General features: G+C 60.0%; 82 protein-coding genes and 1 pseudogene. 44 read left to right on the forward strand and 39 right to left on the reverse strand.

The window, feature by feature from the left end; translation table 11 throughout:
- Nucleotides 1-77: 77 nt before the first annotated feature.
- From ACTJLA_RS19100 to ACTJLA_RS19140, 9 genes are all read right to left on the reverse strand, one after another.
- Nucleotides 78-3,185, reverse strand: a complete 3,108-nt coding sequence (locus ACTJLA_RS19100; RefSeq protein ID WP_440841881.1) for an autotransporter domain-containing protein — start codon at nucleotides 3,183-3,185, stop codon at nucleotides 78-80.
- Nucleotides 3,186-3,381: 196 nt separating this feature from the next.
- Nucleotides 3,382-6,339 (reverse strand): autotransporter serine peptidase EprS, encoded by a 2,958-nt coding sequence (eprS, locus tag ACTJLA_RS19105; protein WP_440841883.1) that lies wholly within the window; start codon nucleotides 6,337-6,339, stop codon nucleotides 3,382-3,384.
- 141 nt (nucleotides 6,340-6,480) lie between these two features.
- A complete protein-coding gene (locus ACTJLA_RS19110) occupies nucleotides 6,481-7,821 on the reverse strand; it encodes a TolC family outer membrane protein (protein ID WP_198791618.1) in 1,341 nt (446 codons plus the stop codon).
- 2 nt (nucleotides 7,822-7,823) lie between these two features.
- A complete protein-coding gene (locus ACTJLA_RS19115) occupies nucleotides 7,824-9,137 on the reverse strand; it encodes an HlyD family type I secretion periplasmic adaptor subunit (protein WP_440841885.1) in 1,314 nt (437 codons plus the stop codon).
- The gene (locus ACTJLA_RS19120) at nucleotides 9,134-10,885 is read right to left on the reverse strand and encodes a type I secretion system permease/ATPase (protein ID WP_034127694.1); all 1,752 of its coding nucleotides are present in this window, start codon (nucleotides 10,883-10,885) and stop codon (nucleotides 9,134-9,136) included. Before ACTJLA_RS19120 ends, ACTJLA_RS19115 begins: the two co-directional genes overlap by 4 nt.
- Before the next feature lie 100 nt (nucleotides 10,886-10,985).
- The gene (locus ACTJLA_RS19125; RefSeq protein ID WP_054922201.1) at nucleotides 10,986-11,354 is read right to left on the reverse strand and encodes an AprI/Inh family metalloprotease inhibitor; all 369 of its coding nucleotides are present in this window, start codon (nucleotides 11,352-11,354) and stop codon (nucleotides 10,986-10,988) included.
- 41 nt (nucleotides 11,355-11,395) lie between these two features.
- The gene (locus ACTJLA_RS19130; protein ID WP_054922198.1) at nucleotides 11,396-12,829 is read right to left on the reverse strand and encodes a serralysin family metalloprotease; all 1,434 of its coding nucleotides are present in this window, start codon (nucleotides 12,827-12,829) and stop codon (nucleotides 11,396-11,398) included.
- A 369-nt stretch (nucleotides 12,830-13,198) separates the two neighbouring features.
- Nucleotides 13,199-14,302 carry a P1 family peptidase gene (locus ACTJLA_RS19135; protein ID WP_314543723.1) on the reverse strand — a complete coding sequence of 368 codons (1,104 nt, stop codon included), beginning with the start codon at nucleotides 14,300-14,302 and terminating at the stop codon, nucleotides 13,199-13,201.
- Between the two features lie 9 nt (nucleotides 14,303-14,311).
- Nucleotides 14,312-15,676, reverse strand: coding sequence for an APC family permease (locus ACTJLA_RS19140; RefSeq protein WP_089041650.1), 1,365 nt, complete (start codon nucleotides 15,674-15,676; stop codon nucleotides 14,312-14,314).
- A gap of 199 nt (nucleotides 15,677-15,875) precedes the next feature.
- Between ACTJLA_RS19140 and ACTJLA_RS19145 the strand changes: the two genes are divergently transcribed.
- Complete coding sequence (locus ACTJLA_RS19145; RefSeq protein ID WP_054898104.1) at nucleotides 15,876-16,661, forward strand: helix-turn-helix transcriptional regulator; 786 nt, start codon at nucleotides 15,876-15,878, stop codon at nucleotides 16,659-16,661.
- Nucleotides 16,662-16,695: 34 nt separating this feature from the next.
- On the opposite strand, the gene ACTJLA_RS19150 is transcribed toward ACTJLA_RS19145, so the two are convergent.
- Genes ACTJLA_RS19150 through ACTJLA_RS19165 form a run of 4 tightly spaced genes read right to left on the reverse strand, consistent with a single transcriptional unit; the run spans nucleotide 16,696 to nucleotide 20,469 of the window.
- Nucleotides 16,696-17,775 carry a polyamine ABC transporter substrate-binding protein gene (locus ACTJLA_RS19150; protein WP_054922193.1) on the reverse strand — a complete coding sequence of 360 codons (1,080 nt, stop codon included), beginning with the start codon at nucleotides 17,773-17,775 and terminating at the stop codon, nucleotides 16,696-16,698.
- Nucleotides 17,776-17,835: 60 nt separating this feature from the next.
- Nucleotides 17,836-18,177 (reverse strand): cupin domain-containing protein, encoded by a 342-nt coding sequence (locus tag ACTJLA_RS19155; RefSeq protein WP_072448569.1) that lies wholly within the window; start codon nucleotides 18,175-18,177, stop codon nucleotides 17,836-17,838.
- A 26-nt stretch (nucleotides 18,178-18,203) separates the two neighbouring features.
- Nucleotides 18,204-19,610: an NAD(P)/FAD-dependent oxidoreductase gene (locus tag ACTJLA_RS19160; RefSeq protein WP_034127702.1), complete on the reverse strand. Its 1,407-nt coding sequence runs from the start codon at nucleotides 19,608-19,610 to the stop codon at nucleotides 18,204-18,206.
- Nucleotides 19,611-19,659: 49 nt separating this feature from the next.
- The gene (locus ACTJLA_RS19165; protein WP_054922191.1) at nucleotides 19,660-20,469 is read right to left on the reverse strand and encodes a helix-turn-helix transcriptional regulator; all 810 of its coding nucleotides are present in this window, start codon (nucleotides 20,467-20,469) and stop codon (nucleotides 19,660-19,662) included.
- 257 nt (nucleotides 20,470-20,726) lie between these two features.
- Here ACTJLA_RS19165 and ACTJLA_RS19170 point away from each other — a divergent pair, with 257 nt between their 5' ends.
- Nucleotides 20,727-20,999 (forward strand): DUF1652 domain-containing protein, encoded by a 273-nt coding sequence (locus ACTJLA_RS19170; RefSeq protein WP_014718395.1) that lies wholly within the window; start codon nucleotides 20,727-20,729, stop codon nucleotides 20,997-20,999.
- Between the two features lie 445 nt (nucleotides 21,000-21,444).
- Here the strand turns inward: ACTJLA_RS19170 and ACTJLA_RS19175 are convergent, their stop codons facing one another.
- Complete coding sequence (locus ACTJLA_RS19175) at nucleotides 21,445-23,907, reverse strand: UvrD-helicase domain-containing protein (RefSeq protein ID WP_089041648.1); 2,463 nt, start codon at nucleotides 23,905-23,907, stop codon at nucleotides 21,445-21,447.
- Between the two features lie 217 nt (nucleotides 23,908-24,124).
- Between ACTJLA_RS19175 and ACTJLA_RS19180 the strand changes: the two genes are divergently transcribed.
- Nucleotides 24,125-24,820: a pirin family protein gene (locus ACTJLA_RS19180; protein ID WP_440841890.1), complete on the forward strand. Its 696-nt coding sequence runs from the start codon at nucleotides 24,125-24,127 to the stop codon at nucleotides 24,818-24,820.
- A 114-nt stretch (nucleotides 24,821-24,934) separates the two neighbouring features.
- On the opposite strand, the gene pgm is transcribed toward ACTJLA_RS19180, so the two are convergent.
- The 4 genes from pgm to ACTJLA_RS19200 form a co-directional block, all read right to left on the reverse strand.
- A complete protein-coding gene (gene pgm / locus ACTJLA_RS19185) occupies nucleotides 24,935-26,578 on the reverse strand; it encodes a phosphoglucomutase (alpha-D-glucose-1,6-bisphosphate-dependent) (RefSeq protein WP_054922183.1) in 1,644 nt (547 codons plus the stop codon).
- A 188-nt stretch (nucleotides 26,579-26,766) separates the two neighbouring features.
- The gene (locus ACTJLA_RS19190; protein ID WP_440841892.1) at nucleotides 26,767-28,170 is read right to left on the reverse strand and encodes a PLP-dependent aminotransferase family protein; all 1,404 of its coding nucleotides are present in this window, start codon (nucleotides 28,168-28,170) and stop codon (nucleotides 26,767-26,769) included.
- 36 nt (nucleotides 28,171-28,206) lie between these two features.
- A complete protein-coding gene (locus ACTJLA_RS19195) occupies nucleotides 28,207-29,631 on the reverse strand; it encodes a hypothetical protein (RefSeq protein WP_440841893.1) in 1,425 nt (474 codons plus the stop codon).
- Between the two features lie 706 nt (nucleotides 29,632-30,337).
- Nucleotides 30,338-31,360: a zinc-dependent alcohol dehydrogenase family protein gene (locus ACTJLA_RS19200; protein ID WP_032891964.1), complete on the reverse strand. Its 1,023-nt coding sequence runs from the start codon at nucleotides 31,358-31,360 to the stop codon at nucleotides 30,338-30,340.
- Between the two features lie 269 nt (nucleotides 31,361-31,629).
- Between ACTJLA_RS19200 and ACTJLA_RS19205 the strand changes: the two genes are divergently transcribed.
- The 3 genes and pseudogenes from ACTJLA_RS19205 to ACTJLA_RS19215 all read left to right on the forward strand — a co-directional run.
- Nucleotides 31,630-32,544 carry a LysR family transcriptional regulator gene (locus ACTJLA_RS19205; RefSeq protein WP_034127379.1) on the forward strand — a complete coding sequence of 305 codons (915 nt, stop codon included), beginning with the start codon at nucleotides 31,630-31,632 and terminating at the stop codon, nucleotides 32,542-32,544.
- 286 nt (nucleotides 32,545-32,830) lie between these two features.
- Nucleotides 32,831-33,622 carry a hypothetical protein gene (locus tag ACTJLA_RS19210; protein ID WP_198834041.1) on the forward strand — a complete coding sequence of 264 codons (792 nt, stop codon included), beginning with the start codon at nucleotides 32,831-32,833 and terminating at the stop codon, nucleotides 33,620-33,622.
- A gap of 63 nt (nucleotides 33,623-33,685) precedes the next feature.
- A pseudogene (locus tag ACTJLA_RS19215) lies at nucleotides 33,686-33,808 on the forward strand (IS5/IS1182 family transposase); the annotation flags it as partial.
- A 356-nt stretch (nucleotides 33,809-34,164) separates the two neighbouring features.
- On the opposite strand, the gene ACTJLA_RS19220 reads toward ACTJLA_RS19215, so the two are convergent.
- From ACTJLA_RS19220 to ACTJLA_RS19235, 4 genes are all read right to left on the reverse strand, one after another.
- Nucleotides 34,165-39,747 (reverse strand): DUF3320 domain-containing protein, encoded by a 5,583-nt coding sequence (locus ACTJLA_RS19220; RefSeq protein ID WP_440841895.1) that lies wholly within the window; start codon nucleotides 39,745-39,747, stop codon nucleotides 34,165-34,167.
- 502 nt (nucleotides 39,748-40,249) lie between these two features.
- Complete coding sequence (locus tag ACTJLA_RS19225; protein ID WP_127882160.1) at nucleotides 40,250-40,453, reverse strand: hypothetical protein; 204 nt, start codon at nucleotides 40,451-40,453, stop codon at nucleotides 40,250-40,252.
- Nucleotides 40,454-40,787: 334 nt separating this feature from the next.
- Nucleotides 40,788-41,693 carry a tetratricopeptide repeat protein gene (locus tag ACTJLA_RS19230; RefSeq protein ID WP_057977319.1) on the reverse strand — a complete coding sequence of 302 codons (906 nt, stop codon included), beginning with the start codon at nucleotides 41,691-41,693 and terminating at the stop codon, nucleotides 40,788-40,790.
- A gap of 529 nt (nucleotides 41,694-42,222) precedes the next feature.
- Nucleotides 42,223-43,158, reverse strand: a complete 936-nt coding sequence (locus tag ACTJLA_RS19235) for a helix-turn-helix domain-containing protein (RefSeq protein WP_003191111.1) — start codon at nucleotides 43,156-43,158, stop codon at nucleotides 42,223-42,225.
- A 586-nt stretch (nucleotides 43,159-43,744) separates the two neighbouring features.
- Here ACTJLA_RS19235 and oxdA point away from each other — a divergent pair.
- The 8 genes from oxdA to ACTJLA_RS19275 all read left to right on the forward strand — a co-directional run bounded on the left by oxdA (nucleotide 43,745) and on the right by ACTJLA_RS19275 (nucleotide 52,334).
- Nucleotides 43,745-44,803 (forward strand): aliphatic aldoxime dehydratase, encoded by a 1,059-nt coding sequence (oxdA, locus tag ACTJLA_RS19240; RefSeq protein WP_057977317.1) that lies wholly within the window; start codon nucleotides 43,745-43,747, stop codon nucleotides 44,801-44,803.
- A gap of 82 nt (nucleotides 44,804-44,885) precedes the next feature.
- The gene (locus tag ACTJLA_RS19245) at nucleotides 44,886-45,752 is read left to right on the forward strand and encodes a transporter (protein WP_440841898.1); all 867 of its coding nucleotides are present in this window, start codon (nucleotides 44,886-44,888) and stop codon (nucleotides 45,750-45,752) included.
- 170 nt (nucleotides 45,753-45,922) lie between these two features.
- Nucleotides 45,923-47,437 (forward strand): amidase, encoded by a 1,515-nt coding sequence (locus tag ACTJLA_RS19250; RefSeq protein ID WP_034127374.1) that lies wholly within the window; start codon nucleotides 45,923-45,925, stop codon nucleotides 47,435-47,437.
- 75 nt (nucleotides 47,438-47,512) lie between these two features.
- Nucleotides 47,513-48,106: a nitrile hydratase subunit alpha gene (gene nthA, locus ACTJLA_RS19255; protein ID WP_236452745.1), complete on the forward strand. Its 594-nt coding sequence runs from the start codon at nucleotides 47,513-47,515 to the stop codon at nucleotides 48,104-48,106.
- 41 nt (nucleotides 48,107-48,147) lie between these two features.
- Entirely contained in the window at nucleotides 48,148-48,804 is a 657-nt protein-coding gene (gene nthB / locus ACTJLA_RS19260) for a nitrile hydratase subunit beta (protein WP_181125258.1), read from the forward strand.
- A complete protein-coding gene (locus tag ACTJLA_RS19265) occupies nucleotides 48,801-50,045 on the forward strand; it encodes a GTP-binding protein (protein ID WP_440841901.1) in 1,245 nt (414 codons plus the stop codon). Before nthB ends, ACTJLA_RS19265 begins: the two co-directional genes overlap by 4 nt.
- A gap of 70 nt (nucleotides 50,046-50,115) precedes the next feature.
- Nucleotides 50,116-51,756: an AMP-binding protein gene (locus ACTJLA_RS19270; RefSeq protein WP_181125260.1), complete on the forward strand. Its 1,641-nt coding sequence runs from the start codon at nucleotides 50,116-50,118 to the stop codon at nucleotides 51,754-51,756.
- Nucleotides 51,753-52,334, forward strand: coding sequence for a TetR/AcrR family transcriptional regulator (locus ACTJLA_RS19275; RefSeq protein WP_034127369.1), 582 nt, complete (start codon nucleotides 51,753-51,755; stop codon nucleotides 52,332-52,334). Before ACTJLA_RS19270 ends, ACTJLA_RS19275 begins: the two co-directional genes overlap by 4 nt.
- A gap of 99 nt (nucleotides 52,335-52,433) precedes the next feature.
- On the opposite strand, the gene ACTJLA_RS19280 is transcribed toward ACTJLA_RS19275, so the two are convergent.
- A complete protein-coding gene (locus ACTJLA_RS19280) occupies nucleotides 52,434-53,711 on the reverse strand; it encodes a DUF2254 domain-containing protein (RefSeq protein ID WP_054921905.1) in 1,278 nt (425 codons plus the stop codon).
- 103 nt (nucleotides 53,712-53,814) lie between these two features.
- On the opposite strand from ACTJLA_RS19280, the gene ACTJLA_RS19285 reads away from it, so the two are divergent.
- From ACTJLA_RS19285 to ACTJLA_RS19305, 5 genes are all read left to right on the forward strand, one after another.
- Nucleotides 53,815-54,711, forward strand: coding sequence for a LysR substrate-binding domain-containing protein (locus ACTJLA_RS19285; protein ID WP_054921908.1), 897 nt, complete (start codon nucleotides 53,815-53,817; stop codon nucleotides 54,709-54,711).
- 217 nt (nucleotides 54,712-54,928) lie between these two features.
- Nucleotides 54,929-56,170, forward strand: coding sequence for a multidrug efflux RND transporter periplasmic adaptor subunit MexE (mexE, locus tag ACTJLA_RS19290; RefSeq protein ID WP_034127407.1), 1,242 nt, complete (start codon nucleotides 54,929-54,931; stop codon nucleotides 56,168-56,170).
- 15 nt (nucleotides 56,171-56,185) lie between these two features.
- Nucleotides 56,186-59,365, forward strand: a complete 3,180-nt coding sequence (locus ACTJLA_RS19295; RefSeq protein WP_034127367.1) for an efflux RND transporter permease subunit — start codon at nucleotides 56,186-56,188, stop codon at nucleotides 59,363-59,365.
- Entirely contained in the window at nucleotides 59,362-60,777 is a 1,416-nt protein-coding gene (locus ACTJLA_RS19300) for an efflux transporter outer membrane subunit (RefSeq protein WP_054921910.1), read from the forward strand. The genes ACTJLA_RS19295 and ACTJLA_RS19300 overlap by 4 nt, the downstream gene beginning before the upstream one ends.
- 218 nt (nucleotides 60,778-60,995) lie before the next feature.
- Nucleotides 60,996-61,520, forward strand: a complete 525-nt coding sequence (locus ACTJLA_RS19305; RefSeq protein WP_259284213.1) for a hypothetical protein — start codon at nucleotides 60,996-60,998, stop codon at nucleotides 61,518-61,520.
- Between the two features lie 770 nt (nucleotides 61,521-62,290).
- Here the strand turns inward: ACTJLA_RS19305 and ACTJLA_RS19310 are convergent.
- Nucleotides 62,291-65,692, reverse strand: coding sequence for a hypothetical protein (locus ACTJLA_RS19310; protein WP_440841905.1), 3,402 nt, complete (start codon nucleotides 65,690-65,692; stop codon nucleotides 62,291-62,293).
- Between the two features lie 303 nt (nucleotides 65,693-65,995).
- Nucleotides 65,996-67,009 (reverse strand): AraC family transcriptional regulator, encoded by a 1,014-nt coding sequence (locus ACTJLA_RS19315; protein ID WP_054895923.1) that lies wholly within the window; start codon nucleotides 67,007-67,009, stop codon nucleotides 65,996-65,998.
- Nucleotides 67,010-67,177: 168 nt separating this feature from the next.
- Here ACTJLA_RS19315 and efeU point away from each other — a divergent pair, with 168 nt between their 5' ends.
- The 4 genes from efeU to efeO (ACTJLA_RS19335) are packed head-to-tail and all read left to right on the forward strand — an operon-like array spanning nucleotide 67,178 to nucleotide 71,396.
- Nucleotides 67,178-68,023 (forward strand): iron uptake transporter permease EfeU, encoded by an 846-nt coding sequence (gene efeU / locus ACTJLA_RS19320; RefSeq protein WP_236281528.1) that lies wholly within the window; start codon nucleotides 67,178-67,180, stop codon nucleotides 68,021-68,023.
- A gap of 10 nt (nucleotides 68,024-68,033) precedes the next feature.
- Nucleotides 68,034-69,236 (forward strand): iron uptake system protein EfeO, encoded by a 1,203-nt coding sequence (gene efeO, locus ACTJLA_RS19325; protein WP_236452713.1) that lies wholly within the window; start codon nucleotides 68,034-68,036, stop codon nucleotides 69,234-69,236.
- A 14-nt stretch (nucleotides 69,237-69,250) separates the two neighbouring features.
- Nucleotides 69,251-70,555: an iron uptake transporter deferrochelatase/peroxidase subunit gene (gene efeB / locus ACTJLA_RS19330; RefSeq protein WP_440841908.1), complete on the forward strand. Its 1,305-nt coding sequence runs from the start codon at nucleotides 69,251-69,253 to the stop codon at nucleotides 70,553-70,555.
- A gap of 25 nt (nucleotides 70,556-70,580) precedes the next feature.
- On the forward strand, nucleotides 70,581-71,396 hold the full coding sequence (gene efeO / locus ACTJLA_RS19335; RefSeq protein ID WP_259284208.1) for an iron uptake system protein EfeO: 816 nt from the start codon (nucleotides 70,581-70,583) through the stop codon (nucleotides 71,394-71,396).
- Nucleotides 71,397-71,452: 56 nt separating this feature from the next.
- Here efeO (ACTJLA_RS19335) and ACTJLA_RS19340 read toward each other — a convergent pair whose 3' ends face one another.
- On the reverse strand, nucleotides 71,453-74,884 hold the full coding sequence (locus ACTJLA_RS19340; protein ID WP_440841911.1) for a hypothetical protein: 3,432 nt from the start codon (nucleotides 74,882-74,884) through the stop codon (nucleotides 71,453-71,455).
- Nucleotides 74,885-75,004: 120 nt separating this feature from the next.
- Entirely contained in the window at nucleotides 75,005-76,348 is a 1,344-nt protein-coding gene (pssA, locus tag ACTJLA_RS19345; protein WP_057977292.1) for a CDP-diacylglycerol--serine O-phosphatidyltransferase, read from the reverse strand.
- A 124-nt stretch (nucleotides 76,349-76,472) separates the two neighbouring features.
- Between pssA and ACTJLA_RS19350 the strand changes: the two genes are divergently transcribed.
- On the forward strand, nucleotides 76,473-77,036 hold the full coding sequence (locus tag ACTJLA_RS19350; protein WP_054921956.1) for a TetR/AcrR family transcriptional regulator: 564 nt from the start codon (nucleotides 76,473-76,475) through the stop codon (nucleotides 77,034-77,036).
- A gap of 54 nt (nucleotides 77,037-77,090) precedes the next feature.
- Nucleotides 77,091-77,570 carry a nuclear transport factor 2 family protein gene (locus ACTJLA_RS19355; RefSeq protein WP_034127356.1) on the forward strand — a complete coding sequence of 160 codons (480 nt, stop codon included), beginning with the start codon at nucleotides 77,091-77,093 and terminating at the stop codon, nucleotides 77,568-77,570.
- Between the two features lie 173 nt (nucleotides 77,571-77,743).
- On the opposite strand, the gene ACTJLA_RS19360 is transcribed toward ACTJLA_RS19355, so the two are convergent.
- Nucleotides 77,744-78,901 carry a PQQ-dependent sugar dehydrogenase gene (locus tag ACTJLA_RS19360; RefSeq protein ID WP_034127355.1) on the reverse strand — a complete coding sequence of 386 codons (1,158 nt, stop codon included), beginning with the start codon at nucleotides 78,899-78,901 and terminating at the stop codon, nucleotides 77,744-77,746.
- 12 nt (nucleotides 78,902-78,913) lie between these two features.
- The gene (locus tag ACTJLA_RS19365; RefSeq protein ID WP_440841914.1) at nucleotides 78,914-79,222 is read right to left on the reverse strand and encodes a hypothetical protein; all 309 of its coding nucleotides are present in this window, start codon (nucleotides 79,220-79,222) and stop codon (nucleotides 78,914-78,916) included.
- 185 nt (nucleotides 79,223-79,407) lie between these two features.
- Here ACTJLA_RS19365 and ku point away from each other — a divergent pair, with 185 nt between their 5' ends.
- Complete coding sequence (gene ku / locus ACTJLA_RS19370) at nucleotides 79,408-80,247, forward strand: non-homologous end joining protein Ku (protein WP_440841916.1); 840 nt, start codon at nucleotides 79,408-79,410, stop codon at nucleotides 80,245-80,247.
- Nucleotides 80,248-80,271: 24 nt separating this feature from the next.
- Nucleotides 80,272-82,791, forward strand: a complete 2,520-nt coding sequence (ligD, locus tag ACTJLA_RS19375; protein WP_440841917.1) for a DNA ligase D — start codon at nucleotides 80,272-80,274, stop codon at nucleotides 82,789-82,791.
- An 18-nt stretch (nucleotides 82,792-82,809) separates the two neighbouring features.
- Here ligD and lpxO read toward each other — a convergent pair whose 3' ends face one another.
- A complete protein-coding gene (gene lpxO / locus ACTJLA_RS19380) occupies nucleotides 82,810-83,709 on the reverse strand; it encodes a lipid A hydroxylase LpxO (RefSeq protein ID WP_014718362.1) in 900 nt (299 codons plus the stop codon).
- Nucleotides 83,710-83,972: 263 nt separating this feature from the next.
- Nucleotides 83,973-85,298 (reverse strand): Wzz/FepE/Etk N-terminal domain-containing protein, encoded by a 1,326-nt coding sequence (locus ACTJLA_RS19385; protein WP_440841920.1) that lies wholly within the window; start codon nucleotides 85,296-85,298, stop codon nucleotides 83,973-83,975.
- Between the two features lie 340 nt (nucleotides 85,299-85,638).
- Here ACTJLA_RS19385 and ACTJLA_RS19390 point away from each other — a divergent pair, with 340 nt between their 5' ends.
- Nucleotides 85,639-86,025: a TIGR03067 domain-containing protein gene (locus ACTJLA_RS19390; RefSeq protein WP_034127350.1), complete on the forward strand. Its 387-nt coding sequence runs from the start codon at nucleotides 85,639-85,641 to the stop codon at nucleotides 86,023-86,025.
- Between the two features lie 309 nt (nucleotides 86,026-86,334).
- On the opposite strand, the gene ACTJLA_RS19395 is transcribed toward ACTJLA_RS19390, so the two are convergent.
- Nucleotides 86,335-87,147, reverse strand: a complete 813-nt coding sequence (locus ACTJLA_RS19395) for a class I SAM-dependent methyltransferase (RefSeq protein WP_440841922.1) — start codon at nucleotides 87,145-87,147, stop codon at nucleotides 86,335-86,337.
- Nucleotides 87,148-87,301: 154 nt separating this feature from the next.
- Here ACTJLA_RS19395 and ACTJLA_RS19400 point away from each other — a divergent pair, with 154 nt between their 5' ends.
- The 3 genes from ACTJLA_RS19400 (at nucleotide 87,302) to ACTJLA_RS19410 (ending at nucleotide 91,722) form a co-directional block, all read left to right on the forward strand.
- Nucleotides 87,302-88,540, forward strand: coding sequence for an MFS transporter (locus ACTJLA_RS19400; RefSeq protein ID WP_034127348.1), 1,239 nt, complete (start codon nucleotides 87,302-87,304; stop codon nucleotides 88,538-88,540).
- A gap of 142 nt (nucleotides 88,541-88,682) precedes the next feature.
- Entirely contained in the window at nucleotides 88,683-90,269 is a 1,587-nt protein-coding gene (locus ACTJLA_RS19405; RefSeq protein ID WP_003191057.1) for an ABC-F family ATPase, read from the forward strand.
- Nucleotides 90,270-90,549: 280 nt separating this feature from the next.
- Nucleotides 90,550-91,722: an MFS transporter gene (locus tag ACTJLA_RS19410; RefSeq protein WP_440841924.1), complete on the forward strand. Its 1,173-nt coding sequence runs from the start codon at nucleotides 90,550-90,552 to the stop codon at nucleotides 91,720-91,722.
- Here ACTJLA_RS19410 and ACTJLA_RS19415 read toward each other — a convergent pair.
- Together ACTJLA_RS19415 and ACTJLA_RS19420 are read right to left on the reverse strand one after the other, a co-directional pair.
- Nucleotides 91,716-92,753, reverse strand: coding sequence for an alpha/beta hydrolase family protein (locus ACTJLA_RS19415; RefSeq protein WP_034127346.1), 1,038 nt, complete (start codon nucleotides 92,751-92,753; stop codon nucleotides 91,716-91,718). The two genes, ACTJLA_RS19410 and ACTJLA_RS19415, sit on opposite strands and share 7 nt — an antisense overlap.
- 191 nt (nucleotides 92,754-92,944) lie before the next feature.
- A complete protein-coding gene (locus tag ACTJLA_RS19420) occupies nucleotides 92,945-93,556 on the reverse strand; it encodes an FMN-dependent NADH-azoreductase (protein WP_034127345.1) in 612 nt (203 codons plus the stop codon).
- 125 nt (nucleotides 93,557-93,681) lie between these two features.
- Here ACTJLA_RS19420 and ACTJLA_RS19425 point away from each other — a divergent pair, with 125 nt between their 5' ends.
- Both ACTJLA_RS19425 and ACTJLA_RS19430 read left to right on the forward strand, forming a co-directional pair.
- Entirely contained in the window at nucleotides 93,682-94,590 is a 909-nt protein-coding gene (locus ACTJLA_RS19425) for a LysR substrate-binding domain-containing protein (protein WP_014718355.1), read from the forward strand.
- Entirely contained in the window at nucleotides 94,587-94,943 is a 357-nt protein-coding gene (locus tag ACTJLA_RS19430; RefSeq protein ID WP_034127343.1) for an MmcQ/YjbR family DNA-binding protein, read from the forward strand. Before ACTJLA_RS19425 ends, ACTJLA_RS19430 begins: the two co-directional genes overlap by 4 nt.
- On the opposite strand, the gene ACTJLA_RS19435 is transcribed toward ACTJLA_RS19430, so the two are convergent.
- A complete protein-coding gene (locus ACTJLA_RS19435; protein WP_034127342.1) occupies nucleotides 94,932-95,315 on the reverse strand; it encodes a DUF1294 domain-containing protein in 384 nt (127 codons plus the stop codon). The genes ACTJLA_RS19430 and ACTJLA_RS19435 overlap by 12 nt on opposite strands.
- Nucleotides 95,312-96,142: an undecaprenyl-diphosphate phosphatase gene (locus ACTJLA_RS19440; RefSeq protein ID WP_044273643.1), complete on the reverse strand. Its 831-nt coding sequence runs from the start codon at nucleotides 96,140-96,142 to the stop codon at nucleotides 95,312-95,314. The genes ACTJLA_RS19435 and ACTJLA_RS19440 overlap by 4 nt, the downstream gene beginning before the upstream one ends.
- A gap of 226 nt (nucleotides 96,143-96,368) precedes the next feature.
- On the opposite strand from ACTJLA_RS19440, the gene ACTJLA_RS19445 reads away from it, so the two are divergent.
- The 3 genes from ACTJLA_RS19445 to ACTJLA_RS19455 all read left to right on the forward strand — a co-directional run bounded on the left by ACTJLA_RS19445 (nucleotide 96,369) and on the right by ACTJLA_RS19455 (nucleotide 99,294).
- Nucleotides 96,369-98,003 carry a methyl-accepting chemotaxis protein gene (locus ACTJLA_RS19445; RefSeq protein WP_034127340.1) on the forward strand — a complete coding sequence of 545 codons (1,635 nt, stop codon included), beginning with the start codon at nucleotides 96,369-96,371 and terminating at the stop codon, nucleotides 98,001-98,003.
- 200 nt (nucleotides 98,004-98,203) lie between these two features.
- The gene (gene pnuC / locus ACTJLA_RS19450) at nucleotides 98,204-98,767 is read left to right on the forward strand and encodes a nicotinamide riboside transporter PnuC (RefSeq protein ID WP_181125271.1); all 564 of its coding nucleotides are present in this window, start codon (nucleotides 98,204-98,206) and stop codon (nucleotides 98,765-98,767) included.
- On the forward strand, nucleotides 98,764-99,294 hold the full coding sequence (locus ACTJLA_RS19455; RefSeq protein WP_440841925.1) for an AAA family ATPase: 531 nt from the start codon (nucleotides 98,764-98,766) through the stop codon (nucleotides 99,292-99,294). The genes pnuC and ACTJLA_RS19455 overlap by 4 nt, the downstream gene beginning before the upstream one ends.
- Nucleotides 99,295-99,405: 111 nt before the next feature.
- Here ACTJLA_RS19455 and ggt read toward each other — a convergent pair whose 3' ends face one another.
- Nucleotides 99,406-101,130 (reverse strand): gamma-glutamyltransferase, encoded by a 1,725-nt coding sequence (gene ggt / locus ACTJLA_RS19460; RefSeq protein WP_440841927.1) that lies wholly within the window; start codon nucleotides 101,128-101,130, stop codon nucleotides 99,406-99,408.
- Nucleotides 101,131-101,331: 201 nt separating this feature from the next.
- On the opposite strand from ggt, the gene ACTJLA_RS19465 reads away from it, so the two are divergent.
- Entirely contained in the window at nucleotides 101,332-102,477 is a 1,146-nt protein-coding gene (locus ACTJLA_RS19465; protein ID WP_181125273.1) for a MalY/PatB family protein, read from the forward strand.
- A 56-nt stretch (nucleotides 102,478-102,533) separates the two neighbouring features.
- On the opposite strand, the gene ACTJLA_RS19470 is transcribed toward ACTJLA_RS19465, so the two are convergent.
- Nucleotides 102,534-102,749, reverse strand: a complete 216-nt coding sequence (locus tag ACTJLA_RS19470) for a TOBE domain-containing protein (protein ID WP_003173733.1) — start codon at nucleotides 102,747-102,749, stop codon at nucleotides 102,534-102,536.
- A gap of 377 nt (nucleotides 102,750-103,126) precedes the next feature.
- Between ACTJLA_RS19470 and ACTJLA_RS19475 the strand changes: the two genes are divergently transcribed.
- The 3 genes from ACTJLA_RS19475 (at nucleotide 103,127) to ACTJLA_RS19485 (ending at nucleotide 105,320) form a co-directional block, all read left to right on the forward strand.
- Nucleotides 103,127-104,377: a ribonucleotide-diphosphate reductase subunit beta gene (locus tag ACTJLA_RS19475; RefSeq protein WP_032892020.1), complete on the forward strand. Its 1,251-nt coding sequence runs from the start codon at nucleotides 103,127-103,129 to the stop codon at nucleotides 104,375-104,377.
- A 66-nt stretch (nucleotides 104,378-104,443) separates the two neighbouring features.
- Complete coding sequence (locus ACTJLA_RS19480) at nucleotides 104,444-104,620, forward strand: HNH endonuclease (protein ID WP_371264134.1); 177 nt, start codon at nucleotides 104,444-104,446, stop codon at nucleotides 104,618-104,620.
- Nucleotides 104,621-104,672: 52 nt separating this feature from the next.
- Nucleotides 104,673-105,320, forward strand: coding sequence for an HAD-IB family hydrolase (locus ACTJLA_RS19485; RefSeq protein WP_054896738.1), 648 nt, complete (start codon nucleotides 104,673-104,675; stop codon nucleotides 105,318-105,320).
- A 92-nt stretch (nucleotides 105,321-105,412) separates the two neighbouring features.
- Here the strand turns inward: ACTJLA_RS19485 and ACTJLA_RS19490 are convergent, their stop codons facing one another.
- Nucleotides 105,413-106,372, reverse strand: coding sequence for a LysR family transcriptional regulator (locus ACTJLA_RS19490; RefSeq protein WP_054896737.1), 960 nt, complete (start codon nucleotides 106,370-106,372; stop codon nucleotides 105,413-105,415).
- A gap of 193 nt (nucleotides 106,373-106,565) precedes the next feature.
- Here ACTJLA_RS19490 and argH point away from each other — a divergent pair, with 193 nt between their 5' ends.
- From argH to ACTJLA_RS19510, 4 genes are all read left to right on the forward strand, one after another.
- Nucleotides 106,566-107,993, forward strand: a complete 1,428-nt coding sequence (gene argH, locus ACTJLA_RS19495; protein WP_314544876.1) for an argininosuccinate lyase — start codon at nucleotides 106,566-106,568, stop codon at nucleotides 107,991-107,993.
- A gap of 161 nt (nucleotides 107,994-108,154) precedes the next feature.
- The gene (locus ACTJLA_RS19500) at nucleotides 108,155-109,033 is read left to right on the forward strand and encodes an amino acid ABC transporter permease (RefSeq protein WP_019819278.1); all 879 of its coding nucleotides are present in this window, start codon (nucleotides 108,155-108,157) and stop codon (nucleotides 109,031-109,033) included.
- A 24-nt stretch (nucleotides 109,034-109,057) separates the two neighbouring features.
- A complete protein-coding gene (locus tag ACTJLA_RS19505; protein WP_003193648.1) occupies nucleotides 109,058-109,822 on the forward strand; it encodes an amino acid ABC transporter ATP-binding protein in 765 nt (254 codons plus the stop codon).
- Between the two features lie 25 nt (nucleotides 109,823-109,847).
- Nucleotides 109,848-110,669: an ABC transporter substrate-binding protein gene (locus ACTJLA_RS19510; RefSeq protein ID WP_054896735.1), complete on the forward strand. Its 822-nt coding sequence runs from the start codon at nucleotides 109,848-109,850 to the stop codon at nucleotides 110,667-110,669.
- The last annotated feature ends 36 nt before the right edge of the window (nucleotides 110,670-110,705 follow it).

The following is a 110,705-nucleotide window of genomic DNA, read 5'->3' on the forward strand; positions in this document are numbered from 1 at the left end:
GCGGCCCCAAAAACTTGCGGGCGCTGCGCACCCGAGCGGGAGCAAGCTCCCTCGCCACAACCAACTGCACCTGGCCTTTAGAACGCCCAATCCAGGCTCAAGCCGACGCCGTGCACCTTCTCCTTGCTGGCCAGCAGGCCGTTGTAATCGAAGTTCACCCGCGCATCCTTGCTCAATGCCAGGCTGACCCGTGCCCCGACCAACGCCGCATCGCGCACCATCGGCGCACTTTCCACCGTGAACGAAGGACCGCCCGAGGCAAACGCCAGGTGCTGTTCCGAATCGGTGCTGCTCAGGTTGTGCTGCCAGCCCAGGGTGCCGGAGACTTCCAGTTGCTGATGGTCGTTGATATTGAAGGTCTTCAAGGCACGCATACCCAGGGTACTCAGCACCAGGTCACGGCTGTCGTCGCCACTTCTCAGCGCGGCGGCGTCGCCCTTCTCTTTGAAGCTGTCAGTTGCCAGGTGCACGTAGGCCAGGTTGGCGAACGGCTCCAGGGCCAGTGGTTGCAGGTTGATGCGGTACGCCGCTTCCGTGAACACCTGGGTACTGTGGGCATCGACCTTGGCTTTTTGCTTGCCGCTGACATCGCCGTATTGCAGGTCGCGTTTGACATCGGCGCGGTGCCAGCTGTAGGTCGCGCCGCCACTCAGGCGCCAGGCGCCGATTTCATGCCCGGCATAGGCGCCGAAATGGTAGCTGTCGACCGAGGCGCGGCTGTGGGTGCCGCTGCCCATGTTCAACGACGTGTCGCTGTAACCGGCCACCAGGCCAATGCGTGTGGCCTCATCGACGGCGCCGTCCACACCGGCGAGCATGCCGCCGATAGAGGTGGTGTAGCCCGCCGTGTCGTTGCGGCTGTCGGTCTTGCCCCATGCGCCCAATGCCTTGACCCACACGTTGCCACGGCTGTCGATGGCTTGGCTGGTAGCGCCCATCTCGCCATTGCGCAGACGCTCGCCCACCGCTTCGCGTACGTAGCGGCTGTCATTGACCAGTGCGGTTTCCAGCGCCGGGTAGACTTCCCCACTCAGTTGCTGAAACGCGCCCTGGGCCGAAGCGGCCGTGGGTGCCAGCAGCAGGCTTTCATACACACCGTTGCCCGCGCCCAATTGCTCGACGGCTGCGGCCACGGCGCGCTGGTTCGGCGTGGCGGCCACACTGGCGAAGCTGTTGGTGCGTGCCACATCCAGCTGCACGCCGTTGGCGGCATAGTTCAAGGTACCGCCGACAAACAGGTAGTTGGGAACCACTGCCGCGAAGCTGCCGGTGACGCCACCTGCCGCTTGCAGGATGTTGTATTGGCGGCCGATCAGACTTTGGGCCTGGGGCGCGCTCAACAAGGTCGGGCTGTTTTCCAGGGCCAGGGTCACGGTGCCGCCGTTGAGGGTGGCCGTGCCGCCCGCGACGATACGATCGCTGCTGGTGGGCGACAGTTCTACCGCATAGGTCGAGCCCGGTTCAAAGTTGACGTTGCCCGCCACGTTCAAGGTGCCAATGGAATTTCCCGGTGCCACAGTACCGCCGCTTTTCGCGCTCAGCGAACCGATACGCCCCGAACCACCGACCACGCCGCTCTGGCTCACAGTGACGTCGGAGGTGACCGAACCGTTGATCGCCAGCAAGCCCTGGTTGACCAGCGTCGGCCCGCTGTAGGTGTTGGCGCCGGTGAGCACCAAGGTACCGATGCCCTGCTTGGTCAGGCCGCCATGGCCCGAGATGTCGTTGCTCCACACATCCCGCCCGCAGTGCAAGTCATCGCACACACGCTGGGTGGGTTTGCCGGCATCCACCACCGCGCCGACGCCCGGCAGGTCCGCCACGAACTGGCCGCTGCCGTAGGCGCCGTCGATACGGAACTCGGCCGGGATATCCTCGGCGGTGATAAACATCCCTGGGCCGTTGACCGCCTTGCCCAGGTTGATCATGCCCCAGCCATAGAGGGAGTCGATGCCCGGCGCGCCGAGGTCAGTGGCGGTGGTCTTGAGCACGGTGGAGATCTGGTCGCCGCTCATGTATTGGAAGCGTTCCATCAGCACCGCTGCGCTGCCGGCTACGTGAGGCGCGGCCATGGATGTGCCGTTGAAGTTGGCGTAGTCGTTGGTGAGGTTGTCCAGGTTGGTGCCGTTGATGATCGAGCTGTAGATCTTGGTGCCGGGCGCCGATACGCAAAAGCTCGCCGCATAGCCACAGCGCGACGAGAAGGTGCTGATCACATAGGGGTTGGCACTTGCGGTGTCCGGGTTTTGCTGCAACGCGGCCACCGACAGCCAGTTCGGGGCAATCTCCGGCACAAAGTACGCCAGACCGGAAATGGCATCCGGGTTGTTACGGTTGTAGTCATTACCCGCGGCGAAGATGGTCAGCACACCGCTGCGGGCCGCATCGATGGCGCCTTGATAAGCCCCCCCTGCGATTGTGCCGAGGATCGGTCGAATGGTATTGAATTGCGCCTGGGCTTCGTTGACGGTGAAATTGGGAAACGCCGGATCGCGCCCGCCCTTGGCGTACTGATCACCGATGCCGATACCCCAGCTGTTGTTGATGATGCGAACGCCGCTGGCAACCAGCGCATCCCAACCGGCTTTGTACACCGCGCCATCGTTGCCCAGGATAATTCCGTCTTCCGGGCCCGGGTCACCGTTTTCGGCACTGATGATTTGCGCATTGAACGCCACGCCATGCATCGGCCCGCCATCGCGGTTACCCGCAGCAATCCCGCCGACATGCGTGCCGTGGTTGCCCAGCTTGCCATTGGAGCCCAGGGACGGAGTGCCGTCGTAACGGAATGCATCTCCGGCCTTCACCGGGATATACGGGTCGGTGTATTGGCGGATGCCCTCGGTGACAATGGTCACCACTTTGTTGGGGCTGGCGAATTCCGGATGTGGCGCATACACCGGCTGGTCGAAGATCCCCAGCTTGACGCCCTTGCCGGTATAGCCGGCCGCATAGGCGGTGTCGGCGTGCACGGCGCCCAGGCCCCAGTCGGCCTTGAACTCATTGCTGCGCCAGCTGGCGGCGTCGCCCAGTTTGCCGGTTTCCACATAGGGTGCAGCCTGGGCGGTCCCCAGGCTTGCCAGGCAACACAGCAACGCGCCGTATGGCACGCAGCTCAGCGCCTTGAGCGGATAGCCCGGGCCTGTGTGGATGGCGGTAGTTAACCCTGACTTGCGTTTTTTCACGGTGACCTTCCTTAGTTTTCTTATTGCACGTGTGTAAATCACTTTCTCCAGAACACCGCCGCTGATCGTTCCCACGCTCCGCGTGGGAATGCGGCCCCGGACGCTCTGCGTCCCAAAGCGTNGTTACAAGAGGCGTTACCACGCGGAGCGTGGGAACGATCAGCGGAGCGTGGGAACGATCAGGTTCGCGGTGTCTTCAGAACTGCCAGTTCAGGCTCAAGCCCACGCCTTGGGTTTTCGCGCGCCCACCCAATTGGCCGTTGTAATCCAGGTTGACCCGTGTCGATGCATTCAGCGCCAGGCTGGCCTGCACGCCCACCAGGGCGGCATCGCGCAGCAACGGTGCACTGCGCACCGCAAATGAAGGCCCGCCGGCGACAAACGCCAGGTGCTCTTCGGACTCCACCGCCGTCAGGCTGTGTTGCCAGCCTAACGAACCGGACAGGTTCAGTTGCTGGTGGTCATTGAGGGCCAGGGTTTTCAGGGCACGCACGCCAAGGGTGCTGAGCACTGCATCACGCCGGTCGCTGCCGCGTTCCAGGGCAGCGGCGTCGCCTTTTTCGTGGAAGGACTCGCTGTTCAGATGCACATAGGCCAGGTTGGCGAACGGCTCCAGGGCCACGGCTTGCAGGCGGATGCGGTACGCGGCTTCGGTGAAGACTTGCGCCGTGGTCGCGTCCAGCTTGGTTTTTTGCTTGCCGCTGACATCACCCCATTGCAGGTCGCGCTTCACGTCGCCGCGATGCCAGCTGTAGGCACCGCCGACGCTCAGGCGCCAGTCACCCAGCTCGTGCCCGGCGTACGCGCCAAAGTGGTAGCTGTCGATGGACGCCGATGAATGGGTACCGCTGCCCATATTCAGCGAGCTGTCGCTGTAGCCGGCGACCACACCCACGCGGGTCTGCTCATCCAGCGCGCCATCCACGCCCGCCAACAGGCCACCGATGGAGGTGGTGGAACCCGCCGTTTCAGTGCGGCTGTCGGTCTTGCCCCAGGCGCCCAGCGCCTTGAACCACAGGTTGCTTTCACCGGTCACTGGCACATGGCGCAGGCGCTTGCCCACGGCATTACGCAGTTGCAGGCTGTCGTTGATCAGCATCGCACCCACGGCGGGGTAGATTTCCCCGGACAGTTGCTGCAAACCCTGCTGGGCGGTGGCGGCTGACTGCGACTGCAGCAGGCTTTCATACACCGGGTTGCCAGCGCCCAATTGCTCGGCGGCCGCCGCAACGTTGCGCTGGTTGCGGGTGGCGCCGACGCTGGCGAAGCTGGCGCCATTGCGCCCAACATTCAGTTGCACGGCATTGGCGGCGTAGTCGAGGGTGCCACCGAGGAACAGGTAGTTGGGCAGCACTTGCCCGAACTGGCCCTGGATACCGCCCGCCGCCTCGAGAATCGAGTACTGCCGGCCAATCAGGCTTTGGGCCTGGCTCTGGCTGAGCAAGGTCGGGCTGTTTTCCAGCGCCAGCGTGACCGTGCCGCCGCCCAGAACCGCCTGGCCGCCGGCAACAATGCGGTCACTGCTGGTGGGCGTCAGCTCCACTGCATAGGTAGAGCCGGCGCCGAGGTTTACGTCCCCTGCCACTTGCAAGGTGCCCACGGAATTGCCCGGGGCCACACGGCCGCCGTTGTTTACAGACAACGCGGCAATACGCCCGGAACCGCCGAGGGTGCCGCTGTCATTCACCGTCACTGCCGAAGCCAGCGAGCCATTGACGGCCAACAGACCGCCGTTGACGAGGGTCGCACCGCGATAGGTGCTGTCGCCGCTGAGCACCAGGCTGCCGGCACCGGCCTTGATCAGGCTGCCCTCGTACACGCGGTTGGCAGCGGCCTGGTCGCGGGCGCTGCCAATGGCGTAATCGGTCTGGTCCTGCTGGCTGGCAGTGGCGCCCACGCCGTTTTGCCAGCCCTTGTCGATCAGGGTTTGCTGCCAGGCCGTGTGCTCGGCGCGGTCCTCGGCCTGGCGCTGGATGAGCGCCTGGTCGGAGATGCCGTTGCTCCACACATCGCCCTGCCCGGCGGCCAGGTTGACCTCCATGGGCCCGAGCAATTGCCCCGGGCCATGCATCGCCCGGCCCAGGTCAGGCACACCCCAGCCGACAATCGCATTGGGCGCCTGGGTGATCGAGCCGTCGAGCTGCGTGGCGGTGGTCAGCAGCACCTGCAAGGCTTGCTCGTTGGTCATGTAGGGATAACGTTCCATCACCAGCGCCAACGCGCCGGTGGCATGGGGCGCTGCCATCGAGGTGCCGGACTTGACGCCGTAACCCCCGTCAGGAATGGTGCTGTTGATCAGCGCGCCGGGGGTAGAAATACACCAGTACTTGGCAATGCCGCACTTGTTGTATTTCTGGTTATTGGCCTTGTCCAGCCCAGACACGGCAAGCCAGTGGCCTTCCAGTTCCGGCTGGAAATACGGCAAGGCCGAGCGCACGCTCGCGTTGGCATAGCCGCTGTTGCCGGCGCTGAACACATTGATCACGCCAGCCTTGGCCACCTCCGCTGCCGCGTCCAGCCAGGTGCCACGGTTGTAATGCTGGGCATACGCCGCGTGCATGTTGTCCAGGGTCTGGTAGCTGACGTCCTTTGGCTGGCTGCCCCAGCTGTTGTTGATGGCGCGCACGCCGGAGTCCACCAAAGCGGTGTACACGGTCTTGAAGTATTTGGGGTCTGGCGTCGGGCCGAACAGGAAGCTGTCGTTGGCGTTGGTGTTGCCCACAAAAACTTGCGCGTTGTAGGCCACGCCATGCATGCCCACGCCGTCGCGGGCGGCGCCCATGGTGCCGGTGACGTGGGTGCCGTGGGAATCATTGTTCGGGTTGAGCGCGCCCGTGGTGCTGAAGGCGCTGCCATCGACATAGGTGCCAGTGGCGGTGACCGGGTGGAAACGGTCTTTGGAGGCTTCGGGGTGATTGGCATCGAACCCTGAGTCCAGCGCGCCGATTTTCACGCCTTGGCCGCTGATCCCGGCGGCGTAGGCTTCATCGGCTTTCATGCGGCCCAGGCCCCAGTCGCTCTGGTACTCGGCCGAGCGCCAACTGGCGGGGTTACCCGGCTGGCCGGTCTCGGTGTATTGCGCCTGTGCCGCAACGGACAGCAAGAGCAAGGAACCTGCGGTGAAGGGTTTGAAACGCGGTGAATCGGTGATCATGTGCACACTCCCTATTATTGTTATTCCCTGCCCTGTGGCGAGGGAGCTTGCTCCCGCTGGAGTGCGAAGCGCTCCCTAANAAGCCGGCTCCAGCTTCGCTGTCGAGCGGGAGCAAGCTCCCTCGCCACAAAACACGCGCTCCTACAGTTTTCCATCCGGGCCGAAGGCTTCGTCCACTTTGGCCAAGTCGGTATCGCGCAAGTTGCCCGCGTAGTAGTGCAATTTGGTCCAGGCCATCAAGTAGTCATAACGTGCCTGGGCCAGGTCGCGGCGGGTGCTGTACAACTGCTGTTCGGCGTTCAGTGCGTCGAGGTTGACGCGCTCGCCGCCGAGAATGCTTTGCTTGGTCGACACCACCAGCGCCTCCGCGGATGCCAGCGCTTTCTGATAGGCGCGCAACTTGCTCACGCCTGACAAGCACGCGCTGAACTGGCGACGCAGTTCGATCAGGGTTTCGCGGGTCTTGCCCTCCAGCTCGTACTCGGCCTGCTCCATCGCACGGCTGGCCTGGCGGGTGGAAGCCGAGATACCGCCACCGGCATACAGCGGCATGCTTACTTCGACGCCGATGGTGTTGGTGTCGTAGCGCTGGTTATAGGTGTTGCCGCTGTCGGACTCCTGTTTGCGCGAGGTGGCATACGCGGTGATTCGCGGCAAATGCCCGGCGCGGTTGCGTTCCACTTCATAGCGCGCCACTTCCAGGGACTGGCGCTGCGACGCTAGCACCGGGTTGTTGGTGAGTGCCAACTCATGCCAGGTGTCGTAGTTGGCCGGGGTCAGGGTGAACGCGGCAAAGCTCTGGTTCAGCGGTGCCAGGTCGTTGATGTTGACGCTTTGCACGCCGATCAACGCGCCCAGCTCCCGGAGCGAGGCGTCCTGCTCATCCAGGGCCTGGATCTCTTCGGCGGTGGCCAACTCGTAGCGCGACTCGGCTTCCAGGATATCGGTGCGAGTGCCCTCGCCTTGCTGGAACAGATGCCGGTTCTGCTGGAACTGTTGTTCGAACGCCTTCTTCTTGGCCCTGGCGATGTCGATCTGGTCCTGGGCAAACAGCGCCTGGGTGTAATAGCTCAACACCCGCACCAGCAACGCCTGGCTCTTGTCCCGAAAGCTTTCATCGGCGAACAGTGCCTGGGCTACGCCCTTGCGGTAGTTGGCATAGGCTTCGTAGTCGAACAGCGGCTGTTGCAGGCTGAAGGTGGAGCCATAGCTGTTGTAGTTGCGGTCGTCGCGATAGCTGCCACCGCGCCCGTCAGGCAGGTGCGCCTCGGAGTTGTTGCGGCCCTTGTTGTAGTTGTAAGACAGCCTCGGCAGCAGCCCGGCGCGGCCAATGGTGCGGTTTTCCAGGCCGGCGTCGCGCTCCTTGATGGCGCCCAGGAACACCGGGTCGTTGCGCAGCGCCTGCTCGTAAACATCGAAGGGCCCCATCGCGGCCTCGGCACTGCCACACACCAGCAACAGCGAAATGAACACTGGCTTCATGCTCATTCCTCAGTCAACGCGGAGCCGGCGCGGTCCAGCAGCGGCTTGAACAGGTAATTGAGCAAGGAACGCTCGCCAGTACGCACGAACATCTCGGCGGGCATGCCGGGCTTGATCACCAGGCCGTTGAGTTTTTCCATGGCCGCCTCGCTGACGCTGGTGCGCAGCACGTAATACGGCGCACCGGTTTTTTCGTCGAGCACCTGGTCGGCGGAGATCAGGCTGACTTCACCCGGCACCCGTGGCGTGCGGCTTTGGTTGAAGGCGGTGAAGAGGATGTCGACCGGCAAGTGTGTGCCGACCTTGTCTACCAGATGTACAGGCAAATGCCCTTCCACTTCCAGGCGTGTACCCTGGGGCACAATCTCCAACAGGGTTTCACCGGCGCGCACCACGGCGCCTTCGGTATGCACGCTGAGGTTGACCGCAATGCCATCGGCCGGCGCGTTGATTTCGCTGTGTTGCAGATTGAAGCCGGCGGAGGTCAGTTGTTGCTCAAGGGTCAGGGCGCGCAGTTGCGCGTCGGCCAGTTGGCTGCGCACTTCCTTCTGATACTCCTCGCCGTGCTGCTGCAATTTGAGCCGCGACTCGACAATGCCCTGCTCTATCCGCCCGCTTTCCCCGGCGTTTTGCGCCAGGTCCTGCTGCACCTGGGACAACTGGCGCTGATAGTCCATCAGCCGGTTGCGCGGGATATAGCCGTTGTCGGCCAAAGGTTGCAGATTGCTCAGTTGCGCGCGCAGGGATTGGGCCTGGGCGGTCAAGTCACTGCGGGCACGGCGCATGCCGCTCAACTGCGACGTGGCGCCTTCGATGCTGGCGCGGATCCCGGCTTGTTCACGGGCAAACGCGTCGCGACGGCTGCTGAATAACTGGCGCTGACCTTCCAGCACCAGCATCAGGGCCGAATCGGGATTGGCGCTCAGCTCAGCAGGAAAGGTAATACCGGGCAGGTTGTCACGCTCGCTCTGCCAGCGCGCCACGCTGGCCCAGGCCATGCGGTACTGGGCTTGCAGCGATTGCACATCGGCCTGGTTCTGGGTCTGGTCAAGACGGAACAGCGGCTGGCCTTGCTTGACCAGTTCGCCCTCTTTTACCAGGATGCGGCTGACCACACCGGGGCTGAAGGTTTGTACCGCCTTGCGCTTGCCCGACACCACTACGGTGCCTTGTACCGGGATGCCCTGGTCCAACGGTGCAAGGCTGGCCCAGAGGAAAAACCCACCGGCACCGACAATGGTCATCACCCAGCCCATTTTTACGAAAAAGCCGGCATCGCGTTCTTTGATTTGAGGTTCAACGGTAAGGCTGCTCATGCGCCTGGATTCCTTCCGGCCTGGTACTGACGACTGAAACTGACACCGGTTTTTTCTTTCGGCGCTTCCTGCTGCCCGGACAACGCCCGCAGCACCTCTTGGCTGGGCCCGAACGCTTGCAGTTGGCCTTCGCCGAGCACTAGCAACTTATCGGCCTGGGCCAATGCCGAGGAACGATGGGTGACCAGCACCACGCTGCTGCCCTGGGCTTTCATCTGCATGATGGCGCTGGCCAATGCGGCTTCGCCGACGGTGTCGAGGTTGGAGTTGGGTTCGTCCAGCACGATTAGCCGCGGCCCGCCGTACAGGGCGCGAGCCAGGGCGACCCGCTGTTTCTGGCCGCCGGACAAGCCACCGCCGTTGTCGCCCAGCACGGTGTCGTAGCCCTGGGGCAGGCGCAGGATCAGCTCATGCACACCGGCCTGTTGCGCGGCCTTGACCACCAGCTCCGGGTCGGCCTCGCGAAAGCGCGCGATGTTGTCGGCGATGCTACCGCTGAACAGCTCGATGTCCTGGGGCAAATAGCCGATATGCGGGCCGAGGTCGTCGCGGTTCCAGCGGTGAATATCCGCGCCGTCCAGGCGCACGGTACCGGCCAGGGTCGGCCATACACCCACCAGCACGCGAGCCAGGGTGGACTTGCCGGAGCCCGACGCACCCAGCACGCCCAGCACTTCACCGGCAGCCAGGTTGAAGCTGACCTGATGCAGGGTCGCCATGCGTCGCCCCGGCGGGCCGGCGCTGACCTGCTCGAAACTGACCTGGCCGTGGGGCGCAGGCAAAGCCATGTGCTCGACCTCTGGCGGGAATTCGCGCAGCAGTTCGTCGAGGCGCTGGTAGGCCAGCTTGGCCGAGCTCCATTGCTTCCACACTGCAATCAATTGGTCGATGGGGCTGAGTACGCGGCCCATCAAGATGGAGCCTGCGATCATCATGCCGGCGGTCATGTCGCCCTTGATCACCAGGTAGGCGCCCAGGCCCAGCACCAAGGATTGCAGGCACAGGCGCAGGGATTTGCTCAACGAGGTGATGATCGAACCGGTGTCGCTAGCCTTGTTCTGCAAACCCAGGAACTGCGAATGCACGCCAAACCAGCGTTGGCGCAGCGCACCAAGCATGCCCATGGCCTGGATGGTTTCGGCGTTGTGCAAATGGCTGGTGGCCAGTTGGGTCGACTGCTGCGAAAAACCGCTGGCCTCGCCCAATGGCTTTTTGGTCAGGTATTCGTTAAGGCACGCCAGGCCAATCAACAGTACCGCGCCGGCCGTGGCCAGCACGCCGAGCCACACGTTGAACAGGAAAATCACGAACAGGTAGATCGGGAACCATGGCGCATCAAAAAATGCGAACAGCGCAGGCCCCGTGATGAATTGGCGCAAAGCAGTCAGGTCGCCCAAGGATTGCCCGGCATGCCCCTGGCCACGCTGCAAGTTGCGCTCGAAGGCGGCCTTGTACACGCGCAAGTTGAAACGTCGCTCCAACTGGCTGCCAATGCGGATCACGATGAAGCTGCGCACCACTTCCAGCAGGCCGATAAACGCAAAGAAGCCCACGACCATCAGCGTCAACATCACCAGGGTGGTTTCATTCTGGGAGGACAGCACACGGTCATACACTTGCAGCATGTAAATCGAGGGCACCAGCATTAATAGGTTAATCAATGCCGTGAAACAGCCAACGCTGATCAAAATACTTTTGTATTCACCCAGCGCCCTGAATAAGGGCGCCACCCCATGGGACTTCGCCATATTAATTGTTTTTCCTTGCAGCGAATTACGCAAAAGGGTCACCCCTACCGAGTAGGGTACGGCCGCCTAACAAATCGAGTTATATGCTTATAACTTTTAATTAAAGTTTTCGTTGCAGCGTTACAACTTCGCCTGCTTTAGTGCGGGCTTGATAGTCGCCCTCTTTCTGGCGATTCAAATGCGTGATCCCCGAGCCTTCAGCGTTAAACAGCCAAATACCATCCGGCGTGGGTGACCATGTCTGCGGCTTGTCGCCCAGCCATTGCTCGGCACAGGCGATATCGCCTTCCAAGACGTTGGCTTGCTCCACTAACTTGAGCGCGCACACCTGATCCTGCTGCTTCAGTTCCCACTGCCCGGCAAGCTGCGCGGAAGTGGGTAATACAAGACTGCTAGCCATTGCGTGGGCTCCTGCCGACACGAACAACACCTGCACAACACAGGCGATCAAATGGGAAAAACGTGGCATATCCAACTCCAGCCTGGAGCGNAAGCGCCGCGCGCTTTACATCAGGCTACGATGTCACTGGCAGCCGCCTGGCCAACGGTGGTGACGAGGAAATCCGCCACGCCGTGCCCGGAGAAGTCCACCGCCAAGGTGCCCAGGTTGGTACCTGAGGCATAGGTCAGTACAGCATCGCCGGCATGCCCGGTAAATGCGTTGACGAAGGTCACGCCCGCACCCTTGGTGATACCAGACAGGTCGATCTTGTCCGAACCGGAGGTGAAGTCGAAGATCTTGTCCGCAGCCCCTGGCTTGGAGTCGGAACTGGCACCGTACACGAAAGTGTCGCTGCCAGCGCCGCCCCACAGCTGGTCCGCACCGCCGCCGCCGTAGATGAGGTCGTTGCCGGCCCCGCCCTTGATGGTGTTGGCGACCTGGTTACCAATGATCAGGTCGTTACCCGAACCGCCGAACGCGTTCTCGATGGTGACGCCCTTGGCGATGGACACGTTGCCCACCAGGCCGCCCACATCAGAGAACGAGGTGGCAGTGAGGTTGATCTTCTGGTTCTGGGTGAAACCGGAGAAGTCCAGGGTGTCGTTGCCACCACCGTCCCATACCGAAAACACCAGCTTGTCGGCATTGGACGTGGCGCTGAGGAAATCACGCCCGGTGTTGGAGTTGAACCCGTAGGTGGTGTCCGTGGCGCGGGTGCTGAGGTTGGCACCGTAGAGCTTCTGGATCGCCGCAATGTCGTCGATCAGCGGGCCAGAAGCGTAAGCCTCGACGCCGCCCTTGCTGAAGTTCTGGTTGGTGTTGCTCTCGCTCCAGTAACTCATGAGGCTATAGCCACGCGTGTCCTGTCCATAGGTTGCGTCGTTATAGGTCGGGTTGCCGTTCCCGGCGTTGTAGTCGCCAGGGTGAGCCAGGCCCAGGGTGTGGCCGATTTCGTGGGTCAGGGTCTGCCGGCCATAGTTGTTCAGGTCCGGAGTCTTGTTCGGCGTGTAGCTGTTGTTGGTCAGGTACCACGAAGTGCCGTCGTAGCCTGCACCGGTACCGGGCAGGTAAGCGAAGGCCGCGGCGCCGTCCTGGCCGCTGCTGTAGTTGCCGAAGGTCATGTGGCCGTCACCGCCGGAAGCCTTTTCGGTAAAGGTCACGTTGGCAACATCCGCCCAGGATTGCATGGCCAGCGCGGCCTGTGCTTTCTGCTGGGTGTTGAATTGGCTGAACCCCGAGATGCCATGTTTGTTCATGGTGCTCTGGGTAGCCGAGGTGAGGAAGGTGTAGGTCAGATCGATCTTGCCGTTGCCATCAAAGTCCCGGTACGCAGCACCATCCCGCAGCAGCTGGGTCGCTGCCTGGTCCACGGTGTAGGACGGTTTGCCATTGACCGTGAGATTACCGCCACGGTCATACAAATGGCTGAAGCTATCGATTTGCGAGTAAGCAGTGCTGGCTTGCGCGGCAGATACAATAGCCTTGTCTTTTACTTTTGACATAAACGTACTTCCTTGTTTGCAAGTGCATCAGTCTTTGTTCGATAGGAACCTCGCGGGCGAGGATAGTCCTATCACTCACCTCTTTTGAAGGCGTAAGAAAACTGACACAACTTGAAATCTTTCGTCTACATCTATTTCCATCGCACAATTGTGACGCAGGTTCAAGTTGCGGAAGTCCCACGCAGTGTTTATTGGGGGCCGTTGCGTTTATGTGGCCGAATCGGCGCACACCACTATTTAAATATTAAATACAAGTAAAGCCGCTCTAAGCGAACGGCTCACTTGATTAATGGATCCAATATATTGTCACGGTGTCATTAGCAACATTAAAGAGCCACTATTCGCACTATTAAAGTGCGCTGTCCCCCATTACCGGGACATACTCCAGCCACACTGTTGCAGGGCTGCCAAGAGGGTTTCGCCAGCCAGGCCCGGCACCTCGACGCCGTCTTGGGTGGTCATGTCTTCACCTGCCAGAATGGCGTTGATGATCGCCTCCTCCACCGCCTCTGCCGCCGCGCTGAACAGCGGCGAAATATGGTCGTTGTTGACCATCTGCAACCCGGTGCTGAGGGGCAGGTCCTTGCGCCCATAGTCGGCCGGTGGCAAATCACGGTTACCGGTGGCAAACGCCAGGAACAGGTCGCCGCTGGAATCCTCGGTACCGCCACCGGTGCGCGCAATGCCGATGGACGCGCGCTGCGCCAGGCGCTGGCATTGGTGGGGCAGCAAGGGGGCGTCCGTGGCGATGATCACCACGATGGAGCCCATGCCAGGGGTGCCTCGCTCGGCAAAGGGCGAAGCAATGCCCATCAAGTGACGGCCCACCGGGTAGCCATCGACCCGCAGCTCCTGGCGCTTGCCATGGTTGGCCTGCACCAGTACGCCGACAGTCCAGCCGCCCTGCTCTGCTGGCAACCGCCGTGACGCCGTGCCGATGCCGCCCTTGAACTCGTGGCAAATCATGCCGGTACCACCGCCCACCGCGCCTTCCTGCACCGGGCCGCTTTCGGCCTGGTCCAGAGCCTGGCGCACATGCTCTGGGCGCACGTGCTGGCCCCAGATATCGTTGAGCAGGCCATCGTAGGTTTCCATGACCACCGGCATGCACCAGTACACCGCAGGGTCCGCCAGGCGCTCGCGCTCCAGGGCGATCAGGCTGTCGCGCACCACCCCGATACTGTGGGTGTTGGTGATGGCCATCGGCGTGGTCAACAGCCCCGCCTCGCTGATCCACTCAAGGCCCGTGGCGTCGCCGTTACCGTTGAGCACGTGGTAGCCGGCAAAACACGGTTGCTGCCGCGCTTCCCCGGCTCGCGGCTGGACCAGCGTGACGCCGGTGCGCACCTGCTTACCGTCAACACAGGCCTTGATCGTCGAGTGACCGACGCGAACCCCGGGAACATCGGTGATGGCATTCAATTCGCCGGGCATGCCCAACCCCAACGTAATGCCCAATTGACGTGCACGCATACCCACTCCTTACAGTTTCTGGAACGCCGGACTCAACCGGCCACTGATGCAATACAAGATCACCGACAGGGCCAGCAAGCCGATGATAATCATGATGTCGCGTACCGAGGCCTCCAGGATCAAGGTGACCAGCAGGTAACCGGCACCCAGTACCGCCAGCAATGCCGGCAGCGGCCATAACGGCATGCGATAGGGATGTTCGCGATCACGCAGCAGCACCCGGCTCATCAGCGCGCTCAGCGCCACTACCAGGTACACCAGCATGATCAGCAGCACGCTGAACGAGGTCAGGTCGGCCAGGTTAGAACTGAAGCTCAACAGCGCCGAGGGTATCGCCAGGAACAGCGTCGCCAGCCACGGCGAGTCCCAGCGCGGGTGAATACGCGTGAACAGCTTGTTGATACTCGGCGTCCACAGCGCATCGCGACCGCTACTGAATACCACGCGGCCAATCTGGATCACGATGGCAACGATGGCGTTGAACACCGACAGGAAAATCCCGGCACTCACCAGCCGCGACAAGGTTTCATTGCCATGACTGGTCAACAGATAGCCGATCGGGTCGGGGCTGCTGATCATCTCGCTCAAGGACGGCGCGCCGATCAACAGCGCGGTGATCGGCACCAACTCGATGACCACCACCAACCCCAACGACCATAGCACCGCCTTGTGCACGCCCTTGCCGCCGCACTTCATGTCTTCGGCCAGCAACACCGCCGGGCCGTAGCCGTTGAACGAGAACAGGCCGATGCCGACGGCGCCGATCACCAAGGCCCAGGGTGCCAGGTGCAACACGCCGTTTTCGACGATCTGCGGCTGCAACAACACACTGGCCGGTTGCACCGGGTTACCGAAGCCGATCACGACAATCACCAGCAACGCCGCCACTTCCAATAGCAGGCAGGTGCCGGTGATCCAGGCGTTGAGCTTGATGTTGAGGATGCCCAGGGCGTAGCTGCACACCACGATCACCAGGGCGACGGTTTGCGAATCGAATGTCGTGCCGAGGGCGTTATTCAGGTAAGTCGCCGCACCGGTCGCCAATACCGGCGGGATAAACAGCAACATCACCAACACCGTCAGGAAGGTGGCGTAACCGGCCATGCCACCAAACACGCGCTTGGCATACACATACTCGCCGCCGGCGCTGTTATGGGCGCGGCCGAGTTCGGCGTAACAGAAGGCGAACATCAACGCGAGCAACGCCGCCATCACAAACGCCAGGAACACGCCACTGCCCGCCTGCTGGATGGCAAACGGGGCGATCACGAAGACGGAACTGGCCGGCGTTACCGCTGAAACGGTAATCGCCACGACATCAAAGACGCTCAGGGTGGGCTTGAGCACGCCATCGGGCGCGGGGGTGGCACTCATATCGTTATCCTCTGTCGTTGTTTTTGGTGTGAGGCAGAAACGAAAAATGATTGTTCCTCGGGATATGCTTCCCGTTGGACAGTGTCGACGTTATCGGCTGGTGGGGCTGCCGGCCAATTCCCCTATTGGCGTACTCCCCTTGACGGTGCCCAGCAGAAGCCTAACCCTTGGCCGATCATTTGAGGGTGGGGATGTTGAGATGAGCCTGTTCCGGGAAATCGGTATGCACGCGGGGTTGGGCCGCACCCTGTCACAGATCGGCACCGAGCGGTTCTGGAAGCAACTGGTACTGTTATTGCATCAGTGCCTGCCCTTCGATAATGCCCTGGCGATTTTCTACCCGCTGGATGGCCCGCCCCAGGCCCTGGAGGAGTACGACGCCCAACCCAGCAGCAAGCCGGCGTCGATGCTGGTGTACCTCAACGGCCTGTACCTGCTCGACCCGTTTTACCAGGCTTGCCGCGAAAACTATGCCAGCGGCGTATACCGCCTGGAGGAAGTGGCGCCGGACCATTTTCGCCAGAGTGAGTACTTCCTCAATTACTTCCACGACAATGTGCTGGAAGACGAAGTGCAAGTGATCCTGCAACTGCCCGGCGTGGGCACGCTGTCGCTGTCGCTGGGCATGCAGCGGCGCTTCAGCTTCGAAGAAACCGGGCTGTTGACCACGCTGTCGGCGTGGGTGTTGCCGCTCATGCACCAGCATTGGCAGCAAAGCACCCAGCGGGCACCGGCCATGGACAGCCAGATTCGCGATGCCCTGAGTCATTTCGGCAGCGGTGTGCTGTCGGACCGCGAGCTGGAAATCGCCCGGCTGGTGTTGCGTGGGTTCTCCTCCAAGGCCATGGCCGAACGCTTGAAGATCTCGCCGGACACCGTAAAAGTGCACCGCAGGCATCTGTACGCCAAGCTGGACATTTCGTCGCAGCCCGAGTTGTTTTCACTATTCATCCAGTCATTGGGGCATGACCTGGAGAACCCATAAACCTCATTCGAGCTGAAAGCGTGGTTGGCGCCTGTCAACGCCCCGTCCGTATGGTATTCCATACCCGAGTACGCACCCGGTCGATATTCAACGGCATGGCTTGCAGTGCAAACAGCTTGCCCATCATCTCCGGGCTCGGATACACCTTGGTGTCGGCCTTGATCGCCGGGTCTACCAGGCTGTCGGCCGCCGCGTTGCCGTTAGCGTAGTGCACGTAGTTGGTGACACTCGCCATCACGTCGGGGCGCAGCAGATAGTTCATGAAGGCATAGCCGGCTTTCTCATCCGGCGCGTCGGCGGGCATGGCGACCATGTCAAACCAGATCGCCGCGCCTTCCTTGGGAATGTTGTAGCCGATATTCACGCCGTTCCTGGCTTCCTTGGCGCGGCTTTCGGCCTGCAGGATGTCGCCGGAGAAACCGACGGCTACACAGATATCGCCATTGGCCAGGTCGGCGGTGTATTTCGAGGAATGAAAATACGCCACGTAAGGCCGCACTTGCATCAGCAGGGCTTCGGCCTTCTTGTAGTCCTCGGCTTTTTTGCTGTGGTGCGGCAAGCCCAGGTAATTGAGCGCGGCTGGCAGCAGTTCGGGGCCGTTGTCGAGGATGGCGACCCCGCACTTTTGCAGCTTGGCCATGTTTTCCGGCTGGAAGATCAAGTCCCAGGAGTCCACCGGGGCGTCGTCGCCGAGTACCGCCTTGACCTTGTCGATGTTGTAGCCAATGCCGGTGCTGCCCCACAGGTACGGAAAGCCGTGAGCATTGCCAGGGTCATTGTTTTCCACGGCCTTGAGCAGCACCGGGTTGAGATTTTTCCAGTTGGGCAGCTGGCTCTTGTCGAGCTTTTTAAGGGCGCCGCCCTGGATCTGCCGAGCCATGAAATGGTTGGAGGGAAACACCACGTCGTAACCCGATTTACCGGTCATCAGCTTGCCATCGAGGGTTTCGTTGCTGTCGTACAGGTCATAGGTGAAACCGATGCCGGTGTCTTTCTGGAAATTCCTGGTGGTGTCCGGTGCGATGTAGTCCGACCAGTTATAGATCTTCACGGTCTCGGCAGCCTGGCTGATAGTAGCCAGCAACATCAAGGGCAACAGGGCAATGGCTTTCATGGTTCGATTTCCTGGCGGTTTTAGGGCTGTTTTTATGGCAGGCGATCAAGGATCAAAGCGTTACAGAATCAGGACGTAGGTCTTGCGCACGGTTTCCTGGATATCCCAGATACCGGTGCTATTGACTGGCAACATCAGTGCGTCACCGGCTTGTATGTGCAGGGTTTCCCCGTTGTCGGGCGTGAAGGTGCAGCGCCCTTGGATGAAATGGCAAAACTCCTGGGACTTGATCTGCCGACGCCAGCGCCCCGGGGTGCAGGCCCAGATGCCGGTCTCGACCCCGTCATTGCGCTCCACGCTCAGGGTCGAGGCCACGGCGATGGGCGCGCCCAGGGGCACCGTCACCGGTGATGAATCTGGCAGAGCGGTGTTCAGCGTGTCTTTGAATTGCGTAATGCTCATGGGTTTTCCCCTGTGGGTGGAACGAGTCAGTGCATGAAGCCTTCCATGAAACCGGCAACGCCGGTTGCCAGCTTGCGGCGCCAGGGCGGAGTGTTGGGGTTGGCCAACACCTGGTCTTCATGGACAAAACTGCGAATGATCGCGTTGTAACCCAGCCAGCGGCACGGCTCGGGCTCCCAGGCCTTGAGCGCCTGGAGTCCGCCTTCGCGAATCACCCAGGGTTGTCGGGTCAACGGGGTGTCGCGGCCCAGGATCAAGTCGGCCAGGGTACGGCCGCCGAGGTTGGTGGCGCCCACGCCCTCCCCGCCATAACCGCCGGACAGTGCGATGCCAGTGGCGTGGTCACAGAGCATGTGCGGACGAAAACGGCGCGACATGCCCAGGTTGCCGCCCCAGGAGTGGGTAATCCTGGCCTTTTTCAGCTGTGGGAAGAGTTCACCAAACAGGTAGCGACGCAACTCTACTTCGCTGTCCGTCAGGTCGAAGTTGTGCCGTAACTTGCCGGCAAATTGATAGCCACCACGGGCGCCGAACACCAGGCGATTGTCGGCCGTGCGCTGGCCGTAGGTGACTTGTCGGCTGCTCTCGCCAAAGGCCTGGCCCTGGCTGAGCCCGATGCCCTCCCAGGTGCTGGCCGGCAGCGGTTCGGTGGCGACGATCAAGCTCTGCACCGGTAACTGGTAGCGGCCCAACGGCGGCAAGGTATTGGCGTAACCCTCGACAGCAGGCACCACCCAGGCGGCGCGCACGCAGGCCTTGGCAGTGCGCAGGCTGCCGGACTGCCAATGGGTCACGGGGCTGTTTTCGTAAATGGTCACGCCCAGGCTTTCAACCGCCCGCGCCAGGCCACGCACCAGCTTCGCCGGGTTGATCGTCGCGACGTGGGGGGCATAGATGCCGCCATAAGGCTTGGCAATGCGGACCTGCTCGGCCAATTGCTGCGGGCTGAGCCAGCGGTAGTCGTCTTCGGTGAGGCCCTGGGCGTACAGCTTGTCCAGATAGCGGCGCAGGCTGCCTTCCTGCTCGGGGTAGCGTGCGGCGCAATACAAGGCGCCGCCTTTGCGGTAGTCGCAGTCAATGCCTTCGCGGACCAGCACCTGTGCCACTTCATCAGGAATGCCATGCAAGAGGTCAAACGAAGCGCGACGCTGCTGGGGGGCAAGCTCAGCCAGCAGACGGTCTTCTCCCAAGAGGTTGCCCATCAACCAGCCACCATTGCGCCCGGATGCGCCGAAACCGGCCGTTTGCGCCTCGATGATTGCAATTTTCAGCTCAGGGGCCTGGCGCTTCAGGTAATAGGCGGTCCACAGGCCGGTATAGCCGGCGCCGATAATCGCCACATTGACGTCCAGGTCGTGCTCCAGCGACGGGCGCGCTACCAGCGGGTCGTCCAACTGGTCCATCCATAAACTGATACTGCGCCATGCCGGCATGCCAGGTTCCCCTACCTCGGTTCGATAGGGCCGATCCTAGAGTGCAGCGTCAGGGGCTGTCTTGCGCGCGTGCACGCACAGAAATTTGTTTGAGGTACGCCTTGGGCGATTGCCCGGTGTGCTGGCGAAAAGCGCTGTAGAACGCCGAGAGTGAATTGAAACCGGCGGCAAAGGCCAACTCATCGACTTTGACCGGCGCGGTGGCGTGGTCCAGCGCGGCCAGTACATGCTGGAGTCGCGCCTGGTTGACGTAGCGATAGAAGCTCTGCCCCAGCACCTGGTTCAGCAGGTAGGACATCTGGTTGCGACTGTAGCCACAGGCCTTGGCGACCCGCTGCAGGTCCAAGTCCGGGTCCAGGTACGGCTGCTGACGCTCGAAATATTGTTGCAGGTCATTGGCCATATAACCCAACTGCTGGGGCGACAAACCCAGGCGGCTGACCGTGGTACGCAGCGCCTGGGTCGGTTGCTCGTGCACCAGGGACGCATATTCATGCACCCGCCAGATCAACCCGTCGCGCACCGTAATGGCCTCACTGGTACGAAACGACACCAGGCCCTGGCCGCCACGCAAGGTAATGCGGTACTGGATAAACGCGGTATCGCCATCGGCGCGGATGCGATCAGTGTGTTCAATCGCCTCATCCGCCTCACGGGGCATGCTGGCCTGCAGGTACTCGCGCAACTCGGCATAGCCCACCACACGGTTCTGGAAAAAATCGTGGTACAGGATCTCGGGGTGGTAGTAAGCCATCACCCCGTCCAGATCGCGATGTCGCCAGCACAGGTGATGGCGCAGCACCAACTCGCCGGTAGCGTGGGAATTGTGACACTCATCGTCTGGAGCGATGTCGGACATATCGGGCTCTACGGCGGGGAAAATTTTTGAGAATGCCGAAGTTTACCCTTGCCTTCAATGGTCAGATTGAGCGTCTGACTAATGGCCTTTTGCCTATTCCTTTGTAGGACATGATCTATATCAAAACCAGGCGAAAGAACCGCCGAACGGGCCGAAAAAAGTCACCTTGCAGTTGCGAACGAATGCTATTTTTAAGCCCTTAGCTGTCATGACCAGTGAAGGTCCTGGCCCCTGCCGCGAGCTAAAGGAAGCGCTCAATGAACAAGGTGGGCAACATGAACAAAGTGACATTTCCCAACGCCTGCCAGCTGATGCGCTGGCATTTTCACCCGATGGGCTTCGAGGGCAGCATGGACGCCCCCGGCAGCATGATCGCCCGCCTGTTCGACCGGGCCAGCGGCGAGACATTGATCGCCATCGCGGGGATCCCGTGCGCTACGGTGATGAACGCGGCTGATGTGGAGCGCATCATCGAGGCAGTGGAGGATGAATTGGAGAGTTTCGTGCCGCCGGTTTCGTTGCGGGCGTGAGGCGGCAATAGCGTAATAACGCCCACTTTGACGGTAACCACGATGCGAAGCGAGCCGCTCTTGATCTTGATCTCAGGCGCCCCGTTAAACCACGCTGGCCGAACGCAGGCTTGAATTCGTGGGTAACCCGGCAGGACGCCGGGTTAGCCGTCCTGGGCCAAGGATGGCCCATGACGGCGGCCCACGGATTCAAGCCGGAGTGAGGGCACACCGAGCCTAGGCGAGGTGCCGAGTGGTGGGGCGAAGGCCTTTTGGTTACTTTTGGGCCTTTCCAAAAGTGACCCGCTGTTGAGCGGAACCCTAAGTGGCCGTTACCGCAGGAATGGATATGTACACAATCCAATTGTGCTGACTGTCAGGCCGCAATCGCAGGCAAGCCAGCTCCCACATGTTCGACCCCGTGTTGTCAGGTAGAGACGCGTCGGCGTCGGGCCTTAATCGAAGGTCAGCCAGCCCCCTTCACTGCACGCTGATCATCAAAAAACACCTTCCTGCCATCCACCCGCTCAGACGCCCTGGGCACATTCACACCCTGGCCTTCCGGCTTTTCCACATACCAATAACAATGGCTGACCGCTCGAGTAATCCCCACATAGGCCAGTCGCAACACTTCGTCTCTCTGGGCATTGTCATAAGGCTCGCTGTCGCCATCCTTACCCAAGCCCGCCATGCGATACACCTGGTTCTTGTACGGCGAGCTGGTGACATGCTGACAATCGCCCAGCAAAAATACCGCGTCCGCCTGCAGCCCCTTGGCACTGTGATACGTCAGCTGTTTCAACCTGCGCGCCTGAGGCACCAAGCTAGAATCCACATTAACTACAGACTGAATATGCTCGCCAATCAATAACTTATCGCTACTTCTTCGATAAAGCATCAGGATCGAATCGCCCCGCTGATAATGCTCCAGCAACCGCTGCGCCAGTGCCGCGTCGTCACGTTCCAACACCGTGACGGGCACCAGCGCCTTGGGCTCGCCACTGGCCCTGGCCTTTTTGCCGGGGATGGCCGGCGCGCTACGGACGATATGTTCGGCAGCGTCGATGATGTGCTGGTGGCTGCGGTAGTTCTCCCCCAGCATCACGCGGGTGGTGCTGGGCGAAACGAACTCCTTGTTGAACTCCATGAAGTACTTGGGCGAACTGCCACGCCAGCCGTAGATGGATTGCCAATCGTCCCCCACGCACAGCAACGATGAGCGTTGCGCACCTCGCCCGACGTGCATGGCCGGCCCGCGGCTGCGGATTTCCCGCAGGCTGGCGCGGATCCAGGACGCGATCTGCGGCGATACGTCCTGGAATTCATCGATCATCAGGTGCGACATCGGCCGCAGCAAGGGATCACTCAGCAGCTTGAGGTTCTCAGGGGTGTTTTCACCAAACAGGGAAAACATCCGGTTGTAGGTCATGATCGGCGGCGACTGCTCCAACAAGTGATCTTCCAGGGCCTTCCAGAAAATGCTCAGGGCCTCGAAGAACAGCCGGTCCGGGTCGTCCTTGGCGAAGCTCATCTGGCCAACCGCCGTAGGCACATCCAGGCCGAGGTTCTCGATAAACCCGGCCGCCATGACAAAACTGTCCAACAGAGGGGCTGAAGCGAGTTCACCTTTGACCTTGTAATCAAAGCCTGGCCCGGCCGTGGCATCGCCGCCCAGGCTGCTCAAAAGGCGCTTTGAAGATTCGTAATTATCCAGCCATATCAGCGGCTTATTACAGAAAGCTTGAAACAGGGTGCGTTTCACTGCCCATTCAGCGCGCACCGAGAGTTTCGAGTTCGGCCGACTGATCTGAGGGTTTTCGTGCCCATCGAACCCGAGCACCACCCAGGCATCCAGCTCCCGGATGTAGCCGTGGCAATGAAATTGCGCGCCGTTGATTTCAAAGGTCTGACGGCTGGGTTCGATGCCCTTGATCGGCCAGGCACCGGCGCGAAACCATAAATCCTCGATCACATCACAGAGTTCTTCATCGCGCTTGGCCGCCAATTCAGTCACGGCCATGCGCTTTTGCACGTCCGGATGATCGCGTTCTAGCTCTTTGAGCTGGAGACCATGCCGGGCCAAGGGTGCAATCAACTCGCGAAAACGCTGATGGCGACCATACAAGCGGTGATAACAAGCGTTCATCTGCTGCCGCTGGGCGTCACTGATACGCAGGTCGAAGGCGTTGCTGTCGGCGTCTTCAAAACCATCGCTGAGGTTCTCAAAAGCCTGCAGCCGTTCAAAGCCCGGCAGGCTGCGCACCATGGGCAGGATGCGCGAGTGAAAGGTGCGCACCACCGCCTGGGCTTCCTTGCTGCCAAGGGGTTGGCCCCACAGGCTGAGAATTTCCATGAGTTTGTTGATGAAGTCCTTGCGCGACTCGCGGGTGAACGTCACCACCGTCATCGAACTCAGTTCAAAGCCCAGGTAATGGCTGAGCAGCAGGATGCGCAGCACCAGGGACGTCGACTTGCCGGCGCCGGCACCCGCAATCACTGAGGTCGAGGGGGTGTCGCTGAAAATCATCTTCCATTGCGCCGCGCTTGGCTGCGCATGGGCTGGCAGCAGGCGCGCGACATCGGCCTTCATGCGCTTCTTCACCTCCGCGGTGAGCGGCAATCGCCAGTCGTCGAACAGGCTGTCATCTATGCCTGGTGCGCTGTGCTCATCAGGGCGAAAGTCACGAATCAGCAGGACTTGCCGGCCTTCCTCGATGCCATCAGCCTTACCCTCGCGGTAACCGTATTCAACGCCCGCCTCATGCCCACTGCGAAAACCGTCGGCCTGGCCATGTAACCAGGAAAACCTGTGCTGCGCGCGCAAACGGGTGAGGCCATGACCGAACAGGCGCGCGGCCAGCCGTTTCAACAGCGGCATTTCAGCCAAGGGGCGCAGTTCGGGGGGCAGATCAGGCTGTTGTTGCGACACGCGGACTCCTGCGGTGAGCTTGTTTTGACCAAGGCGCCATGGTCGCCGGAAACGCCGCTCAGTTCCAGCCAATTGCTTTGCTGTCATGCAGTTAGGCGATGAAGTGAAAGTGAACATCGGGAATAATCATCGAAAAAACGGATCATAAACCGGCATTTTTTACGCTTTTTATCGATCATGCGCTGCGGGATGATGGGCTCATCAACAGGAGACGATCATGCTTGAACTTCGACCTTTCACCAGCCTGGGCGGCGCCCACCATGGCTGGCTTGACGCTCATCACCACTTTTCCTTTGCCGAATACCACGACCCCCAGCGCATGCACTGGGGCAACCTGCGGGTGTGGAACGACGACATCATCGCCCCCGGCAGCGGCTTTCCCCAGCACTCACACCGCGACATGGAAATCATCACTTATGTGCGCGAAGGCGCCATCAGCCATGCCGACAACCTGGGCAACAAAGGCCGCACCGAAGCCGGAGATGTGCAGGTAATGAGCGCGGGCACCGGCATTGCCCACAGCGAATACAACCTGGAGGCCACGCCAACCAAAATCTTCCAGATCTGGATCATCCCCAATGAAGCTGGCTTGCCACCGTCCTGGGGCGCCAAACCGTTTCCGCAAGGCAACCGCGAGGGCTTTGTGACGCTAGCCAGCGGCAAGGCTGGCGACACTGAAAGCTTGCGGATTCGTGCCGATGCACGCTTGGTGGCCGCGAACCTGAAGGCCGGGGAAAGCGCGGAGTACCGGCTGGACAGCGGCCGCCGGGCATACCTGGTGCCCGCCACGGGCGTGATTGACGTCAATGGTGTGCGGGCACGGGCGCGGGACGGCGTGGCGGTTGAGGATGAACAAGTGTTGCGGGTGACCGCAATCGAGGACAGCGAAATCGTGCTGGTGGACCTGGCCTGATCATGTAGGAGCGAGCTTGCTCGCGAAGAACTCACCGGCACCGCGTTCACTCAGGAAGCACGCGTTATCGTTGACGTTTTTCGCGAGCAAGCTCGCTCCTACATACAGTGTCAGTTATTGGCTGATTGCGCCGTCTACCAACACCTGCGCTTCTTCCACCAGTTGCTTGAGGTGTTCTTCGCCGATAAAGCTCTCGGCGTAGATCTTGTAGATGTCCTCAGTGCCCGAAGGCCGTGCGGCAAACCAGCCGTTTTCGGTCATGACTTTCAAACCGCCAATCGCCTGGTTGTTGCCCGGCGCATGGCTGAGGATCTGTTGAATGCTCTCCCCGGCCAATTGCGTGGACGTGACCTGCTCCGGTGACAGTTTGCCAAGCAGGGCTTTTTGCGCGGGAGTGGCCTTGGCATCCACGCGAATGGCGAAGGGCTCACCCAGGGCATCGGTCAAGCCACGGTAGATCTGGCTCGGGTCCTGGCCTTTGCGCGAGGTCATTTCCGCGGCCAGCAAGGCCGGGATCAGGCCGTCCTTGTCGGTGCTCCACACGCTGCCGTCCTTGCGCAGGAACGAGGCACCGGCGCTTTCTTCGCCGCCAAACCCCAACGAACCTTCAAACAAGCCATCGGCAAACCATTTGAAGCCCACCGGCACTTCGTACAGGCGACGGCCGATGCGCGCCGCGACGCGGTCGATAAGGCCGCTGCTGACCACGGTCTTGCCCACGGCCGCATCGGCACGCCAGTCCGGGCGGTTCTGGAACAGATAGTCGATGGACACCGCCAGGTAGTTGTTGGGCGCCAGCAAACCACCGGAAGGCGTGACGATGCCGTGGCGGTCGTGGTCCGGGTCGCAGGCGAAGGCAACGTCGAAACGCTCCTTGAGACCGATCAGGCTTTGCATGGCATAGCTGGAGGACGGGTCCATGCGAATCTGGCCGTCCCAGTCGACGCTCATGAAGCGAAAGGTGGCGTCGACCTCGGTATTCACCACCTCCAGGTTCAAACGGTAGTGCTCGGCAATCGCCGACCAGTAGCGCACCCCTGCTCCGCCCAGCGGATCCACGCCCAAGCGCAGGTCGGCGCTGCGGATCGCGTCCATGTCGATCACATTGATCAGGTCGGCCACATAGCTGTTGAGGTAGTCATGGCGATGGGTGGTGTCGGCCTTGAGCGCCTGGCCGTGAGTGATGCGCTTGACCCCGGCCAGCTTGTTGGCGAGCAGTTCGTTGGCCTTGGCTTCGATCCACTTGGTGACGTGAGTATCGGCTGGGCCACCGTTAGGCGGGTTGTACTTGTAGCCGCCACTTTGCGGCGGGTTGTGAGACGGTGTAATCACAATGCCGTCCGCCAGGCCGCTGGTACGGCCCCGGTTATAGCAGATGATGGCGTGGGAAATCGCCGGCGTCGGCGTGTACTCGTCGCCCTCGGCCAGCATGACGTGCACGCCGTTGGCCGCCAGTACTTCCAAGGCGCTGGCACCGGCTGGCGTCGACAATGCATGGGTATCCAAGCCGACAAACAAAGGGCCGGTAATGCCCTGAGCTTCGCGGTACAGGCAAATGGCCTGGCTGATAGCCAGCACATGCCACTCGTTGAAACTCAGTTCGAACGAACTGCCACGGTGCCCGGAGGTACCAAAAGCCACGCGCTGAGTGGAGATCGCTGCATCAGGCTGGCCGGTGTAATAGGCCGTGACCAGTCGCGGGATATCCACCAGCAACTGGGCTGGTGCCGGCTTGCCCGCAAAAGGACTGATAGTCATGCATAAACCTCGCAAAGAAGGATTCGGAAAAAATGACAGTTTACTGGGACTTGGACTACTGCGCGACGGTATCGATCCGACGGTCTGAAGAGAAATTTCATACGCTACATCCTGATCGGCTGTCAGGCCGCTATCGCAGGCAAGCCGGCTCACACATTGGATAGTTGTAGGAGCGAGCTTGCTCGCTCCTACTCGGTCTGCGCCTGCAGGAGCGTCTGCGCCAGCGTATCCAGGGCGATGTCCAGGTTCGGATGGCCGCTGAAGGTATGGCTCAAGCGCATATGCTGGTGATGCAAACCACTGAGGCTGAACAATTCGCCTGGGGCAATCACCACCTGCTGGGCGAGCATGCGCTGAAACACCAGGCGCATATCCACCGGCGCCGTCGACTGCAACCAGAAACTCGCCCCGGCCACGGGCATGCGGTAATGCACACACCCTTGCATACGCGCATCCAAGCGGTGACTCATGGCGTGCGCCTGCTCATGCAGGCGCTGGCGCAGCGTGTGAAGGTGCTGGTCGAACCGACCGCTTTCGTACAGCCGCGCAATGGCGCGTTGACGAATGGCGGACAATCGAAACGAACGCAGCAAAAACTGGCGCTGCAATTCACTGCTCATCTGCCGCGCCAGCAGGTAACCAAAGGGTGCTTCCGGGCCCAAAACCTTTTCGAACGAAGAAAACACGATCAGCCGCTCTGGGTTGACCAGGCTGCGCAAGGCCGATCCGGGCGGCGCAAAGCTCAGGTCACCAAAGGTATCGTTTTCCAGCAACCAGCAGCCGTGCTGGTCGAGCAGACGCGCTACGTGCAGCCGCTCGGGGTCGGTCATGGCGTTACCCGAAGGCATGCTGACCACGGATGAGAACAGCACGAGGTGCACCGGTTCATGACGCAGCAGGTGCTCCAATGTGGCCAAGTCCGGGCGGCCGTCGGCCCGCCAGGGCCATTCAATGACGCGCACGCCAGCGGCCTGTAGCAGGCGCAGGACCAGGTAATCGCACGGCGATTCAACTACCACCACCGTGCCTTTAAGGTCCAGGGCATCAACGAGGATTTCCAGAACGCCCTGAAGGTCGGCACCGATATACACCTCATCAGCTTGCCAACAACGGGTGGGCGACGCGGTATAACGGGCTGCCAATGCAGCACGCAACTCCCACACGCCACAAGGTTGCGACGGTTGCAGATGATGGGGATACCGGCGCACCAGTTGGCGCTCCAGCGCCAGCAACGCGCCATCGAGGGACCCCAACAGCGCCGGTTCATCATTGCTGAGCACAACCATCGCCGGGCGCCGGGCGGCTGTATACAAGCGCTCGAGCAAGTCCGTACCCGCCATGATGGGCATGGTTGCGGCCACGGGCCAGGCGAAGTAGCCGGACTTGGCCACCGAGTACACTCGCCCTTCTTTTTCCAACAGCGAGTAAGCGTACTGAATCGTCGAGATTGACACGTTCAACCGCGTCGCCAACTGGCGCAGGGACGGTAGCTTGACCGGTGCTTCCCGGCTGACTTCATTGATCAGGTTGATCATGTAGCGATACACCGCCTGATAGGCAAAGTCTGCCTGTCGCTCTCCCCTCAGGTTCATCGCTGATCACCAGTTTCCATAGGTGAATACACGCGACTAGCGTCCCGACATTTGAGTGATACGAGCCTTGGACCGCTTGAAACGAGGTTCACATACACGCGCACTGCGTTTGCCCGGCAGCGGGCATTTGCGGTACAGGTGCTGCAACAACGGCAGCGACAACCCGCTGATATCCATCAGCCACTGGTGCAGCATGTCCGCGACGGGCTTGCCCTGCAGGGCCTTGTGGAGCTCGGGGAGCGCTACCAGCATGCCGGGATGGCATTGACGCAAGTAACCCTCCAGGCGTTCGCCATGCTGGACGAACGGCGCGAACACCAGGCAGGTCAATTGGCTTTCGTCCAGGCCAGAGAACGCCTGAGCACAAGCTGTAGACAACAGTTGGCCCTGCAGAGCACACGCTTCGGTGATCAACGCAACAGGTACCTGTCTTCGATGCAGGTAGTCCGCCGCCTGACGCAAGAACCCCTCGACGCCATGTTCGTAGGAGAGTTCGCGCAGGCACTGGGCCTGCAACCCATGCATATGCGCCATGAGTAAAGGGTTGGGGTAAGCAGGATGGCTGAAGTGGAACTCGAATGGGTCCCGCTTGTGGGCGAGGAATTGAGTGAGCAGTGGCGCTTGGGCAACGTCCACGTCGTCAAGCAGGTCGGCAATGCCGATATATGCCACATGACGGTGCCCGCCCCGGCCAGGACTCTCAGCGCCTGCGTAGTGCTCGCCATACAGGTGGCGGTAGCAACCGACACTCCATTCCTCCATGCGTGCAAACCATGCACTGAGCGACGACGGGTTACCAGGTGCGAATGTCAGGCCGGTTGCCAAGGCGCTTTTTTTCAGCCACGCGATATATTGGCTTTGCTTGCGCACCGAGTCGCCGCTGACCAGAGCATGCACACCGCCGCTCCAGGTGGCGACCCGCTGGTAGAAATCGCCGAGGGCCAAAAAAGTGTCGTTGCACAGGGTGGCACGAATGTCGCCGGACGTCAGGTGCCCGATCATCAGCTTGTTGCGCCGGCTCACTTCACGCCCGGCACTGGCCGCAGGCCGTTGATGATTGAAGGGCAGCACTTCGTGGTTTTCCACCATCAACAGTTCCACCCGTGGGTCATCGTGGAAAAATAGCGCGCCGTAGCCGTGGTGCAGCGAATCGAGCGTGGCCTGAGTCATACCCGCGTGCCGCAACGTGGCCACACGCAAATGAAAAGTCTTGGGCGCGCGCCCAGCGATGGTCAGTTGCGCAGCGCGCAGCATCGCCAAGGTGTAGCTGCTGACTGCGCCGCCGCCGTGCCCGATCAGTACTTTGTAATTCCCCACTTGCTCCATGCCACCGGCGGCCACCACGATTCGCTGGATCAGCAATTGAAGCACCGTACGTTCAGCACGGGTAAAGTGCCCCACTAAACGTTGCAAAACTTGCTGGTAAACATAGCTCATGGCTTGTTCGTGAATAGTGCTCATCGTTCTACTACCTGAGTTGAAATATTAGTTTCGAGCAACTACCACACAGGAGCGCTCGACCTATTACACTTGTAGGCTTGTCATCCGTTGCGCAGCACGACATGGATTCAACATTAGCACTCTGCAACAAAAGTGCAGGTACAACCAAAAGAACAGTCGATGACTATCCCAGGACGTGAACCACGTAGCTGCGCGCCTTACAGCGCCAAAGACCGCCAGCCTTAGGAAGGCTCTGACAACGTCCTACACTGCTTTAACTAAGAAATTAGAGAAGCATCCGACAAATATTAATCATCCACTCATCCTGGCTTCTTGCAAAACGACGGGGTGCACACTTTGTACTTTTCGAAAAAAAAATCAGACCATCGTTAGTTCCGCAAGCGCGAGATGTTAATGCCCGGCATTCAATCATGGCTCAATCCTTGAGATGACAAAGAAGGCTCAATTATCGGCACTCAAACAATGATTAACAGATACAGAAGAGCGTCGAAAAGCAGTTCAGATGGCCTGCCAACCCAACTTAAATGACGCCCACACAACAGCGCCGCACTGGATTTCAGGGCGGCGTAGGGCAATAACGGTATTGTTTACGGGGCGCAGCGCCCGTGCGGCGGCTCAACCCCGGTGCGGGTTAAGCCCTGTCAAATGGCGCATTTGCCTCATCAGCTCAGGCGCCGGAGTATTCATTTGCGAATACTCCTACAGCTCAAACAGCTTCAACCTGCAACGCCACCCGTTCGCGGCAAGGGCATTCATCCATGTATCGGTGCGCTTCGACGAACTGACTGAACGGAAATACCGTGGTTTTCAGTGGGACAAGCACACGGTCGGCTGTCAGCTGGTTGATATCGCGCAACGCACGCTGCAACGCCACCTGGTCCTGGATAATGCCCAGCTCCGGCTTGCCGGTGAAGTTGCCGATACAGTGCACAAAGAACTGAATGTTCTTCTGGAACGCCGCACAGGCCGGGAACGGCGTCTGGTTGCCACCTTGCAGGCCATACAGCACCAGGCTGCCACGCGGCGCCAGGACGTCACCGAGCAGCGACATCTGCGGGCCACCCAGGCCATCGAACACCACGTCGACGCCACGGTTGTCCGTGAACTTGTTGATCTGCATCAGCAGATCTTGTTCTTCGGTAACGATGACCTTTTCCGCCCCGAGGGACAGCAGGTATTCACGTTCAGCACTGTCTTTGGTGGCAGCAATCACCCGCACACCCAGGGCCTTGCCCAGCTGCACAAACGAAGGGCCGGCACAGTGGCTGGCGTCGGTCACCAGGGCAAACTGGCCGGGTTTGACCCGCGCCAGGTCCATATACGCAAAGTACGCGATGAGCAACGGCGTGTAATGCACGCTGGCTTCAATCGGGCTCAAGACATCCGGGTACCGGGTCAGGGCCGAACGGGGCAAGACGATCTGCTCGCCATACACCGGGTAATCATTGGGGCTCTCGGCCGGAAAACTGGCGACTTTATCGCCGACCGCCAAGTCATCCACGCCATCGCCCAGGGCAACCACAACCCCGGCCATCTCATGGCCCAGGCCAGAAGGCAGGCGTGCATGAGAAGACGCCAGGTTCTGGCGCCACAGAATGTCGTACCAACTGATGCCGATCGCGTCGACACGCACCTGCACTTCGCCCGGTGCGGGCTGCGCGGCCGCATGCTCTTCGCATTTGAGCACCTCGGCCGGACCAAACTTGTGAAAACGGATCGTGCGGGACATCGCAAACCTCGTCAAAGTAACCTCTAATGCCATGAACTTTATCTGGGCTTTGGGGGTAAGACCACCGGTCACCATTAATAGTCGACATGCCTGTCATTGATTCCGCGAGCGAGGAACACACCTCAACTATCGTAGGAAAAATCAATTAGCCGGTGCAGAGTACCAGCCTTTCCCCGTAAGATTCATGCCGGTCATCCTTCTGAATCGAACCTCAGGGGGTTGCTACGTGACCGCTCACATCAAGTTTGCTGACTCTTCCAGGACACAAGATGAACCGTAACGACCTGCGTCGTGTCGACCTTAACCTCTTGATCGTATTCGAAACCTTGATGCATGAGCGCAGTGTGACCCGCGCCGCCGAGAAATTGTTCCTCGGCCAGCCGGCCATCAGCGCGGCGTTGTCACGCCTGCGCGGGTTGTTCGATGACCCTCTGTTCGTGCGCACCGGGCGCAGCATGGAACCCTCGGCCCGCGCCGTGGAAATCTTCGCCCTGCTCTCCCCGGCGCTGGACTCAATCTCCACCGCCGTCAGCCGCGCCGCCGAATTCGACCCGGCTACCAGCACCGCCGTGTTTCGCATTGGCCTTTCCGACGACGTCGAGTTCGCCTTGCTCCCACAGTTGCTCAAACGCCTGCGTTCCGAAGCCCCCGGCATTGTGCTGGTGGTACGCCGCGTCAATTACATCCTGATGCCCGGCCTGCTGGCCTCCGGTGAAATCTCCATTGGCGTCAGCTACACCGCCGACCTGCCCGCCAACGCCAAGCGCAAGGTACTGCGCCGCAGCCTGCCCAAACTGCTGCGCGCCGACAGCGTTCCGGGCTCGCTGAGCCTGGATGACTTCTGCTCACGGCCCCACGCGCTCGTGTCCTTTGCCGGCGACTTGAGCGGGTTTATCGATGAAGAGCTGGAAAAACTCGGCCGCAAGCGCCACGTAGTGCTCGCGGTGCCACAGTTCAATGGTTTGGGTACGTTGCTGGCGGGTACGGACATTCTGGCCACCGTGCCGGATTATGCGGCGGAAGCGCTGACGTCAGCGGGTGGTTTGCGTGCCGAGGACCCGCCGTTGCCGGTGCGCTCGTTTGAGCTGCACATGGCGTGGCGGGGGTCGCAGGATAATGATCCGGGGGAGCGGTGGTTGAGGTCGCGGATTCAGATGTTTTTTGGTGATCCTGAGAGTCTTTAGGTTTCGTCTGGCAGGCTCTTTAGCTGATTATTTCTGGCTTTTCATAGGCCATGGAGATCCATTCACTTCCAGACGATTGCTACGTTGGGGCATATCTGAGGGCATGCTTTGGATGGTTTCAAAAGGATGCCCCCAGCTTAAGGCCGAGCAGACTATTGATGAGGATAGCTCCGACCGGACTCTCTGTGAGTCGATAGACTGGCCTGAGGCTTTCAGCTGAACGGTGAACATGCAGCCGATTGACTCTCCGACATCACCACCATACGAGCATTATTGAGGATTCAAGATGGCTGAAAACGAGAAGTCATGTGCCCTTTGCGACGATGAGCATGACTTACAAGACAGCCATCTCTTGCCAAAGCACTTTTATAAATACATAGATCGAATGAAGAAAAAGGGGACAAAAACTCAGTTCAAGACGGACGGCAATCGCCTGAACAATCTCGGACGTCAGGTGACGCAGTATCTGCTTGGTAAAAACTGCGAAGGCCGTTTCTCCACATACGGAGAGGACTACTGCGCAAAGCTGATCGCGCCCAGACCAAATGAAATGCCGATCATATATGATCATCTCAAGGGACTTAAAGACTCAAGCCTCTATGCTAAAGATGTTCCAGGCCTAGAATCGAAGAAAATTTACTACCTTGCGCTCAGCATCATCTGGAGAGCATCGCAAGAGGGCTGGCCAAACTACAATTCTATATCCTTGCCAGAAGAAGACTCTCTTGCCATCAAGGACTATTTACTGTCGGACGGCGCACCTAACTTCCCAGCAGGCTACTATTTGGAGGTTAGCGTTTCACCACCAACTGATATTTGGACAACAACTTTCCCCACGTGCCTGAAAGACGGCACAATTTTCTTCAACTATAACCATCTCGAATTTCATATCAAAAAAGATCAGTTCTTGTTCGACCTGTATTCGCATCCCAACCAAGGTGCCGTACCAATAATTTATAAGCTGAACAGCGAGCGATCCAAAAATTTGATGGCAGGTCAGATGAGGGCGTATAAAAACGCCACAGCATCCAAAAAGGTAGTCAGACTGGGTCAAAATTCGGGGAATACCGAAGATTAAGAATCCCAAAGCAGTGAGCTAGCACGTTGTGCTCACTCAATCAACTGCTGAGCCCATACTGCCGAGGTGAGATTTCGCGGGCTGGCCAAGAACCATGCACATAGGACCACTTTGTTTGCCTTGTCGAACCTATGGATGTCGCGGCGACGTTTATTGGACATGGCAGGACAGGTGCGTCCGCCCTGAGACAAATGGGCCCGATGGCCCTTCTGCAAGGCAAAAAACGGGTTTGAAAAGCGTCTTTTCGGGCCGTTTTTCTGATTTGCTGTCCCCACTCAAGTAAATTTCAGCTTGACTTGGGTATTCACGCCTGAATAGTCGCGTGCTTCAGACCATCCCTAGAAAACGCAATATTCCACTACTGTCATTCTCCCTACCTTAAGTTGTGCCTGTCAGAGGTTACGCATACGAAAGGCTGATGCTCAGATTTCCACGCTAAATAACGGTCTGCCCAGCAGTCCTCATCGTGTCGCCGGACGCCTCACCGACCGCAAATGTCTTATGACACTCTAGGACCGGTCAGGACGCCCCCAAGAAAATAGCTACTCCCGAACCTTCAGGAGGCCTTCTTCATCAACCAAACGACCACAGGCGACGACGTGCTCGACCATCGCCGCCACACGTTCTCGTACCGAAGCCGAGATAGCTCGGATGCCGATGGCGCGCGCAACGCGTTCGATGACCTGATCGCGGTTCGCGCCAAAGTTACGCGCTACGACGATGACGATGGCCTCTGCAAGTTCTGCCTCCGGTAGGTACTCCGCCCGGCGGAGCGCCAGTGAAGATACCTGCGAACGATCGCGTGGAACGACAGGCGCGCTGGCCATGGCGAGCCAAACGCCGTCACGCACCACAGAGTTCTGGCGGACAGCCACATCGATGGCCCTTTCGACGGCGTCCTGAATCCGGCTACCAGCTCGCTTGGCGCCCCAGGCGTCACGGATACGGGACACGACCTCATCGGCATGCACGGGTCCCTCTATACGCACAACATCAACCGCAATCTCGGTAAGAACGCCGGTCGGGGTATCGTGGATTTCTTCCGAACGATGTGTTGGCCGCTGTGGGTTCGCTTCGACATACGGTTCGAAGGTGAAATCACCGTCTTCCGTCCTCAGCTCCCGTTCGATGGCAGCTGCATCGACAGCCTGCTCTTTTGAAAGGACCTCTTCGACTACGCGCTCGTCGAACGCAGCACGAGCCGCATCAATCTGCCGGCAGACAAGGTCGAGTTGCTCTTGTGGACGCTGGAACCAATCGGTGCTCCAGATACGGTGGAGGTTCCAGCCATGATCGAGCAAAACCTGCTGGCGAAGACGGTCACGGTCCCGGGCGGACTGGGCGCTATGATACGACGCGCCATCGCACTCGATGCCCAGGAGGAAGCGACCTGGGCGCTCCGGATCAGTCACCGCAAGGTCGATGTAGAACCCGGCCAGGCCCACCTGACGCTGGACACTGTATCCGCGAGATTCGAGAGCCGAGGCAACCTGCTCTTCAAATATGGAATCAAAGTCCCGTCCCGTGACGGCCGCCGTGTCGAGCTTCCCCGTGCGGGCATAGCGGAGAAAGATGCGGAACGCCTCGATTCCTTTGCGGCTGGCGGAAAATGCGGGATCGATGTCCTCATCGGTGATCGAGGAGAACACCTCGCATCGCTGCTTGGCACGGCTGATCAGCACGTTGAGCCGGCGCTCGCCGCCCTCGTTGTTGAGAGGCCCGAAACGCATGGGTACCTTGCCGCCCGGTACGGTCGGTCCATAGCCAACCGAGATGAAGATGACATCCCGCTCGTCACCCTGAACGTTTTCAAGGTTCTTGATGAAGAACGGCTCACTGTTGCGGCGGTTGAAGAAGGCCTCCACCTCCGCTGGCAAACCACGGCGCAGCACTTCAAGCTCGTCGAAGATGGCGCGGCTTTGCGATGCGGAGAACGCTGCTACACCCAAGGACAGCTTCGGGTGCAGTCGGGCGTGCTGGACGATGGCCTCAGCGACTACCTTGGCCTCCGGCCCGTTGACGCTCTTGACCGGTGAACCGAAGACGCCATCCCGAACAGGGTGGAAGCGCAGGCCCCGCCCACCCTCCTGAGTCCAGGGGCTGGGGACGATGAACAGCTTGTTTTCATAGAACTGGCGGTTGCTGACCGCAATGAGCGACTGGTGACGGCTACGGTAGTGCCAGCGGAGCATGCGCATGGGCAGGCCGCGTGCGGTAAACAGGCCAAGGATGCTTTCAACATCGCCGACCTTCGTTGGCTCATCCTCGTCGATGTCTTCATCGCCACTGGTGAGCTTGGCAAAGAAACTGGTTGGCGGTAGCTGACGAGGGTCACCGACCACAACTACCTGCTTGGCGCGAGCCACCGCACCCAGGGCGTCGACCGGCTGGATCTGGCTCGCTTCGTCCATCACGAGCAGGTCGAACTCCAGTGCGCCCGGCGGCAGGAACTGCGCGACCGACAACGGGCTCATCATGAAGACCGGCTTCAGGGCGGTGAGCGCAGGGGCCGCGCGTTCGACCAGCTTTCGCAAGGCCATGTGACCCTTCTTCTTCTGAATTTCCCCCCGAAGCACCCCGAGTGGGCCAATCGAACCACTGTCCCTTCGAGGAACATTCTGGTGGTGAGCCTGAACGACTTCGCCTGCCGCCGCTGCGATGCGCTGGCGGTCAAGGTCGGCGAACTCGCGGACGATATGGCCGTGGGCGACGCCATCGAAGCGGCCCAGAGCCGGTTCAGCCTTCAGCACCCGACGGTATTGCCCTTCAAAATAAGCGAACTCGAACGCAGCGACCGCGCTCGTCGTCGATAGCCGTCCATCGGCAAGTCTGGCGACGACATCCGCGCAACCGTCGCGAATGGCTCGTGCAGCACGATCGCGATAGGCCAGCCACCGGTGTAGTTCTTCCTGTTCGGTAACCCAGCGTGATAGCCGTGCTGCCAGGGAATCCAAATGCACCTCATAGATCCGCGGCGCACCGACACTGGCTGACAGATCGAGTGCCAGCTCATCTGCAATGGAGTGGAAGGCCGTGGCGAGATGCGCGGCCTGCTCGTCAAGAGCCTTGGCGCGAGGAATGAGCGCCTCACGCTCGTTGACTCGACCGGCCAGCGCGCGGATGTCTCCATTGACTTTCAGCCAACCAGCAGCTGTCGATAGGGCGTCCCAATCACTGTCAAGCCCTCGCCACGCGGAGCCGAACAGCGCGTGGCCGAGGCTATACCCATCTCGTACGCCTTGGCGCCCCTCGCGTCCCGCGTCCAGCCTTTCAAAAATGGCACAGGCTGATGCTGCGCTGGTGGGGGGCTGAATCAGGAAGCGGCTGGCCGTCGACCAGGCGTTCGTATGGCGGACGGCGAGCTGCAACAACGACTCGAGGTCGAGTTGTTCAGGCGCGGTGGCGTCACCGAACACCTGCGTTGCCTGTGCAAGAAAATCGGTATGGACGCCGGACAGGTCGGGAGCGACCTGGGAGAGCAAAAGGCTTACGTGCTTCGAACGCTGGGCGACATCATCCTTCTCAGGACCGCGGGAAGCGATAAGGCGGGGTTCTGCCCCGAGCCCGCGCAGGGACCGCATCCATTCAACCAGAGCCACCAGCGGCGCGGAGGCCGAGCGATCGCCTTGCCAGTCTTCAGCGAAGGCAGCCTTGCCGAAGCCGTCTTCATCGCGCAGCACACGCCGCGCTTCCTGACCGCGGATCAGGGTATCGAGAGAAGCCAGGGTCACCGGGAGAGGTTGGGCGGGCTGAACCAGGACCGAGCGCATGAGCTTGTTGGCTGCACGCCAGTCGCCACTAAGGAAGCGGAACAGGCTCGTGCCCTTGGCCGCGAGCGCGGCGCGGGCGGGACCTACGTCGATATCCCAGGCGAGCTCGTGGAGCTGACCTGCCAGTGACGTACGAACCCCTTCGAGGTCGGCAGCGGTTTGGGCGATCTGCCCGGCCCGCTCTACGCCGCCGTCCCATAGCTCGGAAGCGAACGTTTCGGGGCTTGCCGGTGGCGCATTTGCAACCCGCTCGCCGATCTTGGCGAGGCGGGCAAATTCCCCAGCGGTCGGCGTGCATTCGCGGCCCAGTGCGTGAGCGAGACCGCGGCCCGCCTGCAATAACGCCGGGATGGCGTCGCGGACGGCGCAGAGGCGGCGAACAGCGTCCGCATCGAAGTCACCAGGGCATTCGGTGAGCGCCTGCTGCACTTCGTGAGTGTCCTCGTCCCACGCCTCGACATTGACTTCGCTCGACAGCGACTGGCGCAAGGCGGCATAGCGATGACCCAACGCCAGCAATGTATCGACCGCCGATACGTTCGACCAACCGTCATCTGCCATAGCGTCGATATCAAGCACAGGCGCCACACTGATGCGCAGGGCGAGTGCGCTGACAGCGGCCAGTTCGTCGAGCCTGGACGGAGGCTGGGCTTCCAGCAAACTGGCAGTAGCATTCATATACTGCCGGGCGTCCTCGAGCTGGCCGCGCAGCGTTTCGATACGGGCGACGAGACGCTCACGATCGGTGGGCAGCATCGCTTCGATGCCCACCCCGGTAAAGGCGTGGTCGTCGGGTCTGCCGATGATCTCGATCCGTGTGACCAAGTCATTCAGAAGCGCATGACGCCGTTCGAAACCATCCGCCCCCCAAGCTTCGATCCCCTCCAGAACGACATCATTGGGCATCACCCCCGCTTGCCGCAGGCGTGCGAGATGGCCCATGACCTGGAAAGAGGACAGACTGGATGCTGGGTCGACGGCATGCAGCCGGGCCACATGGCCGTTCAACTCGTCCCGCGCTTCGGTCAGGCGAGCAATAAGGCTTCCCGTGGGAGCTGGCTTCGGCGCTCCGAGATCCCAGGTGCGTCGCAGCTCATCGAGTACCGCACGCTTATTGGCCTTGTTGCTATGGAGTTCCAGGCACGCATCGCCCACGCCCTTTTCGTCAAGGCGCCGTTTTACCACCTCCAGAGCAGCCATCTTCTCGGCCACGAACAGGACCGTTTTGCCGTCCTTGATAGCCGAAGCAATGATATTGGCGATCGTCTGGCTCTTGCCGGTGCCAGGAGGGCCCTGGATGACCATGTCGCGACCGCGACGCACCTCATGGATGGCAATGGCTTGCGAACTGTCGCAATCGAGGATGTGGAGCATGTCCGCCGGCGAGATAACCGGATCGATGTTGGCGCTCTCGTCGAGCATTCCCTCTCCACCTGGGAAGCCGTCTGAGAGCAGGCCCTTAATGAGTGCGCGATCGACGAGTGTGTTGCCCTTGGGCCACACGGCAGGGTCGAGGTCTCTGTACATCAGGAATTTGGCAAACGAAAAGAACCCGACGGTCATCTCATCCGGCAGCACTTCCCACTGGGGCTTGTCCGCCACCGCAGCCGCGACCTCTGCAAAATAGGCATCGATGTCGAAGCTGTCGCTGGCTTCGAAGGCGGGCATACGAAGCTTGTGGATGCGGTCCAGGTACGCTTCCAACGACAGGTTGGATGCGACATCTTCAGCGCGGGCCTTGAGTCGAAATTTCTCGCCCGCCGTTCCGCGGTTCAACTCGACCGGAATTAAGATCAGTGGCGCATGGCGAACGTTGGCCGCATTGTTCGGATCGATCCACTTGAGGGCGCCAAGGGAAGCAAAGAGGACGTTGACGCCCTGCTCTTCCTCGAGTGTCTTTGAGTTCAGGTAGAGCTCGAGCAGATGCTTTTGCAGACCCCTGCCCGTGAGGCGAGTCTGGAGTTTTGTGTCGCTGTGACGGGTGAGCACGCCCCTCTCGTCGACGCTGTCGTCGGGTTGGGCAAGCTGGTCGATTTCATCGGAGTCTTTGGCCGGCTTTGCATCGTCGGCTGCCGAATCATTATCGGACTCATCAGTTGCCGCCTTGCCGGCCAGGAAGGTAAACGCTTTTCCCTCCCGAACGAGGAGGCGATAGACCTCGGATGTCTTCTCATCAACGATCGCTATCGCCGAGGTACGGCTCGATCGCGGCATATTAAGGAGTCGATTTCGCGCTGAGAGGTCAAGCAACTGCGTACGCGCCTGCTCAAGCTTCTCGGCGTTGGGGAGCGCGCTCTGGAAAATCGATGCATCCATGGTCGAGTCGGGCGTTGCTGCTTCTGTCTTACTGTCCATCGTCATGTCCCTGGCGGACAATTTCCGCCGAACGAGCCCTTCATTGGGCGATCAGTCTATTTTCGCATCTCGGGCGGACATACATTGGCTGCCGATAAGGCCAGGAGCCAAGTTGCGACCAGAAATCTCCTTCCAACATCGAAACTGCGTGCGCCTGTTCCAGATAGCATCCATATTAATCCACTGGGAGGCACTTCCAGTGCGGTGATTTGATGTCGAGCAATCAATTTATGTAGAGGGCTGGATACGTGTGTCCATGCCGCTTCCTCTGTCACACCATTCGATAGGCTTTAGTGCGCCGTCCTCGGTGTGCCCTTGCCGACGTTTTCGCACAACCCGTTAAAACCAGGGACGACCACGCATGACTATGGTTTTCCTCATGCTCACTGTATCGCGACCTCGGCGACATCCCCCCGGACAGAGCTTGACGACTGGATTGACTTGGCCTTCTTCGTCCTCAAGATATTTGGCATGGTTATAGGCCGAACCCACCTTATTCGGATCAGCATGGGAACAACTGCGTATCTACCCAGATCTTGGGGTAGCCGATCTCTTTCAGTTCTATCGAAATGGTTCCGCGGATGCCGTAGCCAGTTAGAAGACTCTCGTAATCCATTCGCTTCAAAGCTGCGTTGGGGGTGTTCTCGCTGATGCGTTTTTTGAGTTCGCTGTGGTGCGCAAGCAGGTGTTTCTTGGCTGGGCGCATTGATTGCCTCAGAGATCGTAAATCTCGATCGCCCGCATATCCCGCGCTACGTGGGGCACAACTGGGGGCATAGTTTAGTTTTTCCGACCTGAAAATACTGCGCTAGGGCCAAGTCAAAATGTTTTTTGGCGATCCCGAAAGTTTATAGGGACCATGTGGCAGGCTGTTTAGCTGATCATTTCTGCCCCTTCTCATCCCTGGGAAACTCATCCACTCCATTCGACGACGCGGTGCACCGAGACCTCTTGGAAGCAGTTGACCGCACCCTGGCCTTCTCCATGTTGGACTCTCAGCGTGCAGATATTCATGAGCGCTACAAATCGCGAGAAACCCGTCAACCGCAGGGCTTTCTCCCGCAGAACCCCATCATGCGCTGGGTGTCTTGAGGCACGAAGACCAGCGGCGCCACGATCTCCCGCACGCCCGAACTGTCGGTCAGCGGCGCGGCGTTGCCCATTGTGATTTGCGACGCGGCCTTCATGACCCATGCGTCGACATTCGCGTCGCCCGAACCTGTGAGCATCGTTACTTTCGGCGTACCGCTGTCTGACGTGAAGCGATAGGACAGCCGCACGCTCTTCTTCTCGCCCGTGGCATTGACCGCTTCAAACACTTCCCGGACAGCCAGCCGCCGAGTCTGCAGCTTGAGAAAACTCGTCAGCCAGATTTGCTGATAACGTTTCATTTGGTCTTCAGTCAGCGGTTGTCCTGCCAGACGCAGACGATTCATGGCTTGCCACTCTTCGTCGCCACAGTAACGGATTGCGCCCAGATAGAGTGCCAAGGCGCCAGGCAAATCCTGCGGGCCACCCTTGCCTTCCTCCATTAAACGCCCCAGCGCCAGCACGGCATTGTTGCCAGACAGGCGATAGAACTGGCGCGCCTTGGCATAGTCCACGGGTTCACCCTCGCCGCGTTCGGCCATCTGACCCAGCAGCACATTGGTGGCCGGTTTAATCTTGGCGGACTCTACGAACAAGGCACGGGCCTTGCGAAAATCCTGATCGACGCCGTGCCCGCCTTCCTGATACAGCTTGCCCAGCATGGCCATGCAGGTGGCGTTGCCGTAACCGGCGAAGCGTTCGATATAACGCAAGTTGTCTCGGTTGAAGGGCTCTATACCAGCAAGGCCCATGCAGCGAAAGCCAACGTGGAGGGAATCGTAATCAGCAGGTCGAAGCAGGCTTTGACAGCCGGCGAGGGTGAAGAAAAACAAAAGAAGGTAGGCTGGTTTTAACATGGCGTCCGTGCGTCCTTGCGGTAAAAGCAAGGCATTATGCCAGCCTTTGAGCAGAGAATATCGCCCAAATAGTGGCTTTTGCTGGAGGAAAGACACCCGTGCAACCACCCACTGGCACTCAGGCGCACGCGGTTACAGCTGCCGTAGAAGGGGCGCTCACGGTGGCGATCACGCCGAAGCAACCTCGTCCCGCTATATCGAATCGCAATGCCGTAGCGCTGGCTGCACTCGGTGCTGCACTGAACGAATGATGCTGACCGATAAGCTCAAGACTCTCGGCCAAACCACAAAAACGATCCCTGCGAGAGAAAAACACTGAGTACCAGCCCCTGCCAGACTGGAGTCCTTCGGAAATCGCCATTGGCGATCAATCGCACACTCGATGCGAATGAGGGCAAACAAAAGCGTTATCGACCTGAAAACATTGTCCTGGAGCCCAATCAAAATGCTTTGTGGGGATCCGGATAGCCTCTTTCATTCCTGACTTTTCAGAGGCTCGCTACCCGGCACAAGCGCTCCTTCTTGCAATTCAATCGCGGCGTAAAAGCGTATTCGGTGCCACGCCAAACGCCTTGCGAAACGCATGGCTGAAATGCGAGAAATCAGAAAACCCAAAGTCCAGCGCCGCTTCGGACACACTGCGTACCTGGCCACGCTCGATTGCTTCTCGGCTGGCATTCAAGCGCTCTTTCCAGATCTCTGCAACGGGGGTTTTCTGGTAGCGTGCGAAGGCCCGAGTAACGGTGCGGGTGGACACATTGTGGGCTTTGGCGATGGCTTCAATCGACAGGTCCGGCTCGGTCAGGTGGCGTTGGATGTACTGCATGATGCGGCCGTAGAGATCCATTTCCTGATGGCTGGTTTTCAGGTCCTGGAGTTCCAGGCTGATTACAAGCAGATCAAGCACAGCACTTGAGTAACGATTCGAGATGCGCTCATCCTGCAGCGACGCAGGCGTGCTCGCGGCCTGGTGCAGCATTTCACGCAAGGGCACGACGCCTGGGCGCCGGTCGTCGAGGACCATCGCGGTGTACTCGGCAATACGCGGCAGGCGTTCGGTGAGCAACGCTCTGGGAATACGGATCAAGTGGTTTTCGGTACCACCCAGGCTGAAGCGAAACGCCTGGGTTGCGTCATAAAGAAACAAGTTGCCCGTCGCCAGGTTGGCTTTTCTTGAGCCTTGTTCGATTTGCCCATGGCCCTTTCGAGCGAAACCCAACCATAAATCTTCGGCCGGACCGCTGCGCAGGTGCTGCTCGGAACGCTCCCAGTAATGCAGCGGCGAAGACAGCGTACAGATGTCCAGCGCGCCGACTGTATTAAGGGTGAGCGAGCCATCAAAGCGGCTCTGGGACAAGGGTTTGCTATCGGCCGCCAGGCAATGACGACAGACCACTTCTTTCCAATAATCAAACCGACGTGTTGCAGGGACGGCAAGGGTCGAATACTGAGTGTTCGGGTTCATGACGCTGACCTCGACAACGATGCAATAGGCGCTCGAGAAGTTGTAACGTGCGGCCGATTGTCAGCCATCGAAGCAATTAACACGCCAAATGCATTGGCAAGCCAGCTTCCACATTTGCACCGACGGCTGTCAGATAGAGGGAGGCGGCTGTCAGGCCGTCACGGGAGCAAGCTCCCTCGCCACAGGTCTCGCGCCTATGCCCGTTTAAGCGCACATCACATCACGCCATCAGCACGTGTGCACCAGCGCAGACCACAGGTGAACCTCCGTAGCAGGACTGTCTTTGCCAACCAAGCGGTTGTCTCGCCTAACAAAGCGCGGCCTTCTCTGCCGGCATAATTTCCACCTCGCAGCAGCTCATACCCCGCTGATGAGGCACGCCATGCATCGACACTCTGCACCACGACTGGCTGATTCCTCCTGGCTTCTGCAACGGCGCGACCTCGCGCCTGAGGAGTCGGCTTATTGGTTGATTGAATGGGGGGCCATGCAGCTACTGCACCGACGGCAGGTCGCCAAGCGCCCCCTGCCGCCGACGCGATGACGCCCACCCGTAGGCCTGAACGAAAATAACGAGGAGCTCAAGATGGAATCTGCAATCGACACACATCTGAAATGCCCACGCACCCTGTCCCGCCGTGTACCCGAAGAGTACCAACCGCCGTTCCCGATGTGGGTGGCGCGCGCCGATGAGCAACTGCAACAAGTGGTGATGGCTTATCTGGGCGTGCAATATCAAGGAGATGCCCAGCGCGAGGCGGCCTTGCAGGCTATGCGCCACATCGTCGGCAGTTTCAGCCTGGCAGAGGGCCCGCAGAACTACGATTTGACCCAGCACACCGACAGCAGCGGCTTTGATAATCTGATTGTGGTCGGGTACTGGAAAGACCCTGCCGCCCATTGCCGCTGGTTGCGCTCACCCCAGGTGAATGACTGGTGGAGTTCACCGGATCGCCTGGGTGAAGGCCTGGGTTACTTCCGCGAAATCACCGCGCCACGCGCCGAGCAGTTCGAGACGCTATACGCCTTCCAGGAAAACCTGCCCGGTGTCGGCGCAGTCATGGATGCCACCAGTGGCGAGATCGAAGAGCACGGCTATTGGGGCTCGATGCGCGACCGTTTCCCGATCTCCCAGACCGACTGGATGAAGCCCACGAGCGAGCTGCAAGTGGTCGCGGGCGACCCCGCCAAGGGCGGACGCGTCGTGGTGCTGGGGCACGACAACCTCACACTGATTCGTTCAGGCCAGGACTGGGCGGATGCCCAGGCAGAGGAGCGCTCCCTCTACCTCGACGAAATTTTACCGACGTTGCAGGACGGCATGGACTTCCTGCGTGACAACGGTCAGCCGCTGGGCTGCTACAGCAACAGGTTCGTGCGCAATATCGACCTGGACGGCAACGTTCTCGACCTGAGCTACAACATCGGTCACTGGCGCTCGGTGGAGAAACTCGAACGCTGGGCTGAATCCCACCCTACCCACCTGCGTATTTTCGTGACGTTCTTTCGCGTGGCCGCGGGTTTGAAGAAGTTGAGGCTGTACCACGAGGTGTCCGTGTCCGACGCCAAGAGCCAGGTCTTCGAGTACATCAACTGTCACTCGCAAACCGGCATGTTGCGCGACGCCTTGCCGCCCACAGCCTGAGCGCCCGCGGCGTTTAACAACCCGGCTTCTACCGCCTGCCACCCTTCACGGGTGGCCCGGTCCCCTTTGCGAGGAATAAACAATGAACAAGATCCACCTGCTGACTCTCTCAACCCTGTTGCCCGCCCTCCACGCCAACGCGGGTGAAGTCGCGCCTGGCGATTACGAGCAATATCCGGTCGGCGCCACTATCGGTGCGATTTATTATCAGCACGCCACTACGGACTCGGCTTACGCCAACGGCCACAAGGCCAGCTCTGACCTCAGGGTGACCTCCGACGTTGGCATCCTGCGTCTGCTCCATGTGTATGCGCTCAGCGACACAGTCACTATCGACCCGCAATTCCTCTTGCCTTTCGGGCACGTCTCCGGCGCAGGTGACGCCTCAGCACTGGGCAGTACTCGAGGCGTGGGCGACTTGATCCTCACCGCGCCGGTGAAATGGCGGTTCAACGAAGCCCGCGACACCCTCAGTATCGCCCCCTATGTGTATGTGCCTTCGGGGACGTATGACAAGGACGACGCGCTTAACCTAGGGGAGAACCGCTGGAAATTCGAACTGCAGAGCGCCTACGTCAAGCACTTCACAGAGAAATGGGCGATGGACCTGGTCGGCGGCGCGACCTGGTATGGCGACAATACGGATTACGGTGCAAATGCCGACCGCATGAAGCAGGACGTGTCCTACGCAGCGCAGATCATGGGGCGTTACATGCCGGACGCCACCACCACCTTTGGTATTGGCTTGGGGCGTACCTGGGGTGGCGAGACAAACGTCGAGCATGTCAATCAGGACAACGAACTAGGCACCACCAACTTGCGTCTCACCGCCACCAAGTTCGTCAGCCCCACCGACCAGGTGCAACTGCAATTGGGCAAAGACCTCTCGGTGGACAACGGCACCCGCGAAGACTTCCGCATGAACCTGCGCTACGCGCACATTTTTTAACGCCAGAAACTGCGACCGCGCGCCCTTGGCGCCTGGGTGTCCGGCTCAACCAAGTCGATGTCTTTCTCAACCAAGCCGCCGGCTGGATGCGCGGACTATCTTGAGCCCCAGGCTCGCTGATATTGAGCACGCAGTGCTTTTCGGCCACTTACGATAAGGACAGCCCAACCATGGCAATCGCTCGCCCCACCCTTGAACAGCTATTGGATATTTCGAGCAGCCTGCACATGCAACTCAGTGCAAAGCAAGCCGATGAATACCTGGCGCTTATGCAGGCAAGCTTCGACGCATATGACCTTGTTGACGAGCTGCCGGACTTCATCCCGCCGGTCCGTTATGAACGCAGCTCGGGCTATCGTCCCTCGGCCGCACACAACCCGCTCAACGCCTGGTACTTCCGCACCGAAGTCAACGGTGCGCGCGAAGGCAAGCTGGCGGGTAAAACGGTCGCCCTCAAGGACAATATTTCACTGGCTGGCGTCCCCATGATGAATGGTGCCAAGCCGCTTGAAGGCTTCGTTCCCGCCTTCGATGCCACGGTTGTCACGCGCTTGCTGGATGCCGGCGCGACCATCCTCGGCAAGGCAACGTGCGAACACTACTGCCTGTCCGGCGGCAGCCACACCTCCGATCCTGCACCGGTGCACAACCCCTTTCGCCAGGGCTTTGCCTCGGGAGGCTCGTCTTCCGGCAGCGCAGCACTGGTTGCCGCCGGCGAGGTCGACCTGGCAGTTGGCGGTGACCAGGGCGGGTCAATCCGCATCCCTTCCGCCTTCTGCGGCACTTACGGCATGAAGCCGACCCACGGACTGGTGCCCTACACCGGCATCATGGCCATCGAAGCGACTATCGATCACGCCGGCCCCATTACCGCAAACGTGCGCGACAACGCCTTGATGCTGGAAGTCATGGCCGGCGCCGATGGGCTCGATCCGCGACAAGCCGCGCCGCAGGTCGACGCTTACAGCGATTACCTGGAACGCGGTGTCAGCGGGCTGAGGATCGGCATCCTGCGCGAAGGTTTTGAACTGGCCAACCAGGACCCACGTGTGGCCTCTTGCGTACGTCAAGCCATTGCAGCGTTTTCGCGGCTGGGCGCGCAGGTCGAGGAGGTGTCGGTGCCTGAGCACAGCATTGCCGGTTCGCTATGGCACCCCATCGGCTGTGAAGGCTTGATGATGCAGATGATGCACGGCAATGGGGCCGGTTTTAACTGGCAAGGGCTGTATGACCTCGGGTTGCTGGACCAGCAAGCCGGATGGCGCGATCAGGCCAATGACCTGTCCGCTTCTCTCAAGCTGTGCATGTTCGTCGGGCAATACGGTCTGGAACGCTACAACGGACGTTTCTACGCCAAGGCACAAAACCTCAGGCGCGTGGCACGTGCCGGGTATGACGCCGCGTTGGCGCGGTATGACCTGCTGGTGATGCCCACCGTCCCGATCATCGCCCAACCCCACCCGCAGCCGGGTTGCTCGATTACCGAGTACGTGGCCCGTGCACTGGAAATGATCGGCAATGCCTCTGCCCAGGACATCACCGGGCATCCGGCCATGTCGATTCCCTGTGGTCTGGTAGACGGTTTACCTGTCGGGATGATGCTGGTCAGCAAGCACTATGCCGAAGGCACGATTTACCAGGCTGGCGCAGCGTTCGAGGCGTCGGTTGACTGGAAAAACTGTTAGCCGGTAATCCCGCGCAGCGCAAAAAGAACAAGCCGCCAGGCGCTGCCCAGAAGCTCAACGATGAGGAGTCAACTTATGAGCGCACATGAAGCAACCACATCAACACCGGGAGAACGCGCGCAAGCGCTACTGCAAGTGCTCAAGCAGAAGGATCTGATCCCCGACGGTTACATCGACCACATGACACAGCTGATGGCACACCAGTGGAGCCCGGAGAACGGGGCTCAAGTGGTCGCCAGAGCCTGGGTGGACCCGCAGTTTCACGAACTGCTGCTCAAAGACGGCACCGCGGCGTGCGCCCAATTTGGCTATACCGGCCCGCAGGGTGAATACATTGTTGCGCTGCCAGACACGCCCAGCGTGAAAAACGTGATTGTGTGCAGCCTGTGCTCCTGCACCAACTGGCCTGTCCTGGGTTTGCCGCCGGAGTGGTACAAGGGCTTCGAGTTCCGCGCCCGACTGGTGCGCGAAGGGCGCACCGTCCTGCGGGAGCTGGGCACCGAGCTGCCGGCCGACGTCATCGTCAAGGTGTGGGACACCAGCGCCGAAACCCGCTATCTGGTGCTGCCTGTACGGCCCAAGGGCAGCGAATCCATGGATGAAGAGGCCCTGCGAAAACTGATCACCAAGGATGTTCTTATCGGCGTGGCGCTGCCTTACGTGGCGTAAACGGTGCCCTTTGTTTTTTGCATTTTTCAGAGGTATTCACAATGGATGGCTTTCACGATCTCGGTGGGTTTCAAGGCTTTGGCAAAATCCCTCACACCATCAACAGCCTGAGCTACCAACCCGTGTTCAAGCAGGACTGGGAACACCTGGCCTACAGCCTGATGTTTGTCGGTGCCGATCACTTGAAAAAGTTCAGCGTGGACGAAGTTCGCCATGCCGTGGAGCGCCTCGACGTGCGCCAACATGTCGGCACCCAATACTACGAACGCTATGTCATCGCGACCGCCACCCTGTTGGTCGAAACCGGTGTGATCACCCAGGCGGAACTCGACCAGGCCCTGGGTTCGCACTTCAAGCTGGCGAACCCCGCGCATGCCAGCGGGCGCCCGGCGATCAGCGACCGCCCGCCCTTTGAAGTGGGCGACCGGGTGGTGGTGCGCAACGAGTATGTGGCCGGGCATACCCGCATGCCGGCCTACGTGCGCGGCAAAGAAGGCGTGGTTGTGCACCGCACCGCGCAAAAGTGGCCCTTCCCTGACGCTATCGGCCACGGCGATCTGAGCGCGGCGCATCAGCCGACCTACCACGTCGAGTTTCGCGTGAAAGATCTCTGGGGCGATGCAGCAGATGAGGGGTTCGTGGTGGTCGACCTGTTCGAAAGCTACCTGGACCACGCCGATGGCACGGTGAACGCATGATGGACGGTGCCTTGGCAGGCCGACTGCCGGTGACGGTGCTTTCCGGCTTCCTCGGCGCCGGCAAAACCACCCTCCTCAACCATATCCTGCGCAATCGCGACGGCCTGCGCGTTGCGGTCATCGTCAATGATATGAGCGAGGTCAACATCGATGCCGAGCAGGTGCGGCACGACGTAGCGCTGCACCGGGGCCGCGATGAGTTGATCGAGATGAGCAATGGCTGCATCTGCTGCACGCTGCGCGCCGATTTGCTCGAGCAGATCAGCGCCCTGGCACGCCAGCAACGTTTCGACTACTTGTTGATCGAGTCCACGGGGATTTCCGAGCCGATGCCGGTTGCCGAGACGTTCGCCTTCCTCGACGCGCAGGGCTTCAGCCTAAGCGAACTGGCGCGGCTCGATACTTTGGTGACGGTGGTCGATGGCAGTCGCTTTGAGGCATTGCTCGAATCGCCGGACATCGTGGACCGCGACGACGCACCCACGCGCCACCTGACCGACCTGCTGATCGAGCAAGTGGAATACGCCAACGTCATTCTCGTCAACAAACTGGACCTGATCGACGAGCCCGGCTACCAGGCCGTGCATGCGATCCTCGCCGGCCTTAACCCGAGCGCGCGGATCATACCGATGACTCAGGGTAACGTGGAGTTATCCGCCGTCCTCGGTACTCACCTGTTTGATTTGCCCAGCCTTGTGGCCTCGCCCGGCTGGATGAAAAAAATGCAGGCCGACGACGCACCGGCCTCTGAATCGGACACCTATGGCGTGACCTCCTGGGTGTACCGCGAGCGTGCCCCTTTTCACCCACAGCGATTACTCGATTTTCTCCAGCAGCCCTGGCGAAACGGGCGACTGTTGCGCAGCAAAGGTTACTTCTGGCTCGCCAGCAGGCACTTGGAAACCGGCCTGCTGGTGCAAAGCGGCAGGCAATTCCAGTGGGACTACGTCGCGCACTGGTGGAACTTCATCGAGCAGGCGCAATGGCCGCTGGATGAATATCGGTTGCAGAACATCATGGCCAAGTGGGACAGCATTGTCGGCGATTGCCGGCAAGAGCTTGTCTTTATCGGCCAGGGCCTGGACACCCAGGCACTGCAGCGCGCACTCGACAATTGCCTGCTGAGCGCTCAGGAAATCGCCGCTGGCCCCTCGGCCTGGCAAGCCCTGCCGGGGGCGACAACCTTTGACTCCCTGGCCTTATCGGCGCCGACGCCGTCCTTGCAGGCTGACCCCATTTGACCGAGGTAGAGGTGGCCGCGCAGCCTGCGTGGGCAAAGCACATATTCCAACAATAATAACCAGGTACGTTATGCGCGATTACGACTCAGCAGTCTCATCCTTCGATTATCTACAGCTGGCTGCCCGGGACTTGCACGGCGAACCCGGCGCCTTGAATGCCTGCATTGAATGCTGCGACCGGCATGCCCATGGCAATGGCGTGGCGTTGTATTGTGAAACGCGCGATGGCCACGCCACGCAGCACACCTTCAGCGAACTGCAGGCGCACGCGGCGCGCTTCGGCAACTTCCTGCGAGCCCATGGCGTGCAGCCGGGGGATCGGGTTGCCGGCCTGATGCCACGCACGGTTGAACTGGTGATTGCCATCTTGGGAACCTGGCGCATCGGGGCGGTCTACCAACCACTCTTTACCGCGTTCGGCCCCAAGGCCATTGAACAGCGACTGGACTGTTCCAAGGCGCGCTGGATCGTGACCGACGCCCACAATCGTCCCAAGCTGGACGAGCTCTTCGACTGCCCCCACGTCATCGTGACCGACGCCACCTCACGGCGTCCCAGCGACTACGCGTTTTGGGATGTGCTGGAACATCAACAACCCGACTGCACACCTGAGCTGCTGGACGCCCGTGCGTCGTTCCTGCTGATGTGCACCTCGGGCACCACAGGGCCGGCCAAGCCGCTGGAGGTGCCTTTGAGCGCCATCCTTGCCTTCAAAAGTTATATGCGCGATTCAATCGACCTGCGCGAAGACGACCGTTTCTGGAACCTCGCCGACCCCGGCTGGGCCTATGGCTTGTATTACGCAGTGACCGGGCCACTGGCGTGCGGCCGGGCCACGCTGTTCCATGACGGCCCTTTCACCACGCAAAGCACCAGCCGGATTATCGCCAAGTACGGGATCAGCAACCTGGCCGGCTCGCCTACGGCCTTTCGCCTGCTGATTGACGCCGGGGCCGAGTTCGCCGACGCCGTACGTGGCCAACTGCGTGTCGTCAGCAGCGCTGGCGAACCGCTCAACCCACAAGTCATCCGTTGGTTCGCCGAACAGCTCGGCGTGGTCATTCACGATCATTACGGCCAAACCGAAATCGGCATGGTGCTGTGCAATCACCATGGGTTACGCCATCGGGTCCGCGAGGGTTCTGCCGGTTATGCGGTGCCGGGGTACCGGATTGTCGTGCTGGACGATGCGCACAGGGAGTTGCCGACAGGCCAGCCGGGCGTACTGGCGGTGGATCGCGAGCGCTCGCCCCTGTGCTGGTTCAATGGCTACCTTCACATGCCCACCAAGGCGTTTGTGGGCCGTTACTACTTGAGCGGCGATATCGTGGAGCTCAATGAAGACGCCAGTATCAGCTTTGTCGGCCGTAACGACGATGTGATCACCACGTCCGGCTACCGCGTGGGGCCTTTCGATGTGGAGAGCGCGCTCGTCGAACATCCGGCAGTCGTCGAAACCGCGGTGATCGGCAAGCCCGACCCGCAACGCACCGAACTGATCAAGGCGTTTGTCGTGCTCAATCGTGAGTACCTGCCCAGTGTCGAGTTGGCAGAAGTCTTGCGCCTGCATGTCCGACAGCGCCTGGCTGCGCATGCGTACCCACGGGAAATCGAGTTCGTCGAGCAACTGCCCAAGACCCCCAGTGGTAAGTTGCAGCGGTTCATACTGCGCAACCAGGAAATTGCCAAGCAGCAGGCACTCGACACATGAGGACGGCTCTCGCGCTCAGCCGCTCGGAGTTTCAGCGCAGAGCCCTGGAGCTGTTCAAGGAGCGTAGTTTCAGCCAGGTCAGCATGCGCGAATTGGCAGCGCATGTTGGCATCAGCCCGGGAGCAATTTATCACCATGTAGAGAGCAAGGAAGCCATGTTGTATGAGTGGCTGATAGAGCTGTATCAGGCGCTCTTGTCGCACGTCGACCGGATCAACACCCGTAGATTGACGCCGGCACAACGTCTGACAACACTGATCGAAGGCCATCTTCAATTGCATGAACAGATGACCGGGCACTTCAAGTTAGCGGTCATGGACGCCAATTGCCTGGGCGCTCCGATGCAGGCGAGCGTTGAGCGATTGAGGCGAGCCTATGAGTCGCAACTCATGAAGGTGATCGGCCAGCAGGGCCATCAGCCCGGCGGGCCGTTGCGTGAGGGAGCGCTCACGGCGATTTTGCCCGTACTGAACAGCCTGCCCACATGGCTGAGCCCGACGATTGATAACTGTCAGCGTCGGCTTATTACAAAGACCATCGCCGATGCGGTCATAAAGGCCATTAATTCCCTGCCTTGAGTGCCGCTGCCCAGCTCTGAAATGGCAACAGCAATGCAAAGCCAGGTATTTTGGGGATCCATATAGCCTCTAAACGGCCCTTGCAGGCCCAATAGCCTCCTACACGCCTATCGCCTTGGCCAAGGCGCTTAGTCGCTCCTTCTCATGCTGCAGTGTCAGTGTTGCATGCGCGCGTGTGATGAGTTGGTCCGCCTGCCTAAGGCACGCCGTTTTGAACAGAACAGGGTTTATTTCGGCAAGGCTGATAAGGGCTTTCAACAGGCGAGCATCCACTTCGAACACACCTGCACCGTCTCTGCTGATCGGGGCGAAGAAATCCTCAAACAGATCATCGACGTTCAGCCCTCGAACAAATACCTGCTCACACTGCTGATCTGTCTGCCGGCCAGACCCGCCGGGCTTACCCCAGCATGTCAACGTTCTCACTCCCCGGCCAATCACATCAATAGCGGTACCTGGATCGTTGACGGCAGGTGACAACGCGCGCGAAGCGATTTCAGAGAGGACGCAGAGCCCGAAACGGGGATCGTGTTCGAATGTGCGACGGTTACCGATGGTCAGCGTAGACAGGATCTTTTCCCTGGTGGCCTGTGTGCCATCGTCTTGCCTGGTGCCCAGGCTGACCACGTGCAACAGTGGCATGCCTTCGTGTACGAAGGTTCCCGGCACCACCTCCAGGTAAATATGCGTGCAGTCATGCTGCGCGATAGCGCCCAAGGCCAACACGTCGATATGCTGCACATAGCCCGTCTGCTCACTTTCGATGGTCATTGCGCCGGGGGCCAGAGCGTGATCGGCCGGGTAGGCTGCAGCGCCGAGGCAGGGCCATTGGGCGCGTTGGCTGATGGCCGCCATGGCCGCTTTTTCGACGCGGTCGATGGTTTCTCCTACCCTGCCGAGCTTGGACAAATGGTCGATCCACCGCAGCAGGGTGTAGACCACCAGTACAACCACGGCGATGGTCACCGCGAACAGCAGCACGCGACCCTGTGCGCCGTAGGCGCCGGTGCTCAGGGCAATGATGCCTACCAGGCTGAAAAGAAATGAGCCAATAAACGTAGCGAGGGCGTTTTGCGTCGTAGTGTCCTCCATCACCAAAGTGGTGGCTCGCGGGGTCACACCACTACTTGCGGCACCGTACGCGGTGACCATCGTGCTCAACGAAAAGGTCGTGACGGCCAGCATGCTGGACGCAATGATGCCCAGAATCTTGTCCACCGCATCTGCACCGATGCGCGTGGGCAGGGACTCGGGAACGAAGTCTTTGAACACAACGGCAAGCAGTGCCGTAGCGACCCCTAGAAGCGAGAACAAGGAGGCTCTGAACCACAATCGCTTGGTGAGACGATGGGTTGCCCAGCGCAAACGGTCGATCATGTGGTGCCCTCGGTGACTGCGTCGATTTGAACGGAGTGTACATGGCTGTCGATACTGGCTAAGTTGAATTAATCCTGGCCATCTCAAAAATGGAACACTGCCCATGTTCGACCTCAACGAGCTCTTTCTTTACGCCAAGGTGGTCGAGCACGGCGGCTTTGCGGCGGCGGGCCGTGCGCTGAACCTGCCCAAATCGACCTTGAGCCGCAGAGTCAGCCAGCTTGAAGCCAGGCTGGGGGCGCGGCTGATACAGCGTTCGACGCGCCAGTTCCAGGTCACCGATATCGGCCAGGCCTATTACCGCCATTGCGTGGCGATGATTGCCGAAGCCGAGTCGGCCGAAGATGTGATTGCCTTCAACAAATCAGAGCCGCGGGGCGTGATCCGCTTGAGTTGCACCACTGCGCTGCTCAACTACTGGGTGGCGCCGATGCTCGCCCAATTCATGGCGCAATGCGCCAGCGTCGAACTGAACGTGAAAAGCTTCAACCGCAAGGTCGACATCATCAGCGAAGGCTATGACATGGCCTTGAACCTGTGTTTCCCGCCGCTGGAAAGCAGTGAGCTGGTCATGAAGGTACTGGCTAAAAGTCCTCAGGTACTGGTGGCGAGCGCGACTTTTCTGCAGGACGCTCCCCTGCCCTCGCTACCGGCTGACCTTGCCGGGCTGGCGACGATCCATTGGGGCAACCCGTTGCTTGCGTACCTGTGGGACCTGACCGCGCCGGACGGCGCGACGGCCCAGGTCGCGCACACGCCACGCCTGGTCAGTGATGATATGTCGACCCTGAAAAACGCAGCACTGGCGGGCGTGGGCATCGCCAACCTGCCTCAGGTGGTCGTGAAAGACGAACTGGCCGATGGCCGTTTGATTGCCGTATTGCCTGAATGGCAACCCGCTGAAGGCGTGATCACCGCCGTGTTCCCCTCCAGGCGTGGGCTGATGCCGTCGGTGCGGTCCTTGATCGACTTTCTGGGTGATGCGTTTGAGGCGCCGTGATGCTCCCACGGATTGCTGGGAAAGTTCCTTGCACCCTCAGCAACAGTCTTTTGTCATCAATCACATTGATAGCTCCCTAACAAAACCCCCATGCTAGAGGGCTGACTCCGCGCTTATATCATTCCGAATGATAGTTACCTTTGCTTCATTCGATTCGTGACATAGCACCTCCCCGCGCATGATCCGCCCATCTCAAATACATTGGCGGATGCACCTCATGGAACAGTCACTCAAACATTTGCGCTTCCCTCTGGCGATATTGGCCGTGGTGGTGATGAGCGCGTGCGGCAAGACCCAGGAACAGGCGGCCGCCATGCCTCCTGCCAAGGTCAGCGTGGCCAAGGTGCTGGAACAACCGGTCAACGAGTGGGACGAGTTCACCGGGCGCCTTGAAGCGCCGGAAACCGTGCAGATTCGTCCGCGGGTGTCCGGGCAGATTGACCAAGTGGCGTTCACCGAAGGCGCGCTGGTGAAGAAAGGCGACCTGCTGTTCCAGATCGACCCTCGCCCATTCCAGGCCGAAGTGCGCCGCCTCGAGGCCCAGCTTGCGCAAACCAAAGCCGCCGCCACCCGCAGCGAAAACGAAGCACAACGCGGCGAACGCCTGCGCCAGAGCAATGCGATCTCCGCCGAACTGGCCGACTCGCGCACCACCGCCGCCCAGGAAGCCCGTGCCGCGATGGCCGGGATCCAGGCGCAGTTGGACCTGGCCAAGCTGAACCTGAGCTTCACCCGCGTGACCTCGCCTATCAGTGGCCGCGTGAGCCGTGCCGAAATCACCGCCGGCAACCTGGTGACCGCCGATACCACTGCGCTCACCAGCGTGGTCTCCACCGACAAGGTCTACGCCTACTTCGATGCTGATGAGCGCGTGTTCCTCAAGTACACCGAACTGGCCCGCGAAGGCCGGCGTGGTGCAACCACCCCTGTGTACCTGGGCCTGTCCAACGAAACCGGCAACCCACACCTGGGCCAGATGAACTTCGTCGACAACCAGGTCAACCCGGCCACTGGCACCATCCGTGGCCGTGCGGTGTTCGACAACAGCAAGGGCGAATACACCCCCGGCCTGTATGCGCGCTTGAAGCTGGTCGGCAGCGGCACCTATTCGGCAGTGTTGATCAATGACGAAGCCGTCGGCACCGACCTGGGCAAGAAATTCGTACTGGTGATGGACGGCGACAAGCCGGCTTATCGCGCGGTGGAACTGGGGCCGAAAATCGAAGGTTTGCGCATCGTGCGCAGCGGCCTGACCAAGGACGACACCGTGATCGTCAAGGGCCTGCAGCGTGTACGCCCAGGCTCGCCGGTCGCACCGGAAACCATCCCGATGGCCAGCAAGGAAACCCTCGCCGCCTTGGCCCAACAACGACAAGCGCTTGAAGCCAGCAACCTGGAGCAAGTGGCGCCGGAAAAACCCGCGCCCAAGCTCGCAAGCGTCGCGACTCCACGCGGTTAAGGGATACGACTCAAGATGAATTTTTCCAAGTTCTTCATTTCACGGCCGATCTTCGCAGCGGTGCTGTCGCTGTTGATCCTGATCGCCGGCGCAATCTCGCTGTTCCAACTGCCGATCAGCGAATACCCGGAAGTGGTGCCGCCGACCGTGGTAGTGCGCGCCAACTTCCCGGGTGCCAACCCCAAAGTCATCGGTGAAACCGTGGCCGCGCCGTTGGAGCAAGCCATCACTGGTGTCGAGAACATGCTGTACATGTCCTCGCAGTCCACCGCTGACGGCAAGCTGACCCTGACCATCACCTTCGCCCTAGGCACCGACCTGGACAATGCGCAGGTGCAGGTGCAAAACCGTGTGACGCGCACGCAGCCCAAGCTGCCGGAGGAAGTGACGCGCATCGGCATTACCGTGGACAAGGCCTCCCCCGACCTGACCATGGTGGTGCACTTGACCTCCCCGGATCAGCGTTATGACATGTTGTACCTGTCCAACTACGCGATCCTCAATATCAAGGATGAACTGGCCCGCCTGGGCGGCGTCGGTGACGTGCAGTTGTTCGGCATGGGCGACTACTCCCTGCGCGTGTGGCTGGACCCGAACAAAACCGCTTCGCGCAACCTGACCGCCACCGATGTGGTCACGGCGATCCGCGAGCAGAACCGCCAGGTGGCAGCCGGTGCCCTGGGCGCCCAACCCGCGCCGAGTGACACCAGCTTCCAGTTGTCGGTCAATACCCAGGGCCGTCTGGTCACTGAAGAAGAGTTCGAGAACATCGTGATTCGCGCCGGCGCCAACGGTGAAATCACGCGCCTCAAGGACATCGCCAGGGTCGAACTGGGCTCCAGCCAATACGCGCTGCGCTCGTTGATCGATAACCAGCCGGCCGTTGCGATTCCGATTTTCCAGCGTCCCGGCTCCAATGCCATCGACATCTCCAACGATGTGCGCAGCAAGATGGCCGAGCTGAAAAAGAGCTTCCCGGCGGGCATGGATTATCGCATTGCCTATGACCCGACCATCTTTGTACGCGGCTCCATCGAAGCGGTGGTGCATACCCTGTTTGAAGCACTGATCCTCGTGGTGCTGGTGGTGATTCTGTTCCTGCAGACCTGGCGCGCCTCGATCATTCCATTGGTGGCGGTGCCGGTATCCTTGATCGGTACCTTTGCGGTGATGCACCTGTTCGGGTTCTCACTCAACGCCCTGTCATTGTTCGGCCTGGTGCTGGCCATCGGTATCGTGGTGGACGACGCCATCGTGGTGGTGGAGAACGTCGAGCGTAATATCGAACTGGGCCTGGAGCCGTTCCCGGCGACCGAAAAAGCCATGAGCGAGGTTACCGGCCCGATCATCGCCACGGCGCTGGTGCTGTGTGCGGTGTTTATCCCGGCCGCCTTCATCAGTGGCTTGACGGGGCAGTTCTACAAACAGTTCGCTTTGACCATTGCGATCTCGACGGTGATCTCGGCGTTCAACTCGTTGACGCTGTCCCCTGCCCTGGCCGCCGTGTTGCTGCGCGGTCACGACGCACCCAAAGATCGTTTCTCCAAGTTCCTCGACAAGGTCTTCGGTGGCTGGCTGTTCCGTCCCTTCAACCGCTTTTTCGAAAAGGCCAGCCATGGCTATGTAGGCACCGTGCGCCGTGTGATTCGCGGCAGCGGCATTGCCTTGTTCGTCTACGCGGGTTTGATGGTGCTGACGTTCTTCGGCTTTGCCCACACACCGACGGGTTTCGTACCGGCGCAGGACAAGCAATACCTGGTGGCCTTCGCCCAACTGCCCGACGCGGCGAGCCTGGACCGCACCGAAAACGTGATGAAGCGCATGTCGGAGATCGCCCTTAAACAACCCGGCGTGGAAGCCGCAATTGCCTTCCCGGGCCTGTCGATCAACGGGTTCACCAACAGTCCGAACAGCGGCATCGTGTTCGTGACCTTGAAGCCCTTTGATGAGCGCAAAGACCCAAGCATGTCTGCCGGTGCGATTGCCGGTGCACTGAACGGCCAATACGCCAATATCGAAGAAGCCTACATGGCGATCTTCCCGCCGCCGCCGGTACAAGGCCTGGGCACCATCGGCGGGTTCCGCCTGCAGATCGAAGACCGTGGCAACCTCGGCTACGACGAGCTGTATAAAGAAGTGCAGAACGTGATCGCCAAGAGCCACGGCGTGCCTGAACTGTTCGGCCTGTTCACCAGCTACACAGTGAACGTGCCGCAAGTCGACGCCGCCATCGACCGCGAAAAGGCCAAGACCCACGGCGTGGCGATCAGCGACATCTTCGACACGTTGCAGGTCTACCTGGGTTCGCTGTATGCCAACGACTTCAACCGCTTTGGGCGTACCTACCAGGTCAACGTGCAGGCCGAGCAACAGTTCCGTCAGGACTCCGACCAGATCGGCCAACTGAAAGTGCGTAACAACAAAGGCGAGATGATCCCGCTGGCGACCTTTATCAAGGTCAGCGACACCTCGGGCCCGGACCGCGTGATGCACTACAACGGCTTCATCACCGCAGAAATCAACGGCAACGCCGCGCCGGGCTACAGCTCCGGCCAGGCCCAGGCCGCGATTGAAAAACTGCTCAAAGATGAACTGCCCAACGGCATGACCTACGAGTGGACCGACCTGACCTATCAGCAAATCCTCTCGGGCAATACCGCGCTGTTCGTGTTCCCGCTCTGTGTGCTGCTGGCGTTCCTGGTACTGGCCGCCCAATACGAAAGCTGGAGCCTGCCGCTGGCGGTGATCCTGATCGTACCTATGACGCTGCTGTCGGCCATTACCGGGGTAATCATCTCGGGCGGCGACAACAACATCTTCACCCAGATCGGCCTGATCGTACTGGTGGGCCTGGCGTGCAAGAACGCGATTCTGATCGTCGAATTTGCCAAGGATAAACAGCAGGAAGGCCTCGATCCGCTCGCCGCGGTACTGGAAGCCTGCCGCCTGCGTCTGCGGCCGATCCTGATGACCTCGTTCGCGTTCATCATGGGTGTGGTGCCGTTGGTGCTCTCCAGCGGTGCCGGCGCCGAGATGCGCCATGCCATGGGCGTGGCGGTGTTCTCCGGGATGATCGGTGTGACCTTCTTCGGTCTGTTGCTGACACCAGTGTTCTACGTACTGATCCGCCGCTATGTCGAACGCAGTGAAGCGCGCAAAGCGGCCAAGGCCTTGAAGCTGGAGACACAGCAATGAGTGTGAAAGTATTCCTGCCGAGCCTGTTGGTGCTGGCGCTCGCCGCCTGTGCCGTAGGCCCGGACTACAAGACCCAGCCACTGGAGGCGGCCAATATCACGGCCGCCGCCGACACCAAGAGCTACGACCACGCCAAATACGAAGGCATCTGGTGGCAGCAGTTCGACGACCCGACCCTCAACCAACTGGTGACCCAGTCCCTGAGCGGCAACCGCGACCTGCGCGTGGCCTTCGCCCGTCTGCGGGCGGCACGGGCCATCCGTGATGATGCGGCCAACGACATCATGCCGGTGGTCACCTCCCGCGCCAGCAGCGATGTGGGCAAGGGCCAGATTCCCGGCCAGACCACCAAACGCGTCAACAGCGAGCGCTACGACCTGGGCCTGGACATGGCCTGGGAAGTGGATTTGTTCGGACGTATCCGCCGCAACCTGGAAGCCAGTGACGCCGACCAGCAGGTGGCCGAAGCCGACCTGTACCAGCTGCAAGTCACCATGATTGCCGAGCTGGTGGATGCCTACGGCCAACTGCGCGGTGCGCAACTGCGCGAACGTATTGCCCTGGACAACCTGAAGAACCAGCAGGAGTCGCGTGCCATCACCGTCAGCCTGCGGGATGCCGGCGTCGGTGATCAGCTCGACGTGGAACGTGCCGATGCGCGCCTGGCGGCGGTGGAAGCCAGCGTGCCGCAGCTGCAGGCCGAACAAGTGCGCGAACGCAACCGCATCGCCACCCTCCTCGGCCAGCGCCCCGACAAGCTGAGCGTGGACCTGAGCCCGAAAGACTTGCCAGCGATTGCCAAGGCGTTGCCGATTGGCGACCCAGGGCAACTGCTGCAACGGCGCCCGGACATCCTCAGCGCCGAACGCAAACTGGCCGCCGCCACCGCACGTATCGGCGTGGCCAAGGCCGACCTGTTCCCACGGGTGAGCCTCAGCGGTTTCCTCGGCTTCACCGCCGGGCGCGGTTCGCAGATCGGCTCGGCCGCCGCGAATGCCTGGTCTCTAGGGCCGAGCATCACTTGGGCCGCGTTTGACCTGGGCAGCGTACGCGCGCGTTTGCGTGGCGCGAATGCCGAAGCCGATGGCGCACTGGCGACCTATGAACAGCAAGTGTTGCTGGCATTGGAAGAGTCTGAAAACGCCTTCAGCGACTACGGCAAGCGCCAGCAACGTTTGGTCTCGCTGATCCGCCAAAGCGAATCCAGCCGCGCCGCCGCCGACCTTGCGGCGATCCGCTACCGCGAAGGCACCGTGGACTTCCTGGTCCTGCTCGACGCCCAGCGCGAACGCCTGGCCGCCGAAGACGCCCAGGCCCAGGCCGAAGTCGACCTGTATCGCGGCATCGTCGCAATCTACAAGGCCCTTGGGGGTGGTTGGCAGCCGGATACAGTGGTGGCTAGCAGCAAGTGATGTAAAGAGCTCCTTTGGTTGGTCGCATCCAGCCAATTTTTAGCCCTGCGATCCATTCGGTCGCGGGGCTTTTTTTTAGCCTGGCATTAGCGGATCAATCAATTTGGCCTACGTGTAATACTTATCTGAAAGAAGTTTCCCAAATATTCAAACAGGTTAAATATCTTTCGCAAGGGGTCGATAGCAGGGTGAACCTTTCATCCTATAAGGAGACGAGCATGGATATGAGAGTGGTAACGCCCAATGCGCCTTCTAAGCAGGCAGATGCTTTTGTCATCAAAAACCCAGAGAAAACGACGAACACGTTTACTTTTACTGAAGAGTCCAAAGCCGTTGATGAGCTGCGAGTGTGGCAGCAAACGCATCTTGCTGACCTGAAGCAGTTTTTAAAGGGCTATGACCTGACATCTATCAGCACTGACGAGCTAAAAGTAGTCGGAAGGCGGTTGTACGAGAGCAATATCATTGATGCAAATGCTTTCGGCATATTCACATTTGGAGATGGTGCATTTGATGCCAACGGAAAACAAACAAACACACAGGTAAAATTCAACGCAATCGCCCTATTCAACGAAAAGCTGGATGATTACCTTGACTTTGTTAAAAGCAACCCAAGCGTGGGGCGCTCGCAAGGCATTCCTGAATACATAAAAGGGATGGTGGATGCTAATCGCGCTATTAATGCGTTGGCGTACTTCTCGAACTCTTCGAAAAATGATCTGTCAGTCGAAGAGCATGCTTGATCCCGACGCAGAAACCCAAATCGAAGTGTGCCAGAACCTCTGGCACACCCTATTTATCTATGGGTCAGCGGCCGTATCTAACGGTACCCGAATAGGACTTTGATTCCCCATCCGGGTTGTGAAGCCTCACTCGATAGGTACCTAAGGTTCCTACCCAGGAAGTATTGGCTGAAAGCGCGTTACCGGCGACGGCTTTCCAGGAACTGCCGACCTCTTGATCAATATAAATCTGAGGACTTCTCCCTGCACCGCCAGCGGAAACCATGGCATTTATATTTGCGCCGGAGCAACCGTTCGCACCAGTTATCGTGAAGGGACCATGGGCGACACTATCACCTCCAGGCCCGATTATCCCGGTGAAGCTCTCTGAAATATTCAAGCAAAGCGCAGACACCTGAACAGACACCACCATCAACGCACTAAAGGGTAACGCAATTAAACGCTTCATAAGTTCACCATCACATTATGGATTGAAAACTTAACGCATGAAGGTCATCACACCACGTGCTCATTCAGCTATAGCAACGCCCTCACAGTTAAGTACTGTGACCCCTCTACCCAAAAGCCTCTGTAGCGGCCGCGTAGGATCACCATTAAAACTGTGCACGATTTTTTGCTTCGGATATGCCAGCCACTTCCTAAAAACAATAAGGCAGGGTCTGTCATACTCAAGCGAAGGGCGCTGTCAGTTATTTCCTGATCCCGCCTGTAACGCCACTTTCAAGCAAGTCAGGTGCCGTCCTGGCGGCCCATTCTAAAAAGAACCTTTTTTAAAATACCAAGTGCTCTTGCACATAGGCCTTGAACGCCTGGTCACGTGCCGGCTGATGCGTGAGCGGGCGCTCGGGAAGCACTGTACCGGGAGGCTGCTGCATTAATCGGTAAACTCCGATCAGCTTCCTGGAGCCCTGGTCCATCGCGTAGATCAACCCTGGCGCGGGGGCGCGCGCAGAGCGTTTGCTGACGATTCTTATGGGTACCTGATCGGTGATCGGTAATTCCCCAAAAGCCGCCTGCGCGGCTTCAATTATCGCGCGGTTCTGCTTGAACAAGTTGGGGTCTGTCTTGAGCTGAGACAGCAGGGCAACACTGGTCATCGTGGACTCCGCGTTGAGATTGCCGGCGCGGGAGCCATACATGTTGACGCCCGTCTTGCCCACAAGGACTGGTGCATCTTCACCTGGCAGGACCAACACTGCAGGGTCGGTATGCCCGTTGGCCAGGTTGAGCAAACCTGCCGCATTTTCTTCATCTGTTCTCAACCGCGTGAGGTAGGCGAGATCAAGCGTACCTCGGCTCACAGGGCCTGGCAGGTGGTCCAATTCATGAATCAACGCGTTGCTCATAGCGCCTTCGTGGGAGCCGAAATGCTGGTAATAGCGCTTGGCACCATCGATGTTGACCTCCATGAATTTCCCCGTCTTATCGACCTTGAAATCTTCCGGGATGACCTGCGCCACCCATCGTTGGTCCCGGGAGCGCATGAACTTTATGTTTCTGGTGGTCAGCGCTTGAGCGTTGGTCTTGAGCCGTGTAAGGCGAGAGGTCATCAGTTTTCGTGCGTGATCAGGTCTAATGCCCTGGAAGCTCTTGAGCACAAAGTCCACGTCTTCAGTCAGCGCAGGGTCTGCTAGCGCTTTAAGTGCATCGTCCACCTTGGACACCATCAGCGGCTGCGAACGCTCGATGAGTTCCTTGACCTCCGCGCGTGTGGCTCTCGGCCCTGGCTTGACCTTGCCTTCGTTCGGTTGCGTCTCCACCGGGCGCTCTTCCTGCGGCTTTTCTGTGCTTTTTAGCGAGTCGCGGCGCATTTGCCGAACGCGCCCGACCCGTTGTTCTTCGAGTTGCGCTTTCCAAGCGGCGCGCACCACGCTCTGGGACTTCTCTCCAAGCCGATACAGGCGGCTTCCTACCCACTTGGCGGCTTTGAGCAGAGGTTCAGAGAGGCCGGCGAATGGATTGAGCAAACCGTTGGTGACTGTCCCCACCGCCCGGGTAGCCGCCGCCAGCCTGGAAAAGCCGGTTTGCGCCTTATCGAACGCTGCAGCCCCCTCCGCTGCACCTCCTGCGACGACAGTAATGGCTACCGCAACGTCGGTGGCGCACCCTGTCAACGCTCTCAGATCTTTTTTGACGTGCCCGGAGACAATGTCGTCGTAGCAAGCCTTGAAGGGAATCAATGTATTTACAAGTGTTTTACTGACCCGTTTGACCCGATCCTGGAAACGCTCCGAGGCCGTTTGCCCCATTGCGGTAGTGAGGAGTTGTTCGGGATCCAGCACCAGATTGCGTTGGGCTACGTAGTCAGCAATCGCATTGGCCCGCTCCGAAAAAAAACCAAGCGGTGCCAGCGTTTGTGAAGATGTCGCCGCCGGCAGTGTTTCGCGCAATGCCCTGATCTGCACCTCGGATGCCCCCGCCCGTGGACCGTCCACGTGGGACTTCATACGGGTCACCCACAACCGCGGGACGATTGCCTCGCCTTTGTCCAGCATCGCCTTGAAGTCGTGCCGTTCGACATAGGTCCCGCTCATGGGAAAAAACTCATAACACTTGGCATCTTTGCCCTGCCCGACGCCGATCAGGAAGCCATAGCGCCCCCTCACCGCCTGGAGTTGCTCATCGGCATCTGTTATGGAAGTACCTGCGCCATTAATGGACTCGGCCTCGACTCGATAGAAGGTCAGTTCCTGAGTGGCCAGTGCCTGCCGGTCCGCGTAGGGCATTTTGCTGAGAATGTCTTTCAGGCCCGTGGAGACGGCCTTTTGAAAACGCTCGGTATCACCCTTGACAGCCTCGGCAAGGGACTGCCCGGAATGTTTCAACCTCGTGAAGTGCACCCGCAGGGAAGCCAGCCTGGGGTCATATTCATCTTTGAACAACGTGGCGCCAGTCATATCCACAAGCCTGGTCGAGGCAAATTCACCGTACTTGAGATTGCCGCTCATGTGCAGGTCAACCAGGCTTTCCTTAAAGCCGAGACTGCGCTGCAACCAGGGTAACCCGGGCACCATATTAGACAGCAACTGGGGAAACCGGTACGCCACGGTATGCATCGGTTCGTTCAGATCGTGCCCGGGAAGCACGCGTTCGAGGTCAGCCTGCGCTCGCGCTCGCCGGTCTTTTATCGGGGTGCTCAGTGTTACAAGGGCCTGATGAGAGCTCTCGATATAGTCGTTGTATTTTGTCGCCGCGACTTGCAGGTCTTGGGTGGTGTACTGATCGTCCGCTCGCCGAGCGATGACCCCGTGCATGGTTGCCCAATCAAGCAGCGGTTCTGTTTCGATGGCATGAAACAACACCACTTGCTCCGGCGTCTGGGCCTGGAGGATGGCGCGCTCCAGCACCTGGTCATAGGTGAGGGTGCGGCTGGAGCCCTCTGCTGACTCCTCCAGCAACGCGACAGTTTTCCTGAGTACCACCCAGGCAGGAGAGCCGATGCGCAACGTATCCGGCGTGTCTGGCAGCACAAACTCTGGAGCGACACTGGCCAGCATGATATGCACAGTGGCATCCACCGCCTCGGGCCGCACGCGCCCATTGCGCACCAGATGCGCCTTCAAGTCGCCCTTGACTTCTGCCAGGGTACGCCCGGCGTTAGCCGGTGAGTACAGGTCATAACCTGCGATATGGTTTCTACGCTGCCCCAGCTCGGGGTCAATGCTCAACATCAGGGCAGTCAGCAGCAATTGGTTGCGCTGGTCGTTTGAAAACCCGGCAGGATCACGCCCAATCGCAGCCAGCAATGTGTTCTGCCGATAGCGATTGAGCGGTGCATGGCTACTCAGATGCCGAGTGATCTGATCATCCATGTTTTGCGTGGTCACGTTCATGCTGGTGAGGATGCCGTCGCCGACATAGGTTCTTAACGCCTCGACCAAGCGTTGGCGTTCGTCAAGGCTCAGGCTTGGGTGGCCTGGCTCGGGTGCCTGCGCAGATGCCCAGGTGTAGTTGCCCAAGGCAGGGCTCGATGGTAGCCCAAGACGCTGCCAATTGATCAGGTTACGCACCTGCGCGGCCGTTCGCGGCAGGTTTTCACCACTCAGCCCTGGAAAACATTGTTGCAGAAACGCCAGCGCGGTGGTGTCTTTGTCGACGGCGCCAGGACGGGGTGCCAGGTTAAACCGCAGGTTCGCCAGGTCGACGAAGGCATAGTCAGCCTTATCGAGCACACTGCGCTCCAACACGGTCAACCAGGCTTGCCGGTCAATCGCGTCCGCCTCGCCTTGAGTGAATCTGTGTTGCGCGGGATCCGACCCGGCAACCCACGATGACGAGACCTCAGGGGGGGTAACAAAAGGTGGGGGACCGAAACGCGCTGAAGAGAGAAGAGGTATTGCTGCAGGAACTTTTGATAACACGTCCATGACCCAGCGTTCAATAAGGGTTTCCAGACTGAGAGAAGGTCTGCGCTGGCTCCATAGGAAAAAGACGAGGCGCAAGCCAGACCTTTCGCTACGCTAATTGCCGCCGATTCAACTCGCGTCGCGCAGAATCAGGCTGCGCAAGTGCCCCGGATTGGACCCGGACCACTTGCGGAACGCCTTGTAGAACGAACTGGTATCGGCAAACCCCAACCGCGACGCAATCTCGGCAAAACTGATCTGCGGTTCAGCCAGCCACACAATCGCCAGCTCCTTGCGTACACCGTCTTTGAGGCCCTGATAAGTCTGCCCCTCCTCTGCCAGGCGGCGGCGCAGTGTGGAAGCGGAAATGCACAAGCTGGCCGCAAGGCCCTCGGTTTCAGGCCAGGTATGGGGCGGCATCTGGCGCAGGTCGTGCTTGATGCGGGTGGCGAGACTTTCGGGATCGCGGTATTTGACCAGGATGTTGGCCGGCGCACGGGCAAGGAAGCGCTTGAGTTCTTCCGGACTGCGCTTGATCGGCAGGTCGAGACAATCGGCTGAAAAAATCATGCGTGTGCGTGGTCGGTCAAAGCGCAGGTTGTCAGAAAACATCACCCGGTAATCGTCACAGAAGTCCGGCTGCGCGCAACGCAGTTCAATGGCGAGGATCGGGATGCGCCGCCCCGCCAGCCAGCAGGCGACGCCGTGGACGATCATCCAATAGGTGAAATAGGTAAAAGCGCGTTTTGGCTCATCAGGTTCGAGCAGGACAATCTCCGCCAGACTCTGCTGGCGAACCAGTTGGGCCGGAAGATGCTCAAGCATCAACGAGAGAAACCCCAAGCCGGTTTCCAGGCCGGCCGCCAGGCTGGGTTGCGCCATGGAGGCGCGACACAGGAACGCCAGGCTACCGGACTTGAGTGTGCGTGGGTCCATGCCAAAAAACTCATCGTCCCTGCGCCGCGCCAGCAAGCGCCACAGACGCGCATAGGCCGTGGCCGCCACGCGAGCGTCGGGCTGCTCAAGCAACGCCGGGTCAATCCCGACTTTGCTCAATGCCTCAACGGTGGCCGCTCCCGGCGCGCAACTGTGCAACAGCGCTTCGCGCACAAGGTGGATGGAGATAGTGTCTTTTTCCGACATGGGGCGTTGAACTGTCCGGCTGCAGTCTGGGTGGTCTGCATCATAAAGGCGGTTGCGCTTCGCCACCACCGTTCAGCCCACGTTCAGCAAAGGTCAATATTTCTTGTTTAGCAATGAGTATCATTATGTTACAACTTAGCTCCCTAACTAGTTGTGCCCGGGTGCCCGATGCTCGTTCCTTTTTTAATCATGCTGCGCGAAGGCATTGAAGCGGCATTAATCGTTGGCATTATCGCCAGTTACCTGCAACAGACCGGGCGTGGCCAGTGGATGCCTGCAGTGTGGATCGGCGTGTTCCTGGCGGCAGCGCTGGCGCTGCTGGTGGGCGGCGGCCTGGAGTTGGTCAGTGCGGAATTCCCGCAAAAGCAGCAGGAATTGTTTGAAGGTGTCGTCGGTCTGGTGGCCGTGGGCATCCTCAGTTCCATGGTGTTCTGGATGCGCAAAGTGGCGCGCTCGATTAAACACTCGCTGCATGAATCCCTTGATCATGCGCTGGCCGGCTCCAGGCATCAGGTGTTCGCCTTGATCGCCATGGTGTTCTTCGCCGTGGCCCGCGAAGGGCTGGAGACGGTGTTCTTCCTGTTGGCCGTGTTCCAGCAAAGCGAAGGTCCGGGCGCTCCGGTGGGCGCCCTGCTTGGCCTGGCGCTGGCCATTGTTGTGGGTTTGCTGATTTATTCCGGCAGCATGCGCCTGAACCTCAGTGCGTTTTTCCGCTGGACCGGCCTGTTCATCCTGGTGGTCGCGGCCGGCATTCTCGCCAATTCGGTGCAAGCCCTGCATGAAGCCGGCGTGTGGAATCACTGGCAGACCGTGCTATTCGACTTCAGCGCTGCGTTGCCCATGGACAGCCCGCTCGGTTCGGTACTGGCCGGTATGTTCGGTTACCAGGAGGTGCCGACCGTGAGCACCCTGGGCGCCTATCTGATTTACCTGGTGGTGGCCCTGGTGATGTTCTTCCTGCCCGCGGCCCCTACCCAGCCCGTTGCCAATACCTCTTCCGTTTCCAGCCAGTAAGGACCGTCTCTTGTCCAACCCAACCCCTCAATCGGCCCCGCCGTCCCGCGCCCTGCGCTGGGGCGTGGCCGGCTCGGTGGTGGTGATGATCGCCGCCGGAGGCCTGTTCTACTACGCCTCGCAATTGGCCGCCGGCAAGCGCCAGACCAACCACAATGAAATCGCGGTGACCATCCACGGCCACGCCTGCGAACCCAACGCCCTGACGGTACCAGCAGGACATGCCAGCTTTCGCATCATCAACCGCTCCGACCGCGCGGTGGAGTGGGAAATCCTCGACGGCGTGCTGGTGGTCGAAGAGCGGGAAAACATCGCCCCAGGCCTGAGCCAAGTGATCAACGCCAACCTGCTGCCCGGCGACTACGCCATTACCTGTGGCCTGCTGAGCAACCCTCGCGGCACCTTGCATGTCACGCCCACGGCAGAGTCTGACGCCCAGGCCAAGGCCAAGCCGTCGATGGTGGCCTTTATCGGCCCGTTGTCGGAGTTTCGCGTGTACCTGAGCAGCCAAGGCGGTGCGCTGGTCAAGGCCGTAACGGTCCTGCAACAGGCCATCGCCGCCGGCGACCTGGCCCAGGCCCAGGCGCTGTATGTACCGGCGCGCGAGGCGTATCAGCGCCTGGCGCCGGCGTCTCAGCGTCTGGCCGAATTGGATAACGCGATCAATGCCCGCGCCGATTATTTTGAACAGCGCGAGCAGGACCCCGCCTTCAGCGGCTTCCACCGCCTCGAATACAGCCTGTTCCAGCAACACAGCCTTGATGGCCTCGCGCCGGTCGCCCAACGCCTGGTTACCGACGTCACCACGCTCAAGCAGCAATTACTGGCCCAGTCCCTGCCCCCGGAGCAACTGGTGAGCATCGTGGTCCGCAACCTCAACAGCCTGGCGGACGTGCGGGCGGCGAGCGGTGAAGAGGAACGCTACAGCCACATCGACTTGAACGGCTTTGCCGCCAATCAGCAGGTCGCGCACAAGGTGGTCGACCTGATGCGCCCGTTGCTGGTCAAGTCCGCCGCCGACCTGTTGCCCGCTATCGACAGCGCGCTCAACGCCTTCGACAGCGAACTCGACGGGCTCAAGGTGAATGACCGCTACCCCAGCTACGACAAGGTTACAGCCGATCAGCGCAAGCAGATCGGCGACAAGGCCAAGGCACTGGCCGTTGCACTCGATGGAATCGACCCCGCCCTTGGCCTTTCCGGCCTGCAGTGAAGACGACCGCATACATGAGTGATACAGAACAGTTTGACCTCCAACGTCGCCGCGTCCTGTTGGGCATGGCGGCCACCGGCGCTGCGATTGCCGGCAGCAGCCTGACCTGCCCGGCGATGGCGGCAGCGGCTGAGCAAGTCACCACCGCACCGCGCAGTGACAAGACACAGGACCACCAGGCGTTTTTCGGCAAGCACCAAAGCGGCATCGTCACCCCGCGCCCGGCCTGCGGCATGGTCGTGGCGTTCGATGTACTGGCCAGCGACCGCCAAGACCTGGAACGTCTGTTCCGCACCCTCAACGAGCGCATCGCATTCCTGATGACCGGCGGCACCGTGCCCCAGGTCGACCCGAAATTGCCGCCCACCGATTCCGGCATCCTTGGCCCTGTGGTCACACCGGATAACCTGACCATTACAGTATCGGTCGGTGAGTCGTTGTTCGACGAACGCTTCGGCCTTGCCGCCGCCAAGCCCAAGCGCCTGAGTCGCATGGTCGGCTTTCCCAACGATGCACTGGAACCGGCGCAGTGTCACGGCGACCTGAGCCTGCAGTTCAGCTCCAACACGCCCGACACCAATATCCACGCGCTGCGCGACATCGTCAAAAACCTGCCCGACCTGCTGCTGGTGCGCTGGAAGCAAGAAGGCAGCGTGCCGCCCCAGGCACCGGCCAAGCCCGGCGAACCGGCACAGAGTGCGCGCAACTTCCTGGGCTTTCGCGATGGCTCGGCCAACCCCAACTCCAACGATGACAAGGCCATGGACCAGATCGTCTGGGTACAGCCCACCAGCGACGAGCCGGCCTGGGCCGCCCATGGCAGTTACCAGGCCGTGCGCATCATCCGTAACTTTGTCGAGCGCTGGGATCGCACCCCGCTGCAAGAACAGGAAAGCATCATCGGCCGTATCAAACCCACGGGCGCGCCCATGGACGGCCAGCACGAAACCCAGGTCCCGGACTACCGCAAGGACCCGCAAGGCAAGTTGACCAAGCTTGATGCTCACATCCGCCTGGCCAACCCGCGCACCCCGCAGACCCAGGCCAACCTGATCCTGCGGCGGCCGTTCAACTACTCCAACGGCGTCAACAAAAACGGTCAACTGGACATGGGCTTGTTGTTCATCTGCTACCAGGCTGACCTGGAGAAAGGCTTTATCAGCGTGCAAACCCGGCTCAACGGCGAACCGCTGGAGGAGTACCTCAAGCCAGTGGGTGGCGGGTATTTCTTTACCTTGCCGGGTGTCACCGGGCCCAAGGATTTCATCGGACGCACGCTGCTCGCCGCAACGCACCCTCACTCCCCTGCCAAGACCTAAAACACCCCACAGCGGAATGCATCCCATGAAGAAGTCGTCTATCGCGTTGTTGTTACTCAGCCTTTCGCCACTGGCAAGCTTCGCCGCTACTGCGCCGTTGGACCTGGTGGGCCCGGTGTCGGATTACAAAATCTACGTCACCGAAGAAATCGCTGAGCTGGTCACCCAGACCCAGGCGTTTACTGACGCCATCAATAAAGGCGACCTGGCCACCGCCAAGAAGCTCTACGCGCCGACTCGCGTGCACTATGAGTCCATCGAGCCGATCGCCGAGCTGTTCAGCGACCTCGACGCGTCCATCGACTCACGCGTCGACGATCACGAGAAAGGCGTCAAGGCCGAAGACTTCACCGGTTTCCACCGCATCGAGTACAGCCTGTTCTCCGAGAACACCACCCAGGGTCTCGCCGCCCTGGCCGATAAACTCAACAAGGACGTGCTGGACCTGAAAATCCGGGTTGACGGCCTGACCTTCCCGCCTGAAAAAGTCGTCGGCGGCGCCGCAGCGCTGCTTGAGGAAGTCGCCGCCACCAAGATTTCCGGTGAGGAAGACCGTTACAGCCATACCGACCTGTACGACTTCCAAGGCAACATCGACGGTGCAAAGAAAATCGTCGACCTGTTCCGTGGCCAGATCGACCACCAAGACAAGGCATTTTTGGCCAAGGTCGATAAAAACTTCGCCGCCGTGGACAAGATCCTGGCCAAATACAAGACCTCGGATGGCGGCTTCGAGACCTACGACAAAGTCAAGGAAAACGACCGTAAGGCTTTAGTGGGCCCGGTCAATACACTGGCGGAAGATTTGTCCACTTTGCGTGGGAAGTTGGGACTCAACTGATCGAAAGCGCCCCCCGTACGTCACGGCGAGGGCGCTGCCTGAAGTGTTTCAGGTCGTCATGCTGGCAGTGCTTCAAACCCATCCAGCGGCGTGCCGGTCGGCAACCCGGTCTTTGGATGGGTCGCGTACCAACGTCCATCGGTCTGTACCGCGTACACCGGTATCGAATGATTGTGTCCGTTATGAGCACCAGGCTGAACCGCCTGCTCCTGGACATTGTGCGGCGCCTGCAACTGGTTTGATACACCCAGGCAAGTGCGCAGTTTTTCTTCCACCACGCCAAGCTTTAAAAGCACTGAGGGGTTCGATGCCCTGCCTAACGCTTTAGGCAGCGCGACGAGCCCTTTCCCTCCAGCGGCCATCAAATCTGCCGCGCCATCCAGTGGGTTCAAGAAGCCACTGACCACCTCAACCCCCTTTTCCAGTACGCGAAACGCCTTGACGCCGAAGGGAGCCACAGCTTTTGTGGACTTGACGAGCGGTTTCAAGGTTCCAAATGCCCCACCTGCGAATGCCCCGGCGGTGTCGATGATCAGCCCGCGCATCCCTTCAACGATGTTGCCTTTGGTCAGGTCAATGACGGCCCCGACAAACGGGATCATGCTCAACAAAATACTGTCGTTGCGGCGCAACATTTCGCGCTTTTGTTCCAGCGGCAACATGCCGTGCGCGACCTTCAGCACGCTGGCACGATGATGGATAAAATTGCCCTGCATGATCCGATCGACAATTGACCGGGTGCGGGGCGACGAAAAACTGTTAGGCACCTGGTTGGATGCCTCGCCCTGTACAGAGACCGGCGTAGCGTGCAGGGTCTCGCCCAGCTTATCAATAATGACACCTGGCGAGGTCACACCGGGCCTGGGCAAGGCATTGGAGCTGTAAGCGGCAAAATCAAATGGTTCCACCGCGCCCAGCCGCACGGGGAGCTCTGACACCGCCCAAGGCCCATATGTCTTCGGCACCGTTTGAAAGGTCCCTCCGAGGGCCAAATCACGCGGCAGGTCTTCGCGCTTGACGATCAACAGCTTGTCCGGGAACACCTCGAAGTAGCTGATTACCCCGTTGTAATTACAGCGTATCAGCGTGCCCTTTCGCCCTCTGCGCTCCTCCACCTGCTCCGGTGTTACATCTATCTCAGGCACGCTATCGGTTGCCTCGCGCAAGGCAAACAGGTCCACCTCCCCCCACTCCAAGGCTTGGCGATCAGCCAACGGCAGTTGGGCGATCATGCGTCTTGTGGCGATGCTCAAACCCTGCTTGAGTTTGTCCAGGTAGGCATCGACTTCACCGGGCAACTGGGCCTGCACATCCGGTAAATGGGCGATCCTGGCGTTCAACGCTTGCACGTTGGCATCAACGGCTGCCTGGTCGGATGCGCTCAGCCGCGGTATGACAAATGGAGAGGTGCGCCGGGCTGGTTGTGGCGGCTGCTCCCCGGGCGCCAGCAGCATCCACCGGTCCCTTGTAAGGTCGCCGGTCATGTACGTCTCGATCAGCGTACGCGTTCTCGGCTCGGACAGCTTCATGTTGCGGCGTTCATCCGGGTCTGCGATGTATACCCACATGGCTTTCAACTGTTCCGCGCTCAGGCCTGGAAATACTGTCTGCAAGTTCCTGATCGCCGAGTCTTCTCGTATAGGCAGCGGCAGGTTGAACTGCTCCAACGCATAAACGAGTTGCTCGCACTCCTCATTGAAAGCCGTGATGGCCTGCAGATGGTGCTGCTGTGTGTAGCGGCCATCCACTGGCTTTTCATAAAGCCCGCGCATCAAGCCCCAATCGAGTAACACGTCGATCCCATAATTATCCAATACCGCCGCTTCGCCCGGCGTACTGGTGCTCAGCCGGCTGAGCCCCATAATTTCGGTGTAGCTCATGCGCCGCGAGCAACCAGGCCCACCTTGACGCTCGGCAAACGTGACCCCCAGGCGAAAGTCGGCCCATTCCACCGAGCCTATCCGCATCGTGGAAGGGATATCCCGGACCAGAAACTCGGGCGCGCTACTGGCCAACAACAGATGCGCGGCCAGCGGTACCGTCTTTGGATCGAGCAAGGTGTTCTGAGCCAGTTGGGTCTCGATTTCAGCGCGTACCGACGCCATCGTCCGTCCACTGTTGGCGGGCTGATAGATGTCATAACCGGCAACGTTCCCAGGGCGCCGAGGCATCTCGGGGTCGATCTGCAGCAGAGCCGCCGTGAGTTCCCACTGCTTGGCTTCGAGGGTCGATAAGTCATAAGTACCGGACGTGCCCTGAAAATACAGACTGCGAGCAGCGGCCTTGCCCCAGTCCAGAGCTAACGGTTGGTCAAGGATCCGCTCCAGTATCTTGTCGGCGTTGGCACGCACCTCCTGCGGTGTGTGCTCATCGAGTACGCCGCGAAAATCCAAGGCGCGCAATAGACTCGGTTCGCTGCGGCTGATGGCATCGTCGCGCATGAACTGAGCTATCAAACGTTTGTCATTTTCAGACAACATGCCCGGTGCCCATGGTCGTGCAAGCAATTGCGCGTAATTACCCAGCGCAGGGGCAGGCGCCACCGCAGCTTGCAACCAGCGAATGACATTGCGCACTTCCTTCGCGGTCTTGGGTACGAGGAAGCCGTGAGAAATCAGTACATCACGCACGGCGGCCTTGTCGGCACCGTCTCTGGCAAGCACCGACGTGGCGCCGATCGGCGTCTGCGCATCGGCCAGCGACACCTCTTCGTCGTCGGGTCGATTGCGAACCAGATCAGCCAGGCAACCTGCCAGGTATTGACGCTCGTCCAGCCGGTCGATGGTTTTTCTTGCCGCAAGGCTGCTGCCCTGCAGCCGGCCTTTTGTCTCGGTTGACCAACCGGACCATTCCTCCGCCAACAGTTGTCCACGCACCAACGCCAACTCATCGGCATTCGTTGGCGGGGTGATGTCATGCCACTGCAAGACAGCATTGCGAGAAAACCGGTCGGACTGTTCCGGCACATAAGCCACCCCATTACCCGCCCTATCCAGCGCCGTGGCAGCGGCGCGCAATCGGGCCCCGACCTGCCACCAGCCAGAATCGTCGTTCAGAGTGAACGTCTTTCGCGTTCCCACGCGACCGCTTAGGACCAGCCCTGTGATCGAATCCGGTTTTACCACCACGGTATCCAGGGCCATGCCTTTGCTCATAATCCACGCCTTGACTTCATCAGTATTGAACGCACTGCGCAAAGCGGCAAAGCCTGCGTAGAAAGTGCTGTCGGTGGGGATCTGGACGAGGGAATCCCACGCGTGGCGCGTGGCTGATGTCGCCAGCTCGTTACGCAGGCGGTGATCACCCTCGCTCGACGCCAAGGGCACAGGTTGCAGCGTCCATCGTCGGGGACTATCTACAGCAGGATTTGAGGCTGCTTCGCGCTTGCTGCGAACAACGGGATCGGGGAAGGCGTTTGCCGCAGGGCTCACAGAATGTAGCGGCGGCGTAAACGCAAGGGTGTCGCGACTAGGGCTGATACTCGACATGTCTGTTTCCTCTGAACCAATCAAGGGCAGAGTTCTCGTCCCTAAGAACCGTCGAGAAACAACGTAGCAACCAACACAAGCTATGCGAGTAGGTAAACTCCTAAGGCGGTGAAAACAGTCCTACAGAATACGGTACAGCAACCGCTCGATGCGCACTCGACTGACCCGGCGCAGGAACTTGCCCACCGCGGGTGGATAATCCACCAGCGTTTGCAACTGTTGGTAGCCCTCGATACGGGTTACGTGCTGGAAGATCTGGGCCAACTCGGTACGCCGCGGCGCTAGCCACTGCCCTTGTGGATCATCGATCAGCAAGCCGTTTTCCAAATCGAGGCGAAACGCCCGAGGGTTGAGGTTGTTGCCGGTGAGCAAGGTGTAGCGCTCATCCACCCACATGCCCTTTAGATGGTAGGTGTTATCGCCGTCGCGCCATAAGTGCAGGTTCAACTGGCCGCTGTTGATCATCGGCTGATGCCGCTTGGCAAAGCGTCGCAGGCTGATCTCGTACAGGTACGGCAACGCCGCAATCACCTTGAAAGGTTCGGTGGGCGGAATGTAGAAATCGTTGGCGGTCTTGTCGCCCACCACGATGTCGATCTTCACACCGCGTGCCAGAGCGCGGTTGATCTCACGGGTCACCGGCAATGGGAGGTTGAAATACGGCGTGCAAATAGTCAGCTGCTGCTGGGCGCTGGCGATCAATTCGAGGATCACCCGGCTCAACGGGTTGTTCTTGCCGACGCCCAGCAATGGGCTGAGCGACAGATGGCCGTTGGGCAACTGCCCGGCCGTAGTGTCGTAGGCCGCATGCTTGAGACGGCTGCGCAGGTCGCCGATATCGTTGCGCAGGCTGCGAGTGGTGGGCGGGTTCGGCAGGTCCAGGCGATGCACGGCCTTGGACGCCACCAGGCCGTGTTCCACCAGGTGCTGCATCGAATCGGCCAGGGGTTGGCTATGGATCAGATGGTAACGGTCGAAGCGGTATTTATCGAACTTGTGCAGGTACACATTGTTCAGGCTGGCGCCGCTGTACAGCACGCTGTCATCGATCACGAAACCCTTGAGGTGCAACACGCCGAACAGCTCGCGGGTTTGCACCGGCACGCCGTACACCGGTACTTCGGTGGCGTGGCGCTGAGTCATCGCCTGGTACCAGGCGCTGTTGCCCGGTTGCTTGCCCGCGCCGATCAACCCGCGCTGGGCGCGCAGCCAATCAACCATCACCACGATGTCCAGTTCGGGCCGTGCGGCCTTGGCGGCATGCAGCGCGTCGTAGATTTCCTGCCCCGCCTCATCCTGCTGCAAGTACAAGGCAACGATGTAGATACGCCGCGTGGCCTGGGCGATTTTCTCCAACAAGCAGCGACGGTAGGCGTCGGCGCTGGGCAGCACTTCAATGGCCTCGTTGGACAACGGGAAACCGCGCAGCTTGGGCAACAGGGAGCGTTTGAAGAACGACGGCATAGGGCTCGCAATGGGTCGAATCCGAAGAGGCCCAAAGCTTACACCATGAGGCTGCTCAGGTCTCGCAGTGGGCAATTCAAAAAACCGGTTGACCATGAAGAACGATCGTTCTACTGTGCGAAACATGAACGATATTACTCAGAATGAAACCCGCGACATCATCCTCGACGTCACCGAAAAATTGATCTATCGCCACGGCATTGCTGCCACCGGCATGGACTTACTGGTGAAAACCGCCGGAGTGTCGAGAAAGAGTATCTACCGCTACTTCGCCAACAAGGATGAGTTGGTGATTGCTGCCCTTCAACGCCGCGACGAGCGCTGGATGCAGTGGCTGCGCAGCGAAGTGGAACACAGCGACGACAGCGGCCAGCGCCTGCTGGAGCTGTTCAGCGCGCTCAAGCGCTGGTTCGGCTCGGCGGACTTTCGCGGCTGCGCCTTTATCAACACCAGCGGTGAAACCGGCGACGCCCAGGACCCGGTGCGCCTGTTGGCCAAGGCCCATAAACGCAAACTGTTCGAGTACGCACTCGAACTGTGCCAAGCACATGGCACTCCCGATCCGGAGCAGCAGGCCGCGCAACTGCTGATCCTGATCGATGGTGCCATCACCGTCGCCCTGGTCATGGGTGATTCAACAGCTGCCGATAATGCGCAATGCATGGCGCGGACCTTACTGCAACTTTGAACTCACAGCCCAGGCAACTTTCGACCCAACCTTAATTACTTTGAGGAGCCGCCCATGTCAGCCCAAGAAGACGTCCGTCCACCCCTGCCGCCGTTTACCCGCGATTCGGCCATCGAAAAAGTCCGCCTGGCGGAAGACGGCTGGAACTCCCGCGACCCACAACGCGTGTCTCTGGCCTACACCCTGGATACGAACTGGCGCAACCGCGCCGAATTTGCCCATAACCGCGAAGAAGCCAAGCAGTTCCTGAGCCGCAAATGGGCCAAGGAGCTGGATTATCGACTGATCAAGGAATTGTGGGCCTTCACCGATAACCGCATCGCCGTGCGCTATGCCTATGAATGGCACGATGATTCGGGTAACTGGTTTCGCTCGTACGGCAATGAGAACTGGGAGTTCGACGAGAACGGCTTGATGGCCAACCGCTTTGCCTGCATCAACGATATGCCGATCAAAGAGAGCGAACGCAAGTTCCATTGGCCGCTGGGGCGGCGCCCGGATGACCATCCAGGCCTGTCAGAGCTGGGGCTATAACCCCGACTCTGCAGACCGAATGAGATCCAATGTGGGAGCTGGCTTGCCTAAGAAAGCGGTGGTGCAGTAACAGATTCAGCGCCTGAAACACCGCCTTCGCAGGCAAGCCAGCTCCCACACTTGGATCGCAGGGCATCAATTGGATCAGCGTCTGCTGTCAGCCCCACGTACGTTTAGTCCTGATTCAGCCCAACCCGATACAACACGCCGTCATCCTCATCGGTCAGCACATACAGAAAGCCATCCGGCCCCTGCCGCACATCGCGAATTCGCGCTTTCAATTCGCCCAACAAGCGTTCTTCGTGGATCACCTTGTCCCCCTCGAACTGCAACCGAATCAGCTCTTGGCTGGCCAGCGCGCCGATAAACAGGTTGTGCTGCCATGCCTTGAATCGGTCGGCGTCGTAGAACGCCATGCCACTGATGCCCGGCGATTTCTCCCAGACATGATGGGGCGCCACTGTGCCCTCTGCCGTCTTGCCCTTGGCTTCCGGAATCGGCAGCAGGGAATAGTTGATGCCATGGGTTGCCAACGGCCAACCGTAGTTCTTGCCGCGCTCGATGATATTGACTTCGTCGCCGCCACGGGGCCCGTGTTCATGTTCCCAGATCGTGCCGCTCCAGGGGTTCAGGGCCAGCCCCTGAGGGTTACGCTGCCCGTAGGACCAGATTTCCGGACGCACGCCGGGTTGACCGACAAAGGGGTTGTCGTCCGGCACGCGCCCATCCGGGTAGATGCGCACCACTTTACCTTGCAGCTTGTCCAGGTCCTGGGCCGTGGGGCGGTCGTTGTTCTCCCCGAGAGTCACGAACAGGTAGCCATCACGGTCGAAGGCCAGGCGCGAGCCGAAGTGGTTGCCAGTAGACAGCTTGGGCTCCTGGCGCAGTATCACCTTGAAGTCTTCCAAGCCGCTCAAGTCGGCCGCCAAACGCCCGCGCCCTACGGCTGTACCGGCCTTGCCGCCCTCGCCACCGCCTTCGGCGTACGACAGGTAAACCAGGCGGTCTTGCTTGAAGTCTGGCGACAGCACCACATCCAGCAACCCACCCTGCCCTTTGGCCCATACCTGCGGCACGCCCTTCAAAGGCGCAGACAGCTTGCCGTCCGGGCTGACAAAACGCAGGTGCCCAGGCAATTCTGTCACCAGGAAACCTTGCTGGTCGGGCAAAAACGCCAGCGCCCACGGATGGTCCAGGCCCTTGGCGACTGGCGTGGCGGTGATGCTGCCTTGCTCGCTGGGGAACTGTTGGCTATCGGCGGCATACGCCGCGCTCAACGGCAGTAACGCGCTGGCGCACAGGGCGGCTAGCAGGGTTTTACTTACAAACATAAGGCGAAATCCTTAGCGGCGATTGCCGTTGGCATCATAGGTGGGCGCTTTGGGTGCGGTGGCTGGTCGGCTGGGGGCCGCCTCCTGCTTGGGGTAGCGGTTGCCGATGCCGCCGTTTTCCAGCGTCGGCCGCGGGTTTGCCGGGACAGGCTGGATACTGCGAACCGCCGGTGCATTGGGCTGGGTGCCCTGCATGCTATTGGGGTTGGCCCGGTGAATAGGGCCGTAGTCGCTACGCCCTGGCAGATTTTGCCCCTGGGCCAATGGCGCAAGGGCCAGGCCCAGCGCCAATGCTGAAAGATGACGTACACAACGGTTCATGGCCAAACCTCTCTATGCCAAGTACTACGTGCTTTCGATAACACGCTACGCCGTGGGTTCGCGTTGTGACACTAAATAGTTTCTCATCAGGTGTAACACGATCTGTCCGAGCATCTATCCGCCGAAACTTTTGCCGTGCTCTGCGAGTCACCAGCACACAGGCTCTTCGTTGAGGAATAACACCTATGCCACGGGCAATCTGGAAAGGCGCCATCAGTTTCGGCTTGGTTCACATCCCGGTATCGCTGGTCTCGGCGACCTCTTCACAAGGCGTCGACTTCGACTGGCTGGACAAGCGCAGCATGGACCCGGTGGGCTATAAGCGCATCAACAAAACCACCGGCAAGGAAGTCACCAAGGACAATATCGTCAAGGGCGTGGCCTTTGAAAAAGGACGCTATGTGGTGCTCAGCGAAGACGAAATTCGCTCGGCCCACCCCAAGTCCACCCAGACCATCGAAATCATCGCCTTCGTCGCCAGCGACCAGATCCCCCTTCAAAACATCGACACGCCCTACTTTCTCGCCCCGGATAAACGCGGCGGCAAGGTCTACGCATTGCTGCGCGAAGCGCTGAAAAAAACCGGCAAGGTCGCCCTGGCAAATGTGGTGCTGCACACCAAGCAACACCTGGCTGCGTTGATGCCGCTGGAGTCGGCCCTGGTGCTGGTCATGCTGCGCTGGCCCGCCGAAGTGCGCAGCCTGGATGAGTTGGAGTTGGGCAGCGATGTGACAAAGCCGACCCTGGCCAAAGGTGAATTGGACATGGCCAAGCGCCTGGTGGAAGACATGAGCGCCGATTGGCAGCCCGATGAATACCGTGACAGCTTCCAGGACAAGATCAGGGCGCTGGTGGCGAAGAAGGCCAAGGCCGGCAAGATCGAAGCTGTGGAAACGGCCGAAGGCGGCGAAGAGCGAAAATCCGCGGATGTCATCGACCTGACCGAACTGCTCAAACGCAGCCTGGCGGGTAAACCTGCGGCGAAAAAGAGCGCCGCGAAAAAGTCCAATAACAAGGCCTCTTGAGCCTGCCATTGACGGGAGAACGACATGGCAAAGCCCCTGAGCGAGTACAACCGCAAGCGCGATTTCAAGATCACCGCCGAACCCGCCGGCAGCTCACCCGCCAGCAAACGTAACGCTTCGGCCCTGAGCTTTGTGATTCAAAAGCATGATGCGCGCAACCTGCACTATGACTTTCGCCTGGAACTGGATGGCGTGCTGCTGAGCTGGGCGGTGCCCAAGGGCCCAAGCTTGGACCCGAGCCAGAAACGCCTGGCGGTGCATGTTGAAGACCACCCACTGAGCTATGGCAGTTTCGAGGGCAGTATTCCCGCCGGCCAATACGGTGCGGGGGATGTAATCGTGTGGGACCGAGGCATCTGGCAACCCCACGATGATCCGCGCAAAGCCTACGCGGCGGGTAAACTCAAATTCACCCTGGTGGGTGAGAAACTCTCCGGTGACTGGGCGCTGGTACGTACCCGCCTCAAGGGCAGCGGTGACAAGGAGCAGTGGCTGTTGATCAAGGAAAACGATCAGCAGGCGCGCCCGGCCTCTGAGTTCGATATTGTCGAGGCCGAGCCCGCCAGCGTGCTCAGCGATGCGGTCGTGGGCAAGCCAAAAGCCAAGGCCAAGGCCAAACCCAAGGCCGCGCCAAAAGCCAAAGCGCCCAAGCGCAACGCTGCCCTGCCTGACGAGTTTGCCCCCCAACTGGCAACCTTGGTCGACCGCGCGCCCGAAGGTGATTGGCGCTACGAAATCAAGTTCGACGGCTACCGCATCATGGCGCGCATTCGCGACGGTGAAGTGCGCCTGTTCACCCGCAACGGCCACGACTGGACCGAGCGCCTGCCGCGTCAGTGCAAAGCCTTGCAAGCGCTCAAGCTCAAAGACAGTTGGCTGGATGGCGAAGTGGTCAGCCTCAATGGCGACGGGCTGCCGGATTTCCAGGCGCTGCAAAACGCATTCGATATCGGCCGCAGCCTGGACATCGTCTATTACCTGTTCGATGCACCCTTTTTGAATGGCCGCGACCAGCGCGAAGACCCGGTCGAGGAGCGTCGGGCTGCGCTTAAATCCGCACTGTCCGCCAGCCGAAGCAAACTGCTGCGCTTCTCCGAAGCCTTTGCCGCCAGCCAGCGCGATATTTTCGAGAGCGCCTGTGACCTGGCGCTCGAAGGCGTGATCGGCAAGCGCGCCGGCAGCCCCTACGTGTCGCGGCGCAGTGCCGACTGGATCAAGCTCAAATGCCGCCTGCGCCAGGAGTTCGTGATTGTCGGCTACACCCGCCCCCAAGGTTCGCGCAGCGGCTTTGGGGCGCTGCTGTTGGCGGTCAACGATGACACCGGCCTGGTATATGCCGGGCGCGTGGGCACGGGCTTTGATCAGGCGGCGCTGAAAACCATCTATGCCAAGCTCACGCCGCTCGAGCGCAAGGACTCGCCACTGCAAAAGCCATTGACCAGTGCCCAGGCCCGCGGCGTGCATTGGGTTGAGCCGAGCCTGGTAGGCGAAGTGCAATTTGCCGAATGGACCCGTGAAGGCGTGGTGCGCCAGGCCGCGTTTGTGAGCCTGCGCACCGACAAGCCAGCCTCGCAGATCATTCATGAACAGCCGCGCGCGGCCAAGTCGGTCAAGGCACCGCAGGCATCGAAAGCCGGTAAAGCGCAGGCAACGGTGAAGAACGTGAAAATCACTCACCCCGAGCGCATTATCGACAAGCACAGCGGCACGCAAAAACAGCAATTGGCACAGTTCTACACCGATATCAGCGAATGGATCCTGCCCTTTCTGCGCGCACGTGCCGTGTCCCTGCTGCGCGCGCCGGAAGGGATCGAAGGTGAGCAGTTCTTCCAGAAACACTCAGAGCGCATGGCAATACCCCACATCAAGCAATTGGACCCGGCGCTGGATCCAGGCCATGCGCGCCTGATGGAAATAGACAGCGTGGAAGCCCTGGTCCGCGCGGTGCAAATGGGTACGGTCGAGTTTCACACCTGGGGCGCTACCGCAGACAAGATTGAAACGCCCGACCTGTTCGTGCTCGATCTCGATCCGGACCCGGCCTTGCCCTGGAAAGCCATGCTGGAAGCGGCCCAACTGACTCTGTCGGTACTTGATGAGCTGGGCTTGCAGGCTTTCGTCAAAACCAGCGGCGGCAAGGGCCTGCACTTGATCGTGCCATTGGCCCGGCGCGATAACTGGGACACCGTCAAGGCATTCGCCAAAGCCATTGCCCAATTCATGACCCGCCAACTGCCCGAACGCTTTACCGCCACCAGTGGCCCCAAGAACCGCGTGGGCAAGATCTTTATCGATTACCTGCGTAACGCCCGCGGCGCCAGTACCGTGGCGGCGTATTCAGTGCGGGCACGCCCGGGCTTGCCAGTGTCGGTGCCGGTGAGTCGAGAGGAGTTGAAAGGATTGCGTGGCGCCCAACAGTGGACAGTGGCGAACCTGCACCAACGGTTGCAGGCCTTGAAGGACGACCCGTGGGTGGGGTATGCCAATCGGCAGAAGATCAGCAAAAAAATGTGGGACAAGTTGGGCGCGCAACCCCCTGGGTGATCCGCGCCCTGAGCCAGGTCAGATAAGAATGAAGATCAGCGCCAGACCGGCAAAGATCGCCCACTTTTCCAGGTAGTAGCGCGTGCGGTTGCGCTTTTTGAGCTCCTTGCCACGCAGGCGAATCTTGTACAGCCGGGTGAAGGCACGGTTGAGGCCGCCGGTCTTGTCACCCTCATCGTTGGGCGAACCTGCGGCCGCCATCACATTGCGGCTGAACCAACGATTGAACGCAGCCGCCCAGCGGTACTTCATCGGCCGTTCGATATCACAGAACAGTATGATGCGGTTCTGTTGGGTGGTGTTTTCCGCGTAGTGAATGTAGGTCTCGTCGAACATCACCGGCTCGCCGTCGCGCCAGTAATAGCTTTCGCCATCCACATTGATGTAGCAACCTGGATCGTTAGGGGTATCCAGCCCCAGGTGATAGCGGTACGAGCCCGCATACGGGTCACGGTGACGTACCAGCTTGGAGCCCGGTGGCAGCTCGGCGAACATCGCCGCCTTGATCGAGCCGATGCTCTGCACCAGCTCGGTGGTACGCGGGCACAGCTTCATCGCCGAGGGGTGACTGTCGCCGTACCACTTGAGGTAGAAACGCTTCCAGCCGGTCTTGAAGAACGAGTTGAAACCTACGTCGTTGTATTGCTCCGAGCGCTTGATTTCCCCCGCTCGCATCAGATTCTGGCCTTCTTCGCGGATCTCTTCCCAGTGCTCCTGCAATGGGCTCAGGTCTGGAAAGTCGCTGGGCGAGAGGTAGGGACGGCTGGGCTGCTTGGAGAACAGGTACAGGAAACAGTTGATCGGCGCCAGGAACGTCGAGTGATCACTAAGCTGGCGACCCAGCTTGTGTCGCACCCGACCACGCAGGTGTACATACGCAATGGAAGCAACGTAGAGAGCAACAATGATGAGTTTCAAGGGATTCGTCACACGTCAGGGAGAGAACAGGCTGCTCCTGCGAGCCCACAACGGCCGAGGATGGATAAGCAGCACCTGAAATCACAATTCACATACAGGTGACACGGCCGGCGGATAACCGCCTGCGTGCCACCATTGGCAGTTATTTAGCCACACTTTGTAACCAAAGGTTAACTAAGAATTGTGAAAAGCTGTCTATTGAGTGTGCTGGGGGTAGGAGCAGGCAGGCCCTTGAGCCTGCCTGTTTGAGGGCGTTTGAAGGGTTACAGCGGGGTGTCTTTATCCTCGCGGCGATCCCCTAATGCCGTATAGGGCACTGCCTGAGTGCGGCTGCGAACGAAGTAGCGGATCAGCGCAATCATCAGGCCCAGCAACAGGCCGCCGACCAGGCTCAATGCGATGACCAGCGGTTTTTTCGGCTTGATCGGCGACAGAGGCTCCTGGGCTCGACGGTCAATCGTCACCAGCTTGAGGTTGCTCATATCGATATTCAAACCACGCAACCTGGCGACTTCAGCGCGAAGCGGCTCGACGTCCTGCAAGAAGATATCTTCATTGCCCCGCTTGCGCAGCACCTCAACCTCGCGGTTGCTTTCCAGCAGTTGCAGCTCTTTGCCGATCTCGGCAATGCGCGGGTTGGTGAAATCGTCGCTGGTACGCTGCTGCAATGCAGCGCGTTCGGCTTCCAACGCCTCGGTCCCCATGAAATACAGCGGGATCTTCTGGTTGTTCACCTCGGTCCGCATGACCTGGCTCGAACCCGTGCGGGTGGAGTCGGCCATAGAGGACGGCGTTGTTGGTGTACGAATGCCCATGGACTTGGCAATGCTGATAGCTTCGGCCAACTCGGCGAGGCGGTTGGTGCGTTCCATCTTCATCTGCAGGCGCAGGGCGCTGAGTTCATCCTGCAGTTGGGCACGCTTGAGCCGGTCAGCTTCCAGCAGCTTGGCGATTTTCGATTCTTTATCGGTATCGTAATTGGCGCGGGCAGCGTCGATCTTGCCCTTGAGCTCGCTCAAGCGGTTATTGACGATAACTTTCAGGTCGGCACCCACCTGCTGACGCTCGGCGGCAATGGCGTAGTCCACAAAACCGTTGAGGATCGCAACACCATCGACGTCGGTCGGGTATTGCAACTCCAGACGGATATAACTGCTCAACGAATCGGATTTCTTCGGATCGGGCAAAATCAGATTGACCGAATTGCGGTTGAACGCCTCAAAGCTCTGCTCAAGGGTTTGCCCCGGTTTCTTGAACGCCTTGAACAACTCCTCATGATCCTTGAAGAACCCCAGGCGCGCATCATAGGAATCCAACTGCGCGCCCACCTTGAGCAGCGCATCGGCAGGCGGCAACTTATACACTTCCGAACGGTTCAAGGCGTCCAACTCGTTGATAGCCGCAGGCCGTAACACACTGCTGACCTCATAGGTCTTGGGTGCCAGGAAGGCATAACCTGCGCCTAATACCCCGGCCAGAAGCGTACACCCGATCACCAGCTTTTTTTGTCGCCAGATGGCGTGAAACAATTCAAATAAATCAATTTCATCAGACGCTGCGGAAGGCGGAAGCGGGGAAGTACGATTCAAAATAAGAACACCTTAAAATAATACTAAAAGGCCATCATTCTCAGAAGTCTGAATGACTTCAAAAATCAGGGACAACGCCCTGGATACGGCAGACCAATGGCGATGTGACCACTCAGTCCCCTGAAATATCCCACAAACTTAGGGATTATTTCGGTTTCATTTCGGTGAGTAAGCCAAAACACACAGCCATGTCAGACTGATCTGGTTGCAAGCGTAGTCAATACAACATGAAAAAGCTGTCAAATACCTGTCTTATAAAGAAAAAAATTTCGCCTACAGGTGGAACAGTGTCAGCCTCACTACAATTGAACATTTTTTTGAACAGCAATAAGGAGTTTGCATGTCACCCCTTTCCGCTTCGGACTTTCGCGCACTGCAAGGCACTTGGGAACAAACAGCCCTTGAAGACAGTGGCGTGCTCAACCCAGTGGATGCCCACAGCGCGCCGGGAGCAACGACGACAATTGCGGGGGATCGATTCGAAGTGACCACGGTCAGTGGCGAAATATTGCTGGCGGGTCGGTTCGAGCTGGACGCCAGTACCACACCCAAAAGCATCACCTGGACGGACGCCATCGGCGAAGATGCAGGCAAGCAACTCCCCGCCAGTTACCGGCTCGACGGCGATGATTTCGTGTTTATCGCAGCGGATGAGGGCATGCCCAGGCCCACTGTATTCAGCACTGGCCCAGGGCAAACCATGCGCACCTTTGTGCGGCGGTCTTGATCAAATGTGGGAGCTGGCTTGCCTGCGATAGCGGTGGGTCAGTCAACTAATCTGTCACTGAACACCGGGCAAGCCAGCTCCCACAGGTTGGAACGCGGGGCGTCAGGCAGATAGGCGGTGGCTAGCAGGCCGTTACGGGAGCAAGCTCCCTCGCCACAGGTGGACACATAAGACGTGATTATCCGATTTGATCACGGCATTTTCACAAGGCCTTCACTTTTCGACCTATAGGGTGAAGCCTACCTACTCCAGTGAATCCCTTGGCCCGCCTTCTCCTCGCGGGCCTTTTTTTGCGTGTGCAAACCTTGATCAGCCATCACGCCTGATCGCTGTCAGGGTAAAGCACAGGGGCAGTTGCGCGGCCTGATGCTCATATTGATCGTAGAGTTCTTCCCGGTTGGAATGCGGGTATTCCTGCAAATGAGCGATCTGCATCTGCGCTGCGATAGCCCCGCTGACCACACTGCCCAGGGTATGTACATACCAATAGGAGGTCGGCCCGGGCCGCTCATCCTTCCCTTCATAGATAATTGCCTCCTGCAGCACAAAGGGTTCACGCTGGAAGTAAGAACTGGCAGGCAGCATAGGGTTGGCCCCACGGGGGTCAAACATCTCAAGAAAGGGATGGGTTTCGTACATGACCAACGTACCGCCGGGCTTCAGCACACTGGCAACCTGGCGCATGAACAACGCCACATCCGGCATCCAGCCCAGCACGCCGATGGTCACCAGGGCAATATCGAACCGTGCCTGCAAACGCTCGGGCAAATGGTGGTTATCGGTCTCAATGAACTCAGGGCTGTGTGGCGAGGCCTCGGCCAACTCGCGCGCCTGTTCAAGAAACGCCCGGGATTGATCAACCCCCACCACCGAACGGGCGCCCAAGCCATACAACGAAAGGCTTTCGCGCCCGTTGTTGCAGCACAATTGCACCACGTCCTTGCCCACCACGCCTACCTCTTGCAGCAAGGTGGTGATGGTCGGGTCCAGGCAGGAAAAATCAGGCTCGGCTACCGAGTCCAGCAGTGCCGCCCAGGTCGCGGTGTCTTTATGCAACCCGGCGGATTCGTCCCAGGCATTTCTATTGCTGGCGATCGCCTCTTGCGCTGAGGGCATGTCCATTGCTTCTCCAGAAATTCATTCCAGTGGGCTTCGGAAAGTAAATTAAATGCGCGCAGGAGGAAACCCTGGCCCACCGCGAAACTTATCGCCCAGCCCACCGGTCATTATCCCAACGCGCGCTCAGCCCCTGAACGCCGCTCTTGAAGGTCGCACCGTGGCCCGTCATTCAGACCTGCGCATCGCTTTATCCCTGGACAGCCTGAACTTCTTTCTTGCCGATGTGCGCGACGGTCTCGGACCGTACCTGGCGATCTATCTGTTGGCCGTCCATCAATGGGAGCCGGCCAGCATTGGCGTGGTCATGACCCTCGCAGGCATCGCTGCCTTGCTGACCCAGGGCCCCGCGGGTGCGCTGATCGACCGCACTCGCAGCAAACGCGCGGTGGTTGCCATTGCCGCGCTATTGGTGACGGGCAGTTGCCTGATGCTGCCCTTCGTCAGTTCATTTGGCTGGGTGGCGCTGACCCAAGCTGCCAGCGCCGTAGCTGCCTCTGTCTTTGCTCCGGCAATTTCCGCCATTTCGCTGGGGATCACCGGGCCGCGTGCCTTCACCCGGCGTACCGGGCGCAACGAGACTTTCAACCATGCCGGCAATGCCGTGGCCGCGCTGCTGGCCGGCGGGCTGGCCTACCTGTTCGGGCCGGTGGTGGTGTTCTACCTGATGGCGTTTATGGCCGTCGCCAGTGTCATTGCGGTCAGTTGCGTGCCGGCCGAGGCGATTGACCATGAGGTCGCCCGTGGTTTTGATCCGGCCCATCACACCGACCACGAACAGCCCTCGGGCCTGAAAGCATTGCTGGCCAACCAACCGCTGCTACTGTTTGCCATCTGCTGCGCACTGTTTCACCTGGCCAATGCCGCGATGCTGCCGCTGGTCAGCCAGAAACTGGCGCAGATCAATCTGCAGATGGCCACTCCGCTGACGTCAGCCTGCATTGTCGCCGCACAGTTGGTGATGGTGCCGATGGCCTGGCTAGTCGGGCTCAAGGCCGATATCTGGGGGCGCAAGCCGCTGTTGCTTGCAGGTTTCCTGATACTGCCGTTGCGTGGCGTGCTCTATACCTTATCCAGCGACCCCTACTGGCTGGTGGCCGTGCAGATGCTCGACGGTATCGGCGCCGGCATTTTCGGCGCCCTGTTCCCGGTGATCGTCAAAGACCTGACCCAAGGCACCGGCCGCTTCAACGTCAGCCTGGGCGCCCTCTCCACCGTATTCGGCCTGGGCGCGGCACTCAGCAACAGCCTGGCCGGCTTCGTGGTGCAGCAGGCTGGCTACAACGCGGCCTTCCTGACGTTGGCAGCGGTTGCAGCCGCTGCCTTGATGCTGTTGTGGCTGGCTATGCCTGAGACATTGGCAAAACCATCCTTCGCTCGCCATACAACTGTCGCCTGACATATGCGACAATGCGCGCCAAATTCCAACACACATCCCCAATTTTGTGTTCAGCGACCGGGTTTCGCGCCTTGATGTCGCTGTTGACGCATGCCTGAAGGCACCTGCCGTCACGCTCGCAACCCATTGATAGGTAAAGTAATTGATCTCCACAGCTAACATCACCATGCAGTTCGGCGCCAAGCCGCTCTTCGAGAACGTCTCGGTCAAGTTCGGCGCCGGCAACCGCTATGGTCTGATCGGTGCCAACGGTTGCGGCAAGTCGACCTTCATGAAAATCCTCGGTGGCGACCTCGACCCGTCCGGCGGCCAGGTCATGCTGGAGCCGAATGTGCGCTTGGGTAAACTGCGCCAGGACCAGTTCGCCTACGAAGAATTCACCGTGCTCGACACCGTGATCATGGGCCACGAGGAGCTGTGGAAGGTCAAGGCCGAACGCGACCGCATCTACTCGCTGCCGGAAATGAGCGAAGAAGACGGCATGGCCGTGGCCGAGCTGGAAACCGAGTTCGCCGAGATGGACGGCTACACCGCCGAATCCCGCGCCGGCGAGCTGCTGCTGGGCCTGGGTATTCCCCTGGAACAGCATTTCGGCCCGATGAGCGAAGTGTCCCCAGGCTGGAAGCTGCGCGTATTGCTGGCCCAGGCGCTGTTCTCCGACCCGGAAGTGCTGTTGCTCGACGAACCGACCAACCACTTGGACATCAACACCATCCGCTGGCTGGAAAACATTCTGACCCAGCGCTCCAGCCTGATGATCATCATCTCTCACGACCGTCACTTCCTGAACAGCGTGTGCACCCACATGGCTGACCTGGACTACGGCGAGCTGCGCCTGTTCCCGGGCAACTACGACGAGTACATGACCGTGGCGACCCAGTCCCGCGAGCAATTGCTGTCGGACAACGCCAAGAAGAAAGCGCAGATCTCCGAACTGCAATCCTTCGTCAGCCGCTTCTCGGCCAACGCCTCGAAAGCCAAGCAGGCGACCTCCCGTGCCAAGGCGATCGACAAGATCCAGCTGGCCGAAGTCAAGCCATCGAGCCGTGTGAGCCCGTTCATCCGTTTCGAGCAGAACAAAAAGTTGCACCGCCAGGCGGTCATGGTCGAAAAGATGGCCAAGGGTTTTGACGGCAAGCCACTGTTCAAGGATTTCAGCTTCCAAGTTGAAGCCGGCGAGCGCGTGGCGATCATCGGCCCCAACGGTATCGGCAAGACCACCCTGCTGCGCACCCTGGTCAACGAACTGACCCCGGACGCCGGTAGCATCAAGTGGACCGACGCCGCCGAGCTGGGCTACTACGCCCAGGACCACGCCCACGACTTCGAAGACGACGTGAGCCTGTTCGACTGGATGGGCCAATGGACCCAAGGCGAGCAAATGATTCGTGGCACCCTGGGCCGCATGTTGTTCTCCAACGACGAAATCCAGAAGTCGGTCAAAGTGATCTCCGGTGGTGAACAAGGTCGCATGCTGTTCGGCAAGCTGATCCTGCAAAAGCCCAACGTGCTGATCATGGACGAACCGACCAACCACTTGGACATGGAATCCATCGAGGCGCTGAACCTGGCGCTGGAGAACTACCCGGGCACGCTGATCTTCGTCAGCCACGACCGCGAGTTCGTATCGTCCCTGGCCACCCGCATCATCGAGTTGAGCCCAAGCGGCGTGATCGACTTCAGCGGCACCTATGACGACTACCTGCGTAGCCAGGGTGTGGTGTTTTAAGAGCACCACTTGGCTGAAAGCTGCAAGAAAAAGCCCTGTCCCTGTGACGGGGCTTTTTGCATCCGCATTGTGCCGGGCGCTGACTCTGTGGGGGATACATGACCCGTGTGGGAGCTGGCTTGCCTGCGATAGCAGTGGTTCAGCTAAAGATTCAGTGACTGACACACCGCCTTCGCGGGCAAGCCCACTCCCACAGGGATCTACTGCAGGCGCCCCTCGTTCCTACAGGGATGCAGGTTATGCCATGATGCATTCACCGCCCGCCAGCGATTGAATATTCATGCCTGCCGCCCCCTCCTCCCTGTCGATCACCCTCAAGATCGTCTCCATCGTCTTCTACACCTTCATTGCCTTTATCTGCATCGGCCTGCCGATTGCGGTGATTCCAGGCTATGTGCACGAGCAACTGGGTTTCAGCGCCGTGGTGGCCGGGGTGACCATCGGTTCGCAGTACCTGGCCACGCTGCTCAGCCGTCCGATGGCCGGGCGGATGTCGGATAACGTCGGTACCAAACGCGCGATCGTGCTGGGCCTGGCCGGCATTCTGATCAGCGGTGTACTGACCTTTATCGCCACGCTGCTGGAAAGTCTGCCGAGCTTGAGCCTGGGTATTCTGATCGCCGGTCGCCTGTTACTCGGCGTGGCCCAGGGCCTGATTGGCGTGGGGACCATCAGTTGGTGCATGGGCGCGGTGGGCGCTGAGCACACCGCACGCTCGATTTCCTGGAATGGCATCGCCTCCTACGGCGCGATTGCGATTGGTGCGCCACTTGGCGTGGTGATGGTGGCTGATTACGGCTACACCAGCCTCGGTCTTGCCCTGGCGGTGTTGGCGGCGTTGGGCCTGGTGCTGATCCGCAATAAACCGTCGGTGCCGGTGGTACGTGGCGAGCGGCTGCCGTTCTGGGCGGTGTTCGGGCGTATCGCACCGTTCGGCGCCAGCCTGTGCCTGGCTTCGATTGGCTACGGCACGTTGACGACCTTTATCACCCTGTATTACCTGAATCGTGGCTGGGCCGGTGCGGCGTATTGCCTGACGGTATTTGGTGTGTGCTTTATTCTCTCGCGCCTGGTGTTTATCTCAGCCATCAGCCGGTTTGGCGGGTTCACCGCCGCCATCGCCTGCATGATCATCGAAACCCTGGGCCTGACGCTGCTGTGGCTGGCACCGTCTACCAGCGTGGCCTTGATCGGCGCAGGGTTGACCGGTTTTGGTTTGTCACTGGTTTACCCGGCGCTCGGCGTGGAAGCTATCAAGCAAGTGCCGGACAGCAGCCGCGGCGCGGGGCTGAGTGCGTATGCGGTATTTTTCGACCTGGCCCTGGCGATCGCCGGGCCGTTGATGGGTGCCGTGGCGTTGAATCTTGGCTACGGCTGGATATTCTTCTGCGCCGCGTTGCTGTCGGTCAGCGCGCTCGCCCTGACCGTACTGCTCAGGCGCCGCGCCTACTGATCAGCCGTCTGCAGGCCGGCACGCGTTGCCTCACCGAGGGTGCGACTGAAAAAGCGCCCGGCCTCGGAGACCATATCGCGGTGAATCCCTTCACGGTCGACACCATCGGCATCGGTGCAGATGCCTGGCATTGTCGCCAGCTGATCACTGTCGCACGGGGCCATGAATACAAAGTGCCCTGCCCCGGCCAACAGCTTGAAGTCCGGCGGCTCTGGCAGTTTGCGCGCCAGGGCGGCGGCGTTTTTGTCCACTGCCACCAACTGGTCGCCATCGCCACTGTAGAGCAGCACTGGCACATGCACGTCCGCCAGGGTATGGCGGCCAAACATCAAGCTCAGCGGCGCCATCAGCATCAACGCATGGATGCGCGGGTCAGCCTGGGGTTGCAAGTCGTCGCGATCAACCACCAACTCGCCCTTGGTGGTGCACGCGTCGCGGTCTTCGGGGCGTTCCTGGCAGTAGCGACGCAGGCGCTCGAAATCAGGCTTGGCGCCTGCCAGAATCAATGCCGTCTCGCCACCGGCGGAATAACCGATGACACCAATCTGATCGACATCGACAAAGGGCGACAGCATCGGATCGGCCAGGGTCGCGGTGATCGCCTGGGATATCTGGATCGGCCGGCCATACAGATTACTCACGGTGCCCAGGCGGCTGTGGTCCTTATAGTTGTCGCCGGGATGCAGGACCGCCACCACTACGAATCCCTTACGCACCAGTGACGTAGCCAGGTCGTGCAGGGCCAGGGGCGTGCCGGTGTTGCCGTGGGACAGCATCAGCATCGGAAAACGGCCGATAGCAACCTTGGCATCTTCACTGGCCGCGACCTGATAGGCGCCCAGCGGCGTGGTGCGTTCGGTATCGGTGGAAGGGTAAAACGCGATGGCCTTCATCGGCTGCGAATCCAGCGGGTCGAGCACACTCATGCGATGAAACCCCACACTCCAATGGGGGTGCGGTGCCGGTGCGGCGTGCACTGAAACCAGGCCGCCCAACAGCGAAAGTACCAAAACAGCACAAAGACGCATCATGGGGACGTCCACCTTTGCTGCACAAGAACCGGCCTGTCGAATAAGAAGTCCAGGGTATCGCAGGGATGTGTGCATAACCTGGGCCACAACGAAAAAACTCCGTACTCCGCTCGCGTTCAGGCGATCAGAATACAGAGTTTAGGCGCTCGGTTTCAGAATGAAACCGAGGACAGGGCAAATTTACATAAGCCTTACGCAGCGGCGAACAGTTGCTCGTTGATGCGCACGTTGGCGTCGCTCATGGCTTTGCTGCGCACTTCATCACCGTAGGCCAGGCCTTCAGCGCGAACAATCTCAATGTCGGTGATGCCCAGGAAGCCGAATAGCAGCTTCAAGTAGCCTTCGTGGGCAGCGCCCGAGGCTTGGTCGGCATGCAGGCCGCCGGCGGTGGAGACAATAATGACTTTCTTGTTGCCGCACAGGCCTTCAGGGCCGGCTTCGGAGTAACGGAAGGTCTGGCCGGCCACTGCGATGCGGTCAATCCAGGCTTTCAATTGGGTGGGAATGGTGAAGTTGTACATCGGCGCACCGACTACCACGGCATCGGCGGCGAGAAACTCAGCCAGCGACGACGCACTCAGTTCAGCCTCGTGCTTTTGCGCCGCATCGCGCAGTTCGGCAGCAGTGCCCAATGCACCCAAGGTAGCGCCGGAGAAATGGTTGATGCCTTCGCTGGCGAGGTCGCGGTAGGTCACTTCCACACCCGGCTGCGCGGCTTGCCATGCCTTGACCACACCGGCGCTGAGCTGACGGGAGGCCGAGTTGTCGCCGAGGATGCTGGAATCAATGTGCAACAGTTTCATGATGGATCTCCGAGGTGGGATCGACAGTGGCGATCAGATGGTGGTGATGCTACGCATGAAACCAATGGTCGATAAGCCAGCTGAAATGCGATAGTTTGTCCCACTGACAGGACAATAGGCCCACCATGCAAGACCTCAACGACCTCTACTATTTCGCCAAAGTCGTCGAAGCCGGCGGTTTTGCTGCGGCTGGCCGGCTACTCGGCATTCCCAAATCCAGGCTTTCACGGCGCATTGCCGAACTGGAAGACCGCCTGGGTGCACGCTTGCTGCAACGCACCACCCGGCAACTGACGCTCACCGCCGTCGGCGAACGCTACCTGCGCCACTGCCAGGCCATGCTGCTTGAAGCGGAAATGGCCGACGAGGCCGTGGCCAGTATGTCCAGCGAACCACGGGGGCGCTTGCGGGTCAGTTGCCCGGTGGGCCTGGCCCAGCAGATTCTGCCGGAGCTGGTAGCCGGTTTTCTGGCCGCGCACCCGTTGGTGCAGTTGGACATGACCCTGGTGAATCGCCGCGTCGACCTGGTGGCCGAAGGCATTGATGTAGCGCTGCGCGTACGCGAACTGGGCGACGAAGACCCGTTGCTGGTCACCAAACGCCTGCGCCAGGCGCATACCGTGCTGGTGGCCAGCCCCGTTTTCATGCGTGAGCGGCGGGTCGAAACCCTGGAAGACCTCAAGCAGTTGCCAATCCTTGGCGCACTCGAGGCGGACCGAATGGTGCACCAACGCATCATCGACCCCCAGGGCAACATGCACGAGCTAGTGATGGAGGCGCGCCTGGGCATCGAAGACTTTATCGTGCGCAAGGCCAGCGCAATGATGGGCGTGGGCTTTACGGTGCTGCCAATGATGTACTGCGAAGAAGAACTGGCCAGCGGCCGGCTGGTGCAATTGCTACCGCAGTGGTCATTGCCAGGCGGCTGGCTGCAGGCGGTCTACCCGCACCGGCGCGGCGTGCTGCCGGCCATCCGGGCCTGGATCGACTACCTGGAAGAAGGCTTCAAAGGCTGTGGAGATCGGCTGTTATGAGCATGACGGAAGAACAAGTCGCACGTTTTTGCCTGAGCCTGCCAGGCGCACGGGAAGACTATAAATGGGGTGGCGTGCGGGTGTTCTCGATTGCTGGCAACAAGATGTTCGCCTTGCAGAACCTGCGCGGTGAGTCGCTGGCCTTCAAGGTCGACAAAGAACTGTTCCTGGGTCACGTCGACCGCCCGGGCATTCACCCGGCGCCTTACCTGGCGAGGGCGCAGTGGGTCATCATGAACACGCCCTACCCTTTGGGCGCAGAGGAACTGCGTGGCCTGTTGCAGCGCTCCCACCAGTTGGTGGTGAGCAAGCTGCCCAAGCGCACACAGATTGGCTTGCGGCTAGAGGATTGACAGCAAGGTGCCGCCGAGGAACAGCTGGTCCAGCCAGAACACCTGGTGCAACAGCACAATCACCCAGAACAACACCTGGTAAGACACCTTGCGCGTCTTGTGCCGGAACACCTGTTGGGCGATCAACGCCCCCGGCCAACCGCCCGCCAACTCCACCGCATGCAGGATGTTTTCCGGGGTGCGCCAGCCTTCGGTCTGCGCCTTGCGCTTATCGCTCCAGTACAAGAAGAACGCCACCACGCTGACCACGCCATAGGCCATCAACGGAATTACCGTTTCGCCGCGGTACCACAGCAACGCAGAGCCCAGCAGCGGCGCGGCACACAGCAGTACAAAGATCAGCGCCTTCAGGCGTGGGTGCTGGATAGTCATGGCTTGACCGCAGTCCAGTCGATCCAGCCGAACTGCCAGGTCGCCAGGATCACCAGGCCGAACGCAATGCGGTACCAGGCAAACGCCGCGTAGCTGTGGCTGGCGATGAACTTGAGCAGGGCCTTGACCGCAATCATGGCGAAGATGAACGAGGTGACAAAGCCAATGGCGAACACCGGCAGGTCCGCGGGCTGGAACAGGTCACGGTATTTATAGCCCGAGTACACCGCCGCACCGACCATGGTCGGCATCGCCAGGAAGAACGAGAACTCGGTAGCTGTCTTGCGCGACAGGCCGAACAACAGGCCGCCGATGATCGTTGCACCGGAGCGCGAAGTGCCCGGGATCATCGCCAGACACTGGGCCAGGCCGACCTTGAGGGCGTCTTTCCAGGTGATGTCGTCGACGGTTTCAGCCCGCACTGCATGTTGGCGGCGCTCGGCCCACAACATGATCACGCCACCCACTACCAGGGCAGTCGCTACAGTGATCGGGTTAAACAGGTAGTGCTTGATCAGGTCGGCAAAAATCACCCCCAATACCACCGCCGGCAACACGGCGATGATCAGGTTGACGGTAAAGCGCCGGGCCTTGGGCTGGGTCGGCAGGCCAATGACCACGTCAAAGATCTTGCGTCGAAACTCCCAGACTACCGCCAGGATCGCGCCCAGCTGGATGATGATATTGAAGGCTTCGAAACGCTCGCCGCCAAAATTGATCAGGTCGGCGACGATGATCTGGTGGCCAGTGCTGGAGATCGGCAAGAACTCCGTAAGCCCCTCGACGATGCCGAGAATCAATGCCTGTATGGCGGTCCAAAAATCCATGCTGTCTCCAAAGGTCATGCGCGTGGCATGCCTCATAGTCTTTTTTAAGTTCACTGACGACGAGCGCACACAAGCGCCCGCGGTTGATTCTCAACGCCGGTCTGCAAAAATTCCGTGAAAAATCAGGCAGTACTCAGGTTTTTCGATTCCGGGCCGAAAGCCTATCAGACACGCCGGAAATCTCGAAGCAGCACCACAATTATAAAGAGCAGGGAGTGACAGGACGATGAACAGTTTGCGCAGCATGTCGATCAGCCGCCGCCTTTGGCTGATCCTGATAGTCGCCGTGTTGATGCTGCTGGCCTTGGGGCTGTTGATGCTCAACCAGATCCACGGCGACCTCTACCAGGCCAAGCGCCAGCAGACCCAGCACGTGGTACAGACCGCCAGTGGCGTACTCAGCTATTACCAGAACCTGGAGAAAACCGGCGTACTGACCCGCGACGCCGCGCAACAACAGGCCTTGAGCGCGGTGCGCGGCCTGCGTTACGACCACGATGATTACTTCTGGATCAACGACCTCACCCCCGTGATGATCATGCACGCGGCCAACCCCAAGCTCGACGGTCAGAACCTCTCGGCAATTCGCGACCCGGACGGTTTCGCCGTGTTCAACGAATTCGTGAGCCTGGCCAAGGCCAAGGGCGCCGGCATCGTCAACTACCGCTGGCCGAAACCCGGCGCCGAAGCGCCGGTAGAGAAAACCTCGTACATCCAACTGTTCGAACCCTGGGGCTGGATTATCGGCTCCGGCGTCTACGTCGACGATGTACAGGCTGAATTCAGGGGCCAGGTGTGGAAAGCCTCGGCCATTGGCCTGGGCATTGCGTTGATGATGGCCGTGCTGGTGGTGTTGATCGCTCGCAGCATCGTGCAGCCGTTGCAGGCGGCGGTGAATGCCATGGGCAATATCGCCAGCGGCGAAAGCGACCTGACCCACAGCCTCGACACCCACGGTCGTGACGAACTGACCGCACTGGCCCAGCACTTCAATAGCTTCACCGCCAAGCTGCGCCAGGTTGTCGGCCAGTTGCAGGTGTGCGCGAACGCCCTGGGCCAGTCGTCCACCGAGCTGGGCCACAACGCCAGCCAGGCCCATGACCGCAGCCAGCAGCAATCGCAGCAGATGGAACTGGTGGCCACCGCCATCAATGAAGTCACCTACGGCGTGCAGGACGTAGCGAAGAATGCCGAACACGCCGCCAGCGAAATGCGCGATGCCCAGGCCCAGGCACAACAGGGCCAGGTCAACATCGACGGCAGCTTGCAGCAGATCGACCAGCTCTCCACCACCATCAGCCAGGCTGTGGAGGTGATCCGCACACTCTCCAGCGAAAGCACGCAGATCGGCGGGGTACTGGAGGTGATCCGCTCCATCGCCGACCAGACCAACCTGCTCGCCCTCAACGCCGCCATCGAAGCCGCCCGCGCCGGGGAGCAAGGCCGTGGGTTTGCGGTGGTTGCCGATGAGGTGCGACTGCTGGCCCAGCGCACGCAGAAATCCACCGCCGAGATCCAGGTAATGATCGAGCGCCTGCAAGGTCACTCGGAAGCGGCGGTCAAGGTCATCAGCGACAGCCACAGCGCCTCGCAACTGACCATCGAGCAAGCCGGCCAGGCCGGTGCAAGCCTCACCGCCATCGGCCAGGCACTGCACAACCTCAACGGCCTGAACGCCTCGATTGCCAGCGCCACCCTGCAGCAGGCCCATGTGGTGGAAGACATCAACCAGAACGTCACCCAAGCGGCCGGGCTGTCCCATAGCACGGCGCTGGCGGCGGAGCAATCGAGCGTGGCGAGTGCGCAGTTGCGTGGCTTGAGTGAGCAGCTTGATGGGTTGCTGCGCCAATTCCGAATCTAGCGCTGATTAGCCTTTTGTAGGAGCGAGCTTGCTCGCGAAAAACCCATAGGCACCGCGGTTATTCAGACAATACGCGGTAACCTTGACGATCTTCGCGAGCAAGCTCGCTCCTGCAGAGGGCAATGACGCATTGCTATGTTTGATGATCGGTTAGCTCTGGGTACAATCACCGCCCTCTCCCACTCTCCCAAGGATCCGCCATGTCCGGGCTTGAACTGTTCGCCGCCGCCCTGGGGGTGATCGCTGTCTGGCTGACGGTCAAACAAAACCCCTGGTGCTGGCCCATCGGCCTGGTGATGGTGTTGCTCTACACCTGGGTGTTTTTCGAGGTCAAGCTCTACTCGGACATGCTGCTGCAAGTGGTCTACGCGGCGCTGCAAGTTTACGGTTGGTGGCAGTGGACCCGCGCTGGCGAGGTCAAGCAAGGCCGCCAGGTCACCAGCCTGAAAGCGCCGGCAATCATGGCCAGCCTGGCTTTGGGCGCCGTCGGCAGTCTGCTGCTGGGCGCCGCCATGGCCCACTGGACTGACGCCGCCCAGCCCTGGCTCGACGCCGCCCTCACCGGCTTCAGCCTGGTCGCGCAGATGTGGATGGCGCAAAAACGCCTGCAGTGCTGGCCGTTGTGGATTGTGGTGGATGTGATCTTCGTCGGCCTGTTCCTCTACAAAGGCCTCTATCTCACGGCTGCACTCTATGCATTGTTTACCGTGATTGCCGTGCAAGGCTGGCGCGAGTGGCGCGCCGACCCGGCGTTGCGCACATGAAAGTGGTGGTATTGGCGGGCCCCGAATCCAGCGGCAAGAGCTGGCTGGCGGCGCAGTTGCACACGCGCTTCGGTGGGTTGATGGTGGGGGAATATGTGCGGTACTTCATCGATCAGCATCAGCGCGACACCACCCTGGCGGATATCCCGGCCATTGCCCAGGGCCAGTTGGCCTGGGAGGACGCCGCCCGCGCCAAACGCCCCGCCTTGCTGATCCTCGACACCCACCTGCTGACCAACAAGCTCTGGAGCCAGACCCTGTTCGGCGACTATCCCGGCTGGCTTGATGACGAACTTCTGGCGCGGCATTACGACCTGCACCTGCTGCTCTCACCCGAGGATGTGGAATGGAGTGCCGACGGCCAGCGCTGCCAGCCGGAACTGGCGGATCGCCGGGCGTTTTTTCAGGCCAGCCTGGAGTGGATGCAGGAGCATCAGCAGCCGGTGGTAGTGATTCGCGGAGATTGGGAGCAGCGCCGCCAGGCGGCATTTACCGCCGTCAAGCAGTTGCTCGCCTTCCCCCTGTAGGAGCGAGCTTGCTCGCGAAAAACCGGAGTGCGCCGCTGTGAATCAGGCACCCCGCGTTATCGTTAACGATCTTCGCGAGCAAGCTCGCTCCTACACCAACGGTGTGAAGCTTTAGTAGCCCAACGACAACCCCGTATTGCGTCGCGGGTCATTGGCCCCATAGAAACGGTTGTTACCCACCGGCTTGCCATCCAGAGAAGGCGCACCGACCAGGATCGCCGCCAAATGGTTGGCATCTTGCGGACCGGCAAACTTATGGCCCCAGCTTTCGAGAAGCTTCTGGGTATCCGGGCTCACGGCAAACGTCTCAAGGTTGGTGGTCTCAGGCATCCACTGCTGGTGGAAGCGCGGCGCGTCCACGGCTTCCTGGATATTCATCTTGTAGTCGATGACATTCAGGATGGTCAGCAAGGTCGCAGTGATGATGCGACTGCCCCCCGGTGTACCGACCACCATCACCGCCTTGCCGTCCTTGGTGACAATGGTCGGGCTCATCGACGACAGCGGCGCCTTGCCCGGTGCGATGGCGTTGGCTTCGCCCTGCACCAGCCCGTACATGTTCGGCACGCCGACCTTGACGGTGAAGTCGTCCATTTCATCGTTGAGAATCACCCCGGTCTTGCTCGCCATCACCCCGGCACCAAACCAGTCGTTGAGGGTATAGGTCACCGAGACCGCGTTGCCCCATTTGTCGACGATAGAATAGTGGGTGGTGTTATTGCCTTCATGGGGCGATACACCCGGTTTGATTGCCTGGGAATCACCGGCCTTTTGCGGTTCGATCGCCGCACGTAGCTTGGCCGCGTAGTTCTTGTCCAGCAGATGTTCGATGGGGTTCTTCACGAAGTCCGGGTCACCGAGATAGCTGTTGCGGTCCACGTAGGCGTGGCGCATCGCTTCGATCTGGTAGTGCAGGCCCTGGGCCGAGTGATAGCCCAGGTCGGCCATCGGGTAGCCTTCGAGGATGTTCATGATCTGGCAGATCACCACGCCGCCGGAGCTGGGTGGCGGCGCCGAGACCACGTGGTAGCCACGGTAGTCGCACTCGATGGGGGCCAGTTCGCGAGTTTTGTAGGCGTCGAGGTCGGCCTGGGTGATGATGCCTTTGCCGGCCTGGCTGGAATCCACTACCGCCTTGGCGACCCAGCCTTTATAGAAACCGTCGGTGCCCTTGGCCGAGATTTCCTTCAGGGTTTTGGCCAGGTCCTTCTGCACCAGCTTCTGGCCTACCTGCATCGGCTCGCCGTTATGCAGGAAGATGCCACGCATATCCTGGTCTTTTTCGAACTCACCGGTGGCGGTGTGCAACAGGTCGATATCGCCCTGCTCCAGCGCAAAGCCGTTTTCCGCCAGCTTGATCGCCGGGGCAATCACTTGGGCGCGCTTGAGGGTGCCGTATTTGCTCAGGGCCAGCTCCATGCCGGACACCGTGCCCGGTACGCCGACCGCCAAATGGCCTTTGGCGCTGAGGCCCTCGACCACATTGCCGGCCTTGTCGAGGTACATATCGGCCGTCGCCGCCAACGGGGCTTTTTCGCGGAAGTCGAGGAAGGTCTTGCGCCCGTCCGCCAGTTGCACCGTCATGAAACCGCCACCGCCCAGGTTGCCCGCCGCCGGGTACACCACCGCCAGTGCGTAACCCACTGCCACCGCCGCATCGACCGCGTTGCCGCCGGCCTTGAGCACATCGACCCCCACATGGGTTGCCAGGTGCTGGGCCGTGACCACCATGCCATTTTCACCCGCAACCGGGGCTTGGGAAGCTGCATGCACCCCGTTGATCGTTAATACCAGCGCGGTAGCAATCAAGGTGTGACTCAAGGGTTGGTATTTCATCCATGGCTACTCTGATTATTGAGATGCACCAAAATAGCCCCTCGCTGATTCAATCCCCAGCGCAATGGCGTTTTTATTACAGAACTTGTCGGTCATGGAACGCACACCGCTGTGCAAGGCGGCAATCAGCTCTGGCCTATAAAATTAATGGCGCTAGAATCGGCGCCATTCTTTCGCCGCAGCCCTGATACGAGCCTGTCCATGAGCTTTGATTTCGACACGATCCACCCACGCTTCGATACCGGCAGTACCAAGTGGAGCCGTTACCCGCAAGATGTTCTGCCGATGTGGATCGCCGACATGGACATCGCCGCGCCGCCCGCCATTTTGCGCGCCCTGCACGCGCGCCTGGACCAGCAGATTCTCGGCTACAGCGTGGCCGGCCCGGACGTGCGCGACGCCATCGTCGCTGACCTGTGGGCCAAGTACGCCTGGCGCGTACAGCCCGAAGAACTGCTGTTTCTGCCTGGCGTCGAGCCTGGCTTCAATATGGCCCTGCACGCCTTCGTCCAGCCTGGCCAGGCGGTGGTGCTGCAAACCCCCAACTATCGGCCGATTCGCCTGGCGCCGGGCAACTGGAATCTGCCACGCATCGAAATGCCGTTCGAGTTGATCAACGGCGAATACGTCACGCCTATGCCTGCGATGCGCCAGGCATTGAGCGGTGCCGGTGCGTTGCTGCTGAGTAATCCGCACAACCCCATCGGCAAGGTATTTCCCCGGGAGGAACTGACGGCGGTAGCCAATGCCTGCCTGGAAGCTGGCGCGCTGATCATCAGCGACGAGATCCACGCCGAGCTGTGCTTCGACGGCCGTCGCCACATCCCCACCGCCAGCCTCAGCCCCGAGATTGCCCAGCGCACCATCACCCTGATGTCGGCGAGCAAGGCCTATAACGTGGCCGGCTTGAAGACCTGCTTTGCGGTGGTCCAGAACGCCGAAGTGCGCGAGCGTTTCAATAACGCGCGCTGCGGCATGGTCGACAGCGTCAGCCCCCTGGGCCTGGAAGCCACCCGTGCCGCCTACAGCCAATGCGGCGACTGGCTCGCTGCGCTGTTGCAGTACCTGCAGGCCAACCGTGACTACCTGCTCGATGCAGTAAAGACTCGCTTGCCTGGTGTGGTGATGCATGCACCACAGGGCACCTTCCTGGCGTGGCTCGATTGCAGCGCTCTTGGCCTGGATGACCCGCAGCAGTTTTTCCTGGAGCAGGCCAAGGTCGGCCTGAGTTCAGGGATCGAATTTGGCGATGACAGCCAGCAGTTCGTGCGCCTGAACTTCGGTTGCCCACGGGCGATGCTGGAGGAAGGTATACAGCGCATGGAACGTGCCTTGCGCCAGCGCTAACCTGCCCGACGAGGCATTCGTGGGAGGGGCAGGCAATCCCCTCCCACATTATTCATTCACAACTTGGCGATGGACACTTCAGTCGATTTCACGAAGGCAATCACTTCACTGCCCACCTTCAATTCCAGATCACGCACCGAACGTGTGGTAATCACCGACGTCACAATGCCAGACGCGGTTTGTACGTCGATTTCCGACACCACTTCCCCCAATAGAATCTCCTTGATCACGCCTTTGAACTGGTTGCGCACGTTGATCGCTTTGATGGTCATGTCGGCTTTCCTTTTGGCTGTTGGGTCAATCCGCACGAATGCGCAGGCCCTCAAATTGCGCCTCGATAGAAAAGATTAAAAGGAATAAATAACTATTTATCTATTCCATAAAGACATATTGAGTAAATATTCTTCGCCTCCCATCTGCCCGGCGCCCAACGTTCGGCAGCGACTTATAACCGCACATCTTGTGCGTTGACCAACCTTGTTACACACCATATAGTGTGCCCACAAACAAAACAGACCACTACATAGTGTGCAGAATCGGTATTTACCGACCACACTCAGCGCAGTATTTCAATGCCTGGTAGCCTGCAAATCGCACATTTTTTGGACGGGTTGAACACCGTCAGAACGGATCAGAAGGGAGTATTTCAATGCTGAGTTGGGATGAAGTCGATAACGAAGACACCGGTGCAGCGGTGATCAAAGGCGCCAACGCCGGCCACGCCACCGAAGCCAACATGGACCGCCTCGACGGTGCCGGCGCCGCTGCCGCCGTGGAAGCCCGCGCCGTCACCGCCAACGACTCCGCCGCCATCGTGCGCGCCAAGGCCGCCCTGGACAAACTCGACGTCGCCGAAGGCCTCGCCGAGCTCGAAGGCGCCTCCGCCCGCGTCGCCGTTGACGAAAAGCGCATGATCAACTGCCGCGCCGACCTCAACCAACTCGTGCCATTCAAGTACGACTGGGCCTGGCAGAAGTACCTCGACGGCTGCGCCAACCACTGGATGCCGCAAGAGGTCAACATGACCGCCGACATCGCCCTGTGGAAAAACCCCGAAGGCCTGACCGACGACGAACGCCGTATCGTCATGCGCAACCTGGGCTTCTTCTCCACCGCCGACTCCCTGGTAGCCAACAACCTGGTGCTGGCCGTGTACCGCCTGATCACCAACCCGGAGTGCCGCCAGTACATCCTGCGCCAGGCCTTCGAAGAAGCGATCCACACACACGCCTACCAGTACTGCATCGAATCGCTGGCCATGGATGAAGGCGAGATCTTCAACATGTACCACGAGATTCCATCGGTCGCCAAAAAGGCCGCCTGGGGCCTGAAGTACACCCGCTCGATCTCCGATCCGAAGTTCGAAACCGGCACCGTCGACACCGACAAAGAGCTGCTGCGCAACCTGGTCGCCTACTACTGCGTGCTGGAAGGCATCTTCTTCTACTGCGGCTTCACCCAGATCCTGTCCATGGGCCGCCGCAACAAAATGACCGGCGTGGCCGAGCAGTTCCAGTACATCCTGCGCGATGAGTCGATGCACCTGAACTTCGGTATCGACGTGATCAACCAGATCAAAATCGAAAACCCACACCTGTGGGACGCCGAGATGAAGGAAGAAGCGACCCAGATGATCCTGCAAGGGACGCAGCTGGAGATCGAATATGCTCGGGATACCATGCCTCGCGGGGTGTTGGGTATGAATGCGGCGATGATGGAAGACTATCTGAAGTTCATCGCTAACCGTCGCCTGTCGCAGATCGGCTTGAAGGAAGAGTACCCAGGCACGACTAACCCGTTCCCGTGGATGAGCGAGATCATGGACTTGAAGAAAGAGAAGAACTTCTTCGAGACCCGTGTGATCGAGTATCAGACCGGCGGCGCGTTGAGCTGGGATTGATCCGGACTAAGCACTAAAGGAAGCCCTGGCATGTTCAGGGCTTTTTTTCGTCGGTAAAAAAGGAATTTGCTATTTCTTGAAGTACATCACCTCAAACACCTGGCCCGGAAGGGTTCGGATCGCCCCCCCAATGCTGTAGCCTTGTGCCCCAATTGCCATCAGCGTTGTCACCGGTTTTACCGAAGAGATTTACGCCAAGATCGGAAGATTGGCACGGGAGTAGACTCCTGCTGTCACAGCTGATGCATGCTTAAAAACTATTAGATAGGACCGAGGCCAACCCGTGAACCCAGACATGCTCGAAGCCGGCCCCGCAGACGCCAAAGTACTTTCCGTCTTTGACTTCGACGGCACCCTCACCCACCACGACAGTTTCGTGCCCTTCCTCAAGTTTGCCTTTGGCCCCGGTGAGTTTTATGGCCGGATGGTCAAGCTGGCGGTGCCGGGGTTGCGGTTTTTGGTGCGGCAGATCAGCCGGGATGAGTTGAAGGCGCAGTTGATTCGCACCTTTATGACCGGGGTGGAGAAGGCTTGGGTTGAGCAGCAAGCGCAGAAATATTGCCAGGCGCGCTGGAGCAAGCTGATGCGCCCGAGCGGGTTGCAGTCAGTGGCGGATGAGGTGAAGTCCGGGGCGGTGGTGACGCTGTGTTCGGCGTCGCCGGCGTTGGTGTTGCAGCCGTTTGCCGACCGGCTTGGCATTCGTTTGATCGGCACTGAACTTGAGGTGGTGGATGGGGTGCTGACCGGCAAACTCACCGGGAATAATTGCCGTTGTGAGAACAAGGTGCTGCGCCTTGAAGCGGTTTATGGCGACCTGGGGGAGTATCGGCTCAGGGCCTGGGGCGATACGCGTGGGGATCGGGAGTTGTTGGCGGCGGCGCAGGATGCGCATTTTCGGCATTTTCATGCGAAGAAGAAAAAGCGAGCTCGGTTGCAGCGGTGATGCGGGGGGATGAGGTTGGCGGGGAGACCGAGGCGATCCCATCGCAGCCTCGCTGGGGCTCGACAGCTCCCACATTTGAGCTTTGTTGAGGCTTAGGCCGAAGTCTTCAGGTCTACACCCAGCGCTGTGGCAAAGGCTTTTACCATCGGGCTTCTCGGCGCGTTGTGGCGCAGGATCAGGTTGAACGCGGTGCTTAAATGAACCTGCTGTGGGCACAGTGCGCGCAGGCGCCCTTCCCTCACCAGTGGCGTGGCGTAGTGTTCTGGCAGAAAGCCCAGGAAGCGGCCGGTGAGGATCAGGATGGCGACGGCTTCCACTTGTGAAGCCGAGGCGGACTGGCTGTCGTGGCCGACGAAGTTGGCCTTGTCGCGATGGATCGCATACCGATGGTTCACCACTTCGTATTGGCGAAGCGCATCGGGGGTGATGTCGCTCGCAGTGAACAAGGGATGCCCTACGGCGCAGTAGGCGTGGGCCTTTTCTTCGTAGAGCGGGAAGTAGTCGAATTCTTCACGGCGTTGGTACACCGGGACGATGCCGGCGACCAGGCGCCCTTCCACTACTCCGCGTTCAACTTCGTCCAATTGAGAGGCGTGTAGGCGCAATCTTATTTTTGGCGATTGGCGATGTAAGTTGCCCAGAGCGGTAATCAGCGGGGAATTGACATCAGAGACGGTGTTATCAATAACGCCCACACTCAGGTCGCCGATCAGTTCGTTTTGCGCCGAACTAAGCTTGTCGCGAAAACTGTCCACTGAGGTAAATAACTCGATGGATGCTTGATACACCAACTTGCCTTCTTCGGTCAGCCCGAACCCTTCGCGGCCCCGTGTGCACAGGCGCATGCCGATGCGAATCTCCAGGTCGGAGATCTGTTTGCTGATGGCCGCCAGGCCCACGTTCAGCTCGTTTTGCGCAGCACTGAAGCCGCCGGCTTCGACCACGGCCATAAATACCCGCAGCAATTTGAAGTCCAGCCCACTCAGTTGCAGCGGTGCTCGTGTGCCGGGTTTTGGCGGCAGGTTTCCAGAAGTGGAAAGTGGGGTTTCCATAATGCGCGTTGACCTCGAGTGCCATATTCAACAGGCTTGAACCCAATCCTTGAACATAGCCAGGCGGCGATAATGAACATAAACATCCGCCCTTGGCAACCTTGAATACGGCGCGTCAGATGCCGGTTCTACACCGATAAACGTCTGTTGAAACTGCCTCCGACTCTTCTAAAAACAAGCGTGAGGAATACCCATGTCCCAGCCCACCGACCGCCTTTGGGGCGCTCGTTTCAAGACCGGTCCGTCTGCGGCGTTGGCCGCGTTGTCGCGTTGCCCTGAGCGCTATTTTCGCCTGACGCCCTACGACCTGGCCGGCTCCTGCGCCCATGCCCGTGAGTTGCAGCGCGCTGGGTTGCTGGATGAGTCGGAGACTTTGCGTACCCTCGAGGCCCTGGACCGCATCGGTGAGGATTTTGCCGCCGGGCGCCTGCATCCCACCCTGGATGACGAGGACGTACACACCTTTATCGAACGCGTATTGACCGAGCGCCTGGGCGCCCTGGGCGGCAAGTTGCGTGCCGGACGCTCGCGCAATGACCAGACGGCCAATGATCTGCGCCTGTTCCTGCGCGACCATGCGCGCACCATCGCCAACGAGGTGCTGGGTTTGCAGCAGGCGCTGGTTGAGCAGGCCGAGCAACATGTGCAGAACATCTGCCCGGGCTTCACCCATTTGCAGCAGGCGCAACCCATTGTGTTTGCCCATCACTTGCTGGCCCACGCGCAGTCGATGCTGCGCGATGTGCAGCGCCTGGTGGATTGGGATGCGCGTACGGCCCTGTCGCCGTTGGGCGCGGCCGCCATGGCAGGTTCGGCGATAGCGCGTCAGCCAGAGCACTCGGCCAGGGAAATGGGTTACACCGGGCCATGCGAAAACTCCATAGACGCCGTCGCCAGCCGTGACCATGTGGCGGAGTTCCTGTTTGTGGCCGGCATGCTCGGGGTGAATATTTCGCGGCTGTCGGAGGAGTTTTGCCTGTGGTCGTCGCGCCAGTTTCGCTGGGTAGTGCTGGACGATGCCTACGCCACCGGCAGTTCGATCATGCCGCAGAAAAAGAACCCGGACATTGCCGAATTGGCGCGGGGCAAGGCCGGGCGTTTGATCGGCAACCTGACCGGGCTGATGTCGACGCTCAAGTCGTTGCCGCTGTCGTACAACCGCGATTTGAGTGAAGACAAGCACTGCGTGTTGGATAGCGTGGACACCTTGCTGCTGGTATTGCCGGCGATGGCCGGCATGGTGGCGACCATGAAGGTGCAGGTAGAGGAGTTGCGGCGCCAGGCGCCAATGGGCTTTACCTTGGCGACTGAGGTGGCGGACTGGCTGGCCACCCGTGGTGTGCCGTTCAAGGAGGCCCACGAGATTACCGGCGCGCTGGTGCAGGCCTGTGAGCAGCATGAGATTGAGTTGTGGCAAGCCTCACCGGCGATGTTGGCCGAGGTGGATGGGCGACTCACCCCGGACGTGCGCGACTGCCTGACCCTGGAGGCGGCGATTGCGGCGCGTAGTGGGTGGGGTGGGACGGCGCCGGAGCGGGTGAAGGAGCAGATTGGACGGTTGAAGATGGCGTTGGCGGCTCAGCAAAAGTGGACTGAAAGTTATCAAGGATTTCGGATTTAAGCCGGTGACGATCGTTCCCACGCACTGCGTGGGAATGCATCCCGTGACGCTCCGCGTCGTCACGTTACGCGCCAACGGCGGGACGCGGAGCGTCCGAGGCGGCGTTCCCACGCGGAGCGTGGGAACGATCACGCATCAAGAATAAATTTTGGAGTAGCAGCATGAACCAAACCCCGGCCGAGCGCTTGGAAGCCGAGCGCAAGTTGTCCGAAAACCAGTTCGATATCACCCAGTACGAGCACGTGCCGCGGCGCTATTACGGGCGGATGTTTTTTGCCACCCTGATCGTGATTGTGTTGGCGGCGCTGTTGCGCGCGTTTGCCAATGGCCAGATCGAATGGTCCTACATTGGCCAGTTCCTTACGTCGCAAGCCATCCTCTGGGGCCTGGTGAACACCATCGTCATGTCGATCCTGGCGATGGCATTGGGCGTAGTGATCGGAGTGATCACGGCGATCATGCGCATGTCGGCCAACCCGATCCTGCGTTACGTGGCCATCACCTACACCTGGTTGTTTCGCGGTACACCGCTGATTTTGCAGCTGCTGCTGTGGTTCAACCTGGCGTTGATCTTCCCGGTGATCGCGATTCCGGGCCTGTTCAGCATCGACACCGTCGACCTGATGACGCCCTTCGTGGCCGCCCTGCTCGGCTTGAGCATCAACCAGGGCGCCTATACCGCTGAAGTGGTGCGTGCCGGCTTGCTGTCGGTGGACACCGGCCAATACGAGGCGGCCAAGTCCATCGGCATGCCGAGCCTGCAGGCGCTGCGCAGGATCATTCTGCCGCAGGCGATGCGCGTGATCATCCCGCCCGTAGGCAACGAGTTCATCAGCATGGTGAAAATGACCAGCCTGGCCAGTGTCATCCAGTACTCGGAGCTGTTGCACAACGCGCAAAACATCTACTACGCCAACGCCCGGGTGATGGAGCTGCTGATTGTGGCGGGCATCTGGTACCTGGCGGTGGTGACTGTTCTTTCATTCGGTCAAAGCCGCCTCGAGCGTCGTTTTGCCCGCGGCGCCGGCAAGCGTTCGTAAGCCTGGGTTGAGGAGATTTGCCCCATGAGAAGCATCGTCAAGGCTGTCAACCTGAACAAGTATTACGACCAGTATCACGCCCTGCGTGACATCAATATAGAGGTCGAGCAAGGCGAGGTGATGTGCATCATCGGCCCGTCCGGCTCGGGCAAAAGTACCCTGCTGCGTTGCGTCAATCAGCTGGAAAAGATCGACAAGGGCGGCCTGTGGGTCGATGGCGAATTGGTTGGTTATCGAGTGGTCGGAAACAAGCTGCACGAGATGAACGAAGCGCAGATCGCCCGCCAGCGCCTGGCCACCGGCATGGTGTTCCAGCGGTTCAATTTGTTCCCGCACATGACTGTGTTGCAAAACATCATCGAAGGCCCGTGCCAGGTGCTCAAGCGCTCGCCCAAGGAAGCCATCGAAGATGCGCTGGAACTGCTGGCCCGCGTTGGCCTGGCGGATAAGCGCAATGCCTACCCGGTGGAGTTGTCCGGCGGCCAGCAACAGCGTGTGGCAATTGCCCGGGCCTTGGCGATGCGCCCCAAGTTGATGCTGTTTGACGAACCCACCTCAGCCCTCGACCCGGAGCTGGTAGGCGAAGTGCTGTCGGTGATGCGCGATTTGGCCACCACCGGCATGACCATGATCGTGGTCACCCATGAATTGGGCTTCGCTCGCGAAGTGTCCAACCGCATGGTGTTTATGGACGCCGGCCAGATTGTGGAAGCCGGCAGCCCGGAAGACATTCTAATAAGCCCACAAAACCCGCGTACCCAAAGCTTTATTTCTGCCGTTCGCACTTAACTAAAAAACTAACGAGAACGCCCCCATGAAGAAGATGTTTATCCCTACTTTGCTTGCAGGCCTGATGGCCTCCTCGTGTGTATTCGCGGCCTTGCCGCAAGCCATCAAGGACAAGGGTGAGATCAGCGCGGCCATCGTGCCGAACTACCCGCCGATGGACTTCAAGGACCCGGCCACCAACAAACTCACCGGTTTCGATTTCGACCTGGGCAACGCCCTGGCCGAGCGACTGGGCGTGAAGATCAAATGGCAGGAAACCGGCTTCGAACAGATGCTCAGCGGCCTGACCACCAAGCGCGTGGACATCGTGCTGTCGGGCATGACCGATACCGCCGAGCGCCAGAAAGCCGTGACCTTCATCGACTACTTCACCAGCGGCCCGCAGCTCTACACTTTGGCCAAGCGCGAAGAGATCAAGGAATTGACCGACCTGTGCGGTAAAAAAGTCGGCACCAGCCGCCGCACCACCTGGCCGTCTGAAATTACCGCCTGGAGCAAGGCAAACTGCGAAGCGGCGGGTAAGCCGGCAATCGTGGTGATCGGCACCGAAGGCTCGGCAGATGCCCGGGCGCAGTTGCAGCAGAACCGCCTGGATGCGGCGATGCAGGGCAGCGAGACCATTCCTTATTTGATGTCGCTGGACAAAGGCAAGTACAAGCCGGTGGGCCTGGCGATTTCCAAGCAATTCACCGGGCTTGGGATTGAGAAGAGCAATACCGAGTTGGTCACGGCGATCAGTGAGGCATTGCAGGGCATGATTGATGACGGGACTTACGGCAAGATCTTGAAAAAGTGGGATCTGGAACAAGGTGCGGTAAAAAAAATCACCATCAACTCTGGCCAATAACGCCATCGAATGTGGGAGCTGGCTTGCCTGCGATAA

It is taken from the genome of Pseudomonas sp. 22072 (assembly GCF_052046095.1).
Classification (GTDB): Bacteria; Pseudomonadota; Gammaproteobacteria; order Pseudomonadales; family Pseudomonadaceae; genus Aquipseudomonas; species Aquipseudomonas paracarnis.

What these genes read in the sequence shown, in the direction of transcription:
- efeO (WP_259284208.1), top strand. Translation starts at nt 70,581, where the DNA reads ATGAAGAAGTCGTCTATCGCGTTGTTGTTACTCAGCCTTTCGCCACTG.
- ACTJLA_RS19125 (WP_054922201.1), bottom strand. Translation starts at nt 11,354, where the DNA reads ATGCCACGTTTTTCCCATTTGATCGCCTGTGTTGTGCAGGTGTTGTTC.
- ACTJLA_RS19150 (WP_054922193.1), bottom strand. Translation starts at nt 17,775, where the DNA reads ATGAAAGCCATTGCCCTGTTGCCCTTGATGTTGCTGGCTACTATCAGC.
- ACTJLA_RS19115 (WP_440841885.1), bottom strand. Translation starts at nt 9,137, where the DNA reads ATGAGCAGCCTTACCGTTGAACCTCAAATCAAAGAACGCGATGCCGGC.
- ACTJLA_RS19350 (WP_054921956.1), top strand. Translation starts at nt 76,473, where the DNA reads ATGAACGATATTACTCAGAATGAAACCCGCGACATCATCCTCGACGTC.
- ACTJLA_RS19160 (WP_034127702.1), bottom strand. Translation starts at nt 19,610, where the DNA reads ATGCCGGCATGGCGCAGTATCAGTTTATGGATGGACCAGTTGGACGAC.
- efeB (WP_440841908.1), top strand. Translation starts at nt 69,251, where the DNA reads ATGAGTGATACAGAACAGTTTGACCTCCAACGTCGCCGCGTCCTGTTG.
- ACTJLA_RS19315 (WP_054895923.1), bottom strand. Translation starts at nt 67,009, where the DNA reads ATGTCGGAAAAAGACACTATCTCCATCCACCTTGTGCGCGAAGCGCTG.
- ACTJLA_RS19230 (WP_057977319.1), bottom strand. Translation starts at nt 41,693, where the DNA reads ATGTTAAAACCAGCCTACCTTCTTTTGTTTTTCTTCACCCTCGCCGGC.
- ACTJLA_RS19365 (WP_440841914.1), bottom strand. Translation starts at nt 79,222, where the DNA reads ATGAACCGTTGTGTACGTCATCTTTCAGCATTGGCGCTGGGCCTGGCC.
- ACTJLA_RS19120 (WP_034127694.1), bottom strand. Translation starts at nt 10,885, where the DNA reads ATGGCGAAGTCCCATGGGGTGGCGCCCTTATTCAGGGCGCTGGGTGAA.
- ACTJLA_RS19505 (WP_003193648.1), top strand. Translation starts at nt 109,058, where the DNA reads ATGAGAAGCATCGTCAAGGCTGTCAACCTGAACAAGTATTACGACCAG.
- ligD (WP_440841917.1), top strand. Translation starts at nt 80,272, where the DNA reads ATGGCAAAGCCCCTGAGCGAGTACAACCGCAAGCGCGATTTCAAGATC.
- oxdA (WP_057977317.1), top strand. Translation starts at nt 43,745, where the DNA reads ATGGAATCTGCAATCGACACACATCTGAAATGCCCACGCACCCTGTCC.
- ACTJLA_RS19490 (WP_054896737.1), bottom strand. Translation starts at nt 106,372, where the DNA reads ATGGAAACCCCACTTTCCACTTCTGGAAACCTGCCGCCAAAACCCGGC.
- ACTJLA_RS19170 (WP_014718395.1), top strand. Translation starts at nt 20,727, where the DNA reads ATGAACAAGGTGGGCAACATGAACAAAGTGACATTTCCCAACGCCTGC.
- ACTJLA_RS19280 (WP_054921905.1), bottom strand. Translation starts at nt 53,711, where the DNA reads ATGATCGACCGTTTGCGCTGGGCAACCCATCGTCTCACCAAGCGATTG.
- ggt (WP_440841927.1), bottom strand. Translation starts at nt 101,130, where the DNA reads ATGAAATACCAACCCTTGAGTCACACCTTGATTGCTACCGCGCTGGTA.
- ACTJLA_RS19140 (WP_089041650.1), bottom strand. Translation starts at nt 15,676, where the DNA reads ATGAGTGCCACCCCCGCGCCCGATGGCGTGCTCAAGCCCACCCTGAGC.
- ACTJLA_RS19245 (WP_440841898.1), top strand. Translation starts at nt 44,886, where the DNA reads ATGAACAAGATCCACCTGCTGACTCTCTCAACCCTGTTGCCCGCCCTC.
- ACTJLA_RS19195 (WP_440841893.1), bottom strand. Translation starts at nt 29,631, where the DNA reads ATGAGCACTATTCACGAACAAGCCATGAGCTATGTTTACCAGCAAGTT.
- ACTJLA_RS19425 (WP_014718355.1), top strand. Translation starts at nt 93,682, where the DNA reads ATGCAAGACCTCAACGACCTCTACTATTTCGCCAAAGTCGTCGAAGCC.
- ACTJLA_RS19110 (WP_198791618.1), bottom strand. Translation starts at nt 7,821, where the DNA reads ATGAAGCCAGTGTTCATTTCGCTGTTGCTGGTGTGTGGCAGTGCCGAG.
- ACTJLA_RS19250 (WP_034127374.1), top strand. Translation starts at nt 45,923, where the DNA reads ATGGCAATCGCTCGCCCCACCCTTGAACAGCTATTGGATATTTCGAGC.
- ACTJLA_RS19455 (WP_440841925.1), top strand. Translation starts at nt 98,764, where the DNA reads ATGAAAGTGGTGGTATTGGCGGGCCCCGAATCCAGCGGCAAGAGCTGG.
- ACTJLA_RS19410 (WP_440841924.1), top strand. Translation starts at nt 90,550, where the DNA reads ATGCCTGCCGCCCCCTCCTCCCTGTCGATCACCCTCAAGATCGTCTCC.
- ACTJLA_RS19355 (WP_034127356.1), top strand. Translation starts at nt 77,091, where the DNA reads ATGTCAGCCCAAGAAGACGTCCGTCCACCCCTGCCGCCGTTTACCCGC.
- ACTJLA_RS19390 (WP_034127350.1), top strand. Translation starts at nt 85,639, where the DNA reads ATGTCACCCCTTTCCGCTTCGGACTTTCGCGCACTGCAAGGCACTTGG.
- ACTJLA_RS19275 (WP_034127369.1), top strand. Translation starts at nt 51,753, where the DNA reads ATGAGGACGGCTCTCGCGCTCAGCCGCTCGGAGTTTCAGCGCAGAGCC.
- ACTJLA_RS19475 (WP_032892020.1), top strand. Translation starts at nt 103,127, where the DNA reads ATGCTGAGTTGGGATGAAGTCGATAACGAAGACACCGGTGCAGCGGTG.
- ACTJLA_RS19435 (WP_034127342.1), bottom strand. Translation starts at nt 95,315, where the DNA reads ATGACTATCCAGCACCCACGCCTGAAGGCGCTGATCTTTGTACTGCTG.
- eprS (WP_440841883.1), bottom strand. Translation starts at nt 6,339, where the DNA reads ATGATCACCGATTCACCGCGTTTCAAACCCTTCACCGCAGGTTCCTTG.
- ACTJLA_RS19270 (WP_181125260.1), top strand. Translation starts at nt 50,116, where the DNA reads ATGCGCGATTACGACTCAGCAGTCTCATCCTTCGATTATCTACAGCTG.
- mexE (WP_034127407.1), top strand. Translation starts at nt 54,929, where the DNA reads ATGGAACAGTCACTCAAACATTTGCGCTTCCCTCTGGCGATATTGGCC.
- ACTJLA_RS19285 (WP_054921908.1), top strand. Translation starts at nt 53,815, where the DNA reads ATGTTCGACCTCAACGAGCTCTTTCTTTACGCCAAGGTGGTCGAGCAC.
- ACTJLA_RS19225 (WP_127882160.1), bottom strand. Translation starts at nt 40,453, where the DNA reads ATGCGCCCAGCCAAGAAACACCTGCTTGCGCACCACAGCGAACTCAAA.
- ACTJLA_RS19155 (WP_072448569.1), bottom strand. Translation starts at nt 18,177, where the DNA reads ATGAGCATTACGCAATTCAAAGACACGCTGAACACCGCTCTGCCAGAT.
- ACTJLA_RS19210 (WP_198834041.1), top strand. Translation starts at nt 32,831, where the DNA reads ATGGCTGAAAACGAGAAGTCATGTGCCCTTTGCGACGATGAGCATGAC.
- ACTJLA_RS19305 (WP_259284213.1), top strand. Translation starts at nt 60,996, where the DNA reads ATGGATATGAGAGTGGTAACGCCCAATGCGCCTTCTAAGCAGGCAGAT.
- ACTJLA_RS19395 (WP_440841922.1), bottom strand. Translation starts at nt 87,147, where the DNA reads ATGGACATGCCCTCAGCGCAAGAGGCGATCGCCAGCAATAGAAATGCC.
- ACTJLA_RS19180 (WP_440841890.1), top strand. Translation starts at nt 24,125, where the DNA reads ATGCTTGAACTTCGACCTTTCACCAGCCTGGGCGGCGCCCACCATGGC.
- ACTJLA_RS19485 (WP_054896738.1), top strand. Translation starts at nt 104,673, where the DNA reads ATGCTCGAAGCCGGCCCCGCAGACGCCAAAGTACTTTCCGTCTTTGAC.
- ku (WP_440841916.1), top strand. Translation starts at nt 79,408, where the DNA reads ATGCCACGGGCAATCTGGAAAGGCGCCATCAGTTTCGGCTTGGTTCAC.
- ACTJLA_RS19445 (WP_034127340.1), top strand. Translation starts at nt 96,369, where the DNA reads ATGAACAGTTTGCGCAGCATGTCGATCAGCCGCCGCCTTTGGCTGATC.
- ACTJLA_RS19220 (WP_440841895.1), bottom strand. Translation starts at nt 39,747, where the DNA reads ATGGACAGTAAGACAGAAGCAGCAACGCCCGACTCGACCATGGATGCA.
- ACTJLA_RS19165 (WP_054922191.1), bottom strand. Translation starts at nt 20,469, where the DNA reads ATGTCCGACATCGCTCCAGACGATGAGTGTCACAATTCCCACGCTACC.
- ACTJLA_RS19295 (WP_034127367.1), top strand. Translation starts at nt 56,186, where the DNA reads ATGAATTTTTCCAAGTTCTTCATTTCACGGCCGATCTTCGCAGCGGTG.
- ACTJLA_RS19265 (WP_440841901.1), top strand. Translation starts at nt 48,801, where the DNA reads ATGATGGACGGTGCCTTGGCAGGCCGACTGCCGGTGACGGTGCTTTCC.
- ACTJLA_RS19205 (WP_034127379.1), top strand. Translation starts at nt 31,630, where the DNA reads ATGAACCGTAACGACCTGCGTCGTGTCGACCTTAACCTCTTGATCGTA.
- nthA (WP_236452745.1), top strand. Translation starts at nt 47,513, where the DNA reads ATGAGCGCACATGAAGCAACCACATCAACACCGGGAGAACGCGCGCAA.
- ACTJLA_RS19130 (WP_054922198.1), bottom strand. Translation starts at nt 12,829, where the DNA reads ATGTCAAAAGTAAAAGACAAGGCTATTGTATCTGCCGCGCAAGCCAGC.
- ACTJLA_RS19190 (WP_440841892.1), bottom strand. Translation starts at nt 28,170, where the DNA reads ATGAACCTGAGGGGAGAGCGACAGGCAGACTTTGCCTATCAGGCGGTG.
- ACTJLA_RS19415 (WP_034127346.1), bottom strand. Translation starts at nt 92,753, where the DNA reads ATGATGCGTCTTTGTGCTGTTTTGGTACTTTCGCTGTTGGGCGGCCTG.
- ACTJLA_RS19500 (WP_019819278.1), top strand. Translation starts at nt 108,155, where the DNA reads ATGAACCAAACCCCGGCCGAGCGCTTGGAAGCCGAGCGCAAGTTGTCC.
- pnuC (WP_181125271.1), top strand. Translation starts at nt 98,204, where the DNA reads ATGTCCGGGCTTGAACTGTTCGCCGCCGCCCTGGGGGTGATCGCTGTC.
- ACTJLA_RS19135 (WP_314543723.1), bottom strand. Translation starts at nt 14,302, where the DNA reads ATGCGTGCACGTCAATTGGGCATTACGTTGGGGTTGGGCATGCCCGGC.
- nthB (WP_181125258.1), top strand. Translation starts at nt 48,148, where the DNA reads ATGGATGGCTTTCACGATCTCGGTGGGTTTCAAGGCTTTGGCAAAATC.
- ACTJLA_RS19300 (WP_054921910.1), top strand. Translation starts at nt 59,362, where the DNA reads ATGAGTGTGAAAGTATTCCTGCCGAGCCTGTTGGTGCTGGCGCTCGCC.
- ACTJLA_RS19235 (WP_003191111.1), bottom strand. Translation starts at nt 43,158, where the DNA reads ATGAACCCGAACACTCAGTATTCGACCCTTGCCGTCCCTGCAACACGT.
- pgm (WP_054922183.1), bottom strand. Translation starts at nt 26,578, where the DNA reads ATGACTATCAGTCCTTTTGCGGGCAAGCCGGCACCAGCCCAGTTGCTG.
- ACTJLA_RS19465 (WP_181125273.1), top strand. Translation starts at nt 101,332, where the DNA reads ATGAGCTTTGATTTCGACACGATCCACCCACGCTTCGATACCGGCAGT.
- ACTJLA_RS19470 (WP_003173733.1), bottom strand. Translation starts at nt 102,749, where the DNA reads ATGACCATCAAAGCGATCAACGTGCGCAACCAGTTCAAAGGCGTGATC.
- argH (WP_314544876.1), top strand. Translation starts at nt 106,566, where the DNA reads ATGTCCCAGCCCACCGACCGCCTTTGGGGCGCTCGTTTCAAGACCGGT.
- ACTJLA_RS19360 (WP_034127355.1), bottom strand. Translation starts at nt 78,901, where the DNA reads ATGTTTGTAAGTAAAACCCTGCTAGCCGCCCTGTGCGCCAGCGCGTTA.
- ACTJLA_RS19430 (WP_034127343.1), top strand. Translation starts at nt 94,587, where the DNA reads ATGAGCATGACGGAAGAACAAGTCGCACGTTTTTGCCTGAGCCTGCCA.
- ACTJLA_RS19340 (WP_440841911.1), bottom strand. Translation starts at nt 74,884, where the DNA reads ATGTCGAGTATCAGCCCTAGTCGCGACACCCTTGCGTTTACGCCGCCG.
- ACTJLA_RS19420 (WP_034127345.1), bottom strand. Translation starts at nt 93,556, where the DNA reads ATGAAACTGTTGCACATTGATTCCAGCATCCTCGGCGACAACTCGGCC.
- ACTJLA_RS19440 (WP_044273643.1), bottom strand. Translation starts at nt 96,142, where the DNA reads ATGGATTTTTGGACCGCCATACAGGCATTGATTCTCGGCATCGTCGAG.
- ACTJLA_RS19145 (WP_054898104.1), top strand. Translation starts at nt 15,876, where the DNA reads ATGAGCCTGTTCCGGGAAATCGGTATGCACGCGGGGTTGGGCCGCACC.
- pssA (WP_057977292.1), bottom strand. Translation starts at nt 76,348, where the DNA reads ATGCCGTCGTTCTTCAAACGCTCCCTGTTGCCCAAGCTGCGCGGTTTC.
- ACTJLA_RS19510 (WP_054896735.1), top strand. Translation starts at nt 109,848, where the DNA reads ATGAAGAAGATGTTTATCCCTACTTTGCTTGCAGGCCTGATGGCCTCC.
- efeU (WP_236281528.1), top strand. Translation starts at nt 67,178, where the DNA reads ATGCTCGTTCCTTTTTTAATCATGCTGCGCGAAGGCATTGAAGCGGCA.
- ACTJLA_RS19200 (WP_032891964.1), bottom strand. Translation starts at nt 31,360, where the DNA reads ATGTCCCGCACGATCCGTTTTCACAAGTTTGGTCCGGCCGAGGTGCTC.